This window comes from Cellulosimicrobium sp. TH-20 (genome assembly GCF_002105775.1).
GTDB classification, from domain to species: domain Bacteria; phylum Actinomycetota; class Actinomycetes; order Actinomycetales; family Cellulomonadaceae; genus Cellulosimicrobium; species Cellulosimicrobium funkei.
Genome location: NZ_CP020857.1, coordinates 456,222 through 571,564, shown reverse-complemented (window position 1 = coordinate 571,564; position 115,343 = coordinate 456,222). Strand labels below are relative to the sequence as shown.

Sequence of the window (115,343 nt, the reverse complement as noted above, 5' to 3'; positions counted from 1 at the left end):
CTCGCCGCGACGCTGCGCAGCGTCGTGTAGAGGTAGGGCCGGAACGGGCCGGTCGGCCCGTGGCCGGACTGCAGCGCGCCGAGCACGCGCAGGTACGCCTCCTGGACGAGGTCGTCCGGGTCGTACGTCGCCGTGAGGCGGCGGGCCGCCGCGCGTCCGGCGTCCGCGTGCCGCTCCCAGAGCACGGCGAACGCCTCCGCGCGGCCCGCGCGCACCGCGTCGGCGAGCTGCTCGTCGCCGAGCTCCGTCAGGTCCTGCGTGTGCACGCCGCTCCCGTCCCGGCCGCCTCCGTCCGGCGGCCCTCAGGGAGGAAGACGCTCTCGGGCCGCGATCATGACGCGGGTCGGGGTGTGACGTGCGCGCGCGGTCGAGCAGCCCGCGTCGTACTGTGATCCACATCACTGGCAACGCGCGTCACGAACGGGCGCCCCGGTGCTCTTGCACTGGTGGGGGACGTCGCCACGACGGGTCACGTGGCGACACACCTGGACCGGTGGCGGTCCGCGACGAGAGCTTCGCTGGGGGGAGCTCTCGCGGCGGATCGCCACCGGTTCTCCCGTCCCCGGGAGGTTCCGCCCTCCCTGCGGCCCGCCCTCGCGTCCCGGCGGCAGCGGCACCGACCTCAGACGGCGTCCGTGCGCGCGCCGAGCCAGGGCGCGAGGACGTCGGTGCGCCCCAGCCAGCGCAGCCCGCCGTCGGCCAGCTCGTCCGGCGTCGCGAGCACGTCGCGGAACGCGTCGAGGACCCGCTCGCGCACGTCGTCGCCCGGCTCGCCGTCCGGCGGCGTCGCGCCGACGACCACCACGCGCGTGTGCGGCTCGACGGGCCGCCCCTCGGCGGTGGTCGCGTCGTCCCACGTGCCGAGCGTGCCGATGCACAGCTGGCCGCCCGCGCCGTCCCACGCGCACAGCGAGTCCGGGCGGTTCGCGACGTGGAACACCCCGCGCGACCGGACCCGCCCGGTGCCCAGGTCCTCGATGCGACGCAGCAGCCGCTCGGAGTCGAAGGGGCGGGCCGAGCGCAGCTCGACCGTCCAGCTCCGGTCGCCCGCGCGGCGCGCGTGCCGGGGGAGCGGGCCCCGCACGCCGAGCGGGTGCGCCCGGCGCTCGCCGGCCACCGGGTCGTGCGTGCGTCCTGCGAGGTCGGCGGCGGCGAGCGCGTGGAGCCCGTCGACCCGGCGCGTCCCGACGCCGCGCAGCCGGTCGACGAGCCCCGCCCCGGTCGCGGCGGCGACGGGGTCCCCGGTCGTCACGACGAGGTCGGCGTGCTCGAGCTGCGCGGCGAGCACCTCCCCGACGGCCCGCTGGTCGTCCTCCGTGAGCCCGACGCCGCGCTCGGTGACGAGCTCGTCGTCGAGCAGGTCGTGCTCGAGCGTGTCCACGTCGGCGACGGCGAGCACGGTCGCGAGGCGCAGCCGCTCGAGCTCGCCGCCGGGGGCGGTCTGCGCGGCGAGCGCGCGGACGACGGGCAGCGACTCGGCCGCCACGGGGAGCGCGAGCACGACGTGCTCCCAGCGCCCGTCCTCCGCGAGCCGCCGCAGCGTCGGGACGGCGTCCTCCCGGACCGCGCACGACAGGCACGCGTGCTCGAGCGGCACGACCTCGTCCTCGACGACGCCGCTCGCGTCGACGACGACCCGGCGCAGCGCTCCCTCGGCGGCCCGGATGTCGTGGCGGAGCGCGACGACCCGCGGAGCCCCGACGACGAGCCCGAACACCGCGCTGTCGCGCAGCACGGGGTCGATGGTCGCGAGGACGCTGAGGGCGACGCGGGTGTCGTCGGGCGCCGGGTCTGGCGAGGGGTGTGACGAGAAGGGCATGAAGCGCTCCGATCCGTGGTCTGGGGCGTCCCGGGAGGCGCGGCGGCCGGCTCGGGAACAACCTGCTCCTGAGAACTGTTCTCGACAGCGGGTCAGCATAGCGTCTTGACGGGAATGATTCTCACTATCTAGTGTCGTCCCCGTCGCCCCGACCGACCCCGAGAGGAACCGCCATGTCCGCCGTCTGCCAGGTGCTCGGCACCGCTCCCGGGTTCGGCCACGCGATCTCGCACTCCCACGTGCGGACCAAGCGTCGCTTCGACCCGAACATCCAGAAGAAGCGCTACTGGGTGCCGTCGCTGGGTCGCCACGTGACCCTGCGCGTCAGCGCCCAGGGCATCAAGACCATCGACCGCCAGGGGATCGACGCCGTCGTGGCGCGGATCCTCGCCCGAGGGGAGAAGCTCTGATGGCTACCCGCACCGACCTCCGTCCCGTGATCAAGCTCCGGTCCACCGCGGGCACCGGGTTCACCTACGTGACCCGCAAGAACCGCCGCAACGACCCGGACCGCATGGTCCTGCGCAAGTTCGACCCCGTCGTCCGCCGCCACGTCGACTTCCGCGAGGAGCGCTGATGGCGAAGCGGTCGAAGATCGCGCGCAACGAGCAGCGGGCGGCCGTCGTCGCCCGCTACGCCGAGCGTCGCGCCGAGCTGAAGCGCGTCGTCGCGTCGCCGTCGTCCTCGCCCGAGGAGAAGGAGGACGCGGTGCGCGAGCTCCAGCGCCAGCCCCGCGACGCGAGCGCCACGCGCACGCGGAACCGCGACGTCGTCGACGGCCGCCCGCGCGGCTACCTGAGGAAGTTCGGTCTCTCCCGCGTCCGCCTGCGCGAGCAGGCGCACCGCGGCGAGCTGCCCGGAGTCACGAAGTCGAGCTGGTGACCGCCGCCCCGAGCGGCGGCCGGCCCTGGCTCAGCAAGGAGACCATCATGAAGAAGGACATCCACCCCGTCTACGGGCCCGTCGTCTACCGCGACAAGTCCGCCGACTTCTCGTTCCTGACCCGCTCGACCCTCGCGGGCGACCACCCGCAGGGCCCGGGCGTCCCGCGCGAGACCGTGACGTGGACGGACGGGAACACCTACCCGGTCGTCGACGTCGAGATCTCGAGCGCGAGCCACCCGTTCTACACGGGCACGCAGCGCGTCGTGGACACCGCCGGGCGCGTCGAGAAGTTCCGCCAGCGCTACGGCGCCCGCGGCGGCGCGCAGGGCGGGGGCGCGCGATGAAGGTCCGCGCCTCGCTCCGCTCGCTCAAGGACAAGCCCGGGGCGAAGGTCGTGCGCCGGCACGGCAAGACCTTCGTCCTCAACAAGGCCAACCCGCGCTGGAAGGCCCGTCAGGGCTGACCCGCGCACCACCACCACCGGAGAGGAGCGGCCGCCCGGGGGTCCGGGCGGCCGACCACGCATGCACCACACCGCACCCGACCCGACCGACGCCGCTGCCGATCCCGCCCGGGTGACGGCCCCTCCCGGCGCCCGTGCCCGACGCCGCCCGCTCGCCCTCGCGCTCGGCCTCGCCCTCCCGCTCACGCTCGTCGCGGCGTGCGCGCAGGGCGCGGGCTCCGAGGGCGAGCAGGGCGACGCGACCGAGCTGGCGCCGTCGGCCACGTCCGACGTGAGCGAGGCTGCGGCGCTCACACCGCGCCTCGCGATCACCTACGACGGCGGCGTCCAGGTCCTCGACGCGACGACGCTCGAGGTCGTCGACGACCTCGCGCTCGACGGCTTCAACCGCCTCAACCCCGCGGGCGACGGGCGGCACCTGCTCGTCTCGACGTCCGGCGGGTTCCAGGTGCTCGACGCCGGCACCTGGGCCGAGCCGCACGGCGACCACGCCCACTACTACACGGCCGACCCGGTCCTCACGGACGTGACGTACGCGGCCGAGAAGCCGGGCCACGTCGTCGTGCACGACGGCCGCACCGCGCTGTTCGACGACGGCACGGGCGACATCACCGTGCTCGACTCGGCCACGGTGGCCGACCCGCACGGCATCGACGACGCGCGCACCTTGACCACCCCCGCGGCGCACCACGGCGTCGCGGTCGAGCTGTCCGACGGCTCGCTCGTCGTCTCCGAGGGCACCGAGGACGCGCGCACCGGCGTCCGGCTCCTCGACGCCGCGGGCGACGAGGTCGCGGCGAACGACCAGTGCCCCGGCGTGCACGGGGAGGCCGTCGCCGCGGGCGAGGCCGTCGTCATCGGCTGCGAGGACGGCGTGCTCGTCGTCGCGGGCGGCGCGATCACCAAGGTCGCCGCCCCGGACGCCTACGGGCGCATCGGCAACCAGGCGGGCAGCGAGGCGTCGCCCGTCGTGCTCGGCGACTACAAGTCCGACCCCGACGCGGAGCTCGAGCGGCCCACGCGCGTCTCCCTCGTGGACACGCGCGACGCGAGCCTGCGCCTCGTCGACCTCCCCGCGAGCTACACCTTCCGCTCGCTCGGGCGGGGCGACGCGGGCGAGGCGCTCGTGCTCGGCACCGACGGGTCGCTGCACGTCATCGACCCGGAGTCGGGCACGGTCGTGCGGTCCGTCCCCGTCGTCGACGCGTGGGAGGAGCCCGAGGAGTGGCAGGAGCCGCGGCCGGCGCTGTTCGTCCAGGACGGCATCGCCTACGTCACGGACCCGGCCGGTCGCGCGATCCACGCGGTCGACTACGTGGGCGGCGAGGTGTGGAAGAGCGCGGAGCTCGACGTCGTCCCGAACGAGCTCAACGGGGTCACCGGCAAGCCGGCCACCACGGGGGGCCACGAGGCCGACGAGCACGCCCACGAGGACGGCGAGCACGGTCACGACGAGCCCGCGCACGACGAGCACGAGGGCCACGACCACGAGCACGAGGACGGCTGAGCGAGGACACGCGACGACGAGAGCCGCGAGAAGTCGCGCGAAACTCCGCGTGTTCCCTAGTGTTGTCCCCGGTGCACGGCCCCGCGGCTGGCACACTGAGACCGTGACGACGGGTGGTGACCACCGCGCGTCGTGAACCGAAGAAGGGATTCGCATGTCGCTCAACAAGTCCGAGCTCGTCTCGGCCATCGCCAGCAAGGCCGACCTGTCGAAGGCGGACGCCGAGAAGGCTCTCAACGCCTTCCAGGAGGTGCTCATCGAGTCGCTGGGCAAGGGCGAGGCCGTCAAGGTCACGGGCCTCCTGTCCGTCGAGCGCGTCGAGCGTGCCGCCCGCACGGGCCGCAACCCCCGTACGGGCGAGGAGATCTCGATCCCGGCCGGTTACGGCGTGAAGATCAGCGCCGGCAGCCTGCTCAAGAAGGCCGTCGCCAAGTGACGTCCCGCTGACCGGCCGTCGCCGGCCCGGTCAGCAGCACGAAGGCCCGGACCCCCGTGAGGGGATCCGGGCCTTCGTGCGTCGCACCCCCGGCGCCGAGCACGGGGTTGACGTCGTCATCGGCGTGATGGCGCCACCAACGACGTGCTCGACCGCGAGGAGGCTCGTGATCGGCGACCTGCGCGTTCTCAGGCGTGCACGACGTTCGCGAGGATGCCGTGCTGCGTGAGGCGCGTGCCGATCGCCTGGTCGACCTCGCCGAACGCCTTGTTCGAGCGCGCGACGCCGACGGCGCCGGCCATCGCGCCGTGCCCGGTCGGGCGGTCGATGCGCGCGACGAGCTGGTCGCCGTGGACCATGAAGTCGACCGTGAAGACGAGGTGCTGGGCCTTGCCGGCGAACGCGCCGAGCCAGAACGTCTTCTGCTTGCTGCCGCGCTCGGCGGCCCACTGGCCCGTGGGGCGCGTGGTCACCGTGAAGCCCTGCTCCTGGAGCGCGGCGTGCAGGTGCTGCTTGGCGACCTCCGGGTCACCGGAGAGGAAGTAGTCGACCGTGGCCATGAGGGCTCCTCGTGCGTCGTGGTGGTGGGTGCGGCGGTCGCGCCGGGTCGTGGCAGGGCGCGCGGCCCCGGGGATGCTACCGCCGGGCCGGACCGACGGCCCGACCTGTCTTGAGAATCGTTCTCACGAACCGGTAGGCTGGGCGCTCGCCCACCGGAAGGACCCCTCATGGCCGTGCCCAAGCGCAAGCTCTCCCGCTCGAACACCCGCGCCCGTCGCTCGCAGTGGAAGGCGCAGGTGCCCGAGCTCGTGACCGTCGTCGTCGATGGCCGCGAGGTCACCCTCCCGCGCCGCCTCGTCGCGGGCGTGCGCCGCGGCCACGTGACGCTCCCCGAGTGAGCCGGCGGGGGCCCCGGACGGCCCGGCCCGCGCGATCGGTGCCCGACGGCGCGTGCCGCCGGGCGTCGTCGGGCCGCCGTGGCAGCATCCTCGCGTGAGCGCACCGACCCCTCCCGAGACGCCCGGGCGCGGCGAGCGCCGCACGCGGTCCCGGCGAGTGCCCGACGTCCTGGCGCGCGGCACCGCACGCACCCCGGCGCACGCGCACGCCCACGCGCACGGCCCAGCCGCGCCCGCGACCCGGCGCGTGCGGGTCACGCTCGCCGCGCTCCTGGTGCCCGCGCTGCTCGTCACGCTCGCCGGGCTCGTCGCGCTGTGGCCCGCCGCGGCGGACGTGCCCGCACGCATCCCCGTCGCCGCGGAGGGCAGCACCGTCCTGCGCGCGACCGTCACCGGGCCGGTCGACGAGGCGACGAGCGAGGTGCCCGCCCGGCTCGACGCGGGCTCCCGCGCGGGCGGCGAGGACGTGGGCGGCGACGCGATCACCGTCAACGCGCCGCCCGAGTACGTCGCCTACGGGTTCGACGAGGGCGACCGCCTGCGCGTCCTGTACATCGCCGAGGCCGCGGGCGCGGGCGGCACGCCCTACGTCTTCATGGACTTCGAGCGCGGGCTGCCCATCGGCGTCCTCGCGGTCGCGTACGCCGTCGTGGTGCTCGCCGTCGCGCGGTGGCGGGGCCTCGCGGCGCTCGCGGGGCTCGCGGGCGCGTTCGTCGTCATCACGTCGTTCACGCTGCCCGCGCTCCTCACCGGGCAGAACGCGCTGGGCGTCGCGCTCGTGACGTCGTCGCTCGTCATGTTCGTCGTGCTGTACGTCGCGCACGGGTTCACCGCGCGGACGTCGACGGCGCTGCTCGGCACCCTCGTGGGCCTGGTGCTCACGGCCGTGCTGGGCTGGTGGGGATCCGGGGCGGCCAACATCACGGGCCTCACGTCGGAGGAGTCCCTGTGGATCCCGCAGTACGCGCCCGAGCTCTCGATCCGCGGGGTCGTGCTGTGCGGGATCGTGCTCGCCGGCATGGGCGTGCTCAACGACGTGACGATCACGCAGGCGTCCGCGGTGTGGGAGCTGCGCGCCGTCGCGCCGCTCGCGACGCGGCGCGAGCTGTACGCGCGCGCGATGCGGATCGGGCGCGACCACATCGCCTCGACCGTCTACACGATCGCGTTCGCGTACGTCGGCGCCGCGCTGCCGCTCCTCATGGCGGTCTACCTCTCCGACCAGAACCTCGCGACCAGCCTCACGTCGGGCGAGATCGCGGAAGAGGTCGTGCGCACGCTCGTCGGCTCGATCGGGCTCGTCCTCGCGATTCCGATCACCACGGGCATCGCGGCGCTCACCGTGCCCGGCACCGGCTCGGCGCGGTCGGTCCCCGTGGGTAGGGTCGAGGTCCCCGCGACCTGACGGCGGGCGCGCCCGCTCGCGCGGGCACGACGACCGGGGCGACCCGGCGGCACGACGAGAGGACGACGGTGACGGAGACGACGGACGGCCTGAGCGGCCGGGACGGCCGGGACGTGGCGGTGCTCGGGCCGGGCGGGGTCGGCGGGCTGGTCGGCGCGCTGCTCGTCCGGTCGGGCGCCCGGGTGACGTTCCTCGCGGGCGAGGCCACGGCGGCCACCCTCACGGAGCGCGGCCTCCACGTGCGCAGCCGCCAGGTGGGCGACCTCCACGTGCCGGCGCGCGCGGCCACGCGCCTCGACGCCCCGGTCGACGTCGTCGTGGTGGCGGTCAAGCAGACCGCGCTCGACGACGCGCTCGACCGCGTGCCGCCGGAGGTGCTCGGTGACGGCGTGGTCGTCCCGATGCTCAACGGCCTCGACCACCTCGACGCGCTGCGCGCGCGGTACGGCACCGCGCGCGTGCTCCCCGCGACGGTCCGCGTCGAGTCCACGCGCGTCGCGCCGGGCGAGATCGAGCACACGAGCGCGTTCGTCGAGGTCGACGTCGCGCCGGGTGGGGTGGCCCCGGAGCGGGTCGAGGCAGTCCGCGCGCTCCTCGACGGGGCGGGCATCCCCACCACCGTGCACGACGACGAGACGGCGCTGATGTGGGCGAAGCTCGGCTTCCTCGCGCCGTTCGCGCTACTCACGACGGCGCACCGCGCCCCGATCGGCGAGGTGCGGACCACGCACCGGGCCGAGCTCGAGGCGCTCGTCCGCGAGGTCGCCGCCGTCGCGGCGGCGAGCGGCGCGCCGTCGGACCCGGACCGCACCCTGACGTTCTACGACCGCTTCGGGCCCGACGCGAAGTCCTCGATGCTGCGCGACGCCGAGGCGGGCCGGCCTCTCGAGACCGACGCGATCGGCGGCGCGATCGTGCGCGCCGCCGACCGCGCGGGGGTCGACGCGCCTCTGACGCGCGCGCTCGTCGAGCGACTCGGGGGCTGAGCGCGGCCGTCGTGAGGTCTCCCGGCGCGCGGGCTCATCCCGCGGCCGGGCCGGGCGCCGCGACGGCTGCTCGGCGGCGCGGCTCGCGTGCTTCCCCGCCGCCACGTGTCCTGACGCTGTCGCGAGATCCCACAGGTCCGTTCCAGTACCCGCCCGGCTGCACGACGGTGACCGAGACCCCGAATTGCCCGCCTCCATCGCGAGCGCCTCCCCCATCCTTTCGAGCGCGAACTTGCTCGCGCTGTACAGACCCGTGCTCGGGAAGCCGGCTAGCTGTACCCGGCGAGGACATTGGTTACCGCCGGCTGGTCGGGTACAGCTAGCGCGGCGATGCTCGACATCTGGAGCACGTGGCCCGAGCCCTGGCGCCGCAGGTGCGGCAGCACCGCCCGGCTACCCCACTGTCGTCCGGGGCATCTACCGCGCCGAGCTGCTGACGAAGGTCGATATCGCCGCCCGTGCAGGCAGCACCCGCCGCTCGCTCGACGCTTTAATCAACTCACGAGTGGTGCCCGCGTAAGGGAGTTCCCGGATCTATATCCCCGGATGAACCGCTGCGCTGCGTGAGCGTCTGACGAAAGCCCCAATCACGCGCGCGCGGATTGCGCGAAGTGCTGGGGGCGGGGGCCGAGTTGGAGACCACAGTATCTACGGCAGGATGCCAGGCGCGGAGGGGGGCGCAGGGGTTCTCCTCTTTCAAGCAGGAGGCAACTGTTATGAAGCGAAGCGCCCGCGCGGCGAGCGCCGTTGTGATCGCGGCGATACTGACGGCGCTCGGCGTGGTTCCCGCGGTCGGAGTACCGGGTGGGACCCACGTTGGCGGCGAGTTCGTCGAAGCCCCTCTCCTGGCTCAGAACGGGGACGAATCGTGGGATGTCGACTGGGATCGCCTGTCGACCGAACCTGTCCCCTATGTCGAGGCCGACTCTCCCCAGGAGGCGATCGAGATCTTCGACAGCCTCGAGTCGAACGAGGGTCTCGCGAGGACGTCCGCCGCGTCGGTCAACTATGGGCCGTGCAAGTTGCACCCGTCTGTCGTCTACTTCCGCACCTCGTCGAACAAGGGCGCAGTCGGGTTCAAGCCGTACACGAAGTGCAGCAACAACGTGACCTCCATCCACCACGAGAGCACGCTTCGGTACGAGTACTTTGGGCTCTGGCTTGTCGCGCTCAACAAGACTGGCGGCAACCGCGGCGTCATGAACTACACCCAGAAGAACATCGAGTACTACTGCCTCGGCAACATCGACACCGACTTCGGCGGCACGACTCTCGGCACGATCGTCTACCTTGGTAGGACGTACTACGCGCGTGTGTATACCCCCCGCGTCGAGCTGGGCTGCACCGTTTAGCGAGGACGTGTCGACCATGGGAACCGAATCAACGCACCTGCTGCTTGTCTATGCACGAAGTGGCTCTGGGGAAGACGAGCCACGAGTCTCGTGCGTGTCCGACCTGGCCGAGATCACACACGTCGAATCAGAGCTCGCCCGCATCAACCCAGAGCTCGAAGTGCGCTGGGAATCGGTCCCGTGGCAGCACACCGAACCAGGAGTTGGCCGTGTTGGATCCGACGTGGTGCACGTCGTGAGCGTAGGAAGCCCCCGAAACTTGATCGGTCTACGGGCCTTTGACAGCAGGCACGATGCCGAGTCGTTCGCCGTCGACTATGCCGAGGAGACAGTTGTCGAGACCTGTCGACTGAACGACATCGACCGGCAAGCGCTGGAATGAGCTGAAGGCGCCCCAGATGCTCCGGGGCGGGGTAGGGCCCGGTCGTCGCGCAGCGACCGGCCCCTGCTCGACGTCGGAAGTCATGCCCCGTGCTCCACACGGAGCGGTCTCGCGGTGTCAGCCACCCATCCGATAGAAGATTGCCCCTTCCCAACCCGCCGCTGTTCGCCTCGATGTCGCGAACCGCGCCCAGCTTTCTAGCGCAGCGAGGTACGTGGCGTAGTCGTCGGTGTGCCAGTGGCGAGCCGCATGTCTGTCTTCTCGTTGATCCACGTGAGCACACGGTTGTCCAGCACGGGCGCAGCGATCTCATGGTCGTGGACGCCACGCGCGGTTGCGGTGTACAGCCACTTCGTGAAGAACGCGGGGCCGCGTTGCTTGACGCGTCCGAGCAGAGAGTTGTTCAGGCACCGGTAGCCCACGATGGCTCCGACTCGGCGGGCGACGTATGTCGACCGCGTCCTCGACACGGCGCTGGGCGGGCTGCGCCCGCGCTGACGCGCGCGGTTCCTCACGACCGCGGCCGAGCTCTTCACCGGACCGCCACGCGACCCCCTGTGGACGTGTCCCCAGGCGCCTCACAGGTTCGCCAGGATGTCCGTCATGAGAGAGCCGTGGGTCGACGTCGCGTTGGCGCGACTCCCCGAGACGCGTTCCTGCCCCGCGTGCGCCGCGCCGTTGCGGTCGTCGCGGTGCGACCGGTGCCTGCTCGACCTCGTCGGGCCGCTCGCGTTCGAGGTGGCGGCGGCGTCGACCGACGCGGCCGACGCGCTCCGGCGGCGCCAGACCGCCCTCGACACGCTCCGGGCCGCCCAGCCCGAGGCGGCCGCGTGGGCCGCCCGTGCCGCCGTCGCGCCCCCGCCCGGCATGCTCCCCGGCATCCGGCCCGGTGGTCGGCCCGGCGCAGCAGCGGGCGGCGGCTGGGGGACTCCGGCGGGCCCGCCGCCGATGCGCCCGCTCGACACGGCCGGGCGCGGCGCGGCGGGGCCTCGCCCGCCGGCCCTCTCGCCCGCGCCCGGACCGGGTGCCCCGGTGCGTCCCGGAGCGGCCGGCCCGGTCGCGCCTGTGCCTGTGCCTGTGCCGGGGCCCGCGGGCCCGCGCGCCGGTGGCGTCGGTCCGGGTGCGGCCCCCGCGCGGTCCGTCGGCCTCCAGCCCGTGCTCGCCGGGGCGGGGGCCGGGCTGCTCGCCGTGGCCGCCGTCGTCTTCGTGTTCTTCACGTTCGCCGACGACCTCGCTCTGCGCGCCCTCGTCACCGGGGTCGTCACCGCGCTCACGGTCGGCGCCGCGGTGCTCCTGCGGTCGCGCGGACTGCGGTCGTCCGCGGAGGCCGTCGCGGCGCTGGCCGTCGTGCTCGCCCTGGTCGACGTCGAGCTCGCGCTCAGCGCGTGGGCGCTCGACCCGGTGGGTGCCGCCGCGGCGCGCGCGACGCTGCTCGCCGTCGTGCTCGTCGGCCTCGGCGTCGTGGGCGAGCGGGCGCGCGTCCGGGCCTGGGTGACGGGCGCCGTCGTGCTCGGTCCTCTCGTGCCGCTGGTCGCGGCGCCCGCGGCGCAGGCGTCGTGGGGCTGGGCCGTCGCGCTCCTCGTGACGGCGTGCCTGACGGCGGTCGCCGGCCCCGTCGCTGCAGCGGCGGGCGTGCGCGTGGGCGGCACCCTCGGCGCGGAGCGCGGGTTCCTGGGCGTCGTGCGCACGGTCGCCGTGCTCCTCGCGGTCCTCGTCGGGTTCACCGTCGCCGCGCCGCCGGGGCTGCCCGGGGGAGCGGGTGCGGCGCTCGTCGCGCTCGGGGCGGCGCTCGTCGCGACGCTGCTCCGGGTCACGACGGGCGAGCGGCGCTGGTACGCGGTCGGCGGCGCCGCGGCGGTACTCGCCGGCGCGCTGCTCGGCACGGGCGACGGCGTCGGCTTCGTAGGTCTCGCGCCCGCGCTCGGCGCGCTCGCGTGGGTCGTCGTGCTCGTGCTCACCGGCCGCCGCGTGTCGGCGGGGGTGCTCCGGGTGCCCGTCCCCGCGGTCGGCCGCTCCGACGCGCTGCTCGGGGGCGCCGTCGTCGTGCTCGTCATGGCGGGCCCCGCCCTCGCGCTCGCGGGCCTGCGGGCCGCCGAGGTGCTCGTGACCCCGACCGCGGGGACGAGCGCCGTGCTCGACGACGCGCCGCTGGGCGTGGGCGTCCTGTCCGCCGGGCTGGCGGGCGAGGGCACGGCGCCCGGGACCGTCGGCGCGACGCTGCTCGACGGCACGCTCGTCGGTCTCCTCTCCGTGCTCGTCGTCCTGCTCGTCGCGGCCCGGCTCCCGCTGCGCACGCCGCGGACCGCGCCCCTCCTCGGTGGGGCGCCGCGGCTCGGGACGGCGCCGCTCGTCGTGACCGGGCGCGCGCTCGCGCCCTGGGCGGCGCTCGTGCTCGTCCTCACCCTCGTGCTCGACCCGCGGCTCGCGGGCGTCACGTCGCTCGTCCTGCTCGCGCTGCTCGTCGCGGTGCTGCTCGTCGCGACGGCGCGGCCGGCCCCGGCCGCCGCGCCCGCGGGGACCGACCGCTCGGCGGCGGCCGCCGCGGGCGCCCCGTCGCCCGGGGCCGTCGTGCGCGCCGTCCGGCGCGGGCTGGGACGCGCCCTGCGCCCCGTCGCGCGCCTCGTGCCCGGGCCGCGCACCGCCGTCCGCCACGGTCTGCTGCCCGTCGGCCGGTCCGAGCGGCGGGCCGTGCACGCCGCCGCCGTCGTGGGTGCCGTCCTCGCGCTCGTCTTCCTCGTCGCCGGTTCTTGGGTCGCGCGCCCGACGGCGACCGTCGGGGCCGTCGTCGTCGGTCTGCTCCTGCTCGCAGCGCGCGCCGCCGCGCCGCGGTCCCTGCACGCGCCCCTCGTCGGGGTCGCGTACGGGTACGCGCTGCTCGTGCTCGGGGTGACGCTCGCGTGGAGCGGCGCCGGGACGGTCGTCGTGCTGTGCGGGGTGTCCGGCGTCGCCTCGCTCGCGGCGCTCGCGGTGACGCTCGCCCCGCGCGTCGACCGGGACTCGTGGTGGGCGGTCCTCGGCGTGACGGCCGTGCCGTTCGGGCTCGGCGTGCTCACCGTCGTCGACGAGCGCAGCACCTGGTCCGTCGCGGCGTGCCTCGCGATGCTCGCGCTCGAGGTCGTCCTGGTCGGCTCCCGGCGCCCCGGCTCGGTGACGGCGCTGCGCGTCCTCGCCGCGGCCCTCGTGCTCCCGACGGCGGCCGTCGCCGTGGTGAGCGCGGGCGCGCTCGTGCTCCCGGGCAGCGGCTCGCCCGTCGTCCTGCCCGTCGTCGCCGTCCTCGTCGCGGCGGCCCTCGCGGGGGCCCGGCCGCTCGCGGCACGGCTCGACCTCGGGGCGGGCCGCGTCGCCGTCGAGGCGAGCGCGGCCGTGACGGGGGCCATCGCGGTCGGGCTCGCGTACGGGCGCCCCGCCGCGGGCCCGACGATCGCCGTCGCCGTGCTGCTCCTGCTCGCCGTCGGCGCAGGGCTCGCCGCGCGCGACCGCGACCGGCGGGGGAGTGGTGGCTCGCCGCCGTCCTCGGCACCGCGGCGCTGTGGACGGCGCTCGCGGCCGCCGAGGTCGGGCTTGTCGAGGCGTACACCGCGACGCCCGCGGTCGCCGCCGTCGTCGTCGGCGCGCTCCTCGCCCGTCGTGCGCGGCGCTGGTGGGATCTCGCGGGCGCGGGTCTCGTGCTGCTCGTCGTGCCGTCGGTGCTCGTCCTGGGCGCGGCCCCGGGCGCGGGCGACGTCCGCGCGTCGCTGCTCGTCGTCGCCGGTGCGGTGGCGGTGGCCGGTGCGGTGCTGCTCCGGCAGGGCACCACGACGGGAGGTGTCGCCCCGGCCGCGACGACCCGCAGCGCGTGGCGGCGTGCCGGTGCGCTCCGGCTCGCCGGTGCCGCGGTGCTCGCGGCGGTCGCCGGGACGGTGGAGTCGCTGCACGTCGCGCACGTGCCCGGCGGTGGCGCGCTGTCCGTCCTCGGGTTCGCGTGGGCGGTCGCGGCGGGCGGCGTGGCGCTCGGCGCGGGGCTCGTCGCGGCGCGCTCGGCCTCGGGGCGGGGTGCCGCGGCGGCGCGGCGCTGGGCCGTCGCGCCCGCCTTCGGGCTCGTGGTGATCGGCGCCGTCGCGAACGTGCGGCCCGTGTGGGGCGTCATCGCGGCGGTCTGGCTCGTCGAGGTCGCGCTGCTCGTGGTGCTCGTGGTGGGGGTGCGCCGCGCCGTGCGCGGGCGGCTCGACCTCCCGCCCGCGTGGTTCCTGTGGCTGCTCGCCCTCGTCGCCGCGATCGGTGCGTGGTCGCCGCGCGAGCTGCGCGTCGAGGTCTTCTCCCTCCCGCTCGGCGCCGGGCTCCTCGTCGCGGGCTACCTCGCGCTCGCGGCGGGCACCGCGGGCACCGCGGCCACGACGAGCACGGCGGGAACCGCGGGCACGGCCCCGGGTGGACCGGGCGGTCTCCCGGCCGTGACCCCGCGCACGGCCCGGCCCCTCGGCGGCTGGCCCGTCGGCGTCGTCGGGTCGTGGCGCACCCTCGCGCCCGGGCTCCTCGCGCTCGTCGGGCCGTCGGTGCTCGCGACGTACACCGACGCGCGCACGTGGCGCGCGATGCTCGTCGTCGTGCTCGCGCTCGCGGCGGTCCTCGTCGGGACGCGCAAGCACCTCGCGGCACCGTTCCTGCTGGGCGTCGCCGTGCTGCCCGTCGAGATCCTCGTCGTGTTCGTCTCGCAGCTCGGCACGCGCATCTCCGCCGGGCCGTGGATGCTCACGCTCGCCGCGGCGGGCGGCCTGCTGCTCATCATCGCGACGTACTACGAGCGGCGGATCGCCGCGTACGACGGCGCCGCCGCGTACGTCCGGGACCTGCGCTGACCGAAATCCCTACCGGGTGGCCTGTTTCTCCGCCGGGTGGCCCATAATGTTCGGGATCCGCCGCACGACGGCGGGCTCATCGGCAACGTAGGCGGGGGCGAGGCCGCGACGGCGCACGGAGGTGTCCGGTCGTCGGGCCGCGCCCCGGGGGCACAGTCCCTGGAGAACGGCATCGTGATCAGGATCGGCATCGTGGAGGACGACCCCGCGAGCAGCGCGCTGCTCGTGGAGTACCTGCGACGCTACGAGCAGGAGCACGGCGAGCAGTTCGCCGTCGCGCTCTTCGCCGACGGCGAGCAGGTGGTCACCGGGTACCGGCCGGACTTCGACATCCTGCTGCTCGACGTCGAGATGCCGAACCTCGACGGCTTCAGCGCCGCCCGGCGCATCCGCCAGGTCGACGCGGACGTCGTCCTGATCTTCATCACCAACATGACCCAGCACGCGATCAAGGGGTACGAGGTCGACGCGCTGAGCTACATGCTCAAGCCGCTGCGGTACTTCGCGTTCTCCCAGGAGCTCAAGCGGTCCGTGGCCCGGCTCCGACGGCGGTCGGCCGACTACCTCCTGCTCGCGGTCGACGGCGGCCTGGCCCGCGTCGCGACCGACGACATCGTGTTCCTCGAGAGCGCGAAGCACCGCACCACCGTGCACACGGTGGACGGGAGGCACTCCGTCGTCGGGCCGCTCAAGGCGCTCGAGGCCCAGCTGGAGGGCCGGGACTTCTTCCGGAGCAACAGCGGCTACCTCGTGAACCTGCGGCACGTGCTCGCGGTCCAGGGCAGCAGCGTGCTCCTGGTCGGCGGGCACGACCTGCTCATCAGCCGGGCGCGGAAGAAGGCGTTCCTCGCGGCCCTCACCGACTACCTCGGGGCACGACGGGCATGAGCGCCGCGACCGACCTCATGGCGACCCTGCCCGACATCCCGCGCGCGCTGACCGGCCTCGCGGAGTGGCTCGCGTGCCTGGTCTACGTGCTCCTGCGCCGACCGCGCCTGCCGCGGGCCCGGCTCGTGGCGCTCGCCGTCGTCGCCCTCGCCGCGCAGGTCGGGGTGCAGGCGCTCGCCGACCTGCTGCCGCGCCAGCTGTGGACCGTCGGGATGGCCGCCGCGGTCGCGTGCATGTACGGGTTCATCGTCGCGGCGGCGCGCGTCTCGGCGCGCGACGCGGGGTACTTCGCGGCGCGCGCGCTCGTGCTCGCCGAGCTCGTGGCGGCGCTGCACTGGCAGGTCCACTGCTTCTTCTTCCTGCCCGACGGCCGACCCGGCACGGCCTGGCAGGTCGCGTTCTTCGTCCTCGTGTACGCGGTGGGGTACGGGGTCGCGTACGTCGTCGAGTCCCGCCACTTCCGCCCCGGCCAGGAGCTCGACGTCACGGTCGGCGAGCTCGCGTCGGCGGTCGCGATCGCGCTCGTCACGTTCTTCATGAGCAACATCAGCTTCCTCAACGCGAACACGCCGTTCAGCGGACGCCTCGGGCTCGAGATCTTCTACATCCGCACGCTCGTCGACCTGTGCGGCTTCGTGGCCCTCTACGCCCAGCAGGGCCAACGTCTCCAGCACCAGGCGCGGTCCGAGGTGCGCGCCATCGACGAGATGCTGCGCCGGCAGCACGAGCAGTACCTGCAGTCGAAGCGGAACATGCAGATCGTCCACCGCAAGTACCACGACCTCAAGCACCAGATCGGGGTGATCCGCGCCGAGGCGGACCCGGGCCGGCGCGCGTCCTACCTCGACCACCTGGAGGCCAGCATCTCCGGCCACGCCCGGCAGGCCGACACCGGCAACGGCGTGCTCGACGTGATCCTCACGACCAAGAGCCAGGAGTGCGCGGAGCGGGACATCGACCTCACGTGCGTGGTCGACGGCGCCCTGCTCGACTTCATGTCCGCGATGGACGTCGCCGCGGTGTTCGGCAACGCCCTGGACAACGCGATCGACGGCGTCATGGCCGTCCCCGACCCGGAGCGGCGGATCATCAAGGTCGCGGTCTACGCGCGCGACCGCTTCGTGCTGCTCACGGTCGAGAACTACTTCTCCGGCGAGCTCCGCACCGAGGGCGGAGACATCGTCACCCGGCGCGCCGACCGCACCCGGCACGGGTACGGGCTCAAGTCCATCCGGTACACCGCGGAGAAGTACGGCGGGTCGATGACCGTGAACACCGAGGACCGCTGGTTCCTCCTGCGCGTCCTGCTGCCCATGCCGGAGGACCGTCCGCCCACGGGCTCGCCGCGGCAGGCGGCGTCGGCCACGCAACCGGCGTAGACCCGCGCCCCGCGGCCACGGACCCCGGCCCGGAGTTGCGCGGACCGCCGCACGGACCGCCGCCCCGGAGGCCGCCGGACGACCCGTCCGGGCGGGACCTGGGACCCGCTCACCGTGACCCCGCCGTGACCTCGACGACCGTTCGTGGACGCAAAGCGACGGTTCGTGCACCCGGCCGCCCCCGCCGTCCGCCGCGTCCATAGCGTGACGGCGCGGCTCAGGGACCACGACGTCCCGGGCCTCGACGGGTTCGCAGAGCTCGCTGCGCCACGCACGCGCCTCCGGGTGGGTCGCCGGGGTCGGTGCGGAGCGGGTGGGCGCGGAGACGACAAGGGAAGGTCGATGAAGACAACGACAACGGCGGGACACCGCGACAACCGGGCGGGCCGCGTCAAGGGAGCGGCGGCGCTCGCGAGCCTCGCGCTCGTGGCCGCGGCGGGATGCACGGCGGGCACCACGGACGACGAGAGCGCGGCCGACGCGTTCACGACCCGGGAGGTCACGGACGGGACCACGTCCTTCGTGGTCGTCGACAACCCGGGCGACGGGCCCACGCTCTCCTACGGCAAGGACAGCGCGGTCGAGCTCCTCACCGAGGAGGTCGACGGCCAGGAGCTCGCGTTCAAGGACATGAACGCGAACGGGACGCTCGACACGTGGGAGGACTGGCGCGAGCCGGCCGAGGAGCGCGCGGCGGCCCTCGCCGAGGAGCTCACGATCGAGCAGATCGCGGGGCTCATGCTCTTCAGCTCGCACGAGCGGTCGCAGGCCGACGGCCTCACGGACGCCCAGAAGGAGTACCTGACGGACTCCCACCTGCGCAACGTCCTGCACGCGGGCCCGAGCGACGTCGAGGCGACCGTCACGTGGGCCAACGAGATGCAGGCCTACGCCGAGTCGCTCGCGACCGCGGACGAGCCCTACGTCCCGGTGAACTTCGCCTCCGACCCGCGCTCGACCGCGGGCTCCGGCGGCTACAACGCCGAGGGCGCCGACATCTCGCGGTGGCCGTCGAACCTCGGCCTCGCCGCGACGTTCGACGTCGAGCACATGGACAACTTCGCCGAGATGTCCTCCGCCGAGTACCGCGCGCTGGGGATCACGACGGCCCTGAGCCCGCAGATCGACCTCGCGACCGAGCCGCGGTGGCTGCGCGTCGGCGGCACGTTCGGCGAGGACGTCGAGCAGAACACGGAGCTGGCCGCCGCCTACGTGGACGGCTACCAGAGCACGACCGGCCAGGACGGCTGGGGCCCCGAGTCCGTCAACGCGATGATCAAGCACTGGGCGGGCGACGGCCCCGGCGAGGGCGGCCGCGAGGCCCACACCGACGCCGGCAAGTACGGCGTCTACCCGGGCGGCAACTTCGACGCGCACACCGAGGCGTTCCTCGGGTCGCTCGACTCCGCGGCCGTCATGTCGGCGTACTCGATCGCGCTCGACGGCGCGGGCGAGCCGCTGTTCGGCGAGCGCGTCGGCACGGCGTACGACGACACGCGCATGAACCTGCTCCGCGAGGAGAACGGCTACCAGGGCGTCGTCGTCACCGACTGGGGCGTCACGACCGGGATGAACGACGAGGGCGCGGTCATCGCGACCGGCTGGGGCGCCGAGGACCTCACCAAGGAGCAGCGCCACTACGAGATCCTCAAGACCGGGCACGACATGTTCGGCGGCAACAACGACGTCGCGCCGGTCCTCGCGGCCCACGAGATGTGGCAGGCCGACTTCGAGGCCGGCACGAACGACGTCGACGCCGACACGCGCTTCCGCGAGTCCGGCGCGCGCATCCTCACGATGTTCTTCAACCCGGGCCTGTACGAGAACGCGTACCTGGACCTCGACGAGTCCACGGCGGTCCTGGCGAGCGACGACAAGGTCGACGCGGGCTACGCGGCGCAGCTCGACTCGGTGGTCCTGCTGAAGAACGACGGCGAGACGGTCACCGCCGCGGACGCCGAGGCGTGGAAGGACAAGACGGTCTACATCCCGCGCAGCTACAACACCGGCTTCGCGAGCTCGTTCGGCCCGGGCGAGTACACCGAGGGCGCCGGGATCGACCTCGAGGTCGCCGAGCAGTACTTCGGCACCGTGCTCACCGACGAGGCCGTCACGGACGCCGACGACAAGGTCACGAGCTACACCGCTCCCGACCTGTCGGACGTCGACCTCGTGCTCGTCGGCATGGACAGCCCGGACAACGGCGGCACGTTCTCGAACATCGGGCACGACCTCGAGAACGACACCTGGTACCCGCTGTCGCTGCAGTACCGCCCGTACACCGCGGACGGCCCGAACGTGCGCCAGACCTCGATCTCCGGCGACCTGCTCCCGGACGGCACGCGCCAGAACCGCTCCTACTTCGGGAGCACGTCGAAGATCGCGAACGAGTCCGACCTCGACGCGTTCGAGCGCGCCGTGGCGGCCGTCGAGGCGACCGGCAAGGACATCCCGGTCGTCACCGTCCTCAAGGCGACCAACCCGGTCGTCCCGGCCGAGTTCGAGGCCGCGTCCGACGCGATCGTCGTCGGCTTCGGCACGAGCGACCAGGCGCTCCTCGAGGTCGTGCTCGGCCTCCACGAGCCCCAGGGCCGCCTGCCCGTCCAGTTCCCGAAGGACATGGACACGGTCGAGGCGCAGCAGGAGGACGTCGCGAAGGACATGACGCCCTACACCGACGCTGCGGGCAACGCCTACGACTACGGCTTCGGGCTGAGCTACGGCGGGCCGATCACGGACTGACGGACCGCACGGGCGGGCGGTCGCACGAGCGGCCGCCCGCCCGGGGCGGACGGCGCCCGTCCGGCGCCGTCCGGCCCCGACCAGGCCGCGGGGTGGGCCCGCGGCACGAACGAACCAAGGAGCAGGAAGTGAAGCGGAACAAGGCGCTGACCACGGGGATCGGGCTGCTCGTCGCCGTCACGGGGGCCTTCGGGCTGACGGCGTGCGGGAGCGGCGACGACTCCGCCGCCGGGCCGTCGTCGTCCGAGAGCCAGGCGACCGACGTCGACGTGGCGACCGACCTCGAGAACGCGCGCACGGCGGTCGCCGACGCGCTCGCGGAGGACGACAGCTGGGCGCAGATCATGCTCGCCAGCGACGTCAAGGAGCCGACGGTCAAGTACGGCCTCCTGGTGGTGCCGTTCGTCCCCTCCGACGCCGCCTCGCGCGTCCAGGGCACGGTCGACATCAAGGACGGGAAGTACACGATCGAGGCCGACTCCGCCGAGACCGGCGAGACGTGGCAGATCGACCAGGACGGCACCATCACCCCGGCCGGGGAGTAGCCGCACCGCTCCCCGCCGTCCGCCTCCCCGCCCGCCTCGCCGGGCGGACGGCGAGGCGGACGGCGGGGGCACCGGACGGCACGGGTCGAGCACGGACGACCGTCCGTGCCGCAGAAACGACCGATCGTGCAGCCGCGGCGGGCGGCGCCGTACCCCGCTCCTAGCCTGAGGAACGGGCCGCACTCGAGGAGGAATGCAGTGAACGCCAGGGCGAAGAACGCCGACGGTGCCAGGACACCGATGTCGAACAAGAAGTTCCTGTGGATCTGGGTCCCCGTGCTCGCGACGGTGACCGTGCTCGTCGTCGTCGCGAACGTCGCGCTCAACGTCGCGGGCGGCTGGGTCGCGTCCCAGCTCGGGTCCGGCACCTACACGTTCACCAACTCCGAGGAGTCCTCGGGCTGGGACACCGCGTACTACACGGCCGAGCACGACAGCCAGGAGTCCGTCGACGAGGCCGCGAAGGCCCTCGTCGAGGAGATCGCGGCCGGCGGCATCGTCCTCGCGAAGAACGAGGCCGGCGCGCTGCCCCTGACGCGCGACGCCCGCGTGACCATGCTGGGCCGCGCGTCCGCGGACCCGGTGTTCGGCGGCTCGGGCTCCGGCTCGGTCGACACGAACTCGGCCGTGACCGTCCGCGGGGGCCTCGAGAACGCGGGCCTCACGGTCAACGACGAGGTCTACGCCACGATCGAGGCGTTCGCGGCGGAGAACCCGCGCGGCCACATCGAGATGGACAACCCCGACGCGTCGAGCTACACCGTCGGCGAGCTGCCCGTCGGCGACTACGAGGCGCGGTCCGGGACGTTCGCCGAGTTCGGCGACGCCGCGATCGTCACGATCGGCCGCCCCGGCGGCGAGGGCGGCGACCTCACGCGTGACATGACCGGCTGGGACGACCACGCCGAGCCCGGTCAGCACCAGCTCGAGCTGAACAAGGACGAGAAGGACCTGATCGCGCTCGCGAAGGCGAGCTTCGAGACGGTCGTCGTGGTCGTCAACGCGTCCACGACCCTGGAGCTCGGCGAGCTGCAGGCCGACCCGGAGGTCGACGCGATCCTCCTCGCGGGCTCGCCCGGCGCCACCGGCTTCAACGCCCTGGGGTCGGTCCTCACGGGCGAGGTCAACCCGTCCGGCCGCACGGTCGACGTGTGGGCCGCCGACTTCACGGCCGACCCGACGTTCGCCAACTTCGGGAGCTTCTTCTACTCGAACGTCGAGGCGTCCTACCCCGTCTCGGCGGTCGAGAAGGCGACGTCCAACGCGACCGTCACGAGCAACGCGCCGTTCGTGAACTACAGCGAGGGCATCTACGTCGGGTACCGCTACTACGAGACCGCGGCGGCCGAGGGCTTCATCGACTACGACGACGCGGTGGTCTACCCGTTCGGCTACGGCCTGAGCTACACCGACTTCACGTGGGCGGTCACGGGCACCGAGGCGGGCGACGTCGACGGGACCGTCGCGGTCACGGTCGAGGTGACGAACACGGGCACGGTCGCCGGCCGCGACGTCGTCGAGCTCTACTACTCGGCGCCGTACACGCCCGGCGGGGTCGAGAAGTCCGAGGTCGTCCTCGGCGACTTCGCCAAGACCGGGACGATCGCGCCGGGCGCGAGCGAGACGGTCACCCTCGAGCTCGCCGTCGAGGACATGGCGTCCTACGACCACCTGGGCGCGAAGGCGTACGTCCTGGAGGCGGGCGACTACACGCTCAGCCTGCGCACCGACTCCCACACCGTCGCGGCGGGCACCGAGCCGATCACCTACCCGGTCGCGTCCGACGTCGTGTACACGGGCGAGGAGCACCGCGCGTCGGACCTCGCCGAGGTGACCAACCGGTTCGACGACGTCTCCGCGCGCTTCAGCGCCGACGGCGCGGACGGCACGGTCGTCCCGATGTCCCGCGCCGACTTCGCGGGCACGTTCCCGCAGGCCCCGACGGCCGAGCAGTCGGTCGCGGACGAGGCCACCCAGGAGGGCTTCGCCGCCTGGGACCACGAGGCCGAGGCCGCCGCGTTCGACGGCGAGATGCCGGCGACGGGCGAGCGCTCCGACCTGACGCTCGTCGACCTGCGCGGCCTGCCGAAGGACGACCCGCGGTGGGAGGAGCTGCTCGACTCGCTGACGGTCGGCGACATGACGGACATGCTCCTCAACGGCGCGTACCAGACGGCCGCGATCGCCTCGATCGCCAAGCCGCAGACGGTCGAGCCGGACGGCCCGGCGGGCTTCTCGTCCTTCATCAACTCGTCGATCAACGGCGTCGCCTACCCGTCCGAGGTGCTCATCGCGCAGACGTGGGACGTCGACCTCGGCACCGCGATGGGCACGATGATCGGCGAGGAGGCCCTGCAGAAGGGGCTCAACGGCTGGTACGCGCCCGCGGTGAACCTGCACCGCTCGCCGTTCGGCGGCCGCAACTTCGAGTACTACTCGGAGGACCCGCTCCTCTCGGGCCGCATGGCCGCCGCCGTGTCGAACGGCGCGGCGAGCAAGGGCGTCTACACGATGCTCAAGCACTTCGCGCTCAACGAGCAGGAGACGAACCGCGTCGACAACGGCCCCGCGACCTGGGCGACCGAGCAGACGATCCGCGAGATCTACCTCAAGCCGTTCGAGCTCGCGATCAAGGACGTCTCCCTGGACGTCCGCTACATCGCGGACGACGAGGGCACGATCGAGGAGACGACGGTCGGGGCGCTCGGCATCATGAGCTCCTTCAACCGCATCGGCGCGACGTGGACGGGCGGCTCGAAGCCGCTCATGACGGACGTGCTGCGCGGGGAGTGGGGCTTCGAGGGCTTCGCGATCACGGACTTCAACCTGTACCCGTACATGAACCCCAACGAGGGTCTCGACGGGGGCACGGACCTGACGCTCACCTTCCAGCCGTCGAAGTCGTTCGGTGACACGACGTCCGCGAAGGCCGTCACGGACATCCGGAACGCGACCCACAACATCCTGTTCACGGTGGCCAACTCGAACGCCATGAACGGGCTCGCCCCCGGCGCGACGGTCACCTACACGCCGCCCACCTGGGTCTACGTCCAGATCGGCGTGTCGGTCCTGCTCGGGCTGCTCGTCCTGGTCGGCGCCTTCCTCGTGGTCCGGCGCGTCCGCCGGCACCGGTCGGCGGCCGAGGAGGTCGCCGCACCCGCCTCCGAGCCGGCGGTCCCCGCCGCCCGGTAGCCGGTGACGACGGGTCTCCCGGGCGGGCGACCGCCCGGGAGACCCGGCACCCGGCGCCGTCGGGCCGGTGGCGCCCACCACCGCCGGCCCGACGCCGGGGCCCGGACGGCCGTCCGGCACCGGGCCCCCGCCCCGCACGTCCGACCAGTCGCCGTCCGCGGCGCACCGCCGACGGCCAGCCCCGGCCTGCCCGGGACCGCCCCGACGCACCCCGCACGACCCCACGACCACGCAAGGAGAGCACCGTGCAGCTCCACGGCGAGACCACCGCCGCGGCCGGCGAGACGGCCGCGGCCCCGGGGCCGACGACCGCCGTCGTCCCGACCGCGAGCCTGACGCTCCTGGAGAAGGCGGCCCTGCTGACGGGGAAGACCGTGTGGGAGACGCACGACCTCCCGCGGCTCGGCGTCCGCTCCCTCTGGCTGGCGGACGGCCCGCACGGCGTCCGCAAGCAGCTCGGGGCGGCCGACCACCTCGGCATCGCGGCCTCGCAGGAGGCCACGTGCTTCCCGACGGCGGCCGCCGTGGCGAACACGTGGGACGTCGAGCTGGCCGAGCGCGTGGGCTCCGCGCTGGGCGCCGAGGCCGCGGCGCTGGACGTCGACGTGCTGCTCGGCCCGGGCCTCAACATCAAGCGGTCGCCGCTCGGCGGGCGCAACTTCGAGTACTTCTCCGAGGACCCGCTGCTCGCGGGCCGGATGGCCGCCGGCTACGTGCGCGGGATCCAGTCCCACGGCGTCGCCGCGTGCCCCAAGCACTTCGCGGTGAACTCCCAGGAGCTGCGCCGCATGGTCTCGGACTCGGTGGTCGACGAGCGCACGCTCCGGGAGGTCTACCTCTCGGCGTTCGGGATCGTCGTCGCGGAGGCCCGGCCCCGGACGGTCATGTCGTCGTACAACCTCGTCAACGGCGTCTACGCCCACGAGGACCCGTTCCTCCTCACCCAGGTCCTGCGCCGCGAGTGGGGGTTCGACGGCACCGTCGTCTCCGACTGGGGCGGCTCGAACGACGTCGTCGCCGCCGCGGCGGCCGGTGGCACCCTCGAGATGCCGGCGGCCGGCCTGGGCTCGGCGCGCCGGCTCGTCGACGCCGTGCGGTCGGGCCGCCTCGATGCGGCCGACCTCGACGCGCGCGCCGAGGAGGTGCTGCGGCTCGTCGCCGCGGCCCGCGAGCCGGGCACCGCCCCGGCCGTCGACGTCGACGCCCACCACGCGCTCGCCCGCGAGGTCGCGGCGCGCTCGGCGGTGCTGCTCAAGAACGAGGACGCGCTCCTGCCGCTGGCGGCGGGGACCCGGGTCGCGGTCGTCGGCGACTTCGCGCGCACCCCGCGCTACCAGGGCTCCGGGTCGTCCGCGGTCAACCCCACCCGCCTCGACAGCGTGCTCGACGTGATCGAGGGCTCGGGGCTCGAGCTGACGACGTTCGCCCCCGGCTTCCGTCGGGACGGCACGCCCGACGCCGGGCTGCGCGAGCAGGCGGTCGCGGCCGCGCAGGGCGCGGACGCGGTGCTGCTGTTCCTCGGCCTCGACGAGATCGCCGAGTCGGAGGGCCTGGACCGCACGACGCTCGCGCTGCACCCGGCGCAGGTCGAGGTGCTTGAGGCCGTGGCCGCGGTCAACCCCGCGACCGTCGTGGTCCTCGCGGGCGGGGGCGCGATCTCCACCCCGTGGCTCGGCGCGGCTCGCGCGCTCGTGCACGGCTACCTCGGGGGGCAGGCCGGGGCCGGGGGCGTCCTCGACGTGCTCACCGGCGCCGTCAACCCGTCGGGGCGGCTCGCCGAGACGCTGCCCGTGCGGCTCGCGGACACCCCGACTGCCGCGTCGTTCCCCGCGACCGGGCGCACCGCCGTCTACCGCGAGGGCCTGTACGTCGGCTACCGGTACTACACGAGCGCCGACGTCCCGGTCGCGTTCCCCTTCGGCTTCGGGCTGACGTACACGACGTTCGCGCACTCCGACCTCGTGGTCGACGCGGACGCGGGAGCCGTCGGCGTGACGGTCACGGTCACCAACACCGGGCCCGTCGCGGGGGCGGACGTCGTGCAGGTCTACGTGCGTCGGGAGACGCCGGGCGTCCACCGCCCGGACCGCACCCTCGCGGGGTTCGCGCGCGTCGAGCTCGACCCGGGCGAGTCGCGCACGGTCACAGTCCCCCTCGGGGACGCGGCGTTCCGGCACTGGGACGTGGCGACCGGGGCGTGGCAGGTCGAGCAGGGTGCCTGGTCGGTGCTCGTCGGCTCCCACGTCGACGACCTCCCGCTGCGCGCGACGGTCGAGCTCGACGGCACGGTGCCTCCGCGCACCGAGGACGACCTGCCCGAGCCGTACCGCACCGGACGCGTCCACGACGTGTCGGACGCGCAGTTCGCGGCGCTCCTCGGCCGACCGGTCCCGACCGCGGCGTGGTCCGGGGTGCTCGGCGTGAACGACCCGCTCTCGCGCCTCGCCGACGCGCGCTCGCCCCTCGCCCGGCTCGCGTTCCGCGTCCTGTCCTGGCGGCGCGACGCGGCGGACCGCAAGGGTGCGCCGGACCTCAACGTCCTCTTCCTGCTCAACATGCCGTTCCGGGCCATCGGGAAGATGACCGGCGGCATGGTCGACGACGCGATGGTCGACGGCATCGTCCGCATCGTCAACGGCCACTTCTTCCGCGGCACCGGCGCCGTCGTGCGCGGGTTCGTCCGCAACCGCCGTGCCGACCGTCGTACCGCCCGCGCGCTGCGCGGCGACGCCTGACCCGCTCGAAAGGGAACACCCATGCTCACCCGCCTCCGCGACGCCTGGCGCCGGTTCTCCGAGAAGCGACCGGGGACCGCGCAGTTCGTCGTGTTCCTCGTGCTGAGCAACGGCATCACCGTGTTGCAGCTCGCGCTCATGCCCCTCATCAAGTGGGTCTTCGGCATGACCGCCCTGGTCGACGTCGCGTTCCAGGTCTGGCCGGTCGGGACGAACCCGGACGGGTCGACGTTCTACGTGTTCGACTACGCCGCCGGTCCGCTCCCGGGCGGTGGCGGGGGGCTGGCATACTTCCTCGCCGTGCAGATCACCTTGCTGGTGGCGCAGGTGATCAACTTCTTCGCTCAGCGCACCATCACGTTCAAGTCGAACTCGTCGGTCGCGAAGGCCGCGCTCTGGTACACCATCGCGTACGTCGTCATCTCGATCGCGGCGGCCGCCGCGCAGGGCCTGTACAAGGCGCCGATCTACGAGCTGTTCATCGACACGTGGGGCCTGGGCGGCGCCGGCGAGACCCTCGCGGACTTCACGACGATGATCATCAACGCCGCGATCTCGTTCTGGGTGTTCTTCCCGATCTTCAAGGTCATCTTCAAGCAGGTGCCCGAGACGCCGGCCGCGCCGGAGGCGGAGCACGCCGGAGAGGTGCGTGCGTCGTGACCCCGCTCCTGACCGTCGTGGTCCCGGCGTTCAACGCCGAGCCGTACCTGGCGCGTGCGCTCGACTCGCTCGTCGGGTTCGGTCCCGAGGTGGAGGTGCTCGTCGTCGACGACGGTTCCACCGACGGGACGGCGGCGCTCGCCCAGGGCTACGCGGACCGGTTCCCGGGCGAGGTGCACGTGCTGCGCAAGGCCAACGGCGGGCACGGGTCGGCGATCAACACCGGCCTCGACCACGCGCGCGGGGAGTACCTCAAGGTCGTGGACGCCGACGACTGGGTGGACCGCGCCGCGCTCGCCCAGGTGCTCGCGACGCTGCGCGGGTTCGTGCGCCGGTTCGTGGACGCCGGCACCCCCGGCGGGGAGCCCGTCGACCTGCTGGTGAGCAACTTCGTGTACGAGAAGGTCGGCAAGCGTGTGAAGACGGCCGTCCGGTACCGCGGCGCGCTGCCGCGCGGGCGCGTGCTCACGTGGTCGCAGACCCGCCGCTTCGCCAAGCGCCAGTACATGATGATGCACGCGCTGATGTACCGGACCCAGGTGCTGCGCGACGCGGGCCTGCGGCTCCCCGAGCACACGTTCTACGTGGACAACCTGTACGCGCTGGTGCCGCTCGCGCACGTGCGCACGCTGTACTACCTCGACGTCGACCTCTACCGGTACTTCATCGGCCGCGAGGACCAGTCCGTGCACGAGGCCGTCATGCTCAAGCGTCTCGACCAGCAGCTCCGCGTCAACTGGCTCATGCTCGAGCACGTCTCGCGGACCCCGGTGACCGACCGGCGCCTACGCCGCTACCTGCTGCACTACGTGGAGATCATCTGCGCGGTGTCGTCGATCCTGCTCGTGCGCGCGGGGACGCCCGCGTGCCTCGTGGAGAAGGAGCGGCTCTGGTCGCGCCTGCGCGCCCAGGACCCCCAGCTCTACCACCAGGTGCGCTGGTCGGGCCTCGGGCAGATCGCCAACCTCCCCGGTCCGGCGGGACGGCGCGTGACGGTCCTGGCCTACCGGGTCGCGCAGCGCGCGATCGGCTTCAGCTGACCGTCCCCGTCAGCGCGGGCCGCGGCGCTGCTTCTCGATGAGCGGCCGCAGCCGGTAGGGGATGAGCTCGCCCATCGACAGCGACGTCTCCGTGCGCTCGACGCCGTCGATCGCGAGGATCGCGGCGTCGATGCGGAACAGGTGGTCCGTGTCGCGGCACGCGACGGTGACGCGCAGGTCCGCGGTGCCGCTGCGCCCGAACGCCTGCACGACCTCGGGGATGCGCGCGAGGTCGTCGACGATGCGCGCGAGCTCCTTCTGCCGGAGCTGCACCTCGACGAACGCCGTGAGGGGGTGCCCCAGCACGTGCGGGTCGATGCGCCGGTCGAGGTCGAGGAACGCGCCCTCGGCCTCGAGGCGGGCGAGCCGCGCGGCGACCGTGTTGCGGGAGAGCCGCAGCCGGTCGGCGAGCGCGACGATCGTGGCCCGCGGGTCGTCGGCGAGCGCGAGCAGGAGGTCGAGGTCGACAGCGTCGGCGCTGTGCATGGTGCTCACCCTAACCGAGTGACAGCGGTCACAGTGCACGGTGGGGCAGGTGTCGGTAGAGCCATGTGCGTGACGCGGGTTACGTTCCCCCTACCTCGGTCCTCGACGGAGAGGACCGGCTCCCCGAGGTGAGGTGGCGACGATGCCCAGCGAACCTGCGGTGCGGACCGGACCGACGGCGGCGACCCCGCCGAAGGCGTACGACGGTCACCGGGCGGCAACCCCGCGCGACGCACGAGCAGACCGGAAGAACGTGGTGCGCGACGTGCGCAAGGACGCGCCGCGGCAGGACCCGCCCGACCCGGGCCCCGGGTCGACGCCGACCCTGCGCGTGCTCGACGAGGACGGCACCCGCCACCGCGACCCGGACCTCGACCGGTGGCTCGCGGACCTCGACCCGACGGCGTCCGACGACGCCGCGCGCGCGTCGGCCCGGTCGACGCTGCTGCGGCTCCACGAGGACATGGTCGTGGCGCGTCGCATCGACGCGGAGGCCACGGCGCTCCAGCGGCAGGGCGAGCTCGCGCTCTGGCCGCCGCTCCTCGGCCAGGAGGCGGCGCAGGTCGGCTCGGCGCGCGCGCTGCGCGACGACGACTTCGTCTTCTCCTCCTACCGCGAGCACGCCGTCGCGCGGGTGCGCGGCGCGGCGCTCGTCGACCTCGTGCGCGTGTGGCGCGGCGTCGCGGTCTCCGGCTGGGACCCGTACGCGATCGGCATGGCGTCGCCGCAGGTCATCATCGGCGCCCAGGCGCTGCACGCGACGGGCTGGGCGATGGGCGTGCAGAACGACGTCGACGCCGGCCGCGTCGACGCCGCCGCCGGGCTGCCGGTCGGGGTGTCGTACTTCGGCGACGGTGCGATGAGCCAGGGCGACGTGAACGAGGCGTTCGTCTTCGCGTCCACGTACCGCTCGCCGGTGGTGTTCTTCTGCCAGAACAACCAGTGGGCCATCTCCGAGCCGGTCGCGCTCCAGTCGCGCGTCCCGCTCGCGGAGCGCGCCCGCGGGTTCGGCCTGCCGGGCGTGCGCGTCGACGGCAACGACGTCCTCGCCGTGCTCGCCGTGACCCGCGCGGCCCTCGACCGCGCCCGGCACGACGGCGGCCCTACCCTGATCGAGGCCGTCACCTACCGCATGGGCCCGCACACCACGGCCGACGACCCGAAGCGCTACCGCGACGCGGCCGAGGTGGAGGAGTGGACGCGCCGTGACCCGATCGCGCGCTTCGAGGCGTACCTGCGCGCCGTCGGGGTGCTCGACGACGCGGGCGCGGCGCACGTGCAGGAGGTCGCCGACGCGGCGGCCGCCGAGCTGCGCGCCGGGTGCGTCGCTCTCACCGACCCGCCGCCGCTCTCGCTCTTCGACCACGTCTACGCGGAGCCGCACCACGCGCTGGACCGCGAGCGCGCGGAGTACGCGCACTACCTCGCCGGCTTCGACGGGGAGGAGGCGCGATGACGACCCTCACGCTCGCGAAGGCGCTCGGCGCCGGGCTGCACCGCGCGATGACCGACGACGACCGCGTGGTCGTCATGGGCGAGGACGTCGGCCGCCTGGGCGGCGTCTACCGCGTGACGGACGGGCTCCAGGCGGAGTTCGGACCGCGGCGCGTGCTCGACACCCCGCTCGCGGAGTCCGGGATCATCGGGACGGCCGTCGGGCTCGCGTACCGCGGGTATCGGCCGGTGTGCGAGATCCAGTTCGACGGCTTCGTGTTCGTCGCGTTCGACCAGATCCTGTCCCAGCTCGCGAAGATGCACGCCCGCACCGGTGGCAAGGTGCGCCTGCCGATCACGATCCGCATCCCCGTGGGCGGCGGCATCGGCGCGGCCGAGCACCACTCGGAGTCGCCCGAGGCGCTGTTCGCGCACACGGCCGGGCTGCGCGTCGTGTCGGTCGCGAACCCCCAGGACGCGTACACCGTGCTCCGTCAGGCCGTCGCGTGCGACGACCCGGTGATCTTCTTCGAGCCCAAGCGGCGCTACCACCTCAAGGGCGAGGTCGACCTCGACCCCGTCGACCCGCCGCCCATGGACCGGGCCCGCGTCGTGCGCGAGGGCCACGACGTCACGCTCGTCACGTGGGGCGGCCTCGTCGGGACCGCGCTCGACGCGGCCGTCGCCGCGTCGGACGACGGCGTCTCCGTCGAGGTGGTCGACCTGCGCTCGCTGTCGCCGATCGACCACGACACCGTCGCGGCGTCGGTCCGCAAGACCGGGCGGGTCGTCGTCACGCACGAGGCCCCGCGCCAGGCCGGGCTCGGCGCGGAGATCGCCGCGACCGTGACGGACCGCTGCTTCGAGTACCTCGAGGCCCCGCCCGTGCGGGTCACGGGCCACGGCATGCCGTACCCGCCCGCGAAGCTCGAGGGCCACTACCTGCCCGACCTCGACCGCATCCTCGACGGCGTCGACCGCGTCCTGGGGCGCGTCGAGCCGTTCGTGCCGTCGTCCGGGCGTCCCGTCGCGGAGGTGGCCCGATGACGGCGCTGCGCGAGTTCCGCCTCCCCGACCTGGGCGAGGGCCTCACCGAGTCCGACATCGTCAGCTGGCACGTCCACGCGGGCGACCGCGTCGAGCTCAACCAGGTCATCGCGGAGGTCGAGACCGCGAAGGCCCTCGTCGACCTCCCGTCCCCGTACGCGGGCGTCGTCGCGTCCCTCCACGCCGAGGAGGGCCAGACGGTGAGCGTCGGCGAGCCGCTGGTCACCTTCGAGGTCGACGACGGCGCGGCCCCCGCGTCCGGTGGCGGTGCCGCCCCGGTGGCGGACGGCGCCGCGGCGCCCGGGTCCGCCGAGGTCCCGGCCCGGGTGCCCGACGCCGTCCCCGCCCTGGTCGGGGCGGTCGCCGGGGTGGGAACCGCCCCGACAGGAGGCCTGTCCGACGGCCCGGCCCGCTCCTTGGGCGGTGACCCGGCCGTCGACCCGGCCACCACCCTGGCCGACCCCGCCGACGCGCCTGAGCCGAACCTCGTCGGCTACGGGGCCCGACCCGACCGGGTCGGGCGGCCCGCGCGTCGACCCCGGCGGGCGGTGACTGAAACCCAGGTTTCACCGCCCGACGTCGCCGAGGCGCCCCGCCGCACCACCGTGACCGGCGAGCGGCCCCGGTCGACGCCGCCGGTGCGCGCGCTCGCGAAGAAGCTCGGCGTGCGGATCGACCGCGTCGAGGGCTCCGGCCGCGACGGGCTCATCACGCGCGAGGACGTCCTCGCGGCGGTGAGCTGCCATCGCGACGTCGCCCGCCGACCGCGTGACGAGCACCACGCGCACCCCGCGACGTCCGCCGGCCCGGGGGCACCGAGCGGCGAGAAGCGAGAACTGGCCCCTCCGGACCGCGGCCGCAGGGCCACTTCTCCCCTCTCGGCGCCGGGCGCGGTGACGGGCGTGGCCGCCGACCGCGCGGCCGGCCTCGAGGCGGAGGTCGTGCCCGTGCGGGGCGTGCGCAAGCACACCGCGGCGGCGATGGTGGCGAGCGCGTTCACGGCGCCCCACGCGACGGTGTTCCTCACGGTGGACGTGACGCGGAGCGTCGAGCTCCTGGAACGGCTGCGCACCCACCGCCTCGCGCGCGGCGCGCGGATCACCGTGCTGGCGCTCGCGGCCCGTGCGCTGTGCCTCGTGCTGCCGCGCCACCCCGCGCTCAACAGCGCGTGGCGCGACCTCCCCGACGGCTCGGCGGAGATCGTGCGGCACCGACGGGTGCACCTGGGGATCGCGGTCGCGACCGACCGGGGCCTCGTCGTGCCGCACGTGCCCGACGCGCAGGCGCTCGACCTGCCCGACCTCGCCGTCGCGCTGACCGACCTCACGACCACCGCGCGCGACGGCCGCACGACGCCCGAGCGCCTGACCGGCGGGACGATCTCGATCACCAACGTCGGGGTGTTCGGCGTCGACGCGGGCACCCCGATCCTTGTCCCCGGCGAGGCGGCGATCCTCGGCCTGGGGGCGGTGCGGCGTCGGCCCTGGGAGCACGACGGCGAGGTCGCGCTGCGCGACGTCGTCACGCTCAGCCTGTCGTTCGACCACCGCGTGGTCGACGGCGAGCAGGGCGCGCGCTTCCTCGCCGACCTGGGCGCGATGCTGGAGGACCCGGCGCTCGCGCTCCTCGCCGGGAGCCGGCAGGAGGTGGTCGCGTGACCGTCCTGACGAGCGCCGTCGAGCCCGGGTCGGACGCGGCCCGGGCGAACGACGCCGCGCAGCGCGGGCTCGCTCAGGAGCTGCGCGAGCGCACGGCGGACGTCGCGCGCGGCGGCCCGGCGTCGGCGCGCGACCGGCACGTGGCGCGCGGCAAGCTGCTCCCGCGCGACCGCGTCGACCGGCTGCTCGACGAGGGCAGCCCGTTCCTGGAGATCGCGCCGCTCGCCGGGTACGGCGTGGACGACGGCGCGTGGCCGGCCGCGGGCGTCGTCGCCGGGATCGGGGTGGTGAGCGGGCGGCAGGTCATGGTCGTGTGCAACGACGCGACCGTGAAGGGCGGCACGTACCACCCGCTCACGGTGAAGAAGCACCTGCGGGCGCAGGAGATCGCGCTGGAGAACCGGCTGCCGTGCGTCTACCTCGTCGACTCGGGCGGCGCGTTCCTCCCCCGGCAGGCCGAGGTGTTCCCGGACCGCGACCACTTCGGCCGGATCTTCTACCACCAGGCGCGCCTCTCGGCGGCGGGGATCCCGCAGATCTCCGCGGTGCTCGGGTCGTGCACGGCGGGCGGCGCCTACGTGCCCGCGATGAGCGACGAGACCGTCATCGTGCGCGGGCAGGGCACCATCTTCCTCGGCGGGCCGCCGCTCGTGAAGGCGGCGATCGGCGAGGTCGTCACGGCCGAGGAGCTCGGCGGAGGCGAGCTGCACGCGCGCCGCAGCGGCGTCGTCGACCACCTGGCCGACGACGACGAGGACGCGCTCGACACCGTGCGGCGCATCGTCGCGACGCTCCCGCCCGACCCGGAGCCCGCGTGGGACGTGGCCCCCGGCGAGCCTCCCCGCGTGGCGGGCGTCGCCGTACAGGAACTGGGGGAGAATCTGTACGCCGCCGTCCCGGCCGACGTCCAGGCTCCCTACGACCCCCGCGAGGTCATCGCCCGGCTCGTCGACGGGAGCCGGTTCGACGAGTTCAAGCGCGAGTACGGCGACACGCTCGTCACGGGCTTCGCGCGCATCCACGGGCACCCGGTGGGGATCCTCGCGAACCAGGGTGTGCTGTTCTCGGCGTCCGCGCTCAAGGGGGCGCACTTCGTCGAGCTGTGCGACCAGCGCGGCATCCCCCTGCTGTTCCTGCAGAACATCTCCGGCTTCATGGTCGGCACGGACGCCGAGGCGGGCGGGATCGCGAAGGACGGCGCCAAGATGGTCACGGCCGTCGCGACGACGCGCGTCCCGAAGCTCACGGTGATCGTCGGCGGGTCGTTCGGGGCGGGGAACTACTCGATGTGCGGCCGCGCGTACTCGCCACGCTTCCTGTGGTCGTGGCCCGCGAGCCGCATCTCCGTGATGGGCGGCCCGCAGGCCGCGTCGGTGCTGTCGACCGTCAAGCGCGACCAGCTCGCGGCGCGCGGCGAGACGTGGGACCCCGACGAGGAGGCCGCGTTCTCCGCCGGCATCCGCGCCGACTACGACGAGCACGGCAGCCCCTACTACGCGACCGCGCGGCTGTGGGACGACGGCGTGATCGACCCCGCCGACACGCGCCGCGTGCTCGGCCTCGCCCTCGGCGTGTGCGCGCGCACGCCCCTCGCCGAGACCTGGACCGGTGACCGGTTCGGCCTCTTCCGGATGTGAGCCGATGACCTCCCGCACCCTCCACGACGCGACCGCCCGCCCGACCGGCGGTACCGGGTTCCGCACGGTCCTCGTCGCCAACCGCGGCGAGATCGCGTGCCGCGTGATCGGCACGCTGCGCCGCCTCGGCGTGCGGTCCGTCGCCGTCTTCTCCGACGCCGACGCCGACGCGCGCCACGTGCGCGAGGCGGACGTCGCGGTCCGGCTCGGGCCCGCGCCCGCGACGCAGAGCTACCTCGACGTCGACGCCGTCGTCGCCGCGGCGGTCGCGACCGGGGCCGAGGCGGTCCACCCCGGCTACGGCTTCCTCTCGGAGAACCCGGCGCTCGCCCGGGCGTGCGAGCGCGCGGGGATCGCGTTCGTCGGGCCGGGCGTCGACGCGCTCGAGGCGATGGCCGACAAGCTCGCCGCGAAGAGCATCGTCGGCGCGCGGGGCGTGCCCGTCGTGCCCGGGGCGGGCGAGCCCGGGATGTCCGACGACGACCTCCTCGCCGCCGCGGGCGCCGTCGGGTTCCCGCTGCTCGTCAAGCCGTCCGCCGGGGGCGGGGGCAAGGGCATGGTCGTCGTGCGCGCGGAGGCCGACCTGCCCGGCGCCCTCGCGTCCGCGCGCCGGGTCGCGGCGTCGTCGTTCGGCGACGACACGCTCCTGCTCGAACGGCTCGTCGAGGCGCCGCGCCACATCGAGGTGCAGGTGCTCGCCGACACGCACGGGACCGTGGTCCACCTCGGCGAGCGCGAGTGCTCGCTCCAGCGCCGCCACCAGAAGGTGGTCGAGGAGGCGCCGTCGCCGCTCCTCACCGCGGAGCAGCGCGCCCGCATGGGCGAGGCCGCGTGCGAGGTCGCGCGGTCGGTCGGGTACGTCGGCGCCGGGACGGTCGAGTTCCTCGTCCCCGCCGCGAGCCCGGACGAGTTCTTCTTCATCGAGATGAACACGCGCCTCCAGGTGGAGCACCCCGTGACCGAGATGGTCACCGGCCTCGACCTCGTCGCGCTCCAGCTCCGCGTCGCGGCGGGCGAGCCGCTGGGCCTGGCGCAGGACGACGTCGTGCTCCGCGGCCACGCCGTCGAGGCGCGCCTCTACGCCGAGTCGCCCGACCGCGGCTTCCTCCCGGCGACCGGGTCGGTGCTGGTCTACGACGACGGTGGCGTCCCGTCCGGGCCCGGCGCCTCCCCGCTGCGCCTCGACTCCGGGATCTCCGCCGGTGCCGTGGTGGGTGGGCACTACGACCCGATGCTCGCGAAGGCCGTCGCCTGGGGCGAGACGCGCGACGAGGCCGTGGAGCGCCTCGACGGCCTGCTCGCGCGGACGGTCGTGCTGGGCGTCGAGACGAACACGGCGTTCCTGCGGTCCCTGCTCGCGGACGACGACGTCCGGGCGGGTCGGCTCGACACCGGCCTGATCGACCGTCTGGTCTCCGCCGGTTCTGGGATGGCTGGGTCCGGCGAGGGGCCGGGGGGTGCGCGCGCCGTCTACCCTCCGCGCCCTCGTTCCTCGGGCGCTCCCGCCAGGCCCGACCACGACGGCGCGCACACCCCCCGCCCCCTCGCCTCGGAGGTCGGCTCGCCGGCCGGGCGCGATGGTGCGGACGCTCGTCGGTCCCTCGTCGCCGCAGCCCTGTTCCTCGTCGAGCAGGCGGTTGCGGCTCGTCCGGAGGGCGGGACGGGCCACGACCGCCTGCTCGGCGGGGGATCGGGGGGCGGGACGACGATCCCTGGCGGGCGGGGGACGGGTGGCGGCTCAACGGGGGCGCGGCGGCGCGGCGGGTCCTGCTCGTCGATGCCGGCGGGGGCGCGCACGAGGTGCGGGTGTCCGGGGTGGTGGGGGACGCCGTCGTGCGCGTGCCGGCACCCGACGACGGCGCGTGGCCCGGCTCGACGACGCACGCGGCGCGGGCGTCGCTCGTCCGCGACCCCGGGGCCGACGGCGCGTGGTGGCTCAGCCTGGACGGTGTCCGGGAGCGCGTGCGGCTCGCCCTCGACGCGCCCCCCGCCGACGGCGAGCCCGCGACGGTGTGGGTGTGGCGCGCCGGGCGGACCGTCGCCCTGGCCGCCCCGGACCGGGAGCAGCGCGCCGCACGGGCGCGGGCCGACCGCCGTCGGGCACGGGGTGACGCGCCCGGCGCGACCGACCCCGAGGTGCGCGCCGCGATGCCCGGCACGGTCGTCACGGCCGCCGCGGACGGCGAGCCCGTCACCGCCGGGGACGTCCTCGTCACCGTCGAGGCCATGAAGATGGAGCACCCGCTCCTCGCCCCGCACGACGGCGTCGCCGACGTGCGCGTGCGCCCCGGCGACCTCGTGCGCCGGGACCAGGTGGTCGCCGTCGTCCACCCCCACGACTCCGGTGCGGCACAACCCGCCGCCCCGGTCCCGCAACCCGACACCCAGGGAGCATCATGATCGAGGCCGACGTCCTGCTCGACGACGAGCAGCGGAAGCTCAGCCAGGTGGTGCGCGACTTCGCGGACAGCGTCGTCGCGCCCGCCGCCTACCGCTACGACACCGAACGTCGCCTGCCGATGGAGATCATCGCGCAGATGGGGGAGCTGGGGCTGTTCGGGCTGCCGTTCCCGCGCGACGTCGGGGGCCAGGGCCAGGACTACGTGTCGCTGTGCCTCGCGGTCGAGGCGCTCGCGCGCGTCGACCAGTCGATCGCGGTGACGCTCGAGGCCGGGGTCGGGCTCGGGATCGTCCCGCTCTACCGGCACGGGTCGCGCGAGCAGCAGGAGCGGTGGCTGCCCGACCTGCTCGCCGGGCGGGCGCTCGCAGCGTTCGGGCTCACCGAGGCCGGGGCCGGGTCCGACGCGGGCGGCACCCGCACGACCGCGCGGCTCGACGGCGACGAGTGGGTGATCGACGGGTCGAAGCAGTTCATCACCAACTCGGGGACGCCCATCACGAGCCTCGTGACCATCACCGCCGTGACGGGCGAGACGGTCGGCCCGGACGGCGAGGTGCGCAAGGAGCTGTCGAGCATCATCGTCCCGGCGGGGACGCCCGGGCTCGAGGTGGGGCCGTCGTACGACAAGGTCGGCTGGCACACCTCGGACACGCACCCCCTCACGCTGACCGACGTCCGCGTGCCCGCCGGGAACCTGCTCGGCGAGCGCGGTCGTGGGTACGCGAACTTCCTCCGCGCGCTCGACGAGGGCCGCATCGCGTTCGCCGCCCTCGCGACCGGCGCCGCGCAGGGCTGCCTCGAGGAGGCGCTGCGGTACGCGCGCGAGCGCGTCGTGTTCGGTCGGTCGATCGGGGAGAACCAGCACGTCGCGTTCACGCTCGCCCGCATGCAGGCGCGCGTCCACACCGCGCGCCTCGCGTGGCTCGACGCCGCGCAGAAGCTCGTGCGCGGCAAGCCGTTCAAGGCGGAGGCGTCGGTCGCGAAGCTCGTCGGTGGCGAGGCCGCGATGGCGAACGCGCGCGACGCCTCGCAGATCTTCGGCGGCTACGGGTTCCTCAACGAGAACCCCGTCGCACGGCACTACCGCGACGCGAAGGTGCTCGAGGTCGGCGAGGGCACGACCGAGGTGCAGCTCATGGTCATCGCGAGGAGCCTGGGACTGGACGGCTAGCGCGGGACCGACGCCGACCACGAGGTTGCTGTCGCTCTCACGGTCATCCCGACAGCAACCTCGTGGTCGGCGGCTCGCGCCGTCAGGGACGAGGGGAGGAGCAGCATGCGCGAGGTGGTCCAGCGGGGCCTGTACTACGACGAGCTCGAGACCGGGGTGGTGTACCGCCACCGGCCCGGCCGCACGCTCACGGAGGCGGACGACGTCGTCTTCTCCACGCTCACGATGAACCACCAGGCGCTGCACCTCGACGCCGCGTGGGCCGCGACCCAGCCGTTCGGGCAGCGGCTCGTCAACTCGATGATGACGCTGTCGACGCTCGTCGGGCTCTCCGTCGGGCAGGTCACGCAGGGCACGATCGTCGCGAACCTCGGGTTCCGCGAGGTCGAGTTCCCGAAGCCGCTGTTCCACGGCGACACCCTCTACGCCGAGACGGAGGTCGTGGAGAAGCGGCTCTCCGCGTCGCGGCCGGGGCAGGGCGTCGTGACCCTCGAGCACCGCGGCCTCAACCAGGACGGCGTGCTCGTCGCACGCGCCGTCCGCACCGCGCTCTTCTGGACGCGCGCCGCCCACGAGGCGGCGTCCGCGGCCGTGCCCGACGACGCCCGGTCTCCCGGGGCGCCCACCGGACCCGGGGTCGTGGGCACGGCGGGTGCCGATCCCGGCGACAGCCCCGGGCTCGGCGAGCACGCGGCGGGCGTGCACGAGCCCGTGCTCGAGCGCGGCGACGAGGAGAGCGCGTGGTGAGCGACGGCGTCGGGCAGCGCGACGCCTCCCCGCCAGGGTTCGGGCTCGGGCCCGCGCTGCTGTTCTGCCCCGGCGACCGACCCGACCGGTTCGCGAAGGCCGCGGACCGCGCGGACGCCGTGATCCTCGACCTCGAGGACGCCGTCGCCCCGCACGCCAAGGACGCCGCGCGGCGAGCCGTCGTCGAGGCGTCCGCGACGCTCGACCCGGCGCGCACCGTCGTGCGCGTGAACCCCGTCGGGACGCCCGAGCACGCGCTCGACGTGGCGGCGCTCGCGGACACGCGCCTGCGCACGGTCATGGTCGCCAAGGCCGGGCCGGAGCTGCTCGTGTCGCTCGGCGGGCTCGCGACGACGCTCCCCGGGGTGCGACTGCTCGCGCTGTGCGAGACGGCGGCCGGCGTCCTCGCGGCGCCGGAGCTCGCCCGCAGGCCCGAGGTCGTCGCGCTGATGTGGGGCGCGGAGGACCTCGTCGCCTCCCTCGGGGGGACGTCGAGCCGCCGGCCCGACGGCACGTACCGCGACGTCGCGCGGCACGCCCGCGCCGCGGTGCTGCTCGCGGCCGGTGCGGCGGGGAAGGCCGCGGTCGACGCGGTGCACCTCGACGTGGGTGACCTCGACGGGCTGCGTGCCGAGGCCGAGGACGCCGCCGCGTCGGGGTTCGCCGCGACGGCGTGCATCCACCCGAGCCACGTCCCCGTGATCCGCGCCGCCTACGCACCGACCGCCGAGCAGGTGGCCGACGCCCGCGCGCTGCTCGACGCCGCGGCCGCGAACCCGGGCGGCGCGGGCGCCGTCTTCACGTTCGAGGGCCGCATGGTCGACGAGCCGGTCCTCCGGCACGCACGGGCGGTCCTCGACCGGGTGGTTCTCGACCGGGCGCCGTCGGACGGGTGAGCGCGGCGATCCCGCGCTTGCGGGCCCGGCCGACGGCTCCTCGTCGCGGCCGACCGGACAAATACCCCGCTCCGCCCGTTCCGCTTGCGGGCTCGGGCATCGTATGGTCACTCGCGTGAACGTCTACGTCGTCCTGTCCCGCAGTCGTACGGTCCTGTCCCGGACGATCGCGCTGGCGACGCGCGACGAGTTCACGCACTCCTCCCTGGCGCTCGACCAGGGCCTCGACCTCATGTTCAGCTTCGGCCGACGCCGGGCGGGCAACCCGTTCGTCGGCTGCTTCCGCCGCGAGCGGTTCGACGACGGCCTGTACCGCGGCATGGACGTCGTGCCGGGGGTCGTGCTCGCGGTGCCCGTGACCCCCGAGCAGCACGAGGCGATCCGCGTCCGGATCACCGAGTTCCTGCTCGACTCGCACGCGTTCTCGTACAACGTGCGCGGCCTCGTCGGCGCGCGGTTCGGCCGCGGGCACGAGGCCGAGGACCGGTTCTTCTGCTCGGAGTTCGTCTACCACGTGCTGCACGGCGCGGGGGTGTGGGACCTCGGGGTCGAGCGGTGGCAGGTGCGGCCCCAGACGCTGCTCGACCTGCCGGGCCGCGTCGTCTTCCGCGGGGACCTCAAGGACTACGTCGCCGCGCACCGGACGCTCGAGACGCTGCCGTCGCTCACGTTCGCCCCCGCCCGGGAGCGCGTGCCCGGCTGATCGCCGACGCGCGCTCCGCGGGCCCCGCGCCGTCCCCGTCGCGCGCGGCCCCTCAGCCCGCGCGGAGCGCCGCCACGATGTCCTCGACCCGCTGCTTGGCGTCCCCGAAGAGCATCCCGGTGTTCTCGCGGAAGAACAGCGGGTTCTGCACCCCGGCGTAGCCGGCCGCCATGGACCGCTTGAAGACGACGACCTGCTCCGCCTCCCACACGTGCAGCACGGGCATGCCCGCGATGGGCGAGCCGGGGTCGTCGAGCGCGGCCGGGTTCACGGTGTCGTTCGCCCCGATGACGAGCACGACGTCCGTCCCGGCCAGGTCGTCGTTGATCTCGTCCATCTCGAGCACGATGTCGTACGGGACGCGCGCCTCCGCGAGCAGCACGTTCATGTGCCCGGGGAGCCGGCCCGCGACGGGGTGGACGCCGAAGCGGACCTGGGCGCCGCCGTCGCGCAGGAGCTGCACGAGGTCCGCGACGGGGTACTGCGCCTTGGCGACCGCCATGCCGTAGCCCGGGGTGATGACGACGCTCCGCGCGTCGCGCAGGAGGGCCGCGACGTCGTCGGCGCTCACCTCGCGGTGCTCGCCCTGCGGGCCCTCGCCACCCGCGGGGGCCGCGCCCTCCTCGGCCCCGAAGCCGCCGAGGATGACGGACACGAACGACCGGTTCATGGCCCGGCACATGATGTAGCTGAGGATCGCACCGGAGGACCCGACGAGCGCGCCCGTGACGATGAGCAGGTCGTTGCCGAGCATGAAGCCCGCCGCGGCGGCGGCCCAGCCGGAGTACGAGTTGAGCATCGAGACGACGACGGGCATGTCGCCGCCCCCGATCGACGCGACGAGGTGCCAGCCCAGCGCGAGCGACACGACGGTGAGCAGGAGCAGCGGCCACACCGACGGCGCGACGACGAACCACGCGACGAGCCCGAGGCTCGCCACGAGCGCCCCGAGGTTGAGCAGGTTCCGGCCGGGGAGCTGGAGCGGCGCCGACCGCGTGCGACCGGACAGCTTGAGGAACGCGACGACGGAGCCGGTGAACGTCACGGCGCCCACGAGCACGCCGAGCGAGACCTCGACGAGGTGCGCGACGTCGTCGTGCCCCGCGGCCTGCGCGGTGAGGTACGAGTTGAAGCCGACGAGCACGGCCGCGGCCCCGACGAAGCTGTGCAGGATCGCGATGAGCTCGGGCATCTGCGTCATCTCGACGCGACGGGCCCGCCACGTCCCGACGGCGGCGCCCACGAGGAGCACGACCGCGACGAGCAGCGCGGTGACGAGGACGGGGCGGGCGCTCGTGCCGAGCGCGAGGACGATCGTCGCGGCGAGCGCGAGGACCATGCCGACCATGCCGAGGACGTTGCCGCGGCGCGCGGACTCCTGCTTCGACAGGCCCGCGAGGCTCAGCACGAACAGGACGGCCGCGAGGACGTAGACGGCCTGGGCGACGGACGTGGCGGTCATCGAGCCACCTCCTGCGCGCGGGCGGGGACGTCCTTGCGGAACATGCCGATCATGCGGTTCGCGACGAGGAAGCCACCGAACACGTTGATGCTCGCGAGCGTCGCCGCGACGAGCGCGAGCGTCGTGACGACCCAGTCGTCGGAGCCGAGCTGCAGGAGCGCGCCGACGAGGATGATGCCGGAGATCGCGTTCGTCTGGGCCATGAGCGGCGTGTGCAGGGAGTGCGTGACGTTCGAGATGACGTAGTACCCGACGATCACCGCGAGCGTGAACACCGTGACGTGCCCGACGAGCGACGGCGGCGCGAACGACAGCGCGAGCGTGACGAGCACCGCGGCGAGCGCGGCGCCGACGGTCCGACGGCGGCGGCGCAGGCTCGCGGCCGCGGCGGCCTCCGCGGCGGCGCGCTCGCGGTCCGCGGCCTCCTGTACGGGGTCCGGCGGTGGTGGTGCGGCGGGGGACGGCGCGGCGCTCACCGCGACGGGTGGCGGCGGCCAGAGGACCTCGCCGGCGCGCGCGACGGTCATGCCGCGCTGGACCGGGTCGTCGAGGTCGAGCACGGGCACGCCGTCCTTGCCGGGCGTGAGCAGCTCGAGCAGGTGCACGACGTTCGTCCCCAGCAGCTGCGACGTGTGCTGCGGGAGCCGGCCCGCGAGGTCGGTCCAGCCGACGACCACGACACCGTTCTCGGTGACGACGCGCTCGCCCGGCACGGTGAGCGCGCAGTTGCCGCCGCCCGAGGCCGCGAGGTCGACGACGACGCTCCCGGGCCGCATCCCGGCGATCGCCTCGGCCGTGAGGGTGCGCGGCGCCCGGCCGCGCACGAGCGCCGTCGTGACGACGACGTCCGCGTCGGCCGCCTCGCGCGCGTAGACGGCGAGGGCCGCCGCCTCCTGCTCGGGCGTGAGCGGCTTCGCGTACCCGTCGGCCGACATGCCCTGCTGCGCCGCGGGCTCGCGCACGGCGGTACCGCCCATGGACTCGATCTGCTCGGCCGCCTCCGAGCGGACGTCGAACGCGCGCACCTGCGCGCCGAGGCTCGCGGCCGCGCCCACCGCGGCGAGGCCCGCGACGCCGCCGCCGATGACGAAGACCTTCGCGGGCGGCGTCTTGCCCGCGGCGGTGACCTGCCCGGCGAACATGCCGCCGTACTCGGCCGCGGCCTCGACGACGGCGCGGTAGCCCGCGACGTTCGACAGCGTGCTCAGGACGTCGAGGGCCTGGGCACGCGAGATGCGGGGCACGGCGTCGAGCGCGAGCGCGGTCACGCCGTGGTCGGCGAGGCGCCGCACGAGGTCGGGGTCGTTCGCGGGGCCGAGCATCGCGACGAGGGTCGCGCCCGGGCGCAGGAGCGCCACCTGCGCGTCGATGGGCGCGTTCACGGCGGTGACGACGTCGGCCCCCCACGCCGTCGCGGCGTCGACCACCGCGGCGCCCGCGGCCTCGTACGCGGCGTCGGAGAACGTGGCCCCCGCGCCCGCGTCGTGCTCGACGACCACCTCGTACCCGAGCGCCCGCAGGCGCTCGACCGTGCGCGGGGTCGCGGCGACCAGCCGCTCCCCGTCCCTCACCTCGCGGGGGACACCGATCCTCACGTGCGGGCTCCTCACCTCGTCGAGCATCGTGAGCGCCCGCGCGACCGGTGGGGACGGCGGGTGCGCGGCGAGCCTATCGGGGGCCGCCCGCGCCGTCCCGGGTCGAACGTCCCCGGGGCCGCGGCGTCCGCCCGCGCGGTGCGCGGACCGCCTCGGGGGCCGGCGGTGGCGCGCTAGAGGTCGCCCTTCTTCTGCAGGAAGCGCATGGCGAACCAGCCGATGGGGATGCGCGCCCAGTACGTCGCGACGCGGAAGAGGAGGGTGGCCGACGTGGCGAGCGCGACCGGGACGCCGGCCGCGGTGAGCCCCGCGGTCAGCGCGAGCTCGATGGTGCCCAGGCCGCCCGGCGTCGGGACGGCCGCGCCGGCCGCGTTGCCGACCAGGTAGATCACGGCGACGTCGACGAGGTCGAGCTCCTGCCCGAACGCCGCGAGCGCGGCGTCGAAGGCCAGCACGTAGCCGAGCGTCATGACGATGTTCCCCGCGAGGCCGACGGCGAGGCGCCCCGGCTGGCCGAGCATCTCCGAGAGCCGCGGCCACACCTGCTGGACGGTCGGCCGGAGCTTGGCGAGCGCCCACGTCCGCACCGCGGGCACGAGGAGCGTCGCGAGCACGGCGAGCGCGACGCCGCCGATGGCGAGCAGCACGGTCGTCGAGGGGAGCTGGACCAGGCCGCCCTCGCCGGTGAAGACGGACAGCACCACGAGGATGAGGATCGTCACGACGAACTGCGACACCTGCACGAGCGCGACGGTGGCGACGGCCATCGGCGTCGAGATGCCGCGCTTCGTGAGCAGCCGGAGGTTGAGCGCCGCCGGGCCGATCCCCGCGGGCGCGGCGAGCGCGACGTAGGAGCCGGCCGCCTGGGTCAGGTTGACGCGCCAGAACGGCAGGCGCTTCGGCGAGAACGCCGTGAGCGTCAGCGCGGCGCCGACCCACGTGAGGATGCCGAGGACGAACGACAGGACGGCCCACCACGGGTTCGCCTCGGTGACGGCCTCGGCGATCTGCTCGAAGTTGAACGACGTGACGAGCGCGGTCACCGCGGCGATCACGAGCGCGATCGTCAGCACCGTGCGGGCGCCGAACCGCGTGATCCGCTGCGGCTCGACGTCCGCCTCGGGCAGCCGCTCCACGAGCGCGGCGCGCAGCTCCTTGAGCAGCTCCTTGTCCTGCCGGATCTCCTCGCGCGTGCTCGGCGGCAGGGCGACCGACTGGAGCAGCGGGCCGATGGCGGCGATGTCGTCGTCGGGCAGCACGCTCACCGCGGACTCGACGGCGCGCTGCGCCCCGACGCGCAGCGCGAGCAGCGCGACCATCTGGGCGAGGTCCATGCGGCGCGCGAGCTCGGACGACGCGATGTCGCCCTGCTCCCACCCGGTGAGCCACAGCTCCGGGGCGCCCGTCGCCGGGTCGTGCGAGACGAGCACGACGTCGGAGGTCAGGGCGCGGTGCGCGATCCCGGCGGAGTGCGCGAGGCGGAGCTGGCGCCACGCCTCGTTGAGCACCGAGCCGGTGACGTCCTCGACGGGCAGGTCGCGCAGCGACACGGCACCCGTCGCGTGCTCCTGGACCAGCACCATCGAGTCGGCGGACTCGGCGACGCCCAGGAGCCGCGGCGTGCGGACGCCGGCCGCCCGTGCCGCGTAGGACAGGAGGGCCGTGCGCTCCGCGGCGGCGCGCAGCGAGATCGCGGCGCGGCCCTCGCTGCCGCGCAGGCGCAGCGACCGCCAGAAGCGGGTGAGGAAGCCGACGACCTGGCGGTCGCCGTCGAGCACGACGACGTCGCGGCGCACGTCGTCCTCCGCGAGCATCGCGTAGACGCGGTTGTCGCCCGCGCGCGTCAGCGCGATCGCGGCCGGGTCGGACGGGGCGTCCTGCGGCTCGGGGGCGGCGTCCGTGCCTTGCGGGGCCTCGCTCTCGTCGGGGTGCGCGGCCCCGAGGTGGTGCGCCGCGAGGGCCGCGTCGGCGGTGAGGACGGTCCCGCCGTCGTCGCCCGCGCCCGGCGCGCGCAGCACGCCCACGTGCACCTCGGCCGTGATGCGGCCCTCGGCGTCGACCTCCGTGATGGGGTCGTCCGCCGCCTCGGCGAGCTCGTCGTCGTCGGTGACGTCGCGCACGCGGACGAGCGCCACGGGGGCGAACCCCGCGCGTCGGACCCCGGCCACGAGGTCGGGCCCGTAGGCGCGCTCGCTGCGGACGCCGGAGACGTACCGCACGGCCAGCCCGGCGATGCGCCCGAGCAGCAGCGTGATGATGATGCCCGGCAGCGAGACCTGGCCGGTGATGAGCACGACGCCGATCGCGACGAACAGCAGGTTCCACGACCACTTGACGGTGCGTCGTCGGGTGCGCGTGCCCGCGGCCGTGAGGAGGCCGGCGATCGCGGCGACGTACAGGTAGTCGGGGATGGTGAGCTGCCACGACCCGTCGATGAACGCGGAGAGCCCGCGGATCAGGTCGTCGGAGCCCCACGTGCGCAGCGCGAGCACGACCAGCACCCCGAGGAGCAGGCCGAGCGCGGCGGCGACGATGGACTCGACGACCTGCCGCCCCAACCGGCGCAGACCGAGCTCGACCAGCACCGCGAGCGGCACGAAGAGCGTGATGAGCCCTTCGAGCACGGTGACCGGGAGGAAGAGCACGCGGGCGAGCACGTCCGAGAAGTTCTGCACGTCCTCCGCGACGCCCTCGGTCGTGCCGTGCGCGTACACCGACATGAGCATGACGACCGCGACACCCACCGCGCACAGCACGAGGTTGACGAAGTCGATCGGGTGCCGGACCCGCTGCTCGGCGGTGTCGACGACCCGGACCGTGCCGTCGTCGTCGCGGCCGCGCGGGGCGAGCAGCGCCTCGAGCGCGCCGGTCTGGGGACGGGCGTCACGCCGGCCCGACGCGGCGAGCGACCCGACCTCGACGACCGCGCCCCCGTGGGGCGTGTCGCCCGTCGTCGGCTCGGGCGCGGGGGAGGACATGCCTGCGAGTCTAGGTCCGGGGGTCCCGGCAGGCGCGGTATTTGGCCGATTCCTCCGGGTGATTCGCCCGGTTCGACCGCTTGTCCGATGCCCGTGGGGGGTTGTTCGACGGGCGGGTGTGAGGAAGGCCTCTCTAGCATGGGGGGGGCACGCACTCCCGGGGAGGTCGGCATGGCACGTGGCACGACGACGCAGCGCGACGAGGCCGGAGGCGCCGCACCCGCGACGCCGGACGAGAGCGGGCAGGAGCGCAACCCCTTCCGCCGGGTGTGGTGGCTCCCCGTCGTCCGGGGCACGCTCCTCGTCGTCCTGGGCCTGCTCCTCATGATCGAGCCGCTCGAGCAGCTGGGGACCCTCCGGGTCGTGCTGGGGGCGTTCCTCGTGGCCGACGGCGTGCTGGTCGCCGTCCAGGGGTTCGTGCACCGCAAGCAGGTCGGGTCGGCGTGGTGGCTCGCGCAGGCCGGGGTCAACGTCGTGTTCGGCGTGGTGGTGGCGCTGTGGCCGGACCTCGGCGCGACGGCGCTGTACTACGTCCTCGCCGTCTGGGTGCTCGTCCTCGGCATCACGACGATCGCGGGGGCGGCGGCGCTCGTGCGCAACCGCGACCTCGGCTGGGCGTGGATGCTCGCCGTGGGGATCGTGTCGGTGCTCTTCGGGATCCTCCTCGTCACACGCCCGCTCGACGCGTTCGACGTGCTGCGCCTCGTCACCGTGGTGTTCGCCCTGTACGCGTTCGTGTCAGGGGCGATCCACGTGGTCTCCGGCTTCGCGGTCCGGGCGGTCGCGCGGGAGCTCGCCGACCTCCGCGCACAGGCGGTCGCGGCCGGCGTCGTCGTGACGGGCGGGTCGGTGCTGGGCGCCGCCGCGGTGCACCCGGGCGTCGCCCCGCCGTCGGCCGTGGGCGGGGCGCCCGCCGGAACCTTGGCCGCCGACCCGGCGGCTCCCGCGCCCGACGCGTCCCCGACGAGCGACCTCGCCCCGGCCGACCCCGCGCCGGCCGAGCCCGCCCCGGTGGAGCCCGCCCCGGTCGAGCCTGCCCCGGACGGCCCGGCAGCGGGTGGTCCCGGGGCAGCAGGACCGGAGGACCGCGCGGGCTCCTGAGGGCCGTGCGGCCGTCGTCCGCCAGGGCCGGGCGCCCCGAAAGGGGCGGGACCTTACACCCACGGCGCGACCGCCGTGAGTGTGTCTCACGTCACGACCGTTGCCCGGGGCGCAGGGTTACGACCGGGTAACAACGCTGGCGTTCTGTCCGGGTTTCTGTCGATCCTGACACCTGTGCGACACGGCACTGTGCTAGAAATCACGGCACTCCGCCGACAGGTCGGGGTCCTGGTGCGTGCAAGGTCGCGCCACCGGTGTCTCGCACCCCGAGAAACCCGAGAAAGAGGTAGACACATGACAGCGGTGTCCAGGAAGCGGCTCCTCGCCGCGGCCGCCGGCATCACGGCGGTGACGCTGACCCTGACCGCGTGCGGCGGGGGCTCGAGCGACGGCGAGGGCGACGGTGACGGCGGCGGTTCGGCGAGCGGCTCGCTCGTCATCGGCACCACCGACAAGGTCACGGTGCTCGACCCGGCCGGCTCGTACGACAACGGCTCGTTCGCCGTGATGAACCAGGTCTTCCCGTTCCTCATGAACACCCCGTACGGCAGCCCCGACGTCGAGCCCGACATCGCGGAGTCGGCCGAGTTCACCTCGCCGACCGAGTACACGGTCAAGCTCAAGCCGGGCCTCAAGTGGGCCAACGGCAACGACCTCACGTCGTCCGACGTGAAGTTCTCGTTCGACCGCCAGGTCGCGATCAACGACGAGAACGGGCCGGCGTCGCTGCTCTACAACCTCGACAGCGTCGAGGCGCCCGACGACACGACCGTCGTCTTCCACCTGAAGAGCGAGAACGACCAGCTCTTCCCGCAGATCCTGTCCAGCCCGGCGGGCCCGATCGTCGACGAGGACGTCTTCGCGGCCGACGCGCTCACCTCGGACCAGGACATCGTCGACGGCAAGGCGTTCGCCGGCCAGTACACGATCACGGGCTACAAGTTCAACGAGCTCGTCTCCTACGAGGCGTACGACGGCTACGAGGGCCTCCTCGGCCCGGCGAAGACCGACAAGGTCGCGGTGAAGTACTTCGCCGAGGCGTCGAACATGAAGCTCGAGATCCAGCAGGGCAAGATCGACGTCGCGTGGCGCAGCCTGTCCGCGACGGACATCGAGGACCTGCGCGGCAACGACGACGTCAAGGTCGTGGACGGCCCGGGCGGCGAGATCCGCTACATCACGTTCAACTTCGACACCCAGCCGTTCGGCGCGAAGACGCCGGAGGCCGACCCGGCGAAGGCGCTCGCCGTGCGCCAGGCCGCCGCGTCGCTCATCGACCGCGACGAGCTCTCGGACCAGGTCTACAAGGGCACCTACACCCCGCTGTACTCCTACGTGCCCGCGGGCCTGACCGGCGCCGCCGAGCCGCTCAAGGAGATGTACGGCGACGGCGCGGGCAAGCCCGACGCCGCGAAGGCGCAGCAGCTCCTGGCCGACGCGGGCGTCGAGACGCCCGTGACGCTCAACCTGCAGTACTCGAACGACCACTACGGCCCGTCGTCGGCCGACGAGTACGCGCTCATCAAGGACCAGCTCGAGAAGGACGGCCTCTTCACGGTCAACCTGCAGACCACCGAGTGGGTCACGTACGCCAAGGAGCGCACGTCCGACGTCTACCCGGCGTACCAGCTCGGCTGGTTCCCGGACTACTCCGACGCGGACAACTACCTCACGCCGTTCTTCCTCACGGAGAACTTCCTGGTGAACCACTACGCCAACCAGGAGGTCAACGACCTCATCCTCCAGCAGGCGGCGACGCCCGACGCCGACGAGCGCACCGCGCTCATCGAGGAGATCCAGAGCAAGGTCGCGGCGGACCTGTCCACGCTCCCGTACCTCCAGGGCGCGCAGGTCGCGGTCGTCGGGACGGACGTGGAGGGGGCCGAGGACACGCTGGACCCGTCCTTCAAGTTCCGCTACGCGGCGCTGTCCAAGGGCTGACCGGCAGCTGCCCCAGCCGCCCGGCCCTCCCCGCGCGACCCGCGGGGAGGGCCGGGCACCGCTCGTCCGGACCGGCGACCACGCCGACGCCCCGGGCACCTGAGGAAGAGACGACATGACGACCACCACCACCGACGTGCCCGTCGGCGAGGACGCGCCCCGCGGCCCCGGCCGCGCGGGGCGGGTGCGCACCCCGCGCACGACCCGCCGCCGCGGCGGCGGGCTCGGGAGCTACATCCTGGTCCGCGCGCTGCTCATCATCCCGACGGTCTTCATCCTCGTGACCACGGTCTTCGTGGTCATGCGGGCCACGGGCGACCCGATCACCGCGGCGCTCGGCGGCCGGCTCACGCCGGACCAGCTCGCCGAGCGCATCCACGAGGCCGGGTACGACCGCCCGGTGGTCGTGCAGTACCTCGAGTACCTCGGCGGCATCGTGCGCGGCGACTTCGGCACGACGATCAGCGACAACCGCCCGGTCACCGAGGTGCTCGCGACGTACGGCACCGCGACGCTCGAGCTCGCGGTCTACGCTCTGCTCGTCGCATTCGTCGTCGGCATCCCGCTGGGCATGCTCGCGGGCTACCTGCGCGACCGCGTGCCCGACGCGATCCTGCGCGTCTCCGCGATCCTCGCCTACGCGACGCCCGTGTTCTTCGCCGGCCTCATGCTCAAGCTCGTCTTCTCGGTGTGGCTCGGCTGGCTGCCCGTGTCCGGGCGCGCGTCCACCGACGCGGAGATCGAGCTGCAGTTCCTCGACGACCCGACCGGCTTCTACCTGATCGACGCGATCCGGACGGGCGACCCGGCGATCGTCGGTGACGTGCTCCAGCACGCCGTCCTCCCGGCGCTCGCGCTCGGGCTGCTCACGGCGGGCGTGTTCCTGCGGCTCGTGCGCACCAACGTCATCGGGACGCTCTCGACCGACTACGTGGTCGCGGCGCGGTCGCGCGGCGTGCGCGAGTCCCGGCTCGTGCGCGCGCACGCGTGGCGCCCCGCGCTCATCCCCATCATCACCGTCATCGGGCTCCAGGTCGCGATGCTCCTCGCGGGCGCCGTGCTCACCGAGACGACGTTCGAGTGGAAGGGGCTCGGCTTCCAGCTCGCCGAGTACCTCCAGGCGCGCGACTTCGTCGCCGTGCAGGGGATCGTCGTGCTGATGGCCGTGATCGTCGCGGTCACGAACTTCCTCGTCGACATCATCGCGGCGCTCATCGACCCGAGGGTGAGGTACTGACATGGTCGCGGAGACCGTCGTCCCGGCCGGTCCGGGCACCGGGGGCCCCGTCCCCGTCGTCGTCCCCGAGCGCGGGCGCGTCGCGTGGTGGAAGCGCCTGCCCGTCGTCCACCAGCTCCGGCAGAGCGTCGGGCTGCAGCGCGGCATGCTCGTCACGGGCCTCGTCATCACGGGCCTCTTCCTGCTCACCGCCGCCCTCGCGCCCGTGCTCGCCCCCTACGGGTACAGCCAGCTCCGCACCGCGGACGGGCCGTTCGGCGCGCAGCAGCCGCCGTCCGCCGAGCACCTGCTCGGCACGACCGTCGGCGGCTACGACGTCCTGTCGCGCGTCATCTGGGGCGCGCAGACGGCGCTCCTCGTCATCGTCGTGGCGATCCTCGCCTCGATCGTCGTCGGGGTGCTGCTCGGGCTCGTCTCCGGGTACTTCGGCGGCTGGGCCGACCGCCTGCTCGTCGTGGTGTGCGACGCGATCTACGCGTTCCCGTCCCTGCTCCTCGCGATCCTCATGGCGATCGTCATCTCCGGCGGCCAGTCGAGCATGTGGGGCGGCATCCTCGCCGCGGCCTTCTCGATCACCGTGGTGTTCGTGCCGCAGTACTTCCGTGTCACGCGCGCGGAGGTCGTGCGGATCAAGGGCGAGGCGTTCGTCGACTCGGCGCGCGTGCTCGGCACGCCGCACCGGCGCATCATGGTGCGCCACGTCCTGCGGAACTCGACCCGCACGCTGCCGCTCATCGTCACGCTCAACGCGTCCGAGGCGATCCTCACGCTCGCCGGGCTCGGGTTCCTCGGGTTCGGCATCGAGCCGACCGCGGCCGCCGAGTGGGGCTACGACCTCAACAAGGCCGTGTCCGACGTGACGAGCGGCATCTGGTGGACCGCGCTCTTCCCGGGCCTCGCGATCGTGCTCGTGGTGCTCGGCATCACGCTCGTCGGCGAGAGCCTCAACGACCTCGCCGACCCGCGGCTGCGCTCGCGCCGCGCGTCCGCCGAGGTGTCGGGCGACGTCGCGGAGACGTCGGTCGTGCCGGGCGGCACGCTCACCGCCGGTCCCGGCGGCCTCGACGCGATCGAGGGCGCGGGCTCGCGCTCCGACGAGCTCGCCGCCGTCCCCGGGCAGCGCGACCCCGACGCCGTCGGGCTCGACGGGCGGCCCGGCGGCACGGCGGACGACGGCCCTCCGACAGGTCCGGCGGCGGGCCCCGCGGCCGGTCCTGCGCCTGCTCCGGCGGACGCGCCCCACGACGAGACGGAGGACCGGCGATGAGCGCCGTGACCGAGACGACCCGCCGCGAGAGCGGTGACGCCGCACGCCCCGTCGTGACGATCCGCGACCTCGCGGTGTCGTTCGCGACCGACGCCGGGGCCGTGCGCGCCGTCGACGGCGTCGACCTGGAGGTCGCACCCGGGGAGGTGCTGGCCGTCGTCGGCGAGTCCGGGTCCGGCAAGACGGTGACCGCGAAGACGATCCTCGGCCTGCTGCCGTCGACCGCGACGGCGCGCGGCGCCGTCGTGCTGACGAACAAGGCCGGGACGGCCGACCACGACGTCGTGACGCTGGGCGGGGAGCGGCTGCGCCAGGTCCGCGGGACCGACGTCGCGATGGTCTTCCAGGAGCCGTCCGCCGCGCTCAACCCGGTGTACACGGTGGGCTGGCAGATCGTCGAGGGCATCCGCGCGCACACGAAGGTGTCGCGGCGCGAGGCGCGCCGGCGCGCGGTCGACGTGCTGCGGCGCGTCGGCATCCCCGACCCGGAGACGCGCGTCGACCACTACCCGCACCAGTTCTCCGGCGGGCAGAAGCAGCGCATCGTCATCGCCATGGCCCTCGTGCTCGACCCGGGGCTCATCGTCGCGGACGAGCCCACGACCGCGCTCGACGTGACCGTCCAGGCCGAGATCCTCGACCTCCTGCGCCGGTGCCGCGACGAGTTCGGCACGGCCATCGTGCTCATCACGCACAACATGGGCGTCGTCGCGGACCTCGCCGACCGGGTCGCGGTCATGTACCAGGGGAAGGTCGTCGAGCAGGCGCCCGCGCGCGAGCTCTTCGCCGCCCCGCAGGCCGCGTACACGCGCGCGCTGCTCGACTCGGTGCCGCGCGTCGGCGAGGGGACCGCGCGGGCCGAGGCCCGCGCGTCGGCCCGCGACGTCGGATGGGCGGACGCGGAGCCCGTGGTGGCGGCGCAGGGACTGACCGTCACCTACCCGGGCCGCCTGCGCCGTCCCGGCTTCACCGCGGTCGACGACGTCTCGCTCACCATCCGGCCCGGCGAGGTGCTCGGCCTCGTGGGCGAGTCCGGCTCCGGCAAGACGACGTTCGCGCGCGCCGTCGCCGGCCTCACCCGGGTGACGGGCGGGTCGCTGCGCGTGCTCGGCGTCGAGATGAACGGCGTGAGGGAACGCGAGCTGCGCCCCGTGCGGCCGCGCATCGGGTTCGTGTTCCAGGACCCCGCGACGAGCTTCAACCCGCTGCTCACGATCGCGGACTGCGTCGCGGAGCCGCTCGTCGTGCACGGGCGCGCGGAGTCGCCCCAGGCGGCGCGCGGGCGCGTCGACGAGCTCCTGGAGGCGGTGCAGCTCCCGCGGTCGTACGGCGACCGGTTCCCGCACGAGCTCTCCGGCGGGCAGCGCCAGCGCGCGTCGCTCGCCCGGGCCCTCGCGCTCGACCCGGAGCTGCTCGTGGCCGACGAGCCGACGTCGGCGCTCGACGTCTCCGTGCAGGCGCGCGTGCTCGAGCTGTTCGCCGAGCTCCAGCGCGAGCTCGGCTTCGCGAGCCTGTTCGTGTCCCACGACCTCGCCGTCGTGGACCTGCTGTCCGACCGCATCGCGGTGCTCTATCGCGGGCGGCTGGTCGAGGAGGGCACGGGCGCCGAGGTGCTGGGCAGCCCGCGCGAGGAGTACACGCAGCGTCTCCTCGCGTCCCTGCCCGTCCCGGACCCGGTGCTCCAGGCGGAGCGCCGCGAGCAGCTCCGCGCCCTCCGCGGCGCCTGACGCCCCGGCCCGTCGGGGGAGAGCCGTGGCCCGCCGAGGTAGAGCCGTGGTCCCGTGGGGTAGAGCCGCGGTCTGGCGAGGTAGAGCCCTGGTCTGCCGGGGGAGAGCCCTGGTCCATGGAGGAGGCCGGGGCTCTGCTCCGGACGACCTGGGCTCTCCCTCGGCGGGCGGCGTCAGGCGAGGCCCAGGGACTGCTTCCACTCCAGGGGGAGCAGCGCGTACCCGACGAACGCGACGACGTCGAGCAGGGTGTGCGCGATCACGAGCGGCATGACGCGGTGCCGGCCCCAGCGGGACGTGTAGAACCACGAGAACACGACGCCCATGACGACGTTCCCCACGAACGGCCCGAAGCCCTGGTACAGGTGGTAGGACCCGCGCAGGAGCGAGCTCCACACGACGAACTTCACGCGGCCCCAGCCGAGGTCGCGCGTGCGCTCGAACAGGTAGCCGACCGCGATGACCTCCTCGAGCAGGCCGTTCTGCAGCGCGGCGAGGATGAGCACGGGCACCGTCCACCACGCGGCGTTGAGCGCCGACGCCTGCACCTCGACCGTGATGCCGAGGACACGGCCGAGCGCGTAGAACCCCAGGCCGGGGATGCCGATGGCCGCGGCGAGCGCGAACCCCCAGCCGACGTCGCGCAGGGGCCGGGCGCCGTCGAGCCCGATGGCGCGGACGGCGGAGCGGCCGCGCGCGCTGAGCAGGTAGAGCGCGAGCGCGACGGGCAGCAGGGCGAAGAAGATCCCGACGAGCTGGTAGGCGAGGTCGAGGTACGGGCGGGCCGACCGGCTCACGTTGAGGCTCGCGGACTGCTCGCCGAGCGGGGTCCCGGCGGTGAGCCGCGCGACGATGTTGATGATCGCGTAGACCGCCGACTTGCCGAGGCTGAGCCCGAGCACGATCCAGATCTCCGCGCCGATACGACGGCGCGTGGCGCGGTCCGGGCGCGCGGGAGCGCCGTCGGCGGTGCCGGGGACGACGGCGGCCGTCGGGCCGGGCACGGGCGCGGCGGGGGAGCCGGGAGCGGTCAGGTCGGGCACGGTCCGGTTATAGCACCGCTCACCGAAAGCCACCTCGGTGCCTCCTGGACGAAACCTGTCCACCGACCACGGTCGGAGCGCCCCGCGAGCACGCGATCCGGGACCGGATCGAGACGAGAGCGGTCGCGGACCCGGTGCTCGGCGGGTGGGGAGTTATGGGCGAGGTGGGCGGCCCGGGCGGCGGGGTGGGCGGACGTCGCGGGGGAGGCGGCCCGCGTCGTCGAGCGCTCGGCGCAGGAGCATCTCGATCTGCGCGTTGACGCTGCGCAGGTCGTCGCCGGCCCAGCGGGCGAGGGCGTCGTGCACGGCGGGGTCGAGGCGCAGGAGGACCGACTTGCGCTGCGGCCGCTGCGCTCGGCCCGTGCCCGTGGTCGCGTCTGCACCCGCGTCGGGGGCTGTGCCCGTGCCCGACGACGCCTGCTCGCCCGGCGAGGGCGCGTCGCCCTCCGGCGTGGCCTGCTGCCCGTCCGCGGGCACGCCGCGGCCCGACGACGGCTGGTCGCCGTCGTCGGGCGCGTCGCGCTTCTCGGGCGGCGTGGGCCCGACGGGCGTCACTGGTACAGGGACCCCGTGTTGACGACGGGCGTCACGCGGCTGTCGCCGCAGAGCACCACGAGGAGGTTCGAGACCATCGTCGCGCGGCGCTCGTCGTCGAGCGTGACGATGTCCTCGGCCTCGAGGCGGGACAGGGCGTCCTCGACCATGGACACCGCGCCCTCGACGATGCGCGAGCGGGCCGCGATGATCGCCCCGGCCTGCTGGCGCTGGAGCATCGCCTGCGCGATCTCGGGCGCATAGGCGAGGTTGGAGATGCGGGCCTCGATGACCTCGACGCCCGCCACGACGACGCGCTCCGCGACCTCGGCCGCGATCTCGGCCGAGACGACCTCAGTCGCGCCGCGCAGCGACTCCTCGCCGGCCTCGGCGTCGTCGTAGGGGTGGGACATCGCGACGTGGCGCAGCGCGGACTCGGCCTGGACCACGACGAAGTCGTCGTAGTCCTCGACCGCGAACGACGCCTTGGCGGTGTCGGCGACCTGCCAGACGACGATCGCGGCGATGTTGATGGGGTTGCCGTCGGCGTCGTTGACCTTGAGCTCGCTCGTCTCGAAGTTCCGGACGCGCACGGACACGCGGCGGCGGGTGCTGAGCGGCACCGTCGCGACGAGGCCCGTGGTGCGGACGGTGCCGAGGTAGCGGCCGAAGAACTGGACGACGACCGTCTCGCCGGGGTTGATGACGGCGACGCCGGTCGGGACGAGCACGCCCGCGAGGAACGCCAGGACGCCGAGCGTGATGAGCACGGCGGGGTTGCCGGCCTCCGCCGCGGCGGCCACGACGAGCCCCGTGCCGCCGAGGAGCAGGACGATGCTCAGCGCGATGACGGCGGCCGCGCCGCCCGCTCCGAGGGACCAGGCGGGCCGCTCGGTGACGTCGACGCGCGTGCCGTCGTGACCGACGGGGCGGCCGGTCGGTTCGCCGCCGACGGACTCCTGCGGGGGTGCTGCGCTCTCGGTCACGGTGGTCGTCCTCTCCTGCGGCGGGGTCGCGTCGTGTATAGCAAAGTGATATCACATTTCTGAGCTGTGCCGCCATCCGTCCCGCGGGGCCTTGCGCGACGGCGCCCGCGTGTGGGAATCTACAAACAGGTTTGCAGTGCAAAGTAGTTTCCGGAACGACCCGCACCACCGAGAGGCCACCATGACGACCGACCACGGCGACGCCGTCCACGACGGAGCCGTCGGCGAGCCCGACGAGCCGTCCCTCGGCGCCGCCGAGACGCTCCGCCTCATCCGCGAGCAGCAGGAGCGCGCGCGCCAGGCGACCGAGCCCGACTCCCGGCTGCTGTTCCTCGCGTGGGGCGTCGCGTGGCTCGTCGGCTACCTGTGCCTGTGGACGAGCGCAGTCCGGGTCGCGGACGGGACCGCGACGGTCCGCGTCACGAGCGGCGCCGGTCAGGTCATGGGCGCCCAGCCCGAGCCGTGGGCCTTCTGGGTCTTCTTCAGCCTCATCGCGGCCGCCGTCGCGTTCACGATCGTCCACAGCGTCACGCGCACCGCCGGGACGCGCGGCGTGAGCGCCCGCACCGGGGCGATGTACGGGTGGTCGTGGATGCTCGGGTTCGTCTGCTTCGCCCTCGTGCTCGGCGGGCTGGCCCGCGCCGGGGCGTCCGAGGAGGTCATGGCGCTCGCGAGCAACGCGTTCGCGTGCGTCGTCGTCGGCCTCCTCTACCTCGGCGGCGCGGCCGCGTTCGGCGACCGCGGGCTGTTCGTCCTCGGCGTCTGGATTCTCCTCACCGCGGCCGTCGCGACGTTCGCCGGGCTGCCGCTCACCTACCTCGTCATGGCGCTCGCGGGCGGCGGCGGCTTCCTCGTCATGGCCGCGATCGAGCAGGTCGTGCGCGTCCGACGACGGCGCCGCGCGGCCCGCCCCGTGCCCGCCCGGCCGGCGGAGGGTGCGGCCGATGCCTGAGACCGAGCTCGACCCCGTCATCCACGCGCCCGCGCGGCTGCGCGTGGTCGCGACGCTCGCCACCCTCCCGACGGGCGACGAGCTGTCCTTCCCCAAGCTCCAGAAGCTCCTCGACATGACCGCGGGCAACCTCTCGACGCACCTGCGCAAGCTCGAGGACGCCGGCTACGTAACCGTCACCAAGACGCACGAGGGCCGCACGCCCGCCACCTACCTGTCCCTCACCGCCCGCGGTCGCGTCGCCTTCGAGGACTACACGACCGCCCTCGACGCCCTCCTGAAGGGAGCCCGACCATGAGCGACGAGCGCACCGAGCGCGCCCCGCGCACCGGCCCGGTCCGGACCGCCCGAGCCGAGCCCGCGCCGTCGGGCACGGACCGCACCCCGCCCGTGGTCGCCGTCGACCGCGTGACGCGTCGCTTCGGTGCGGTCGTCGCGCTCGACGACGTCTCCCTCACCGTCGGGGGCGGCGAGCTCGTCGGGCTGCTCGGCCCGAACGGCGCCGGGAAGTCGACGCTGCTGTCCCTGGTCAGCGGGCAGCGACGGCCCGACTCCGGGACGGTGCGGCTCCTCGGGGGCGACCCGCGCGACGCCCGCAGCCGCGTCGGCCTCGGCCTCACGCCGCAGGAGACGGGACTGCCCGCGACGCTCAAGGTGCGGGAGGTCGTGGACTTCGTCGGCGGCCACTACCCCGACCCGGTCCCGACGGCGGAGCTGCTCGAGCAGTTCGACCTCACCGAGCTCGCGGGCCGCCAGACGGGCGCGATGTCCGGCGGGCAGAAGCGCCGCCTCGCCGTCGCGCTCTCGCTCGTGGGCCGCCCGCGCGTCGTGCTGCTCGACGAGCCGACGACGGGGCTCGACGTCGGCGCGCGGCAGGCGCTGTGGGACGCGATCCGCGCGTACCACGCCGGCGGCGGGACGGTGCTGCTCACGAGCCACTACCTCGAGGAGGTGCAGGCGCTCGCGCAGCGCGTCGTCGTCATCGACCAGGGCGTCGTGAAGGCCGACGACTCGCTCGACGCGATCCTGCGGCGCGTGTCCCTGCGGCGCGTCGTCGTCGGGTCGGCCGTCGACTTGCGCGACCGGCCGGGCGTCGTGCGGGCCGACCGCCTCGGCGACGGCCGCCAGGAGCTGTACACGCCCGACGCCGACGCGCTCGTGCGCGAGCTCGTCACCTCGGGCGTCGACTTCCACGACCTCGAGATCCGGGGCGCGAGCCTCGAGGAGGCGTTCGAGCAGATGGTCGCGCGCGGCGCGGCCCCGACGACGGAGGCACGGGCCCGATGACCACCACGACCACCACCCCGCGGACGGCGGCGCTGCCCGGGCCGCTGCGCCTCACGTGGCTGCACCTCAAGTACCAGTTCCTCGAGACCGTGCGCGTGCCCGTCGCGGTGCTCGGCAACCTGCTGTTCCCCGCGCTCGCGATGTTCTTCTTCGTCGTGCCGCAGAAGGCCGTGGCCCAGGACCCGGTGGCGGCGACCATGGCCGTCGCGTCGCTCGGTCTGTTCGCGATCTGCTCGGCGAGCCTGTTCACGTACGGGCTCGGCGTCGCGGAGGACCGGCAGCTGCCGTTCGACCCGTTCGTCCGCACGCTGCCCGCGGGGCCCGCGCCGCGCATGGCGGCGCGCGTGCTCAGCGGCGGGATCTTCTCGCTGTTCGGCCTCGTGCCGCTCATCCTCATCGGCTGGCTGTTCACCGACGCGAGCGTCACCGCGACCCAGCTCCTCGCGGGCGTCGGGACGGTGCTGCTCGTGTCCGTGCCGTTCGTGCTGCTCGGCATGGCGATCGGCTACTCGCTGTCGGCGAAGGCGGCGCTCCCGGTCGTGCAGGTGATCCTCTTCCCGCTCGCGTTCGCGGGCGGCCTGTTCCTGCCGCCGTTCCTCTTCCCCGACTGGCTCGACGCGATCTCGAAGGCCACCCCGACCCGCGCGGGCCGCGACCTGCTCGTCCAGGCCCTCACGGGCGAGCCGGCGTACGGCGCGGCGTGGTTCGTGCTCCTGGGCTGGACGGTGCTGTTCGCCGTCCTCGCGGTCGGCGCCTACCGTCGCGACGAGGGCCGCCGCTTCCGCTGACCCTCACTCTGACCCCCACCCCTCCCGCCGAGCACGGGATCAGCGACCGGATCCGAGCGGTTCCGGTCGCCGTCCCCGTGCTCGGCGGTGTCGGTTCCGGGGCGGGTGCCGGGCGTCAGGCAGCGCGGCGGAGACGGAGGGAGTTGCCGACGACGAGCACCGAGCTCGCGGCCATCGCCGCGCCCGCGATCATCGGGTTGAGCAGGCCGGCCGCCGCGAGCGGGATCGCCGCCACGTTGTACGCGAAGGCCCAGAAGAGGTTCTGCTGGATGACGCGCAGCGTGCGGCGCGACAGCCGGATCGCGGTCGCCGCGCTGCGCAGGTCGCCGCGGACGAGCGTGAGGTCGCTCGCCTCGATCGCGACGTCGGTGCCGGTCCCCATCGCGAGCCCGAGGTCGGCCGTCGCGAGCGCGGCGGCGTCGTTCACGCCGTCCCCGACCATCGCGACGACGCGCCCCTCGCGCTGGAGCCGGGCCACGACGTCGACCTTCTCGTCGGGGAGGACGCGCGCGACGACGTCCGTCTCCCCGATGCCGACGGCGCGCGCCGCCTCGAGGGCCGCGCCCTCGCCGTCGCCCGTGAGCAGGTAGGGCCGCAGGCCGAGCTCCCGGAGCTCGCGCACGGCCTCGGCCGACGTGGGCTTCACCGGGTCGCGCAGCACGAGCACGGCGCGCGCCCGGCCGTCCCACGCGACGACGACGGCGCTCGCCCCCGACGCCTCGGCCGCCGCGAACGCGTCGTCGAGGGCCGGCTCCGGGGTCACTCCCTCGCGCGCGAGCCACGCGGGCTGTCCGACGAGCACCCGGCGCGCGGTGAGCCCCGCCCCGTCGGCGCCCAGCGAGAGACCCGAGTGCGCGGTCCGGACGACGGCCTCGACCCCGCCGCCCGGGGCGCTGCGGAAGTCGAACGCCTGCAGCGAGCCCACCGCGACGCCGTCGGCCCCGACCCGGGGGCCGTCGTCCGGCGCCGGGGCGCCCGCGGGCAGGTCGCGCGCGGCCGCGGTGATCGCGCGGGCGATCGGGTGCTCGCTCAGGGCCTCGACCGCGCCCGCGTGCCGCAGGGCGTCGCGCGCGTCCGCGGCCGTCGGGTCGGCGGCCACGAGCCGGTCGAGCGGCGCGCGGCCCGACGGCGTGACGACCGCCTCGAGCGCCATCGCGCCCTGGGTGACCGTGCCCGTCTTGTCGAGCACCACCGTGTCGACGCGGCGCGTCGACTCGAGGATCTCCGGGCCCTTGATGAGGACGCCGAGCTGCGCGCCCCGGCCCGTGCCGACGAGCAGGGCCGTCGGCGTCGCGAGCCCCAGCGCGCACGGGCACGCGATGATGAGGACCGCGACCGCGGCGGTGAACGCGAGCTGCGTCCCGGCGCCCGCGAGGAGCCACGCGGCCAGGGTCCCCACCGCGAGCACGAGCACGACCGGCACGAACACCGCGGAGATGCGGTCCGCGAGCCGCTGCACCGGTGCCTTGCCCGTCTGGGCCTGCGTGACGAGGCGGCCGATCTGCGCGAGCGTCGTCTCCTCGCCCACGCGCGTCGCCCGCACCAGGAGCGCGCCCGCCGCGTTCACCGTCGCGCCGGTCACGGCGTCGCCGGGGCCGACGTCGACCGGCACCGGCTCGCCCGTGAGCAGCGACGTGTCGACCGCGCTCGACCCCTCGAGCACGACGCCGTCCGTCGCGACCTTGTCGCCCGGCCGCACGAGGAACACGTCGCCCACCGCGAGGTCGGCGACGGGCACGCGCTCGGTGACGCGCGCGCCGTCGGGCCCGGTGCGCGGGGTGCCGTCGGGGGCGAGCAGGATGCGCTCCGCGTCCTTCGCGCCCAGCGCGAGCAGCGACCGCAGCGCGTCGCCCGCGCGCCGCTTCGAGCGGTGCTCGGCGTACCGGCCCGCGAGCAGGAACGTCGTCACGACGGCCGCGACCTCGAAGTAGAGCTCGGGAGCGGCGCCCGCGTGGCCGCGCGACGGGACGAGCGTCGGCTCCATGCGCATCCCGAGCTCGCCCGCGCCGCCCAGCAGCAGCGCCCACAGCGACCAGAGCGTCGCGGCGACCACGCCGAGCGACACGAGCGTGTCCATCGTCGACGCGCCGTGCCGGGCCGCGCGGAACGCCGCCGCGTGGAACGGCCACGCGGCCCACGTGACGACGGGCAGCGAGAGCGCCGCGACGACCCACTGCCAGCCGGTGAACTGCAGCGCCGGGACCATCGACAGCGCGACGACCGGCACGGTGAGCACCGCCGCGACGCGCAGGCGCTGCGCCAGCACGACGCCCCGGTCGGTCGGGGCGGCGCCGTCGTCGGGTGCGGCGGTGCCGCGGTCAGGCCCGGCGGCGCGGGCAGGCCCGGTGGCGGGGGCCGGCTCGGTGGCGGGGTCGTCGGCGGGGGTGCGCGGGCCCGCCTCCGGGTCCTCCGGCCGCGCCGCCGCCTCGGCGGTCGTCTCGCCCTGGTCCGCCGGGGGAGCGCCCTGCTCGGTCGCGGCGGCTGCGCGGCGGGTCGTGACGCGGGCCGTGTAGCCGGCCTTCTCGACGGCCTCGACGAGGTCGGCGTCGGTGACGTCGGCCGCGAGGACGACGTGCGCGGTCTCCAGCGGGAGGTTGACCGTCGCCGTGACGCCCTCGACGCGGTTGAGGCGCTTCTCGACGCGCGCGACGCACGACGCGCACGTCATGCCGCCGATCGCGAGGTCGACCTCGGCGACGGGCCGGGCCTCCGCGGCTCCGCCGGGTGCGGCGGTCGACGTGGGCGCGGGCTGTGCGGTCATCGGTGGGGCTCCTCGACGGGGTGCGGGGCGAGGTCGCCGCGGTCGTCCGGCGTGGTGGCCGTCGCGGCGGGCGCGGCGCTGCTGGTGCGCGCGGGGGTCGGGGTCGCGGTGGCGACCGGGACCCGGGGTGCCCGACGACGGTCGCGGCCTCGTGCGGTCGAGGCGCGTCCCGCCGTCGGGCACCGGGAGGTGCGGACCGGGGACGGTCAGGCGCGGGGCGGGACCTGGAGGTCGTACGTCTTCGTCGCGGGGGCGGCGTCGGCGGCAGGCTCGGTGCCGCAGCCGCACGCGCAGTCGTGCGCCTCCTGCTTGTCGGCCGCCTGCTCGGCGTACTGGGCGGCGAGCGCGTCCTGCTGGACCTCGACCGACGCGACCTCGTACCCGGCCTCGTCGACGGCCTCGCGCAGCGCGGCCTCGTCGAGCGGGTCGTCGGAGAAGACCGTGACCTCGGACGTGCTGCCGACGCGGAGCTCGACGCTCACGTTCTCGACGCCGGCGACGGCCTCGAGGTCCTTCGTGACGTGGGCGACGCAGTTGCCGCAGGTCATGCCGGTGACGCCCAGGGTCGTGACGGTGCTCATGGTGCTCCTCGGGTGGTGGGGTGGTCAGCTGCGGACGAGGCGGGCGATGGCGTCGGCGGCCTCCTTGACCTTGGCCGCGCCCTCCGCCTCGGACTGGCGGGCCGCGTCCACGACGCAGTGGCCCAGGTGGTCCTCGACGAGGCCGATGCTCACGGCCTGGAGCGCCTTGGTGACGGCGGAGACCTGCGTGAGGATGTCGATGCAGTAGACGTCCTCGTCGATCATGCGGGCGATGCCGCGCACCTGGCCCTCGATGCGGCGCATGCGCTTGAGGTACGCCTCCTTGTCGGACGCGTAGCCGTGCGGACCGGTGTGGACCGCCTGCTCCTGCTCGACGGCCGTCGCCTCGGTCGTGTCGGTCATGCTCTCCTCCTCGTCCAGGACGCGGTAGCGCGCCCGCCGCGCGGGTGGTGCGGCGGTGATACCCCGTCAGGGTACGCCCCATCATACCCCCGTGAGGTATCCGTCGGGAGGGTCGACGATCCCCTTCGAGCCCATGACACGTGTCATGCCCGTCGGGTGAGGACTCCACCCCGTCCGGTGACGGGCCGCACTGCCGCAGGCGCCGTGCCGCCGCGAGGCTGGAGGCATCACCAACGAGAGGCGCACCATGACCGACATCGTCACCGGGCTCCAGGACCTCACGCAGGGCCTGCCGCCCTTCCTGCGCTGGGTCGGGGTCCTGCTCGCCGGCGCGATCCCCTACGTCGAGGCCGAGGGCGCGGCGGTCCTCGGGGTCGTGGCGGGCGTCAACCCGTTCGTCGCCATCCCGGTCGCGATCGTCGGCAACGCGATCGCGCTCGCCCTGGTCGTCTGGGTCATCGGCGCCGCGCGCAGCGGGATCACGCGCGGACGGACCGTCGAGACCACGCCCAAGCGCCAGCGGATGCGGCAGGTGTTCGACCGCTACGGCGTGCCCGGCGTCAGCCTCCTCGGGCCGCTGCTCCTGCCGAGCCACGTCACCGCCGCGGCGATGGTCGGGTTCGGGGCCCCGCGCGCCCGCGTCTTCACGTGGGGCGTCGTGGCCGTCGCCGCCTGGGCCCTGGTGCTGGGCGTCGTCGTGCACCTCGGGGTGAGCGCCGCCGTCGGCTGACGGCCGGTCACGACGCCGTCACGACGGCATCACGATTCGGCACCCGCCGCGCGGTGCCCCGGGCACGCACCTACCCTCCCAAGCATGGGCAGGGGAGCCGGAGCACGACGCGCGCTGCGCGTGGCGGTGGTGTCGGTCGCGCTCGCGGGGACGGGCGTCGTCGCGGCGCCACCCGCGGGCGCGTGCGCGTGCGGCGGCCTCGTCGACGGGCCCGCGTACGACACGGCGGTCTCCCACGAGACCGCGGTCCTCCAGTGGGACGGGACCACCGAGACGATGCTCGTCGAGCTCTCCACGCTGTCGAACGCGCCCGAGGTCGGCCTGCTGCTGCCCACGCCCGCACCCGCCGAGGTCGCGCTCGCCGACCCGCAGGTGTTCCGCGAGCTCGACGAGCTCACCCGGCCGCGCGCCGTCGTCTCCGACACCCGGTGGTGGCCCGAGCTCGGTTTCGGGAGCGGCGCGGACGCCGTGGCGGGCGCGGGCGTCACGGTGCTCGACGAGGTCCGCCTCGGGCCGCTCGACGTCACGACGCTCGGCGCGACCGACACGGGCGCGCTCGACGCCTGGCTCACCGAGCGCGGGTTCCAGCTCCCCGAGACGATCCGGACGGCCCTCGCCCCCTACGTCGGCGAGGGCTGGTCGTTCGTCGCGGCCCGGCTCGCGCCCGAGGAGGCCGCCGCGTTCGACGGCACGCTCCAGCCGCTCCGGGTCACGTTCCCGAGCGGCTCGCTCGTCTACCCCATGCGCATGTCGGCCGTCGCGGAGGACACCCAGAGCACGCGCACGTACGTCCTGGCCGACCACCGCGTCGACCGCGTCGACCCGACCGCCGAGGCGCACGAGCCGACCGTGCGCTTCGCCGGCCGCCTCGACCCGGCGGACGTCGCGTCGGAGGAGCTCGCGGCGCTGCTCGCCGCCGGCGGCTTCGTCACGGCCCACGAGCAGGTGTTCACCGAGCCGGCGACGCAGATCGTCTCCGACTTCTCCTTCGCCCCCGCCGCCGCGGACGTCGCCTTCACCCCGACGTACGCCGTGGTCGCCGAGAAGCGGATCGGGCCATTCTTCGCCGGGCCCGTCCTCGCGTTCGCCGGCGTGCTCGCGCTCGCGGCGCTCGTCGTCTGGCGAGGCCGACGACGCCGCGCGCCCTCGCCCGCCCTCGCGCCGCACCCCGCGCGCGCCTGAGCGACGCGACCCCCCGCTGCCCGGGTCACCCCGTACGGGCGAGACGCGCGGTTCGCCGCGACACGCGGCACCGCCGGGTGTTCCATGGAGGCGAAGCGGGAGGCGCCCGGGCCCAGGCCGTCGGGAGCCGGCCCGTCACCTCGGCAGGGGAGTGACCATGACGATCCAGGACCCGATCCTCACCGCCTTCTCGCGCACCGCGAAGCAGGTCTGGTACTGGCCGGTGATCCGCGGCGTGCTCGCCATCCTCTTCGGCATCATCGCGCTCGCGTGGCCGGACAAGACGGCGGCCGTCGTCATCTGGGTGATCGGCATCTTCGCCGTCGTCGACGGCATCGTCGAGATCGTCGAGGGCATCCGGCGCCGCGGCACGGGCAGCGGCACCGCGCTGCTCGTGACGATGGGCGTCCTGAGCCTCGCGGTCGGCGTCGTGCTGCTCGTCTGGCCGGGCAAGACCGCGATCGTGCTCACCTGGATCGTCGGGTTCTGGGCCGTGGTCTACGGCCTGTTCCAGACGGTCGCGAGCCTCGACCTGCGCAAGGTGCCCGGGAGCGGGTGGGGCTGGGGCGTCGTCGCCGGCCTGCTCGGCATCGTCTTCGGTCTGCTCGTGCTGTTCAACGTCAACGCCGGCCTGGTGTCCATCGTGTGGCTGCTCGCGCTCTTCGCGATCGTCTGGGGCGTCATGCTCATCGCGTTCGGCGTCCAGATCCGCTCGCTCGGCCGACAGGCCGGACGCGCGGCAGCACCCGGCACGTACTGACCCCCGCCGACCACGGGGTTGCTGTCGTTCTGAGCGTCAGGACGACAGCAACCCCGTGCTCGGCGGGTGGGATGCTCCGGCCGGACGCGTCAGGCGGGGCGGGCCTCCGCGGCCGCGCGGGCGGCGGCGGGGAACGCGTCGAGGATGCGGGCGACGGCGGTGTCGTCGTGGGCGGCCGAGACGAACCACGCCTCGAACACCGACGGCGGCAGGCTGACCCCGGCGTCGAGCATCGCGTGGAAGAACGCGCGGTACCGGAACGTCTCCTGCGCCTGGGCCTGCGCGTAGTCGCGAACCCCTGCGGTCGCGGCGAGCTCGCCGAACATCACGGAGAAGAGCGAGCCCGCGCGCTGCACGCGGTGCGGCACGCCCGCGGCGTCGAGCGCGGAGCTCACCGCCGCCGACAGCACGCCCGCGACCTCGTCCACGCGCGCGTACACGGTCTCGTCGGCGAGCCGCAGCGTCGCGAGGCCCGCCGCGACCGCGACGGGGTTCCCCGAGAGCGTGCCCGCCTGGTAGACGGGGCCGAGCGGCGCGAGCTGGTCCATCACGCTCGCCGGTCCGCCGACCGCGGCGACGGGCATCCCGCCGCCCACGACCTTGCCGAAGGTGAACAGGTCGGGCGTGTAGCCGTCCGCGCCCTGGCCGCGCAGCACCGCGTTCTCGAGGCCCCACCAACCGCTCGGCCCGACGCGGAAGCCCGTGAGCACCTCGTCGAGGACGAGCAGCGCGCCGTGCGCCGCCGTGATGCGGCGCAGGCCCTCGTTGAAGCCCTCCGCGGGCGGGACGACGCCCATGTTCGCGGGCGACGCCTCGGTGATGACGGCCGCGATCTCGGAGCCGCGCTCCGCGAACGCCGCCTCGACGGCCGCGAGGTCGTTGTACGGGAGCACGAGCGTCTCGGCCGCCGTCGCCTCGGTGACCCCGGCCGAGCCGGGCAGGGCGAGCGTCGCGACGCCGGACCCCGCCTCGGCGAGCAGCGCGTCCACGTGCCCGTGGTAGCAGCCGGCGAACTTCACGACGACGTCGCGCCCGGTCACGCCGCGCGCGAGGCGGATCGCGGTCATCGTGGCCTCCGTGCCCGTGGACACGAGGCGCACGCGCTCCGCGGCGGGCACCCGGCGGCGGATCTCCTCCCCGAGCTCGACCTCGCCGAGCGTCGGTGCGCCGAACGACAGCCCGCGGGCCGCCGCCTCCTGGACCGCGGCGACGACGTCGGGGTGCGCGTGCCCGAGCAGGGCCGGGCCCCACGAGCACACGAGGTCGACGTACTCGCGGCCCGCGACGTCGGTCACGTACGGGCCGCGCGCCGAGGCGAGGAACCGCGGGTCGCCGCCCACGGACCCGTAGGCGCGCACGGGCGAGCTGACGCCGCCCGGGAGCACGCCCTGCGCGCGCACGAACGCGGCGTGGTTGTCCGCCCCGCCCGCGCCCGGCGCGCCGAACAGCGCGGCGTCCTGCGCCTGCACGGCCTCCGCCGTCCCGAAACCGCCCGTGTCCGTCATGCCCGCGTCCTTCCGTCGTTCTCGTCCAGCCAGCCCGCGAGCTCCGTCGCCCAGTAGGTGAGGATCACGTCCGCGCCGGCGCGCTTGATGCCGAGCACCGACTCCGTGACGGCGGCGCGCCGGTCGATCCAGCCGTTCGCCGCGGCCGCCTCGATCATCGCGTACTCGCCCGACACCTGGTACGCCGCGACGGGCACCGCCGACATCTCCGCGACCGCCGCGAGCACGTCGAGGTACGACCCGGCGGGCTTCACCATGACCATGTCCGCACCCTCGGCGAGGTCGAGGTCGGCCTCGCGCAGGCCCTCCCGGGCGTTGCTCGCGTCCATCTGGTAGGTGCGGCGGTCGCCCTGGAGCGCCGAGTCCACGGCCTCCCGGAACGGCCCGTAGAACGCGCTCGCGTACTTCGCGGAGTACGCGAGGATGCCCACGTCGTCGAACCCGGCGGCGTCGAGCGCCTCGCGGATCACGGCGACCTGGCCGTCCATCATGCCCGACGGCGCGACGACGTCCGCGCCCGCCCGCGCCTGCGCGACGGCCATCGAGGCGTAGCGGTCGAGCGTCGCGTCGTTGTCGACGACGACGCCCCCGTCCCGGCCCTCGGCCAGCACGCCGCAGTGCCCGTGGTCGGTGAACTCGTCGAGGCACGTGTCCGCCATGACGACCGGCCCGCCGTTCGTGTGCTCGCGCGCCGCCTCGACCGCGACCCGGATGCCGCGCTGCAGGATGCCGTCCTCGGCGTCCGCCTGGGTGCCGGTCGCGTCGCGCTCGGCCGGGATGCCGAAGAGCATGACGCCGCCGACCCCGGCGCGCGCGGCGTCGCGCACGGCGTCCGCGAGCGTCGCCTCGGTGTGCTGCACGACGCCCGGCATCGACGAGATGGGGCGCGGCGCGTCGAGGCCCTCCTTGACGAACAGGGGGAGCACGAGGTCGGACGCGTGCACGCGCGTCTCGCTGACGAGCCGTCGCACGCGCGGGCTCGTGCGCAGGCGGCGCGGCCGGTGGTGCCCGACGGGGAGCTGGTGGGTCACGAGGGGTCTCCTTCGGGAGTCGGGTCGACGCCGGTCGTGCCGGCGGCCGGGGGAGCGGCCGGGTCGTCGGGCAGGGCGGCGGAGCCGGCGGTGGTGCGGGTGGCGGCGAGCGCGCCGACGAGCGCGGCGGCCAGCGCGGCGTCGGTCGGGCGCTCCGCGACGGCATCGAGCCGCAGCCCGACGTCGCGCGCGGCCCGGGCGGTCGGGTCGCCGATCGCGACGCCCACGACGTCGTCGCGCGGGCCGAGCTGCCGCGCGACCTCGCGCGCGACGCTCCCCGAGGTGAGCACGACGGCGTCCACCGCGCCCGCGCGCCACGCCGCGACGACGTCCGGCGCGAGCGTGTGCGTGACGGTGCGGTAGACGGTGACGACGTGCGGGACGTACCCGAGGTCGTGCAGGCCGTCGTGCATCGTCGGCGCGGCGAGGTCCCCCTGCGGCAGCAGGACCACACCTCTACCTCGCGAGGTAGAGCCCTGGTCCGCCGAGGTAGAGCCGTGGTCCGACGGGGGGAGGGTCGCGAACGCGGCGACGAGGCCGCGGGCGGAATTCTCGTCGGGCTCGAGCTCGACGGTGACGCCGACCGCCTCCAGGGCGCGGCGCGTCGCGGGCCCGACGGCGGCCCAGCGGGCCCGGCGCCCGGCGTCGCCGAGGTCGACGCCCTGGCGGGCGGCGCTCGCGACGAGCTCGTCGATCGCGTTGACGCTCGTCACGACGACCCACGCGAAGTCGCCGTGGACCAGGCGGGCGAGGGCGCCGTCGACGGGCGCCGTGTCCTCGACGGGCGCGCGCTCGATCGCCGGGCTGACGAGGACGTGGGCGCCCGCGTCGCGGAGCGTCGCCGCGAGGCCCGCGGCGCGCTCGGGCGCGCGCGGGACCAGGACGGTCCGACCGGCGAGCGCGTCGGCCCGGCGGGCTGCGTCCAGGTCGTCCACGGGATCCCCAGCGTCCACGGGGTTCCCAGCGTCCACCGAGTCCCCAGGGTCCACCGCGTCCGCCGTGCCGCGCGCCGGGAGCGGGGGCACCACGGGCGCGGGTCCCCGCGACGGGTCCCGCAGCGGTCCGGGGCTCATTCCGCCGCGCCGCGGTAGCCGCCGTCGCGGAGCTGCTCGCGGGCAGCCTCCACGGCGCGGTCGGTCGCCGGCGCCTCCGCGGCCGGGGCGTCGAGGACAGGGGTGCCCGCCCCGGTCTCGCGCAGCGGCGCGAGGCGCGCGGCGCCGTCGGCGAGGAGCGCGTCGGCGACGCGGGCACCCAGCCCGCGCGCGACGTCGTCCCGGGCGGTCGCGGCGGCCGCGAGCGACCCGGTGCTCGGGGGGAGCGCGGCGCGCGCGGAGTGCGTGAGCTGCTCGGCGCCGTCGACCCGCGCGACGACGGCCGTCAGCGCCACGTCGCCGTCCTCCACGACGGCGTGCGCGCCGACGGGGGCTGCGCACCCGGCCTCGAGCCGGCCGAGGAGCGCGCGCTCGGCGAGCACGGCGAGGCGCGTGGGCTCGTGGTCGAGGTCGTGCAGGGCGCGGGCGAGGACCGGGTCGTCGAGCGACGACGTGCGCACCTCGACGGCGAGCGCGCCCTGCCCGGCGGCGGGCGCCATGATCGCGGTGTCGATCACCTCGGACACGGCCTCGAGCCGGCCGAGGCGGGCGAGCCCCGCGTACGCGAGCACGACGGCGTCGAGGTCGGCCTCCTCGCCGAGCGCCCGGGCGAGGCGCGTGTCGACGTTGCCGCGGATGTCGACGACGTCGAGGTCGGGCCGGACGGACCGGAGCTGCGCGGCGCGCCGCGGCGACCCGGTGCCGACGCGGGCGCCGCGCCGGAGCGTCGTGATGGTCAGGCCGTCGCGCGCGCACAGGACGTCGCGCGGGTTCTCGCGCTCGGGCGTGACGACGGTGAGCCCCGGTGCGGGCTCGGTCGGGAGGTCCTTGAGGGAGTGCACCGCGACGTCGCACCGGCCGTCGAGCAGCGCCTCGCGGAGCGCGGTCACGAAGACGCCCGTCCCGCCCATCTGGGCGAGCGATCCGGTGAGCACGTCACCGTCGGTGCGGATGCGCACGATCTCGACGTCGCGGCCGGTCAGCTCTTCGAGGCGGCGGGCGACGTGGCCGGTCTGGGTCGTCGCGAGGGCGCTGCCGCGCGTGCCCACGCGGAGGGGCGTCGTACCTGCAGGACTCACGGAACCAGTCTCTCCCCACTTCGGCATTCCACGAAAATGTGCACGTCACAGCGCGGGAATGATGCGGGGAGTGACGTGGTCCTGACGCCCGGTCAGGAAGTTGCGGACAATGTGTCAGGTCATTTCGCGGGGAATTCTCGGGACTATTCCGGCGCGCAATCCGGTGAGGATTCCCTCACCCCGCGGCCGCGAGGCTGCGGGCACATTCCTGTGCGTGGCCGACGATCGACGCGAGCCCCGTCCCGGCGATCCAGCCGCCGGTCACGGCCAGCCCGGGCACGGCGTCCACGCGCGCGACGAACGCCGCGACCTCGCGCCGGAACGCGGGCGTGGGCGGGGGCAGCGCGCCGTTCCACCGCGTGACGACGTGGCCGAGGACGCGCCCGTGCAGGTCGACGCCGAAGAGGCGCGACGCGTCCACGACGACGCGGTCGAGGTCCGGCTCCGTCGTCGCGCCGATGCGCCCGTAGCTCAGGCGCACCACGTGGTGCCCCGGCCCGGCGGCGGCGCGGACGCGGTCGCGCAGCCAGGGCCACTTGGCGGTCGAGTGCGTGAGCGCCTTGGCCTCGACGTCCGACGGCGGCGCCGCGCGCCCGGCGTCGCGGTGCGGCGGGGCGACGAGCAGGCCGGTCCCGCGCGGGGCGTCGTCGAGCTCGGGCGCGCGCAGCAGGAGCGTCACGAGCCGCACGTCCGCGCCGGGCTCCGGGTCCGGCAGGAGGTCGGCCGCCGTCCCGACGAGCGGGCCGAGCGCGTCGACGAGCGCCGGGGTCGTCACGACGAGGCGCGGCGCGGCGAGGTCGACCGGACCGCTCGGGGTCTCGGCGCGCACGAGCCAGGTTCCGGGGCCGCCGTCCGGGGCCGCGGTGCGCGAGATCCCCGTGACCTCGTGGCGCAGCCGGACGTCGGTCCCCGCGACGAGCCCCTCGACGAGCCGGTGCATCCCGCCGTCGATGCCGCGCACGGCCGACCCGGCGGGGGCGAGGGCGCGCATCGACGCGACGGCGCGCGCGAGCGACCCCTCGCGCTCGAACGCCTCGCGCAGCCCGGGCGCGACCGCCGCGACGTCCAGCCGGTCGAGCGGGGCGGAGTGCACGCCGGAGGCGACCGGCGCGACGAGCCGCTCGGTCACGCGCGCCCCCATGCGGGACCGCGTGAACGTCTCGAGCGTCCGCAGGTCGGTGAACCTGCGGGGCAGCACCCGGTCGAGGCTCGCGCGCAGCGACCCGCCGAGGCCGACGGCGCGGCGCACGTCGCGCGACCACGGGTCCGCGGGGATGCCGAGGACGCCCGCGCGCGGCAGGGGGTAGGCGTGCCCGGCGGCGTAGCCCCACGCGCCCGCGCCCGACGGCTCGACGACGTCCAGCCCCAGCTCGTGCACGAGGTCGCCGACGGCCGTACCGCGGGCCGCGAACGACTCGGCCCCGAGGTCGACGCGCACGCCGTCGAGGCCGGGCAGCTCCCCGCCGCGGACCGGCCCGCCGGGCACCTCGGCGGCGTCCAGCACGACGACGCGCAGCCCCTGCGCGCGCAGGGTCCGCGCGGCGGTGAGCCCGGCGACGCCCGCGCCGACGACGACCGCGTCCGCGGTCTCGACTCCCTCCGGTGCGGGGGGTGCGGGCGGACGGGGCGTCGTCGGCTCGGTGCTCACCGTCGGGTCGCCTCCTCGGTGGCGGCGTCGGGAGCGTCGTCCGCGAGCGCGTGGACGAGCGCGACGACGCGCGTCAGCACGTCGGGGTCGGTGTCCGGCGGGACGCCGTGGCCGAGGTTGACCACGTGCCCCGGGGCCGTGCGTCCGCGGCGCACGACGTCCCGGACGTGCGCCTCGAGCACGTCCCACGGCGCGGCGAGCAACGCGGGGTCGATGTTGCCCTGCACCGGCACGGGGGCGTGGCCCTCGGCGAGGAGCCGGGCGGCGTCGTCGAGCGGCGTGCGGTAGTCGACGCCCACGGCGACGTCCTGCACCCCGGCCGCGGTGACGGCGTCGCGCATGGCGGGGAGCAGGTGCCCCGTGCCCGTGCCGAAGTGGACGACGGGCACGCCGAGGTCCGCGACGTGGGTGAGCGCGCGCGTGCTCGCCGGGGCGGCGCCGGCCGCGTAGTCCGCGAGCGAGAGCGAGCCGGCCCACGAGTCGAAGAGCTGCGCCGCGCTCGCGCCCGCCTCGACCTGCGTCCGCAGGAACGTGCCGGTGAGGTCGGCCGCCCAGTCGACGAGGCGCTGCCACGTCTCCGGGTCGCCGCGCAGCAGGGCGCGCGCCGCGAGGTGGTCGCGCGACGGCCGACCCTCCACGAGGTAGGCAGCGAGGGTGAACGGCGCCCCGGCGAACCCGATGAGGGGCGTCGTGCCCAGCGCGTCGACGGTCAGCGCGACGGCCTCGCGGATCGGGGCGAGCGCGTCCTCGGTGAGCTCGCTCTCCACGAGCCGGGCGACGTCGTCGGGCGTGCGGTACGCCTGGCCCATGACGGGGCCGACGCCCGGCGCGATCTCCACCTCGACGCCTGCGAGCCGCAGCGGGACCACGATGTCCGAGAAGAAGATGCCCGCGTCCACGCGGTGCCGGCGCACCGGCTGGAGCGTGATCTCGGACGCGAGGTCGGGGCGCAGGCACGAGTCGAGCATGCTCACGCCCTCGCGCGCGGCGCGGTACTCCGGCAGCGAGCGGCCCGCCTGGCGCATGAACCACACGGGTGTGATTTCTGGGCGCTTTCCGGTCGTGCCCGCGCGCAGGGCCTGCACGAGCGGGGAACGGTCCGTGCGGCCGTCGGTCAGGGGATGGCCCGGGGAAAGGGCGACAGGAATCACAGCTACCGATTCTGCCTCTCTCCCGGGGGAATGATTAAATCGGAGGCACTGTGGCTCTTCTCTCCCTCACGGCCAGCCACCACGAGCTGGACCTCGACGCCCTGGAACGACTCTCCACCGGGGCCCACTCGATCGGCGGCTCCGCGGTCGCGGCGTGCGACGTGATCACCGGTGCGGTCGTCCTCGCGACGTGCAACCGGTTCGAGCTGTACCTCGACGTGGACGCCCCCCTCGACGGCACCGGCGTGCAGCACGCGACCGAGCACGTCGCGCGCATGGTCGCCGAGGCGTCGGGCGTGGAGGTGGCGGAGGCGCTCGCGTCGTTCCGCACGCGCGCCGGGACCGAGGTCGCCGAGCACCTGTTCGCCGTCGCGTCGGGCCTGGACTCGATGGTCGTGGGAGAGCGCGAGATCGCCGGCCAGGTGAAGCGGGCGCTGGAGACCGCGCACGCCGACGGCGTGACGTCCTCGACGCTCGAGCTCCTCTTCCAGACGGCGTCGCGCACCTCCAAGAAGGTCAGCACGCACACGACGCTCGGCGGGGCCGGTCGCTCCGTCGTCGCGCTCGGGCTCGACCTCGCCGCCGCCGAGCTGCCGCCGTGGCCGCAGGTCCGCGCCGTCCTCATCGGCACCGGGTCGTACGCGGGCGCGAGCCTCGCCGCGCTGCGGGCGCTCGGGTGCGACGACGTGCGGGTCTACTCGCAGTCCGGCCGCGCCGAGGAGTTCGCCGCCGCGCGCGGCGTGGAGGCCGTGACGGACCTCGTCGCGGCGCTCGAGGACGCGGACCTCGTGGTGTCGTGCAGCGGCGCGCGCGGTCGGGCGCTCGCGGCGGACGCCGCGCGCCCGGGCTCCGAGCGGCGCGAGCAGGCGATCGAGCACGTGCTCGACGCGGCCGCGGTAGTGCGGGCGCGCGAGCGGGCCGCGGTGCGGGCGGGCGACGAGCCCGTCGCGCGCCCGACGGTCGTGCTCGACCTCGCGCTGCACCGCGACGTCGACCCGCGCGTGGCCGACGTCGAGGGCGTGCTCCTGTACGACCTCGCGACGCTCGCGGCGCACTCGCCGTCGATCGCGTCCGAGCTCGTGACGCAGGCCCGCACGATCGTCGACGAGGCGACGCGGGCGTTCGAGGAGACGCGCCTCGGGCGGGCGGCGGACACGGCGGTCGTCGCCCTGCTGGCCGACGCCGAGCGGCGCGTCGCGCTCGAGGTGGCCGACGTCGTCGCGCTGCGCGAGGCGGACGGCGACCCGGTCGAGCCGGACGAGGCCGACGAGATCGCGCGCGGCGTGCGGCGCCGCGTGCACGCCGACCTGCACCGCGCGATCGTCGCGGCCCGCGCGGAGGCCGTCGCCGCGGCGCAGGCCGAGGAGCGCGCGGTCGTCGCGGACGCCCAGGCGCTCGTCCACGAGGCCGCCGGCGTGCGCTGACCCTCCGTCCGCTCGACGGACCCGCTGCCTCGGGCATCCGATTGACAGCGCAGTCATACCCGGGAGAGGGTGGCCGACGGACGCCCGTCGTCGACCAGGAGCACCGTCGCCCCGCCACGAGCGGCCCGGGCGGCGACTGACCGACGGCCCCGAGGCGCCCCGGGCGACGACGCCCGGTCGCACGTCGAAGAGGACATGGCATGAGACGACCACGACTCGCCCTGCTCGCCGCGGGGCTCGCGCTCGCCGTCGCGCCGGGCACGCTGCTGCCCGCCGCCGCGGGCGCCGCCCCCGCCGACGAGGGCACCGTCACCGCCGCCGCGCGCGACGACCTCACGCTCGAGGTCAACCCGTTCGTCGGCACCGAGAGCGAGGGCAACGCCTACCCCGGCGCGACCGTGCCGTTCGGCATGGTCCAGCTCAGCCCGGACAACACGAACTCCTACGCCTCGACGTCGTACAGCACGAACGCCGGGCGCGTGTGGGGCTTCAGCCACCGGCACGTGAACAGCGCGGGCTGCCCCGCGGCGGGCGAGCTGCTCGTCACGCCGGACACGAGCGCCACCCCGCGCACGTCGCGCTCCTTCATCGCCATCAAGGACCAGAAGAGCACCGAGCGCGCGTCGGCCGGGTTCTACGAGGTGACCCTCGCGAACGACGTGCATGCCGAGCTCACCGCGACCACGCGCGTCGGCGCGCACCGCTACACGTTCCCCGCCTCGACGACGTCGCACCTGTCGTTCAACGTGGGCCAGACCCTGCGCGACGCCGGCGCGAGCTCCGTGACGTGGGTCGACGACCGCACGCTCGAGGGCTGGGTCGACAACGGCGGCTTCTGCGGCGGCACGCCGGACAAGCAGCGGTACTTCTTCAGCGCGACGTTCGACCGCCCGGTCGCGTCGAGCGGCACGTGGGGCACCGACGCGCGCTACGTCGCGGGCTCCACGACGAGCGAGGTCGCGGGCGGCAACAACGGCGCCGTCGCGGTGTTCGACACCACGACCGACCGCGACGTCGAGGTGAGCGTGGGCGTGTCCTTCGTGAGCGTCGACGGCGCGCGCGCCAACCGCGCGGCCGAGGCCACCGACGAGGGCGGGCAGGTCGCGTTCGACACCGTGCGTGAGGAGGCCCGCGACGCGTGGAACGCGGAGCTGGGCCGTGCCGCGATCGACGCGTCGCCCGACCAGCGCCGGATCCTCTACACCCAGCTCTACAAGACGCTGCTGTCCCCGACGATCGGCAGCGACGTCGACGGCCGGTACCGCGGCATGGACCTCGAGGTCCACCAGGCCGACGGCTGGGACTACTACCAGAACTTCTCGCTCTGGGACACGTACCGCACGCAGGCGACGCTGCACGCCCTCCTGCTGCCCGAGCGCGCGCAGGACATCGTGCGCTCGATGTACCAGCACCGCGTCGAGGGCGGCTGGCTGCCGCGCTGGTCCCTCGGTGCACTGGAGACCAACATCATGGCGGGCGACCCCGTCACGCCGTGGCTCGCGGAGAACTTCGCGCTCGGCACCGTCCCCGACGACATCGCGGAGGAGCTGTGGGACTACCTCGTCGAGAACGCCACGACGACCCCGCCGGACGACGTCGCGTCCGTCGGGCGGCGCAGCACCGAGTTCTACGCCGAGCACGGCCACGTGCCGTTCTACCCCGAGAACGAGGGCGGCCTCGGCGGCCAGTTCGAGGAGTACCGCCACGGCGGCTCGGCGACGCTCGAGCTCGCGCTCGCCGACGCGAGCCTCGGCGCTGCGGCCGAGCGCACGGGTCGCGAGGGCGGCCAGGCGTTCCTCGACAAGGGTCGCAACTGGCGCAACCTCTGGAACCCGGACGTCGAGCTCTCGGGTGGCTTCCAGGGCATGGTCAACGCGAAGCGCCCGACGGGCGAGTTCGTCACGCTGCCCGAGCTGACGGACGTCACGCGCTCCGGCTTCCACGAGGGCGTGCCGTGGCAGTACCAGTGGATGGTGCCGCAGGACGTCACGGGCCTCCAGGAGGTCATGGGCGGCGAGGACGGCTTCGTCGAGCGTCTCGACTACTACTTCGACCAGCCGGCGCTCGCCGCGAACCCCGGCGTCTCGCCGAGCACGTGGGCCAAGGGCGGCAGCTCGTACTACACGACCATCCGCTACAACCCGGGCAACGAGCCGACGATCATGAACGCGTGGCTCTACGGCTACGTGGGCCAGCCGTGGAAGACGAACGACGTCCTCGCCGCGAACCTCAACCGCTTCCCGGACACCCCGGGCGGCGGCGTCGGGAACGACGACCTCGGCACGCTTGCCGCCTGGTACGTCATGGCGTCGCTCGGGTTCGAGCCCGTCATGCCGGGCTCGGGGATCCTCGCGCTCAACGCGCCGAAGGTGCAGGCCGCGACGCTCACGACCGACGCCGGGGCGACGCTGCGCATCGACGCGGCGGGCGCGAACGAGAAGCTCCCGAGCTACGTCGCCGGCCTGGAGGTCGACGGCGTCGCGCACACCGCCGCGTGGCTCGACGTCGCGGCGCTGCAGGACGGCGGCACGCTCGACTTCGACCTGTCCGGCACGAGCGCGGGCCTCACGTGGGGCACCGGCGCGGCCGACCGCATCCCGTCGGTCTCCGCCGTCGCCCCGCCCGCGCCGGTCGAGGTCGAGGCGAGCGCGCGCTGCCTCGGCGGCCGGGCGTTCGTCGCGGTCCGCGCGACCAGCACGGCCGACGCGCCGGTGGACGTGACTCTCACGACGCCGTTCGGCGAGCGGACGGTCCGGCACGTGCAGCCGGGCAGGAGCGCCTACCAGTCGTTCACGACGCGCACGACGTCCGTCGAGGCCGGGACGGCGACCGTCACGGTCGTCGCCGCGGACGGCACGACGTCGACGGTCGACGCGGCGTACGAGGCGCTGGCCTGCGGCTGACCGCCGCGTCACCACGGGTGCGCGCCGCGCACCGGACGAGGGCCGTCGTCGGGCAGGACGCCCGACGACGGCCCTCGCCGCGCCGCTAGGCTCGCCGCGTGAGCAGCACCACGCGCCTGGGCGTCCTCGACATCGGCTCGAACACCGTGCACCTCGCCGTCGTCGACGCCGCCTACGCGGCGCGTCCCGTGCAGGCCGCGGGGGCGCGCACGGTCGTGCGCATCATGCGCTACCTCCGGCCCGACGGGTCGCTGTCCCCGGAGGGCGTCGCGGCGATGCTCGCCGCCGTCGACGACGCGATGGCGCTCGCGCGCGAGTCGGCCGTCGACGAGATGCTGCCCATGGCGACGTCGGCGCTGCGGGAGGCGACCAACGGGCCCGAGGTGCTCGCGGCGATCGGCGAGCGCGTCGGGCAGCCGGTCCACGTGCTCTCCGGCGAGGACGAGTCGCGCCTGACGTTCCTCGCCGCGCGCCGCTGGCACGGCTGGGCCGCGGGCCGGCTGCTCGTCCTCGACATCGGCGGCGGGTCGCTCGAGATCGCGTCGGGCGTCGACGAGGAGCCCGACCTCGCCGTGTCCCTCCCGCTCGGCGCGGGCCGCATGACCATGGCCTTCCTGCCCGACGACCCGCCCGCGCCCGAGCACGTCGAGGCGCTGCGCGAGCACGTGCGCGCGACGCTCGCGCCCGCCGTCGCGCGGTTCGCCCGGCTCCCGCGCCCGGACCACGTCGTCGCGACGTCCAAGACGTTCCGCTCGCTCGCGCGGCTCGCGGGCATGCAGACCGAGGCGGTCGGCCCCGACGACCGGTGGCGGATGCGCCGCGCGCAGCTCGCGGACTGGGTGCCGCGGCTCGCGCGCATCACGGCAGAGGGCCGCACCGCGCTGCCGGGCATCACGCCGGAGCGCACGTTCCAGATCGTCGCGGGCGGGGTGGTCGCGGTCGAGACGATGCGCGCGCTCGGCGTGGACGAGGTCGAGATCTGCCCGTGGGCGCTGCGCGAGGGCGCGATCCTGCGTCGCCTCGACCACGCCTGACGTCGGGCTTCCCGCTCAGCCGTCGGCTCCGGACGCGCCGCGCGGGGTCGTCCACCGCGGCGCGTCCGCGCCCCACGGCCGGGCCGGCGCCGGGTAGTCGTCGACGGGCTCGCCCGCGAGGCGGTCGAGCGCGGGCCGGGTCGTCGTCGCCTCGACGTCCCGGCCGTCGAGGCGCACCCGGTGCCCGACGACGCACCGCGCCCCCGGCGTCCGCGGCGGCCCGTGCGCGGGGTCGCGCCCGGGGGCGACGAGCAGCGCGTGCGCGGTGCGGGCGAGCGCGCCGTCGACGTCGCGCCCACGCCCGTCGGCCGCGCGGTCGGCGAGGGCGTCCACGACGGCCGCGGCCAGGAGGTAGCCCGTCGCGTGGTCGAGCGCCTGGGCGGGCAGGGCGCCGGGCGCGGCAGTCGAGGCGTCGCCCACGGTCCCGTCCCGCGTGCCCTCCACGAGCGCGATCCCGCTGGCCGCCTGCACGATCGAGTCGAAGCCGCGGCGCGGGGCCCACGGGCCGTCGTCGCCCCACGCGCTGACGCGCGCGTGCACCGCGCCGCCCGGCAGGCGCAGGCCGAACGCCTCGACCGCGCCCGGGCGGTAGCCCGTCACGAGGACGTCGGCGGCGTCGAGCAGCTCCTGGGCCCGGGCGCGGCCGTCGGGGGTCGCGAGGTCGAGCAGCGCGGACCGCTTGCCCTGCCCCGTGTCGAGGTGCTGGACCTCGATCTCGGGCAGGCCCGGCGGGTCGACGCGCAGGACGTCCGCGCCGAGCAGCGCGAGCGTCCGGGTCGCGACGGGCCCGGCGATGACGCGGGTGAGATCCAGGACCCGGAGGCCGGCGAGCGGCCGGGGCCCGACGGCGAGCGGGCGCGGGGGAGCGGCGTCGTCGCGCACCGCGGTCCGCACGCCAGGGCCCGACGCCGCGGCCCGGCCCGGCGCGGACGCGCGCCACTCGTCCGCGGAGCGCACGCGCACGGCGATCGCGCCGACCGAGGCCGCGAGGTCCTCGACCTCCTGCGCCGACCGCGCGGCGAGCGCCGTCGCGACGTCGTCCCGGGACGGGTGGTCCGCGACCGCGGCGGGCAGGTCGAGGAGCGCGAGCAGCCGCGCGCGGTGGTGCGGGTAGTTCGCGTGCGTGCGGACCCAGCCGTCCGCCGTGCGGAAGAAGCCGGACAGCGGCGCGAACCCGTCCACCGGAGCGCCGTCGAACCGCAGCAGCCGGTCGCTCGCGAACGCCGCCGCGACGCGCTCGGGGTCCGGGGCCGGTCCGGGGTCGAACCGGCCCGCCCGCGCCGCGGCGTCGCGCACGGCCGCGACCGACGCGAGCGCGAGGCCGAGCACGGGCAGTGTCGCAGCGAGGAGGTCGTCTTCCGCGCGTTCCGTCCCGACGGTCATGGCACGACGGTACGCCCCGCCTCGTCGAGCCCTCGGCGCTGTTGGACAGTCGTCCATCTGGCGGTCCCCGCGGACTGGCCTTACCGTTCCTGAGGCGTGTCAACCCGACACGCCGGGTATGTCTGATTTCTTTTCAGGGGGCAGAGGATGGTTCGGAACGCGAGGCGCTGGTCGGGCGTGGCGAGCGTGGCGATGGCGACGGCGCTCGCCACGGGGCTCGGCGGGCTGCTCGTCGCCCCGAGCGCGAGCGCGGCGGCCGCCGTCGTGGCGCCGCTGGGGGCGCGCACCTACTCGGTCTCCTCCTACTACGGCCCGCGCTGCATGCCGGTCGCCAGCGCGTCGACCTGGCACCTCGGGCAGGACCTCGGCGCGACCTCCGGCACGCGGATCAACGCGATCGCCGACGGCACCGTCCTGCGCGCGGGCAGCGTCAGCGGGTTCGGGCAGTGGGTCGTCCTGCGGCACACCATCGGCGGGAAGACGGTCTCGAGCGTCTACGGGCACGTCATCGACGGCGACAAGTACGTCAAGGCCGGGCAGACGGTCAAGGCCGGGCAGCGCATCGCCGACGTCGGCTCCACCGGCATCTCCACCTCGCCGCACCTGCACCTCGAGGTCTGGAACGGCACCTACGGGTCGGGCGCGTCGCACACCGACCCGCTCGCCTACCTCAAGGGCAAGGGCGTCGACCTCGGGCGCGACGCGACGCGGGTGGCCGCCCGGTCGACCGCGACGTCGTGCACCTACTACACGAACGCCGCCGTGGACGTGCGCGCCGGGGCGGGCACCGGCGCCGTCGTCGCCCGGGTCGCGCGCGGGGCGGCCGTCGTCGGCAAGCCCGGGGACGAGAGCGGCACGTGGCGTCGGGTCACGTCGGGGCGGACGACGGGCTGGGTCCCGGCCGCGAGCATCGGGCCGACGAAGCCCGCGCCGGTCAGCACGCCCCCGGCGACGAAGCCGCCGGCACCCCAGCCGGCGCCGAAGCCGTCGGCGCCCCAGCCGGCGACGCGGTACGTCACGGCCGCGTCGCTCAACCTGCGGGCCTCGGCGACGACGTCCTCGGCCGTGGTCGCACGCCTGCCGAAGGGCACGAAGCTCGCGGTCGCGTCGACCTCGGGCGGCTGGCTCAAGGTCACCGCGAACGGACGGACCGGCTGGGTCTCCGCCCAGTACACCTCGACGAGCGCACCGGCGGCTCCCGCGAAGCCGGCGCCCGCGAAGCCCGCACCGCCCAAGGCCGCGACGTCGTACGTCACCGCCTCGAGCCTCAACCTGCGGGCGTCGGCGTCGACCTCGTCCAAGGTCGTCGCACGGCTCGGGCGCGGGACCGCGGTGACGCACGCGGGCACCGCCTCGAAGGGGTGGCTCAAGGTGACCGCCGGGGGCCGGACGGGCTTCGTCTCGACCGCGTACCTCTCGGCGCAGAAGCCCCGCTGAGCCGACCCGGCGCCGCGCCCCTCCGGGCGGCGCGGCGTCAGCCCCCCGGCGTCACCGTGCCGGGGAACCGGGCGGCGGACCGGTCCGTGACCGAGCCGTCGCCCGCGGCGTTGATCTCGCTGATCATCATGACGAGGTCCAGGTCGGAGTCGGCCGCCCGGGCGAGGCTCGTGGCGAGCTGGTACGGGTCCGAGAGCGGCTGCATGTCGTAGTCGGTGACGACGGCCCGCGTCTGCATACCGAGGGCGTCGTTCTCGACGGCGGTCCGCACGCTGTCGGCGAGGCGGTTCATCTGCGACTCGGTGAGCGTCATCGTCACCTGCTGGCCGGGCGACACCTCGCCGGACGGCGAGAATCCGGAGAAGTCGCGCGTGTTGAAGTACTGCGACGACATGTCGTCGGCCGTGACGTCGAACGAGTACGTGCGCGCCGAGAGGTCCTCCGTGCCGGAGGCGTCGAACGACTGCGACAGGCGGAAGTCGCCTCGGTCGCCGTACGTCGCGGTCATGAGCTGCTCGGTGCTGCCGTCGGGGTAGGTCGTCGCGACGAGCGACCCGGTGTTCTGGCCGATCTGCCACTCGGCCCCGCCGACAGGCGTGTCGAAGCCGACGGTCGACGTCGAGTCGTAGTTGACGCGCTCGATGGTCGTCGTGCCGGAGATCCCGGTCGACGGGTCCCCGGGGATCTCGCCGGTGACGAGGTAGGTGTCGTAGGCGGCCTGGCCCTCGGGCGTCGACAGGTCGAACTCGGCGCTGCGCAGGGACGCGCCGTCGAGCGACGTCGTGTTGCCGAGCATGACCTTGACCGCGTCGAAGTCGAGGCCGAGGCCCGCGTGGTTCGCGATCGCCTCCGTCGGGCCCGCGGTGACGCGGACGGTGTCGTCGCCCGTGCGCTCGATGAGGCTGCTCACGCCCTCGGAGTCCTTGACGGACGACTCGAGCGCGATGTGCCGGAACGCGGCGTCGAGCTCGGTCTTGGAGTAGCTCCCGCCGTCCATCGTCACGGACGAGCCGACCGGCATGCTCCGCGGGTCGAACGGGTTGACGGACCCGGGGTCGACGTCGGTGCCGTCGGGCATCTTCAGGGTGTATTCGGACGTGACGCCGGTCGTGTACCCGCCGCTGACGCCCGTGCCGCCCTTCGAGACGCCGCCCTCGACGCCGATCGAGACGTCCGACTTCGACGTGTAGGTGGTGAAGCCGTCCTCCGACTTCTCCCCGACCGTGTACTCGGCGCCGCCGTTGACGCCGAACGAGACCTTGGAGCCGTCGGTCGTCTTGAACCAGTCGGCGAGCGACCCGCTGCCGGAGTACGTCGTCTCGCCGCTGTCCGGGTCGTGGGAGACGCCGAAGCCGACCTTCGAGTCCGTGCCCTCCGTCGCGGGGCTCCCCAGGCCGCCGTTGTCGGAGCCGCCGCTCTGGCTCCCCTTCACCGAGACCGTCGGTCCGCCGGGGCCGTCGCCGCTCTCGCCCGAGCCGCCGGACCCCGACCCTCCGGAGCCCGAGCCGCCGGACCCCGATCCGGACCCGCCCGACCCGCCGGGACCTCCGGCGCTCCCGCCCGTGCCGTCGGAGCTGGCGCTCTCCTGCTGGTCGGCGTTCGTGCGCACCTTGTCGGCCGCGTCGCGGAGCGTCGCCGCGGCCGCGGCGAGCGCGGGGCCGAGCTCGGAGGTCCAGCGGCCGCGCAGCTCGTCGCCGTCGGGCCCGGCCCAGCGGGCCCCGCTGACGGTGGACTGGAGGCCGCCGCGCGTCGTCTCGAGCGACTCCGACGCCGTCGTCAGGCTCTGCGCGAGCCTGCGCAGCTCGCCGATGTCGGCACCGTAGAACCCCATGGTCGTCCCTCTGTCGCGGCGGATCGTGCTTCCGGAGCGTACGTGGACGGGCGCCCCCGCGTCTCGGGGTGCCCATGGGGCGAGGTCCCCATGCCGCGTCCGGGCGGCCTGCCGGCGGCGCGCGGTCAGGCCGAGAGGACGTCCGCGAGGCGTTCGAGGACGATGCGGCCGGCGGGCGGGACGCGGTCCGCGTCCGCCGGCGTGAGCCACGCGAGCTCGGCGATCTCGGCGTTCGGCGCCGGCTCGGGGGACCCGGGCAGCGGCTCGGCGTACAGGCAGTGCATCCGCACGACGCGCCCGCCCAACCCGTGCCCCGGGGCCTCGGCGACGAACGCGGGCCGGACCGTCCCCGGGTCCAGGCGCACGCCGAGCTCCTCGTGGATCTCGCGCACCAGCGCCTCGGTGTCCGTCTCGCCGGGCTCGACCTTGCCGCCCGGCATGAAGAAGCGGTCCTTCCCGGTCGTCCGCACCGCGAGCAGGCGTCCGTCGCGGACGTTCACCCACCCGACGGTGCGCAGGGGCGGGAGGTCGGACGGCGGGGCCGACGCTCCGGCGGTCGAGGGGTCGGCGGGGCGCAGGTCGGGCGTGCTCACGCGTCCCACTGTGCCACCCGGCACCCACGGCGGGGCGGCCGCGGAACCCCGACGGCGCGTGGCGCACCCAGCGAACCACGCGCCGTCGGGCCTGCCCCTCGCGCGGCCCCAGTTCCGGCGAAGGGCGATCGTGCCGGGCCGAGGCCCGGCACGACGATCGTCACACCGACCAGCGGACCCTGCTCGGTGCGGACTCGTTCCAGACGCGGTCCAGCGCGGTCACGGCGTACGTGTACCGGCGGCCGCGCACGGCGGTCGGGTCGAGGAAGTCCTGGACCACCCGGCCCTCGGCGCGCTGCGTCGCGACGAGATTCGCGGGGTTCTCGGTGTCCACGTGCTGCACCCACCCGTCGGCACGGTAGATCGCGAACGACGTCGCCGCGAACCGGCGGCCGCCGGCGTCGGTCCAGTGCACGCGGACGCCGTCGTCGCGCCAGCCGGCCCACGCGAGCACGGGGGTGCGGACCTTCGTGCCCGGGAGGTGCGGCATGGCCGGGACGAGCGCCGGGTACCGGTAGTGGTCGTCGCGCACGCGCGTCATCGAGCCCTGCGGGTCGGCCGGGACGTGCTTGGCCGAGAAGTAGACGTTGCCGTGCACCGGGTGCTCCTGCTCCTGGCAGAACGTGAGGTGGTTCGACAGCTCGGCCGGGTCCGTGAAGACGCCCGACGTCACCTTGTACAGCGCCTCGCCGACGTACAGGTGCGTGCCGGACTGCGCGGCGACGTCGGCCCACCACGGGACGAGCTTCGCGTAGTCCGCGACGGCGAGCCCGAGCTGCCAGTAGATCTGCGGGTTGATGTAGTCGAGCCAGCCCTCGAGGACCCACTTGCGCGTGTCGGCGAACTGCATGTCGTACGACTGCGAGCCGCCCGTCTGCGAGCCGCGCGGGTCCGTCGAGGCGTTGCGCCAGATGCCGAACGGGCTGATGCCGAACTTGACCCACGGCTTCGCCTGCTTGATGCGCTGCGAGATGGACTGCACGAACGTGTCGACGTTGTGGCGCCGCCAGTCCTCGACCCGGTCGAAGCCCGCGCCGTGGGTCGCGAAGGTCGCGGCGTCCGGGATCGTCTCGCCGGCGACGGCGTACGGGTAGAAGTAGTCGTCGAAGTGCACGCCGTCGATGTCGTAGTTCTCGACGCTGTGCAGGATCGCGTTCTTGATGTGCTCCTGCGCCGCGGGCAGGCCCGGGTCGAAGTAGAGCTTGCCCCCGTAGGCCCACACCCACTCCGGGTGCTGCCGCGCGGGGTGCTCGGGGACGAGCCGCGCCGGGTCGGCCTGCATCGACACGCGGTACGGGTTGTACCAGGCGTGGATCTCCAGGTTGCGCCGGTGGCACTCCTCGACGACGAACGCGAGGGGGTCGTAGCCGGGGTCCTGGCCCTGCACGCCCGTGAGGTACTGCGACCACGGCTCGTAGGGGCTGGGCCAGAACGCGTCGGCCGTCGGGCGGACCTGGACGAACACGGCGTTGAGACGGAAGTCGCGCGCGACGTCGAGCCAGCCGAGGAGCTCGGCCTTCTGCTGCTCGGCCGAGAGTCCCGACGCCGACGGCCAGTCGATGTTCACGACGCTGGAGATCCACATCGCGCGCAGCTCGCGCTTGCGGGGCGCCGGGGCCGCGGTCGGTGCGGCGTGGGTCGCGCCGGGCGTGGTGAGCGCGGCGGCCGGGGTGAGCGAGCCGACCGTCACGGTGAGCGTGCTCGCCGCGACGCCCGCCGTGGCGAGGGTGAGGAACTGTCGTCGTCCGACGCCGGCCGGGGCGGGGGACGTGGGGGAGCCGTCGAGCGTCATTGCTGATCCTCCGGGTCGTCGAGTATGTGGCAGATAGTTTCACAGAACGTCGTGTCTGTGAAGGTTTGCGCCACGCGCTCCCGGCGGCGGCGCCGAGCGTGGGGTCGTCGGCGCTCCGGGGCCCGGCGCGGTGCGGGTCGCCAGGTGGACTCTCCCGGCCCGTGCCCGGCGGGCCGCGACGCGCCGTGCACTGCGGGTCCTGCCCATACCTTCGCGGCGAGAGTATGGTCGCCACCATGGCATCGAAACCGCTCCAGGAACCCGCGTTCCTCGTGCTGTCCGCGCTCGCCGCCGGGCCGCTGCACGGGTACGGCATCGCGCAGGACGTCGAGTCCAGCTCCAACGGGCGCGTGACCCTGCGCGCCGGCACGCTCTACGGCGCGATCGACCGGCTCGTCGCCGCCGGGCTCGTCGAGGTCGACCACGAGGAGGTCGTCGACTCGCGGCTGCGCCGGTACTACCGGCTCACCAGTGAGGGCGGCTCGCGCCTCGCCGCCGAGGCCGAGCGCGCCGAGGCCCAGGCACGCCGCGCGCTCGAGCGTCTCGGTGCCCGACGCCGCACGGCCGCCCCGGCGGGCGACCGCACCGCGGCCCGGCCCGCGCGCAGGCTCGACGGGGGAGTCGTCGACGGCGGGGCGGTGCCCGCATGAGCGGCCACGACGGCCACCACGACACGGACGCCGCCGGCCCGGTGCTCGTGGCGCCGGTCCTCGTGCGGGACTACCGGCGGCTGCTGCGCCTGTTCCCGTACACCTACCGGCGGGCGCACGAGGCCGAGATGCTCGGGCACCTGGTCGACGGCGCGCGGCCCGGGCAGTCGCGGCCGACGCGGGCCGAGCGGTGGGACCTGCTGCGCGCCGCCGCGCGCGAGTGGCTGCTCGCGCCGCTGGGCCCGTCCCCACGGCAGCGGCGCGCGGGGACGGGGCTCCTGCTCGTGGTCCTGCCCGCCGTGCTCGTGGTCATGGCAGCGCGCGTCCTCGCGTTCGCCGCGGCGATCGTCGGGGCCGTGCTCGGCCCGAGCGGGCACGCACCGCTCCTGACGACCGTCCCGACGGCGTCGATGTGGACCCTCTGGCTCGCGGCGGTGGCCCTTACGCTCGCCGGGGCGCAGCGCGTCGGCCTCGCTGCTGCGGTGCTCGCCGCTGTCGCCGGGGTGGGCGGGCTCGCGGTCTCGCTCGGCGCGGGGAGCAGCTATGCGGCGTACCTCGACGCGCCGTGGGTCGCGGCGGTGTCCGTCTACGCGGGCGTGCTCGCCGCACGTCGGGCGTGCCGGGTCGGGCCTGAGCCGTGGACGCTCCGGGCCGCGACCCTCGGGGCGATGGCTCTGGCCGTCGGCGGGTTCGCCGCGGCGACCGCTGCCGACGCGGCGAGCTTCGGGGTGCCGTGGTGGTCGGGTGTCGCGCTGAGCCCGTGGACGCCTCCCGCGCTGGCTGCGCCGGTCGTCCTGCTCCTCGGGGTCGCGCTGCTGTGGCGCCGGACGCGGCCGGCCGTCCCGGTGCTCGGCGGTCTCGCCCTCGCAGGCGTGCTGAGCCGCTCGACCTTCTTCTGGTCGGGGACCGTGAACGTCCAGACCGCGGACCTCGGCAACGTGCTCGGCCTGCTCGCGCTCGCGGCCGCCGCGATGCTCGTCCTGACCTGGGTCGTCAACCGCCTCGACGAGCTCGCCGAAGTGCGCGCGGCGCACCGCTCCCAGCTCGCGGCCGCGGGTGGGATGCCGGGCCGGGGCGGCCCCCGCCCGGGCGCGCCGACCGCCGTCTGACCCGGGCGCCGTCGAGCACGACGGTGCGTGCGGACGAGAACGGGGCTGCTGTCGTCATCCGTCGGACGACGACAGCAGCCCCGTTCTCGGCGTCGGTCTTGTCAGTCCAGGTAGGTCTCGACCAGGCGGGAGGCGAGGCCCGTGTACGTCGCGGGGGTGAGGTCCGCGAGGCGCTGCGCGACGTCGTCGGGCAGGCCGAGGCCCGCGACGAACTCGCGGAGCCGCGCCGCGTCGACGCGCTGGCCGCGCGTGAGGTCCTTGAGGCGCTCGTACGGGTTCTCCATGCCGGGGACGCCCGCGACCGACGCCGCGCGCATGGCCGACTGGATGGGCTCGCCGAGCACCTCCCAGTTCTCGTCGAGATCCGCCGCCATGAGGTCGGCGTTCGCGGCGAGGGCCTTCAGGCCGCGGCGCACGTTGTCGATCGCGAGGAGCGAGTGGCCGAACGCGGGGCCGACGTTGCGCTGCGTCGTCGAGTCCGTGAGGTCGCGCTGGAGGCGCGACGTCACGAGCGTCGCGCCGAGCGTGTCGAGCAGCGCGGACGAGATCTCGAGGTTCGCCTCGGCGTTCTCGAACCGGATCGGGTTGACCTTGTGCGGCATGGTCGACGACCCGGTCGCGCCCGGGACGGGGATCTGCGTGAAGAACCCGAGCGAGATGTACGTCCACACGTCGGTCGCGAGGTTGTGGAGGATCCGGTTGAACCGCGCGACGTCCGCGTACAGCTCGGCCTGCCAGTCGTGCGACTCGATCTGCGTCGTCAGCGGGTTCCACGTGAGACCGAGGCCCTCGACGAAGTGCTTCGAGACCGACGGCCAGTCCACGCCCGGGACGGCGACGGTGTGCGCGCCGTACGTGCCCGTCGCGCCGTTGAGCTTGCCCAGGTACTCGGCCGCGCCGACGCGGCGGAGCTGGCGGCGCAGCCGGTGCGCGAGGACGGCGAGCTCCTTGCCGAGCGTCGTCGGCGTCGCGGGCTGGCCGTGCGTGCGCGAGAGCATCGGCACGTCGGCGTGCTCGCGCGCCATGTCCGCGAGCTGGTCGGCGAGCGCCGTCGCGGCGGGCAGCCACACGTGCTCGACGGCGCCGCGCACCATGAGCGCGTACGACAGGTTGTTGACGTCCTCGCTCGTGCACGCGAAGTGCACGAGCTCGCCGACGCCGGACAGCACCGTGTCGGGGCCCAGCGTGTCGGGCGCCGCGGCGAGGCGGCGCTTGACGAAGTACTCGACCGCCTTGACGTCGTGCACCGTCTCGCGCTCGATCGCGGCGAGCTCGGCGATCTCGTCGCCACCGAACGCCGCGGGGATGCGGCGCAGGTAGGCGACCTCGGCGTCGGAGAGCTGGGGCGCGCCGGGCACGACCGGACGGACGGCGTTCTCGTCGACCGCCTGCACGCCGTTGCACAGCGTGATGAGCCACTCGACCTCGACGTGGATACGCTCGCGGTTGAGCGCGGCCTCGCTGAGGTGGTCGACGAGCGGGGCGACCGCGGCGCGGTAGCGGCCGTCGAGCGGGCCGAGCGCGATCGGCGGGGTCACCTCGGCGAGGCTGACGCGGGCAGGGGCGGCTGCGGCGGGGTTCTCGGGCACGCCCCTGATTCTCCCACGCGTGCCCGACGGCGGTCGGTGCCGCCCGCAGTCCGGGCAACCGAGCGGTCGTGCGGCCCGTGGCCGTCCCCAGCGTCCGGTCGCGAGGGGTCGGTCCACAGCGTGCGACCGGTCCCCGCCGCCGGTCGGCGGGGGTCCGTACGGTCGCCGCCATGCCGACCCCGCCTCCAGTCCCGTGCCTCGCCGCACCCTTCGGGATCACCCGCGCCCGCGACCAGGTCCTCACGGCCACGGACGACGCGGCGCGCGCCGCTGCTGCCCTGGGGACCCCTGACCTCCCGTGGTCCGGGCAGGCGCGGCACGCGTACGACGACGCGACGGCGGAGGTCCGGGCAGCCCTGCTCCGGCTCGACGGGACGCTCGAGAGCTGCCTCACAGGGCTGGACGCTCTCACCGTGCTCGCGGAGACGGACGTCGCGAGCCTCCGGGCGGAGCTCGCCGCGGTGGGCGGCGCGTGAGCGGGACGTGGCCCGCACCGTCCGTCGTGATCCGTGGCGGGACGGAGCCGACCGTGATCGAGACGGCGGCGGTCGTCGCGCAGGCCGTGGCGCTCGCGGGGCGCGCGGACCTCCTGGCGGGAGCGGCGGTGGCGCTGCGGGACGCCCGGCACGGCGTGGAGGCCACGACGGCGACGCCCACGGCGTTCGCCGGTCGGCTCACCCCGCCCGACCTGCTCCGGTCCGCCTCGGGCTGGAACCTGCCGACGACGCCGTTCTGGTCGGCGGAGGTCCGTGCCGCCCGCGCGGCCGTCCTCGACGAGCTCGACGCGGCGGTCCTGCTCGCCGAGCAGCAGGAACGGGGCCTGCGGCGGCTCGCCGCGCGTCTGCACCAGGCGGTCCGGGTGTACGACGACGCGGACGCTGCGGCCGCCGCGGCGTGGTCCGACACCGCGCTGGTCGTGGCGGGACGGCACTACGGGCTGGCGGGGGCGGGCGCCGCCGGGCTCGGGATGATCGTCGCGCAGGGCCTCGCCGGGCTCGCGCAGTCCCTGCTGCGCGGAGGGCCCTCTCTCGGTCGGCTCGTCACGACGGGCGAGGCGCTGCACCCCGCGACCGTCCGCGCGCTGGGTCGCACGATCGGCCTGCTCGACCCGGACCGCCCCTGGTACGCCGTGCCGACGGTCGGCAACGCGGCGGCCGTGCTGCGCGCGTCCGTCCAGCCGTTGCGCAAGCGGTTCCTGCCCGACCCGGAGGTGCGCAGGGTCGACGCGGCACCCTACGACCTGCCGACGCCCACGGACACGCGGTCCGCGCTCGGCGCCGTGGCGGCGCTCGGGAGCACGGACTCGGTGCTGAGCGTCCAGCGCATCGTCAAGGACGACGGCACTCCCACGTGGGTCGTCGCGATCCCGGGCACCCAGCCCGGCAACCTGCGGACGGTGTGGAACATGACGTCCAACTACGACCTCATGTCCGACGACGAGTCCCAGCGCGCGCGGGCGGACAGCGTGCGGGCGGTGCTCGACGCGATGGGCCAGTCGGGCATCGAGCCGAAGGACGACGTCGTGCTCGTCGGGCACAGCCAGGGTGGCATGGTCGCGGCGACGATCGCGGCGGCGACGGTCGGGACCTACCAGGTGCGCCACGTCGTGACCGCCGGGTCACCGGTCGGGGGGCACGGCCTCCCGCCCGGCGTGCGCGCCACGCACCTCGAGACCAGCGGGGAGGGGGTCTCCGGCCTCGACGGGAAGCCGAACCCGGCGACGCCCGAGCGCGTGACGGTGACCGGTACCGTCTTCGCGCCCGGCGGCGGGCCGCCGCTCGACGTGCCGCACTCCGTCGGCTACCACCAGGACGTGCTCGACGCCGCGGTCGAGGTGGGCGACCGCGGCCTCGAGGAGCACCTCGCCGACGTGGAGCACTGGCTCGACGGCGAGGCGGAGGACCCGCTCGTCTACGAGGCGCGTCTCGTCCCGGACCCCGAGACGACGTTCTGCGTCGGTGAGCTCGCGGTGCCGAGGCCGCCGTGGCCCCCGTGGCCGGCTCCGGACGGCGTCGTGACGGCGCCGGGCCCGTCCCTCGGCACGCCGGGTCCGTCCGGGACGACCGGTGGCTCCGGCACGCTCGGCGGCACGGGCACGCTCGGGGGCGCCGGGACGGGTGGTGGCGAGGACGATGCGCGGTGACGGCCCGGTGCCGTCCCCCGGCGGGCCGGTCGGGAGGGCGGGCAGCGGCGCGCGCGGTGGAGCGCTCGGGTCAGCGGTCCTGGGCCTTCGGCACGACGGCCGAGACGAGGAAGTTGATCACGGCGATGATGAGGGCCGCGAGCAGCGCCCACCAGAACCCGCCGATGATGCGGATGCCCCAGTCCGTCTGCTCGGTGATCCACGCGGTGAGCATGAGCATGAGCGCGTTGACCACGAGCGAGAACAGCCCCAGCGTGAGGATGTAGAGCGGGATCGAGAGGACCTGCACGATCGGCTTGATCACCGCGTTCACCAGCGAGTAGAGCAGCGCCACGACGAGGACGATCACGACCTTCCCGCCGGCCGTGTGGGAGCCGACGATCTGGAAGTGCTCGTCCATGAACAGGCTCGTGAGCCAGATCGCGAGACCGGTGATGAGGACGCGGACGACGAAGCTCATACCCGGCATCCTGCCATCCGGGCGGTGGTGCGGCACGGGCGCCGCGCGTGGCGCGCCGTCGTCCGCCACGGACCGCGGTGCACGAGTGGCATGATCGAGGACCGTGGCCCACGAACCCCGCGTCCCCCTGCGTCCTGCCGTCGCCGCCCTGCCGGCCTACGTCCCGGGGGCGCGCGTCGCCCCGGGTGCGGCGGCGTTCAAGCTCTCCTCGAACGAGAACCCGTACCCGCCGCTGCCCTCGGTCGTGGCGGCGATCGCCGACGCCGCGGCGGACGCGAACCGCTACCCGGACATGTACGCGACCGAGCTCACCGAGGCGCTCGCGGCGGACCTCGGGGTCGGGGCCGACGAGGTCGTGGTGGGCAACGGGTCGGTCGCGGTCCTCGCGCACGTCCTCCAGGCGGTCGTCGAGCCGGGCGACGAGGTCGTCTACCCGTGGCGCTCGTTCGAGGCGTACCCGATCGCGGTCGCCGTCGCGGGCGGCACGTCGGTGCGGGTCCCGCTCCGGACGGGGGAGCACCGCGGGCGCCTCGACCTGCCCGCGATGGCCGCGGCGGTCACCGAGCGCACGCGCGTCGTCATGGTGTGCACGCCCAACAACCCGACCGGTCCGGCGGTGCACCGCGACGAGCTCGAGACGTTCCTCGCGGCGGTGCCGTCGGACGTGCTCGTGGTGCTCGACGAGGCGTACCTCGAGTTCGTGCGCGACCCGGAGGCCCCCGACGGTCTCGCGGTGTACGCGCAGCACCCGAACGTCGTGCTGCTGCGCACGTTCTCCAAGGCGTACGGGCTCGCGGGCCTGCGCGTCGGGTACGCCGTCGCGCGTCCGCGCCTCGCGGCGGGCATCCGTGCCGTCTCCACGCCGTTCGGGGTCTCGCACGTGGCGCAGCGGGCCGCGATCGCGTCGCTCGGGGCGCGAGGCGAGCTCCTGCAGCGGGTCGAGCACCTCGTGGCGGACCGCACCCGCCTCGTCGAGGGTCTGCGCGACCAGGGCTGGTCCCTGCCGGAGTCGCAGGCGAACTTCGTGTGGTTCGACCTGGGGGAGCGCACGGCCCAGCGCGCCGAGGAGGCGCGTGCTGCCGGCGCGATCGTGCGCCCGTTCGCGGGCGAGGGCCTGCGCGTGAGCGTGGGCGAGCCCGAGGCGACCGACCTCTTCCTGCGCGTCAGCGCGACCTGGCTGTAGCCCTTCCTCGACGGCCCCTCTGCGTTCCGGCAACGGAACTTCCCCAGATCGACCGAACCCCTGGTGCTCGCGTCTCCGGATTGCTACTTTTACGTAGCAATCACTTCCGAAGGGGGAGATATGAGGTTTGGTCGAGTACTGACGACGGCGATGGTCGCCGGGGTCCTGGCCTTCACACCGGCGGCGGCGTTCGCCGGCTCGCAGCTCGTGGGCGGCGGGATCTGGAACTACGGGACCAGTGCGGGCGCGATCTACTCGCACTACCTGCACAACACCCAGTGCCACGGCGCGTCCGTGCACAACGGGAAGCTCTACCGGGTGACCAACATCAAGCCCGGGGTCTGGGCGAAGGTGCACGCCAAGGACTGGCCCATGCGCGTGGACCACGCCTACTGGCACAAGTGCGCGTAGCACGGACGCAGGGCAGGGGCGGCGCCGTGCCGCCCCTGCCCGGTCCGGCGCGGAGCCTCCATGCCGAACAGAAGCCTCAGCCTGGCCTACGCCCTCGCGGTGGTCGTCAGCCTCTTCCTCGCCTTCTTCACGGTGCAGGCGTACAGCGAGTTCGCGGTCCGCGGGTTCGACGCCCAGCTCCGCGTCGACTCCCTCGGCACGACCGCGTCGAGCGCCGAGGCGTACGGCACGATCGCGACCTTCGCGACCTCCCGCGACTGCACCGTCGCCAAGGTGACCTTCGACCTCACCGACGTCTCGACGCGGCACCTCTCCGTCCTCGGTGACGGCTCGGCCGACCCGGGCGGGCGGTGGCTCGACCACGGCGTGGCCGACTTCAGCCGCGGCGTCACCACGCAGGTGCACCCCGGCGCCGAGCTCGGGGCCACGAGCCCGGTGGGCTCCTACGGGCTCTCGTGCGGCACGGCGGAGGCCGAGGCGCTGGCCGCCGCGCTGCGGGAGGCCGGGGTGACGGCGTCGGCCGACTCCTACCCGACGATCCTCTCGTGGCACCGCTACCTCGCGGGCACGCCGATCCCGGCGGGCTACGCCATCGCGGCGGTCGCCGTCGTGCTCCTCGCGGGGTGCGGCGCGCTCCTCAACGCCCGGGCGTACGCGGTCCAGCGCCTCCAGGGCGCGCCGTTCTCCAGCATCCTGCGGCGCGACCTCGCCCCGATCGGCCGACGCCTCGCCCTCCACCTGGGTGGTGCTGCCGTCGTGTGCGCGATCGTGCTCGGCGCCTACAACGGGTTCGCGCAGGCGACGACGTTCCTCGGCCTGGCCGGCGCCGTCCTCGCCGGGCTGCTGCTCGTCACCGTGACCGCCCACGCCGTCTCGACGGCCGCCGCGCAGCGCATCCCGCTCGCGGCCGCGATCAAGGGCGAGTCCGTGGGGGCCTGGGTCGTCCCCGCCGCGTTCGGCGTGCGGTTCTGCGCCCTCGTCATCCTCGTCGCGTCGATCTTCTCCGCCGTGCACGCGGGCCAGCTCATCGCGGGTCAGCAGGCCGCCCGCTCCGCCTGGCAGAGCGCGGGCGGCGCGACCTCCGTGGGCGTCGGCGGCGACGACCAGGCCCGCGCGGGCGAGTTCGCGCAGCGCCTCGGCGAGGTCGTCGTGCGGGCGCTCGACGACCGCGAGGCGGTGCTCGCCGCGCGGCAGCCCGTCTCGGCGTTCGGCACGGTGACGGTCGCGCCCGAGGACCAGCCGGTCCTCCTCGTCAGCCCGTCGTACCTGGAGGAGCAGGACGTCCGCGACGCGACCGGGTCGCGGCTCGTCCCGGCGCCGGGGTCGTGCCTCACGATCCACCTGCCCACCACGCTGCGGGCGGACCAGCAGGACGACGTCGTGGCCGCCGTCGGCTCGTGGGCGGACTACTTCGGTGCGACGTGCGCCGTCGAGCGCGGTGCGCCGCTCGCCGAGGGCAGCACGCTGTTCGACTACGGCAACGCCGCGGACCCGAGCGCGTCACCGCTCGTGGACGAGCCGGTCGTGCTCGTCGTGGACCCGGCCTCGGAGGTCGTGAGCGCCGACGGGTACGGCGCGTACACCTCGACGGGGGACGTCGTCTTCCTCGACCCGGCGTACGTGCTGGAGGAGAGCCGCGCGGCGGGCATCCGCGACTACGTCCTCTCGGTCACGCCGATCGCGGACGCCGCGGCCGAGGAGTACCAGAAGCTCGTCCGGAGCTTCCGGCTCGGCCTCGCGAACATCGCGGCGGCGGCCGGCGTCGTGCTCCTCACCGCGGTCGTGGTGTCGAGCGCGTACACGCGGCGGTACGCGCAGAGCGTGTTCGTCCGCTACATCGCGGGGTGGTCGTTCGCCGCGCGGTACCGCGCGGCGTTCCTCGCCGAGGCCGCCTCGGCGGTGCTGCTCGTCGCGTACGTGGCGGCGAACCCGCCGCGCACGCCGCCGGCCCTCGGCGCCGTCGTCGCGGCCGCCGCACCGCGGCTGCTCGGGGGAGCGGAGCCGCTCGTCGCGGTGGCGGTGTGCCTCGTGTCGTCCGCCCTGCTGGTGACCGCGCTCGCGGTGGCCCAGCGCAGGCTCCTGCGGACGCGATCCAGTGACAGCTGAACGAAGGGGGATGGCGATGATCGAGGTCGTAGGTGCGGCCAAGTTCTACGGGGCGCGGACGGTCTGGACGGGCCTCACGCTGAGCGTGGAGGCGGGCTCGATGGCGGGCCTCGTGGGGTCGAGCGGGTCGGGCAAGACGACGCTGCTCAACTGCGTGGGCCTGCTCGACCGGCTGGACGCGGGGACGCTGTTCGTGGACGGGCGCGACGTCACCGCGCTGAGCCCGCACGGGCGACGCCTGTTCCGACGGGACGAGCTCGGGTACCTGTTCCAGAACTACGCGCTCATCGACAACGCGACGGTCGCGGCGAACCTCGACGTCGCGTTCGTGAGCCGGGGCGTCCGGCGGGCGGACCGCGCGCGCCGGCGCGAGGAGGTGCTCGAGCGCGTGGGGCTCGGCGGGTACGAGCGCGCGGCCGTCTACGAGCTGTCGGGCGGCGAGCAGCAGCGCGTCGCCGTGGCGCGGCTGCTCCTCAAGCGGCCGCGCGTCGTCCTCGCCGACGAGCCCACGGGGGCGCTCGACGAGGGGAACGCCGACGCGATCGTCGGGCTCCTGCGCGAGCTCGCGGACGAGGGGCGTGCCGTGGTCGTCGCGACGCACAACCCGCGCGTCGAGCAGGCCTGCGACACCGTCCTCGAGCTCGGCGCCTCGACCCAGCACGTGGCCCGCGCGTTCGTCGGCGCGGACGACGACGGCGCGGCGTAGCGGCCGGCGACGGCGGCGCGGTTGCCGGGTCCTGGTCACGCGAGAAGACTCGCGGCATGGACAACCAGGAGTGGGAGCAGTTCGTCGAGGACAACGGCTGGCTCTTCGGGGGCGCGGCCCTGGTCCTCTACGTCGCGGTCGCGGTGATCTTCTTCATCGCCTACGTCCGGATCATCCAGAAGGCCGGCTACTCCGGCTGGTGGGTGCTCGTGGGCCTCGTGCCGATCCTCAACGTCGTCATGTTCCTCGTGTTCGCGTTCTCGCGCTGGCCGGTCCTGCGCGAGCGCGACGCGCTGCGCTCGGGCGGCGTCTACCCGCGGTAGGGGCAGCCCTCCTGGTGCCGGGGGTGCGCCGGTGGGGATTGGAGGTTCTCTACAGCCGGTCGTGACGGACGTTGGGCGACACGTCGGAGGCGCTACCTACGGGGTCGTAGCCTACGCTTGCGTAGGCTACGGAGACGTAGGTTCCGACGGCGCCCTTTATCAGGCGCCTCCTGCCCCCGAGCGGGCCGGCCGCACGGCCGGGCCGCACCGAAGGAGAGTCGCGTGACCGAGAACGACGCGAGAACCGGCGTGCGGGACGCTGCGAGCACGCACCCCGACCTCCCCGACGTCGCGGGCGGTCCCGACGACGCACCCCTGCTCCAGCTCGTGACGCCCGCCGGCGCCCGCGTCACGACCCCGGAGACCGACGGCTACCGCGAGCGCGTCGCCTACCTCGACGCCGCGGCGCTGCGCGGTCTCTACCGCGACATGGTGCTCACGCGCCGCTTCGACGACGAGGCGACGTCGCTCCAGCGCCAGGGCGAGCTCGGGCTGTTCGCGCAGGCGAAGGGCCAGGAGGCCGCGCAGATCGGCTCCGGCCGCGCGCTCGCCCCCCAGGACTACGTCTTCCCGTCGTACCGTGAGCACGGCGTCTCGCACGTGCGCGGGATCGACCCGACGGCGCGCCTGCGCCTCTTCCGCGGCGTGGACCACGGCGGGTGGGACCCGACGGCGCACAACGTCCACCTGTACACGCTCGTCATCGGGTCGCACGCGCTGCACGCGACGGGGTACGCCATGGGGGTCCAGCGCGACGGCCTCGTCGGGTCGGGCGACCCGGAGCGCGACGCGGCCGTCGTCACGTACTTCGGCGACGGCGCGACGTCGCAGGGCGACGTCAACGAGGCGCTCGTCTTCGCGGCCGTGAACAACGCGCCGGTCGTGTTCTTCTGCCAGAACAACCAGTGGGCGATCTCGGAGCCGACGACCCGGCAGACCCGCGTGCCGCTCTACCGGCGCGGCGGCGGGTTCGGCATCCCCAGCGTGCGGGTCGACGGCAACGACGTGCTCGCGTGCTACGCCGTGACCGCGGAGGCGCTCGAGCGTGCCCGCTCCGGCGGCGGCCCGACGTTCGTCGAGGCGTTCACCTACCGCATGGGCGCGCACACGACGTCCGACGACCCGACGAAGTACCGGTCGCGCGCCCAGGAGGACTACTGGCGCCGTCGGGACCCGATCGACCGGCTCGAGAACCTGCTCCGCGCCGAGGACGCGTGGGACGACGCGTTCGCCGCCGACCTGGCCGCCGAGGCCGACGCGCTGGGCGAGCGGCTGCGCGAGGAGGTCCGTGCGCTCGCTGCACCGGACCCGTCGAGCATGTTCGACCACGTCTACGCGACCCCGAACGCCGTGGTCGAGCGCGAGAAGGCGTGGTTCGCCGACTACCAGCAGTCCTTCGAGGAGCCGACCGCGGAGGTGGCGCGATGAGCGACAGCAAGACCCTGACCCTGGCCCGCGCCATCAACGAGGGGCTGCGCCGGTCGCTGGAGAACGACCCCAAGGTCCTGCTCATGGGCGAGGACATCGGCGCGCTCGGCGGCGTCTTCCGCGTGACGGACGGCCTGCAGAAGGACTTCGGCGAGGACCGCGTCGTCGACACGCCGCTCGCGGAGTCCGGCATCCTCGGCACCGCGATCGGTCTCGCGCTGCGCGGCTACCGGCCGGTGTGCGAGATCCAGTTCGACGGGTTCATCTTCCCCGCGTACGACCAGATCACGACGCAGCTCGCGAAGATGGGCTACCGCTCGGGCGGGAAGCTCCAGGTGCCCGTCGTGATCCGCGTGCCGTACGGCGGCGGGATCGGTGCGGTCGAGCACCACAGCGAGAGCCCCGAGGCGCTGTTCGCGCACACGGCCGGCCTGCGCGTCGTGTCGCCGTCCACGCCGCAGGACGCGTACACGATGATCCAGGAGGCCGTCGCCTCGCCGGACCCGGTGCTCTTCTTCGAGCCCAAGGGCCGCTACTGGGAGAAGGGGCCGGTCGACGTCGCGGGTCGCGGCGAGGGCGCGACCGTGCTCGACCGGGCGCGCGTCGTCCGCCCCGGCACGGACCTCACGCTCGTCGCCTACGGTCCGACCGTCGCGACCGCGCTCCGCGTCGCCGCGGCGGCCGAGCAGGAGGGCCGCAGCATCGAGGTCGTGGACCTGCGCAGCATCTCGCCGCTCGACACCGCGACGGTCGTCGAGTCCGTCCGCCGGACGGGACGCTGCGTCGTCGTGCACGAGGCCCCGACCTACCTCGGCTCGGGCGCCGAGGTCGCGGCCCGCGTGACCGAGGAGTGCTTCTACTCGCTCGAGGCGCCCGTGCTGCGCGTCGGCGGCTTCCACACGCCGTACCCCGTCGCGAAGATCGAGCACGACTACCTGCCGAGCCTCGACCGCGTGCTCGACGCCGTCGACCGCGCGTTCGCGTTCTGACGCGCGTCCACCGCGACCTCGACAGCGCCGACCGGGACCACCAGGAGGACCACGCAGTGCCCACCTTCGAGAAGTTCAACCTCCCCGACGCGGGCGAGGGCCTCACCGAGGCCGAGATCGTGCACTGGCACGTCGCCGTCGGCGACGCCGTCACGGTCAACCAGACGATCGTCGAGATCGAGACGGCGAAGTCGCTCGTCGAGCTGCCGTCGCCGTACACGGGCGTCGTCACGGAGATCCTCACGCCCGAGGGCACGACGGTCGAGGTCGGCGTGCCGATCATCGTCGTGGACACGGACCCGGGCGGCACGGCCCCGGCGCCGACCGCACCGGCCGGCGTCGTGCCCGACGGCGCGGACGCCCCCGCAGCGGCCCCGTCGCCGCAGGCGGGCACCGGTGACGCGACGCCCGCCGCGAGCGAGGGTTCCGGCTCGGTGCTCGTCGGGTACGGCACCGTCGAGCCGGGCACGGCCCGACGGCGGCGCCGCGCGGCCGAGCCGGCCGCCGCAGCGCCCGCGGCCGAGCCCACCGCCGCAGCACCCGCGACCGACCGCCCCGGCCCGGCGACCCCGGACCGGACGGCCCCGGCGGCGAGCACCGCGCCGTCGGCCCCAGCCTCGACCTCCGCCCCGCGGGCGAGCGCGCCGGCCGCCGTCGGGCACGCGACCCTGCCGGTGCTGGCCAAGCCGCCGGTGCGCAAGCTCGCGAAGGACCTGGGCGTCGACCTGGCGAGCGTCGCGGGCACCGGCCCGGGCGGGATCGTCACGCGCGAGGACGTGCAGGCCTACCACGAGCAGGCGAAGGCGCAGCCGCTCGCGACGTACGCCGACGACGACCAGCCGTGGCTCGCGACGGGCGCCGTCACGGCCGACGGCCGCCAGACGCGCGTGCCCGTGAAGTCGGTGCGCAAGCGCACGGCCGAGGCGATGGTCACGAGCGCGTTCACCGCCCCCCACGTGACGGTCTTCCACACGGTCGACGTCACGCGCACCATGAAGCTCGTCCGCACCCTGCGGGAGGACCGCGAGTTCGCGGACGTGCGCGTCACGCCCCTGCTCGTCACCGCCAAGGCGCTGCTCCTCGCGGTGCGCCGCCACCCGGAGATCAACGCGAGCTGGGACGACGCCGCGCAGGAGATCGTCTACAAGCACTACGTGAACCTGGGGATCGCGGCGGCGACGCCGCGCGGGCTCGTCGTGCCGAACATCAAGGACGCGCACCGCCTCGACCTGCACGGCCTCGCCGGCGGGATCGCGGACCTCACCGCGACCGCGCGGGCCGGGCGCACGTCGCCCACCGACATGTCCGACGGCACGATCACGATCACCAACGTCGGGGTGTTCGGCATCGACACGGGGACGCCCATCCTCAACCCCGGCGAGGCCGCGATCCTCGCGTTCGGCGCGATCCGCGAGCAGCCCTGGGTCCACAAGGGCAAGATCCGCAAGCGCTGGGTCACGCAGCTCGCGCTGAGCTTCGACCACCGCCTCGTCGACGGCGAGCTCGGCGCGCGCGTGCTGGCCGACGTCGCGCGGATCCTCGAGGACCCGGCGCGCGGTCTCGTCTGGGGCTGAGCCCACCCGTCGGCACGCGGGACGCGCGTCGGCACACGCTGCGCCGCTCGGCACCTCGAGGTGCCGAGCGGGCACGCTCCGTGCCGAACCGTGCCCGGGGCCACTGCTTGCGAGCGCATCGAGAACCGCAAGCATGAGGCTCAGCGCCGGCGACCCGGTCGGCGCGGTGCCGCCACAGGAGGGTCGTGTGCTCGGGAGTGCTGGTCGGGGGTCACGGACAGGTCCGGGCGTCGGGCTCGCGGCCCTCGCGCTCGTGACGGCCACGCTCGCGGGGTGCGCGGGACCCGGCGCGGCAGAGGCGCAGGACGTCGTCGAGGACCTCGCGGGCGCGCTCGCCGTGGGGGACGGCGACGCCGCGTGCGCCCTGATCCTGCCCGCCGCGGCCGACGCGCTCGCCGCCGACGAGGGGGAGCCGTGCGCGGACGTCGTCACCGCGCCGGACGGCCCCCTCGCCGGGCTGACCGCGGCCGGAACCGAGGTCGTCGTCGAGGACGTGCACGTCGCGGGGCGTCAGGCGCAGGTCGTCACGGCGACGGACACCGTCTTCCTCGCGCTCTCCGGCGACGCGTGGGTCGTCACCGCGGCGGGCTGCACGCCCCGCGACGACCGCCCCTACGACTGCGAGGTGGAGGCATGAGGGTCCCGCGGCTGGTGTTCTGGGCCACGCTCGTGCTCGTCGTCGCGGGCCTCGCGGTCACGTTCGTGCTGGCGGCGGTGCACCGATGAGCACCGGCAGCGGGAAGGGCGGCGTCCTCGGCGGCCTGCGCGCGAGCTCGCTGAGCCTGTTCTTCGCGCTCGCGTTCCTCGCGTCGCTCGTCGCGCAGGCCGTGAGCGGGGTAGCCGTCTTCAACACCGATCAGCAGGGGGCAGGCCTCGACCCGGTGACGTTCGGCCAGTACGTGCTGTCGTCGGCGTTCTGGGTCGACGTCACGGAGAACTGGCAGTCCGAGTACCTGCAGTTCCTCCTCTTCATCACCGCGACGGTGTGGTTCGTGCAGCGGGGCTCGCCCGAGTCGAAGAAGCTCGACCAGGCGGGCCGCGAGTCCGACGAGGACCAGAAGGTCGGCGAGCACGCGACCGCGGACTCCCCGGCGTGGGCCCGCGCCCGGGGCTGGCGGCTCGCCGTCTACTCGCGGTCCCTGTCGCTCGTCATGGGCGCGATCTTCCTCGGGTCGTGGGCCGCGCAGTCGGCGGCGGGCGCGGTCGCGTTCAGCGAGGAGCAGCTGCGCGACCTCCAGGACCCCGTGCCGTGGACGGAGTACCTGTCCATGCCGGACTTCTGGAGCCGCACGTTCCAGAACTGGCAGTCCGAGATGCTGGCCGTCCTCAGCATGGTCGTGCTCGCGATCTACCTGCGCGAGCGCGGGTCGCCCGAGTCCAAGCCGGTGGGCTCGTCCCACGAGGCGACCGGCGTCGAGGGCTGACGGCGAGCGCGCGGACGGCCGCTCACAGCGCCCGCCGAGCGGGTGTGCGGAAGACCTGACACGGGCTTAACGGGGGTCGCGCGCGGGGGAAACACGGCGTTCCTAGCGTCCTGGTCACTGACCGGGACCTGCTGAAGGAGCCGCCATGCCCGCGCCCACGAGCCCCACCACCCACGAGGGTGAGCAGTCCGCAGCACGCCCGTCCGTCGTCGCGCCCGCGACGCCGCTCGCGCCAGGACGCGCACCGGCGTCGCCCGGGACGCAGCACCGCCGCTCCGGGCGCTGGATCGACCGCTGGGACCCGGAGGACCCGACGTTCTGGCGCGACGGCGGCCGCCGGGTCGCGAGCCGCAACCTCGGGATCTCGGTGCTCGCGGAGTTCCTCGGCTTCGCGGTCTGGGCGCTGTGGTCGATCGTCGTCCCGCAGCTCCCCGCCGCCGGGTTCGCCTTCACCGTGGACCAGCAGTTCTGGCTCATCGCCGTGCCGAGCCTCGTCGGCGCGACGCTGCGCATCCCGTACACGTTCGCCGTGCCCCTGTTCGGCGGGCGCAACTGGACGGTCGTGTCCGCCCTCCTCCTGCTGCTCCCGACGGCGGCGCTCGCGGTCGTCGTGCAGGACCCCGGCACGTCGTTCGGCGTGATGCTGGCCGTCGCGGCTCTCGCCGGCTTCGGCGGCGGCAACTTCGCGTCCTCGATGGCGAACATCTCGTTCTTCTACCCTGAGCGGGAGAAGGGCAAGGCGCTGGGCCTCAACGCCGCGGGCGGCAACCTGGGGACGGCGGTCGTGCAGCTCGCGGTGCCGCTCGTCATCGTCGCCGGGGCGGGTGTCGCGCTCGAGCGCGCGGGCCTCATGATGATCCCGTTCATCCTGCTCGCGGCGTTCCTCGCGTGGCGGTTCATGGACAACCTCGCCACGGCGAAGGCGGACCCGCGGTCGTTCGCCGTCGCGACGCGGAACCGGCACACGTGGATCATCTCGTTCCTCTACATCGGGACGTTCGGGTCGTTCATCGGCTACGCCGGTGCGTTCCCGACGCTCCTCGCGGGCCAGTTCCCGGAGGTCACGCTCTCGATCGCGTTCCTCGGCGCGCTGGTCGGCTCGGTGTCCCGGCCGCTGGGCGGCATCGTCGCGGACCGCCTGGGCGGCGCGCGCGTGACGATCGCGTCGTACGGGGTCATGGCGCTCGGTGCGGTCGGCGCGATCCGGGCGCTGGAGACGCACAGCTTCGGCCTCTTCTTCGCGTCGTTCCTCGTCCTGTTCGTCGCGACGGGCGTCGGCAACGGCTCGACCTACCGGATGATCCCGGCCGTCTTCCAGGCGAGCGCGGCGCGGGCCCTCGACGGCCCGACGGCGAGCGACCCCGCGGCTCTGGCCGCGGCCCGGGTCCGCGCCCGCCAGGCCGCGGCCGGGTGCATCGGGATCGCGGGCGCCGTCGGCGCGTTCGGCGGGTTCCTCATCCCGCGCGGGTTCGCCGCGTCGACGAGCCTCTCCGGCTCGCTCGTCCCCGCCCTGTGGACGTTCGTGGGGATGTACGCGGTGATGGCGGTCGTCGCGTGGGCGGTCTACCTGCGCAAGGGCTCGGCCCTCGCCGCGGCCGGGATCTGAGCGTGGACACCCACTGCCCCTACTGCGCGCTCCAGTGCGGCATGACGCTCGCACCCGCGCGCGGCCCGCTGCCGGTCGCGGTCGCCCCGCGCGACTTCCCGACCAACCGCGGTGGGCTGTGCCAGAAGGGCTGGACGAGCGCGACGGTCCTGCGCGCACCCGACCGGCTGACGAGCCCGCTCCTGCGCGGGCCCGACGGCGAGCTCCGGCCCGCCCCGTGGGACGAGGCCCTCGACGTGGTCGCGGCCGGGATCGAGCGGGTCCAGGCCGCGCACGGCCGCGACGCCGTCGCGGTGTTCGGGGGCGGCGGCCTGACGAACGAGAAGGCGTACGCGCTCGGGAAGTTCGCGCGCACGGTGCTGCGGAGCGCGAACATCGACTACAACGGGCGGTTCTGCATGGCGTCCGCCGCGGCGGGGGCGAACCGCGCGTTCGGCGCCGACCGCGGGCTCCCGTTCCCGCTCGCCGACCTCGGCGGCGCGGACGCCGTGCTGCTGCTCGGGTCGAACGTCGCCGAGACGATGCCGCCGTCCGTCCAGCACCTCGCCGGCGTGCGGGCGCGGGGCGGGCTCGTCGTCGTGGACCCGCGCCGCAGCGCGACGGCGGCGCTCACGGGGGAGCCGGGGGACGCCGTCGGGCAGGGGGTGCACCTGCAGCCGGTCCCGGGCACCGACCTCGTGGTGCTGCTCGCGCTGCTGCACGTCGTGGTCGCGGAGGGGCTCGCGGACACGGCCTACCTCGACGCGCGCACGACCGGGTTCGACGACGTCCGCCGGTCCGTCGCCGCATGGTGGCCCGAGCGCGCGGAGACGGTGTGCGGGGTGCCGGCGGGACGGCTGCGGCACGTCGCCCGGCTGCTCGCGGCGGCGTCGCCCGTCCACGGGGGTGCGGGCGCGTACGTGCTCACGGGCCGCGGCGTCGAGCAGTCCTCGCAGGGCACGGCGACCGTGACCGCGGCGATCGACCTCGCGCTCGCCCTCGGCCTGCCCGGCCGCGTGGGGTCCGGGTACGGCGCGATCACCGGCCAGGGCAACGGGCAGGGCGGCCGCGAGCACGGGCAGAAGGCGGACCAGCTCCCCGGGTACCGCAGGATCGACGACCCGGCGGCCCGCGCGCACGTCGCCGCGGTGTGGGGCGTCGACCCGGCGACGCTCCCCGGTCCTGGGATGCCCGCCGTCGAGCTCCTGCGGTCGCTCGGCGCGCGGCCCGAACCGGGCGGTGCGACCCCGACCTACGCCGAGGACGGGCGCCCGCGCGCCTTGCTCGTGCACGGGTCGAACGTCGTGGTCAGCGCCCCGGACGCGGACCGGGTCGCGGCGAACCTGCGCGCGCTCGACCTGCTCGTCGTGTGCGACCTCGTGCCGTCGGAGACGGCGCTGCTCGCGGACGTCGTGCTGCCCGTGACGCAGTGGGCCGAGGAGGAGGGCACCATGACGTCGCTCGAGGGACGCGTGATCCGACGGCGCCGCGCGGTCGACGCGCCGGGCGAGGCACGGTCGGAGCTGTGGATCCTGGCGGAGCTCGCGCGTCGGCTGGGATCGCCGGTCTCCTTCCCGACCGACCCGGCCGTCGTCTTCGACGAGCTCGCGCGCGCGTCCGCGGGCGGCGTCGCGGACTACGCCGGGCTCAGCCACGCGCGCCTCGACGCGGACGAGGCGGACGGCGGCCCGGGCCTGCACTGGCCGGTGCCGTCCCCCGACCACCCGGGCACCCCGCGGATGTTCCTCGACCGGTTCCCGACGCCGGACGGACGTGCCCGCCTGGTCGCGGTCGACCACACGGGCCCGAGCGACGACGTGCGGCCCGACGCGCCGCTCTACCTCGTCACGGGCCGCGTGCTCCAGCACTACCAGTCGGGCGCGCAGACCCGGCGCGTGCCGGAGCTCGACCGACTCGTCCCGGAGCCGTTCGTCGAGGTCCACCCGGTCCTGGGCACGCGCCTCAGCATCGACGACGGAGACCGGGCGCGCCTCACGACCGCGCGCGGCGCGATCGAGGCGGTCGTGCGGTGGACGGACCGCGTCCGGCCGGACACGGTCTTCATGCCCTTCCACTGGGGCGGCGAGGGCAGCGTCAACCGCGTGACGACCGACGCGACCGACCCCGTCTCCGGGATGCCGGAGTTCAAGGTCTGCGCCGTGGACGTGCGACGCGCCCCCGCGCTCCAGGAGGTCGGGGGATGACGCGCGTCGTCGTGGTCGGTCACGGCATGGTCGGGTCGCGGTTCGCGGGCGACCTCGCGGCGCGGTGCGGGGGGTCCGCCGACGTCGAGGTCACCGTGCTCGGCGCGGAGGAGCACGAGCCGTACAACCGCGTGCTGCTCAGCGAGGTCGTCGCGGGCCGGGCCGACGTCGCGACGATCGCCCTGCCCGCCACGGACGACCCTCGCGTGACGGTCCGGCGCGGTACCGAGGCCCTCGCGATCGACCGGGCGGCGCGCCGAGTCGTCACGGGCGAGGGCGCCTACCCGTACGACGTCGTCGTGCTCGCGACGGGCGCCGCCGCGCGCGTCCCCGAGGTGCCCGGCCTCACCGGCCTGCCCGGCGGCCTGCCGCGCGGCGCGCACGTCCTGCGGACGCTCGACGACGCGCGCGCGATCGTCGCGGGGTCGCTCGACGCGCGGCACGCCGTCGTCGTGGGGGCGGGCGTCCTCGGCCTGGAGGTCGCGTGCGGGCTCGCGCGTCGCGGCGTCGCCGTGAGCCTCGTGCACGGCGGCGCGAGCGTGATGGACCGCCAGCTCGACCGTGCGGCGGGCGTCGTCGTCGCGCGCGGGCTCGCCGGCCTCGGGGTGCGCGCCTGGACCCGAGCCCGGACGGAGCGCGTGGCCGTGGCCGGCGGCACGGTGCGGGGCGTGACGCTCCGGGTGGCCGACGGCGGCCCGCACGACCCCGCGGCGGATCGGCCGGGCGCGGCCGGGGGAGCGCCGGACGGCGTGCGTCGCGTCGACCTCGACGCCGACCTCGTCGTGCTCGCGTGCGGCACCGTGCCCGAGGCCGGGCTCGCGCGGGCGGCGGGGCTCACGGTCGACCGGGGGGTCGTCGTCGGGCCCGACCTCGCCAGCCCGGACGACGCGCGCGTGTTCGCGATCGGCGACTGCGCCCAGCCGCCCGAGGGTGGTACCGGGCTGATCGCCCAGGGGTGGGACCAGGCGCGCCGGCTCGCGCAGCACCTCGCGGAGCGGCTCGCCGCCAGGGCCGACGGCGCGGGGAGGCCGGGCGCCGCGCGGGGGGCCGCGCCCGACCGGCGGCGTGCGCGCCGAGGACCGGCCGCCGACCGGCCGAGCGTGGCGCTGCGGCTCGCCACGGAGGTCGTCGCGCGACCGCTCGAGCCGACGGCCGACCCCGGGGTCGGCACACGCGCGACCGCCGGGACCGACGTCGTCCGGGTCAAGGCGGCGGGGCTCGAGATCGTGACGATGGGCGTGTGCGGCGAGCGTCGCGCGCCCGACGCGTCGCACCGCTCCGTGACGCTGAGCGACCCGGCGGCGGGGCGGCACGTCGAGGTCGTCGTCGCGGACGGGGTGCTCGTGGGCGCGACGTGCGTCGGCGCGCCCGAGGTGGGCGCCGACCTCACCGCCGCGTACACGCGCCGCGTCCCCGTGCCCGCCGACCCGGCCCACCTGCTGCTGCGCCCGGTCGCGCAGGCGCCCGCCCCGGCGTCGTCCCCGACGCTCATGCCCGACCGCACGACCGTGTGCACGTGCAACGGCGTGACCAAGGGCGACGTCGTGGGCTGCTGGCACGACGGCGCCCGGAGCGTCGACGACGTCGCACGGGCGACGCGCGCGACGACGGGCTGCGGCGGGTGCAAGGACGTCGTGTGCGGCCTGGTCGACTGGCTCGCGCAGACCGACCCGGAGCAGCCGCAGGCCGACGGCGCACGGGCGAGCGTCGGCCTCGGCGCGTGAGGTCGGCAAGCCCTGCCGAGATCGGCAGTCACGATCGTCGATCTGGACACGACCTGCCGGTCTCGCACCGCTCCGCCGACCTCACACGGCGGCGTCCGGCCGGGTGAGAACACCGTTACGGACGGGCAACGGGCGGGGCACGGTCGCGAAACCGCCCGTCCGTAGCGTCGTCAGCACCATCCCCGGGGGCCTCTCCTCGCTCTCGTCGGACCCCGCGGACGGTGACCGATCCGCCCCGACGCCCCCAGGAGCCCGCCGTGACCGGACCTGAGACCGATCCCGCCCCCGCCCCGGCCCCCGGTGCGCCCCGGCACCTCGTCGTCGTCGGCGGCGGCATGGTGGCGCAGCGGCTCGTCGAGGCGTTGCGCGCGCGCGACGCCGACGGGACGTGGCGCGTCTCGCTCTTCGCCGAGGAGCCGCGCAAGCCGTACGACCGCGTCGCCCTGACGAGCTACTTCTCGGCGCGCGACGCCGAGGAGCTCACCCTTGGCGACCCTGCCCTGTGGGACGATCCGCTGGTCACGCTGCACCGCGACTGCGCGGTGGCGTCGATCGACCGCGAGGCGCAGACCGTCACCGACCGGCTCGGGCGCGTGCACGCCTACGACGAGCTCGTCCTCGCGACCGGTTCGAACGCCGCGCGCCCCCCGATCCCCGGCAACGAGCTGCCCGGCGTGTTCGTCTACCGCACGATCGACGACGTCGCGGCGCTGCGCGGCTGGGTCGAGGAGAAGCGGCGCAGCGCCACGACCGAGGGTGGCTGGGAACGCCCGGTGCGCGGCGCCGTCATCGGCGGCGGACTCCTGGGCCTCGAGGCCGCGGGCGCGCTCAAGGCCCTCGGCGCGCAGGCCACGGTCGTCCAGTTCGGCACGCACCTGATGGACGCGCAGATCGACCTGGGCGGCGGCGAGGCCCTCAAGCGCCTCATCAACGGCATGGGCATCGCGGTCCGGTGCGACACCGGGACCAAGGAGCTGAGGGTCTCCCGCAAGACCGGGCACGTGGGCCGGCTCGACTTCTCCGACGGCGGCCGGCTCGACGTCGACGTCGTGGTCCTCGCGACGGGCGTGCGGCCGCGCGACGAGCTCGCGCGCGCGGCGGGGCTCGCGGTCGGGGAGCGCGGTGGCGCCGTCGTGGACCTCGCGTGCCGCACCGAGGACGAGCACGTGTGGGCGGTCGGCGAGGTCGCGTGCCTCGAGGGCCGGTGCCTCGGCCTGGTCGCGCCGGGCTACGCGATGGCGGAGGTCGTCGTGGACCGCCTGCTCGGCGGCGAGGCGACGTTCCCCGGCGCGGACACGGCGACCAAGCTCAAGCTCCAGGGGGTCGACGTCGCGAGCTTCGGCGACGCGCACGGCCGCACCGAGGGCGCGATGGAGCTCGTGTGGGCCGACCCGGTCGCGGGCGTCTACAAGAAGCTCGTCCTGTCCGACGACGCGCGCACGCTCCTGGGCGGCGTGTTCGTGGGCGACGCCGCGCCGTACGCGTCGCTGCGGCCGATGCTGGGCACGGAGCTCCCCGGCGACCCGGGGCTGTTCCTGCTCCCCGAGGGGTCCGGCGGCGGGGCGCCGGCCCTCGAGCTCCCCGACGACGCCACGGTCTGCTCGTGCAACAACGTCGGCGCGGGCACGATCCGGGGTGCGGTCACCGAGCACGGGTGCACCGACCTCGCGGGCGTCAAGGCGTGCACGCGCGCGGGGACGAGCTGCGGGTCGTGCCTGCCGCTCGTCAAGAAGCTCACGACGACCGAGCTCGCCCGGGCCGGCGTCGAGGTCTCGAACGCCCTGTGCGAGCACTTCGACCTCTCGCGCGCGCAGCTCTTCGACGCCGTGCGCGTCGCGGACCTGCACACGTTCAGCGAGATCGTCGCGCGGTTCGGCCGGGGTGTCACTGCGCCGGTGGACGAGAGCGCAGCCACGCAGGGTGCCGTGCTGGTGCGCGACGCCGGGCGCGGCTGCGACATCTGCAAGCCCACGATCGCGTCGATCCTCGCGTCGCTCGGCAACGGTCACGTCCTCGACGGCGAGCAGGCGACGCTGCAGGACACGAACGACCACGTCCTGGCGAACATGCAGAAGGACGGCACGTACTCCGTGGTCCCGCGCATCCCCGGGGGCGAGATCACGCCCGACGGGCTGCTCGTCATCGGGCAGGTCGCCAAGGACTTCGGGCTCTACACGAAGATCACGGGCGGCCAGCGCATCGACATGTTCGGGGCGCGCATCGAGCAGCTCCCGCACATCTGGCGCCGGCTCGTGGAGCACGGGTTCGAGTCCGGCCACGCGTACGGCAAGTCGCTGCGCACGGTGAAGTCGTGCGTCGGGTCCACGTGGTGCCGGTTCGGCGTGCAGGACTCGGTGGGCATGGCCGTCGAGCTCGAGCTCCGGTACCGCGGCCTGCGCTCGCCGCACAAGATCAAGCTCGGCGTCTCGGGGTGCGCGCGCGAGTGCGCCGAGGCGCGCGGCAAGGACGTCGGCGTCATCGCGACGGACAAGGGCTGGAACGTGTACGTCGGCGGCAACGGCGGGTTCACGCCCCGGCACGCGCAGCTCCTCGCCGAGGACCTGGACGACGAGGCGCTCGTGCGCACCATCGACCGCTTCCTCATGTACTACGTCCGGACGGCCGACCGCCTGCAGCGCACGGCCGCGTGGGTCGAGGACCACGAAGGCGGTCTCGACGCGATCCGCGAGGTGGTCGTCGAGGACTCGCTCGGCATCGGTGCCGACCTCGACGCCGCGATGGCCCGCCACGTCGGCGACTACGAGGACGAGTGGCGCGCCGTCCTCGAGGACCCGGAGAAGCTGCGCCGCTTCGGCTCGTTCGTCAACGCGCCCGCCGAGCCCGACCCCGACCTCGCGTACGTCACCGAGCGCGGCCAGATCCGGCCCGCCAGGGCGGACGAGCGGGCCGCCCTCGAGGAGGCCCGCGCCTCGGGTCTCGCCACCGTCCCCGCCGGCCCCGTGGTGATCGCCGGCACGACCCTGGAGGTCCGTCGATGAGCGTCGTGCCAGCAGAGCAGGCCGCGTACCCCGTAGAGACGCCGACGTCGGACGCGGCGGGGTGGGAGCGCGTGTGCCTCCTGCGCGACCTCTTGGTCGAACGCGGCGCCGCCGCCCTCGTCGGCGGGGTGCAGGTCGCGCTGTTCCGCCTCCCCGACGACACGGTCCGCGTCGTGCAGCAGCGCGACCCGTTCTCCGGTGCGAACGTCCTGTCGCGCGGCATCGTCGGCACGCGCGGGGGCGTGCCGACGGTCGCCGGCCCCATGTACAAGCAGGTCTTCGACCTCACGACCGGCCGGTGCCTCGAGGCCGCCGGGTACGTGCCCGTCCAAGGCCTCGCGCCGGACCTGGCGACGTGGCCCGCCGAGGTGCGCGACGGCGTCGTGCACGTGGGCCTGCGCCCCCACGCCGCCGGGCCCGCGGACGGTGCGTCGTGACGACGCTCCTCGGGATCGACCTCGCCGGGCGCACGGTGCTCGTCGCGGGCGGCGGCCCCGTCGCGGCCCGTCGCGCGCGGGCGATGGCCGACGACGGCGCGCACGTCCGCGTCGTCGCGCCCCAGGTCTGCGAGGACCTGCGCGACCTCGTCGCGGCCTCGCTGCGCGCCCCGCTCCTCGCACCGTCACCCGTCGGGCTGCGGGCCGACGGCGGGACCGCGCCGGGCGGCCGCGTCACCTGGGCGCCGCGCGAGGTCCGTGAGTCCGACGTCGAGGACGCGTGGCTCGTGCTCGCGGCGACGGACGACTCGGGGACCGACCGCGACGTCGCCGCGTGGGCGGCGGCGCGCCGCACCTGGTGCGTCCACGCCGGGGCCGCGCACGAGGGCACCGCCCGCACGCCGGCGACGACCCGCAGCGGCGACGTGCTCGTCGGGGTCGTCACGGACGTCCCCGCGGCCGGCGTTCCGGCGGACGGGTGCGCTCGGGAGCGACGAGAGGCCGACAGCCCGGGGGAGCGACGAGGCGCCGACCCGCGGCGGGCGCGCGCGGTGCGCGACGCGATCGCCGAGCACCTGCGCTCCGGCGGCGCCGACCAGCGCCACCACCGTCCGGCGCCGGGAGGCCTGGGGCGCGTGACGCTCGTCGGGGGAGGGCCCGGCGCGGTCGACCTGCTCACGGTCCGGGGTCGCCGGGCGCTCGCGGAGGCGGACGTCGTCGTCGCGGACCGGCTCGGACCGGTCGACGTGCTCGACGAGCTCGCGCCCGGCGTCGAGGTGATCGACGTCGGCAAGACGCCCGGCCACCACCCCGTGCCGCAGCACGAGATCAACGCCCTCCTCGTGGAGCACGCGCAGCGCGGCCGGCGCGTCGTGCGGCTCAAGGGCGGCGACCCGTTCGTCTACGGGCGCGGCGGCGAAGAGGTGCTCGCGTGCCGCGCGGCGGGTGTGCCGGTCGACGTCGTGCCGGGCGTCTCGAGCGCGCTCAGCGTCCCCGCGCTCGCGGGCATCCCGCTCACGCACCGGGGCACGGTCGCCGCGTTCCACGTGGTCAGCGGCCACGACGGGCTCGACGCCGCCGCGCTCGCGGGGGTCCGCGACCGCACGGCTACGCTGGTGGTCCTCATGGGTGTCTCGCAGCTCGCACGCATCACGGCCCAGGCGCTCGGCGCCGGGGCCGACCCTGCGCTGCCCGTCGCGATCGTGGAGAACGGGTCGACGCCGCGCCAGCGCGTCACGCGGGCCCCGCTCGGCGAGATCGTGGAGCGCGCCGCCCAGTCTGGGGTCCGACCCCCGGCGATCATCGTGGTGGGGGACGTCGCCGCCGCGGGACGGCTCGACCCGGCGACGGTCGCGTGACCGGCACCGGCGGCACCGAGGTCGACCCGCCCGTCGCGACGTCGACCCGCGGAGGGTCGATCTCGGACGCTCGGGTCGATCTCGCGTCCGGCCCCGACGCCGATCGCCCCACCCTCGGCCAGGTCATGGCCGGCTGCACCGTGCTCGTCACGGCCGACCGCCGCAAGAGCGAGCTCGCCGCCGCCCTCCAGCGCCGGGGCGCCGAGGTCCGCCACGCGCCCGCGCTGAGCATGATCCCGCACGCCGACGACGAGCAGCTCCTCGCGGGGACGCGCGACCTCGTCGAGCGACCGCCGGACGTCGTCGTCGTGACGACCGGGATCGGCTTCCGGTCCTGGGTCGAGGCCGCCGACGCGCACGGCCTCGCCGACCGCCTGCTCGAGGTGCTGGCCGACGCGCGGATCGTCGCGCGCGGGCCCAAGGCGCGCGGCGCGATCCAGGCCGCAGGCCTCACCGCCGACTGGGTCGCCGAGTCCGAGACGTCGGCGGAGATCGCCGACGTGCTGCTCGGCGAGGGCGTCGCCGGGCTGCGCATCGCCGTGCAGCACCACGGCGCCGGTGCCGACGGGCTCGACGTCGTGTTCGCGGAGGCCGGCGCCGAGGTCGCGAGCCTCGTCGTCTACCGGTGGGGACCGCCGCCCGACCCGGAAGCGTTGCGCGCGTCCGTCGAGGCCGCGGCCGTCGGGGAGATCGACGCGGTCGTCTTCACCTCCGCGCCCGGCGCCGAGGCGTGGCTGAGCGCCGCCGAGGAGCACGGCGTCGGGCGGCTCGTCGTGTCGAGGTTCCAGGACGGTTCGATGGTCGCGGCCGCCGTCGGGCCCGTCACCGCGCGACCGCTCGAGCACCGCGGCGTCACGCCGCTGCAGCCCGAGCGCGGACGGCTCGGCGCGCTCGTGCGGACGCTCGTCGCGCACTACGAGCAGGCCGAGACCGTCGCCCTCGCGACCGTCGCCGGGACGCTGCAGATCCGCTCGCGCGTCGCCGTCCTCGACGGCGAGGTGCTGCCCCTGTCGCCCAGCAGCCTTGAGGTGCTGCGCCTCCTCGCCGCGCGCCGCGGCGAGGTCGTCACCCGCGACGACGTGCTCGACGTCCTGCCCGGCGACTCGCGCGACCCCCACGCGGCCGAGGTCGCGGTCGCGCGCCTGCGCGAGGCCACCGGTCGCCGGGACCTGGTCAGGACCGTCGTCAAGCGCGGATACCGATTGGAGCTCGCATGAGCGCGGACAGCCCCACCTCCCTCGACGCCGTCGCCGGCGCCACGGCCGGGCGGCGTGCCGCCGCGCCGGTGCTCGTCGGCTGCTCCCACGGCACGAACGACCTCGCGGGGCGTGCGGTGATCCGCGCCCTCCTGGACGACGTGCGCGCTGCCCGTCCTGACCTCGACGTCCGGGAGGCGTTCGTCGACGTGCAGCAGCCCGAGGTGGCGGACGTCGTGGCGGCGGTCGTCGCGCCGTCCGACGGCGGGGCCCCGGGCGCCGCGGTGGTGGTCCCGCTCCTGCTCTCCGCCGGGTTCCACGTGAGCGTGGACGTCGCCGCGGCCGTCGAGGACCGCGGCCCCGGCACCGGGGCGGCCGCCGCGTCGGGGCCGCTCGGCCCCGACCCGCGCCTCGTGGACCTGCTCGCCGAGCGGCTCGCGGAGGCCGGCCTGCGCGACGGCGACGCCGTCGTGATCGCCGCCGCCGGGTCGAGCCGCCCGGGCGCCGCGCGCGACGTCGCGGAGCTCGCCGCGGGGCTGCGCGAGCGCGTCCCCGGCCCGGTCTCCGTCGGCTACGGCGCCATGGCGACGCCCACGGTGCCCGACGCCGTCGCCGCCGCCCGCGCGGGCCTCGCCCCGGGCGGGCGCGTCGTCGTCGCGGCCTACCTCCTCGCGCCCGGCTTCTTCTACGACCGGGTGCTGGAGGCGGGCGCCGACGTCGTGACCGGCCCGCTCGCGCCCGACCCGCGGCTCACCGCGATCGTGCTCGACCGCTATGGGGACGCCGCGGCCGGGCTGCGCCCTACGCCCTGAGGACCGGGCGGGTGCGGGGCGCGAGGAGGGCGACGCCCGCCGCGAGCAGCACCGTGACGCCGAAGCACACGACGTACGACGCCAGGCCGAGCGTGGGGTGCAGGGCCCACAGGAGCGACCCCGTGACGGCGAGCGCGGTCGCCGCGGCGACGGCGTCGGACACCTGGAGCGCGGACGAGTTCGCGCCCTGCTCGGCGACGGGCGAGAGCTCGAGCGTGAGCACGGAGAGCGTCGGGTGCGTCATGCCCATGCCGAGCCCCGCGAGGGTCCACGCGACCATCCCGACGACGGGCGGCACCGCCGTCCACGCGAGCAGCGCGGCGCCACCGATCCCGAGCGCGACGAGCGTCCCGCCGAGTCGCACGTAGCCCGCGTGCTGGAGGCCCCACGTCGCCCGGCCGCGGAGCCACGACCCCGTCGACCAGCCGACGGCGCCGAACGTGAGCACGGCGCCCGCGAGCGACGGCGAGAGGCCGCGCTCGTGCGACAGCAGGAGCGGGAGCAGCACCTCGGCGCCGGTGAACGCGGCCGCGACGAGGCCGCGGATCGCGATGACGCTCGGCAGGCCGCGGGCCGCGCGGGTCGTGCCGCGGGGGAGCAGGCGCGGGACGGCGAGCGCGACGGCGGCGAGCGAGGCGACGAGCAGGGCCGCGAGCCCGACCCCGCGCAGCTGGCCCGCGTAGTTGAGCGCCCCGATCCCGACGGCGGCGACGACCGCCCAGGTGAGCGACGCCTGGCGCGCGGTCCGGTCGAGCGGCGGCTCGGCGTCGTCGGGCCGGTCCCCCGACAGCGGGGCGGACGCCGGGGCGGGCTCGGGGGCCGAGCCGCGGGCCGCGCGCATGCCCGGGCGCATGAGGAACAGCGCGGGCACCGCGAGGACCGGGACGGCGAGGAACACCCAGCGCCACCCGACGTGCTCGACCACGAGCCCGGCGATGGCGGGCCCGACGATCGACGGGATCACCCAGGCCGCCGCGAACGCGGCGAAGACCTTCGGACGCCGGTCGGTGGGGAAGACGCGCGCGACGAGCACGTACAGCGCGACGATGTACAGGCCCGTCCCGACGCCCTGGAGCACGCGGCCCGCGACGAGCACGAGCATGTCCTGCGCGAGCCCGGCGACGAGCAGCCCGGCGAGAAAGAGGCCGATGCCGGTCCACAGCGGGGTGGTCGGGCCGGCGCGGTCGCTCCAGCGGCCGGACGCCACCATGCCGACGACGCTCGACGCGAGCGACGCGGCGAACGCGAGCGTGTACAGCGTGAGGCCGTCGAGCTCGACGGCGACCGTCGGCATGGCGGTCGCGACGGCGAGCGCCTCGAACGCGCCGAGGAACACGAACGCGACCATGCCGAACAGCACCGTGCGCTGCGTCCCGGGCGAGAGCGTGCCCGCCTCGGTGGGGCTGGTCGCGGGGCCGGTCTCGGG

95 protein-coding genes and 2 pseudogenes (2 of these 97 cut by a window edge) are annotated in these 115,343 nt (G+C 75.0%); 70 read left to right on the top strand and 27 right to left on the bottom strand.

What is annotated here, in order from left to right; all coding sequences use genetic code 11:
* Positions 1-266, bottom strand: the 5' end (the start) of a protein-coding gene (locus tag B8281_RS02530; RefSeq protein WP_085386806.1) for a sigma-70 family RNA polymerase sigma factor. The gene continues 1,666 nt to the left of window position 1, outside the view; the window shows 266 of its 1,932 coding nt (coding positions 1-266); it begins with the start codon at positions 264-266; the stop codon falls past the left edge of the window.
* Positions 267-622: 356 nt separating this feature from the next.
* Positions 623-1,819, bottom strand: coding sequence for a GTP-binding protein (locus tag B8281_RS02525; RefSeq protein WP_085386805.1), 1,197 nt, complete (start codon positions 1,817-1,819; stop codon positions 623-625).
* A 173-nt stretch (positions 1,820-1,992) separates the two neighbouring features.
* On the opposite strand from B8281_RS02525, the gene rpmB reads away from it, so the two are divergent.
* The 7 genes from rpmB to B8281_RS02490 all read left to right on the top strand — a co-directional run bounded on the left by rpmB (position 1,993) and on the right by B8281_RS02490 (position 5,110).
* Positions 1,993-2,229 carry a 50S ribosomal protein L28 gene (rpmB, locus tag B8281_RS02520; protein ID WP_085386804.1) on the top strand — a complete coding sequence of 79 codons (237 nt, stop codon included), beginning with the start codon at positions 1,993-1,995 and terminating at the stop codon, positions 2,227-2,229.
* Entirely contained in the window at positions 2,229-2,396 is a 168-nt protein-coding gene (rpmG, locus tag B8281_RS02515) for a 50S ribosomal protein L33 (protein ID WP_021483268.1), read from the top strand. Before rpmB ends, rpmG begins: the two co-directional genes overlap by 1 nt.
* Positions 2,396-2,701 carry a 30S ribosomal protein S14 gene (gene rpsN / locus B8281_RS02510; protein WP_085386803.1) on the top strand — a complete coding sequence of 102 codons (306 nt, stop codon included), beginning with the start codon at positions 2,396-2,398 and terminating at the stop codon, positions 2,699-2,701. The genes rpmG and rpsN overlap by 1 nt, the downstream gene beginning before the upstream one ends.
* A gap of 47 nt (positions 2,702-2,748) precedes the next feature.
* Positions 2,749-3,048, top strand: coding sequence for a type B 50S ribosomal protein L31 (locus B8281_RS02505; protein ID WP_021483270.1), 300 nt, complete (start codon positions 2,749-2,751; stop codon positions 3,046-3,048).
* Positions 3,045-3,167 (top strand): type B 50S ribosomal protein L36, encoded by a 123-nt coding sequence (gene ykgO, locus B8281_RS02500; RefSeq protein WP_021483271.1) that lies wholly within the window; start codon positions 3,045-3,047, stop codon positions 3,165-3,167. The genes B8281_RS02505 and ykgO overlap by 4 nt, the downstream gene beginning before the upstream one ends.
* A 112-nt stretch (positions 3,168-3,279) precedes the next feature.
* The gene (aztD, locus tag B8281_RS02495) at positions 3,280-4,674 is read left to right on the top strand and encodes a zinc metallochaperone AztD (RefSeq protein ID WP_085388572.1); all 1,395 of its coding nucleotides are present in this window, start codon (positions 3,280-3,282) and stop codon (positions 4,672-4,674) included.
* Positions 4,675-4,828: 154 nt separating this feature from the next.
* A complete protein-coding gene (locus B8281_RS02490) occupies positions 4,829-5,110 on the top strand; it encodes an HU family DNA-binding protein (RefSeq protein ID WP_021482680.1) in 282 nt (93 codons plus the stop codon).
* 188 nt (positions 5,111-5,298) lie between these two features.
* On the opposite strand, the gene B8281_RS02485 is transcribed toward B8281_RS02490, so the two are convergent.
* Positions 5,299-5,670, bottom strand: a complete 372-nt coding sequence (locus tag B8281_RS02485; RefSeq protein ID WP_021482679.1) for a hypothetical protein — start codon at positions 5,668-5,670, stop codon at positions 5,299-5,301.
* A gap of 168 nt (positions 5,671-5,838) precedes the next feature.
* Between B8281_RS02485 and rpmF the strand changes: the two genes are divergently transcribed.
* The 5 genes from rpmF (at position 5,839) to B8281_RS02455 (ending at position 10,134) form a co-directional block, all read left to right on the top strand.
* Entirely contained in the window at positions 5,839-6,009 is a 171-nt protein-coding gene (gene rpmF / locus B8281_RS02480) for a 50S ribosomal protein L32 (protein WP_009864893.1), read from the top strand.
* 94 nt (positions 6,010-6,103) lie between these two features.
* Complete coding sequence (locus B8281_RS02475; protein ID WP_232322646.1) at positions 6,104-7,414, top strand: YibE/F family protein; 1,311 nt, start codon at positions 6,104-6,106, stop codon at positions 7,412-7,414.
* 68 nt (positions 7,415-7,482) lie between these two features.
* Positions 7,483-8,400 (top strand): ketopantoate reductase family protein, encoded by a 918-nt coding sequence (locus B8281_RS02470; RefSeq protein ID WP_198163124.1) that lies wholly within the window; start codon positions 7,483-7,485, stop codon positions 8,398-8,400.
* A gap of 716 nt (positions 8,401-9,116) precedes the next feature.
* Positions 9,117-9,752, top strand: a complete 636-nt coding sequence (locus tag B8281_RS02460) for a hypothetical protein (protein WP_157446525.1) — start codon at positions 9,117-9,119, stop codon at positions 9,750-9,752.
* Between the two features lie 94 nt (positions 9,753-9,846).
* A complete protein-coding gene (locus B8281_RS02455; RefSeq protein WP_043659635.1) occupies positions 9,847-10,134 on the top strand; it encodes a hypothetical protein in 288 nt (95 codons plus the stop codon).
* Between the two features lie 197 nt (positions 10,135-10,331).
* Here B8281_RS02455 and B8281_RS20065 read toward each other — a convergent pair whose 3' ends face one another.
* Complete coding sequence (locus tag B8281_RS20065) at positions 10,332-10,604, bottom strand: hypothetical protein (protein WP_369824962.1); 273 nt, start codon at positions 10,602-10,604, stop codon at positions 10,332-10,334.
* Between the two features lie 133 nt (positions 10,605-10,737).
* Here B8281_RS20065 and B8281_RS02445 point away from each other — a divergent pair, with 133 nt between their 5' ends.
* The 10 genes from B8281_RS02445 to B8281_RS02405 all read left to right on the top strand — a co-directional run bounded on the left by B8281_RS02445 (position 10,738) and on the right by B8281_RS02405 (position 28,150).
* Entirely contained in the window at positions 10,738-14,220 is a 3,483-nt protein-coding gene (locus B8281_RS02445; RefSeq protein WP_157446524.1) for a hypothetical protein, read from the top strand.
* Complete coding sequence (locus tag B8281_RS19400) at positions 14,118-14,969, top strand: SCO7613 C-terminal domain-containing membrane protein (protein WP_198163123.1); 852 nt, start codon at positions 14,118-14,120, stop codon at positions 14,967-14,969. The genes B8281_RS02445 and B8281_RS19400 overlap by 103 nt, the downstream gene beginning before the upstream one ends.
* A gap of 174 nt (positions 14,970-15,143) precedes the next feature.
* On the top strand, positions 15,144-15,857 hold the full coding sequence (locus tag B8281_RS02440) for a LytTR family DNA-binding domain-containing protein (protein ID WP_031317155.1): 714 nt from the start codon (positions 15,144-15,146) through the stop codon (positions 15,855-15,857).
* A complete protein-coding gene (locus B8281_RS02435) occupies positions 15,854-17,236 on the top strand; it encodes an ATP-binding protein (RefSeq protein ID WP_085386800.1) in 1,383 nt (460 codons plus the stop codon). The genes B8281_RS02440 and B8281_RS02435 overlap by 4 nt, the downstream gene beginning before the upstream one ends.
* A gap of 342 nt (positions 17,237-17,578) precedes the next feature.
* Positions 17,579-19,978: a glycoside hydrolase family 3 N-terminal domain-containing protein gene (locus tag B8281_RS02430; RefSeq protein ID WP_085386799.1), complete on the top strand. Its 2,400-nt coding sequence runs from the start codon at positions 17,579-17,581 to the stop codon at positions 19,976-19,978.
* Between the two features lie 128 nt (positions 19,979-20,106).
* The gene (locus B8281_RS02425; protein ID WP_021482261.1) at positions 20,107-20,523 is read left to right on the top strand and encodes a hypothetical protein; all 417 of its coding nucleotides are present in this window, start codon (positions 20,107-20,109) and stop codon (positions 20,521-20,523) included.
* A gap of 198 nt (positions 20,524-20,721) precedes the next feature.
* A complete protein-coding gene (locus tag B8281_RS02420) occupies positions 20,722-23,715 on the top strand; it encodes a glycoside hydrolase family 3 C-terminal domain-containing protein (protein WP_232322645.1) in 2,994 nt (997 codons plus the stop codon).
* Between the two features lie 245 nt (positions 23,716-23,960).
* Entirely contained in the window at positions 23,961-26,450 is a 2,490-nt protein-coding gene (locus B8281_RS02415) for a glycoside hydrolase family 3 C-terminal domain-containing protein (RefSeq protein ID WP_085386797.1), read from the top strand.
* Between the two features lie 21 nt (positions 26,451-26,471).
* Complete coding sequence (locus B8281_RS02410) at positions 26,472-27,110, top strand: hypothetical protein (RefSeq protein WP_085386796.1); 639 nt, start codon at positions 26,472-26,474, stop codon at positions 27,108-27,110.
* Positions 27,107-28,150 carry a glycosyltransferase family 2 protein gene (locus tag B8281_RS02405; RefSeq protein WP_043658914.1) on the top strand — a complete coding sequence of 348 codons (1,044 nt, stop codon included), beginning with the start codon at positions 27,107-27,109 and terminating at the stop codon, positions 28,148-28,150. The genes B8281_RS02410 and B8281_RS02405 overlap by 4 nt, the downstream gene beginning before the upstream one ends.
* Before the next feature lie 9 nt (positions 28,151-28,159).
* On the opposite strand, the gene B8281_RS02400 is transcribed toward B8281_RS02405, so the two are convergent.
* On the bottom strand, positions 28,160-28,636 hold the full coding sequence (locus B8281_RS02400; RefSeq protein WP_021482549.1) for an Lrp/AsnC family transcriptional regulator: 477 nt from the start codon (positions 28,634-28,636) through the stop codon (positions 28,160-28,162).
* Positions 28,637-28,778: 142 nt separating this feature from the next.
* Here B8281_RS02400 and B8281_RS02395 point away from each other — a divergent pair, with 142 nt between their 5' ends.
* The 10 genes and pseudogenes from B8281_RS02395 to B8281_RS02350 all read left to right on the top strand — a co-directional run bounded on the left by B8281_RS02395 (position 28,779) and on the right by B8281_RS02350 (position 40,330).
* Positions 28,779-30,092, top strand: coding sequence for a thiamine pyrophosphate-dependent dehydrogenase E1 component subunit alpha (locus B8281_RS02395; RefSeq protein ID WP_085388569.1), 1,314 nt, complete (start codon positions 28,779-28,781; stop codon positions 30,090-30,092).
* Positions 30,089-31,117 (top strand): alpha-ketoacid dehydrogenase subunit beta, encoded by a 1,029-nt coding sequence (locus B8281_RS02390; protein ID WP_021483500.1) that lies wholly within the window; start codon positions 30,089-30,091, stop codon positions 31,115-31,117. The genes B8281_RS02395 and B8281_RS02390 overlap by 4 nt, the downstream gene beginning before the upstream one ends.
* Positions 31,114-32,775 carry a dihydrolipoamide acetyltransferase family protein gene (locus B8281_RS02385; RefSeq protein WP_085386795.1) on the top strand — a complete coding sequence of 554 codons (1,662 nt, stop codon included), beginning with the start codon at positions 31,114-31,116 and terminating at the stop codon, positions 32,773-32,775. Before B8281_RS02390 ends, B8281_RS02385 begins: the two co-directional genes overlap by 4 nt.
* Positions 32,772-34,412 carry a carboxyl transferase domain-containing protein gene (locus B8281_RS02380; RefSeq protein ID WP_085386794.1) on the top strand — a complete coding sequence of 547 codons (1,641 nt, stop codon included), beginning with the start codon at positions 32,772-32,774 and terminating at the stop codon, positions 34,410-34,412. Before B8281_RS02385 ends, B8281_RS02380 begins: the two co-directional genes overlap by 4 nt.
* A 4-nt stretch (positions 34,413-34,416) precedes the next feature.
* Positions 34,417-36,642 (top strand): acetyl/propionyl/methylcrotonyl-CoA carboxylase subunit alpha, encoded by a 2,226-nt coding sequence (locus tag B8281_RS19395; protein ID WP_198163122.1) that lies wholly within the window; start codon positions 34,417-34,419, stop codon positions 36,640-36,642.
* A complete protein-coding gene (locus tag B8281_RS02370) occupies positions 36,561-36,812 on the top strand; it encodes an acetyl-CoA carboxylase biotin carboxyl carrier protein subunit (protein ID WP_157446523.1) in 252 nt (83 codons plus the stop codon). The genes B8281_RS19395 and B8281_RS02370 overlap by 82 nt, the downstream gene beginning before the upstream one ends.
* Entirely contained in the window at positions 36,809-37,984 is a 1,176-nt protein-coding gene (locus tag B8281_RS02365) for an acyl-CoA dehydrogenase family protein (RefSeq protein WP_085386792.1), read from the top strand. Before B8281_RS02370 ends, B8281_RS02365 begins: the two co-directional genes overlap by 4 nt.
* A 105-nt stretch (positions 37,985-38,089) precedes the next feature.
* Positions 38,090-38,563: pseudogene (locus B8281_RS02360) on the top strand (MaoC family dehydratase); the annotation flags it as partial.
* A gap of 164 nt (positions 38,564-38,727) precedes the next feature.
* Positions 38,728-39,627 carry a CoA ester lyase gene (locus tag B8281_RS02355; protein ID WP_085388568.1) on the top strand — a complete coding sequence of 300 codons (900 nt, stop codon included), beginning with the start codon at positions 38,728-38,730 and terminating at the stop codon, positions 39,625-39,627.
* Positions 39,628-39,742: 115 nt separating this feature from the next.
* Positions 39,743-40,330, top strand: coding sequence for a hypothetical protein (locus tag B8281_RS02350; protein ID WP_051028391.1), 588 nt, complete (start codon positions 39,743-39,745; stop codon positions 40,328-40,330).
* A 52-nt stretch (positions 40,331-40,382) separates the two neighbouring features.
* Here the strand turns inward: B8281_RS02350 and pntB are convergent, their stop codons facing one another.
* The 3 genes from pntB to B8281_RS02335 all read right to left on the bottom strand — a co-directional run bounded on the left by pntB (position 40,383) and on the right by B8281_RS02335 (position 46,365).
* A complete protein-coding gene (pntB, locus tag B8281_RS02345; RefSeq protein WP_085386790.1) occupies positions 40,383-41,792 on the bottom strand; it encodes a Re/Si-specific NAD(P)(+) transhydrogenase subunit beta in 1,410 nt (469 codons plus the stop codon).
* Positions 41,789-43,387: a Re/Si-specific NAD(P)(+) transhydrogenase subunit alpha gene (locus B8281_RS02340; protein WP_198163121.1), complete on the bottom strand. Its 1,599-nt coding sequence runs from the start codon at positions 43,385-43,387 to the stop codon at positions 41,789-41,791. Before B8281_RS02340 ends, pntB begins: the two co-directional genes overlap by 4 nt.
* A gap of 173 nt (positions 43,388-43,560) precedes the next feature.
* The gene (locus B8281_RS02335) at positions 43,561-46,365 is read right to left on the bottom strand and encodes a lysylphosphatidylglycerol synthase domain-containing protein (protein ID WP_085386788.1); all 2,805 of its coding nucleotides are present in this window, start codon (positions 46,363-46,365) and stop codon (positions 43,561-43,563) included.
* A gap of 171 nt (positions 46,366-46,536) precedes the next feature.
* Here B8281_RS02335 and B8281_RS20005 point away from each other — a divergent pair, with 171 nt between their 5' ends.
* The 5 genes and pseudogenes from B8281_RS20005 to B8281_RS02310 all read left to right on the top strand — a co-directional run bounded on the left by B8281_RS20005 (position 46,537) and on the right by B8281_RS02310 (position 53,638).
* Complete coding sequence (locus tag B8281_RS20005) at positions 46,537-47,466, top strand: HdeD family acid-resistance protein (protein ID WP_137279910.1); 930 nt, start codon at positions 46,537-46,539, stop codon at positions 47,464-47,466.
* Positions 47,467-47,760: 294 nt separating this feature from the next.
* Positions 47,761-49,407 (top strand): ABC transporter substrate-binding protein, encoded by a 1,647-nt coding sequence (locus B8281_RS02325; protein WP_085386786.1) that lies wholly within the window; start codon positions 47,761-47,763, stop codon positions 49,405-49,407.
* Between the two features lie 115 nt (positions 49,408-49,522).
* The gene (locus B8281_RS02320) at positions 49,523-50,644 is read left to right on the top strand and encodes an ABC transporter permease (protein WP_085386785.1); all 1,122 of its coding nucleotides are present in this window, start codon (positions 49,523-49,525) and stop codon (positions 50,642-50,644) included.
* 145 nt (positions 50,645-50,789) lie between these two features.
* Positions 50,790-51,645 (top strand): annotated as a pseudogene (locus tag B8281_RS02315) (ABC transporter permease); the annotation flags it as partial.
* Between the two features lie 262 nt (positions 51,646-51,907).
* Positions 51,908-53,638: an ABC transporter ATP-binding protein gene (locus B8281_RS02310; protein WP_051028173.1), complete on the top strand. Its 1,731-nt coding sequence runs from the start codon at positions 51,908-51,910 to the stop codon at positions 53,636-53,638.
* 173 nt (positions 53,639-53,811) lie between these two features.
* Here the strand turns inward: B8281_RS02310 and B8281_RS02305 are convergent, their stop codons facing one another.
* The 3 genes from B8281_RS02305 to B8281_RS02295 form a co-directional block, all read right to left on the bottom strand.
* Entirely contained in the window at positions 53,812-54,672 is an 861-nt protein-coding gene (locus B8281_RS02305) for a CPBP family intramembrane glutamic endopeptidase (RefSeq protein WP_369824961.1), read from the bottom strand.
* Positions 54,673-54,834: 162 nt separating this feature from the next.
* Complete coding sequence (locus tag B8281_RS02300; protein ID WP_085386784.1) at positions 54,835-55,236, bottom strand: hypothetical protein; 402 nt, start codon at positions 55,234-55,236, stop codon at positions 54,835-54,837.
* Positions 55,233-56,201: an SPFH domain-containing protein gene (locus B8281_RS02295; protein ID WP_021482834.1), complete on the bottom strand. Its 969-nt coding sequence runs from the start codon at positions 56,199-56,201 to the stop codon at positions 55,233-55,235. The genes B8281_RS02300 and B8281_RS02295 overlap by 4 nt, the downstream gene beginning before the upstream one ends.
* Before the next feature lie 181 nt (positions 56,202-56,382).
* On the opposite strand from B8281_RS02295, the gene B8281_RS02290 reads away from it, so the two are divergent.
* The 4 genes from B8281_RS02290 to B8281_RS02275 are packed head-to-tail and all read left to right on the top strand — an operon-like array spanning position 56,383 to position 59,228.
* Positions 56,383-57,153: a hypothetical protein gene (locus tag B8281_RS02290; protein WP_085386783.1), complete on the top strand. Its 771-nt coding sequence runs from the start codon at positions 56,383-56,385 to the stop codon at positions 57,151-57,153.
* Positions 57,146-57,451 carry a transcriptional regulator gene (locus B8281_RS02285; protein ID WP_021482836.1) on the top strand — a complete coding sequence of 102 codons (306 nt, stop codon included), beginning with the start codon at positions 57,146-57,148 and terminating at the stop codon, positions 57,449-57,451. The genes B8281_RS02290 and B8281_RS02285 overlap by 8 nt, the downstream gene beginning before the upstream one ends.
* Positions 57,448-58,440 (top strand): ABC transporter ATP-binding protein, encoded by a 993-nt coding sequence (locus B8281_RS02280; protein ID WP_085386782.1) that lies wholly within the window; start codon positions 57,448-57,450, stop codon positions 58,438-58,440. Before B8281_RS02285 ends, B8281_RS02280 begins: the two co-directional genes overlap by 4 nt.
* Positions 58,437-59,228 carry an ABC transporter permease gene (locus tag B8281_RS02275; protein WP_085386781.1) on the top strand — a complete coding sequence of 264 codons (792 nt, stop codon included), beginning with the start codon at positions 58,437-58,439 and terminating at the stop codon, positions 59,226-59,228. Before B8281_RS02280 ends, B8281_RS02275 begins: the two co-directional genes overlap by 4 nt.
* 115 nt (positions 59,229-59,343) lie before the next feature.
* Here the strand turns inward: B8281_RS02275 and B8281_RS02270 are convergent, their stop codons facing one another.
* The 3 genes from B8281_RS02270 to B8281_RS02260 all read right to left on the bottom strand — a co-directional run bounded on the left by B8281_RS02270 (position 59,344) and on the right by B8281_RS02260 (position 62,933).
* Positions 59,344-61,989 carry a cation-translocating P-type ATPase gene (locus B8281_RS02270; protein ID WP_085386780.1) on the bottom strand — a complete coding sequence of 882 codons (2,646 nt, stop codon included), beginning with the start codon at positions 61,987-61,989 and terminating at the stop codon, positions 59,344-59,346.
* Between the two features lie 206 nt (positions 61,990-62,195).
* Entirely contained in the window at positions 62,196-62,570 is a 375-nt protein-coding gene (locus tag B8281_RS02265; RefSeq protein WP_021483343.1) for a heavy-metal-associated domain-containing protein, read from the bottom strand.
* 24 nt (positions 62,571-62,594) lie between these two features.
* Positions 62,595-62,933, bottom strand: a complete 339-nt coding sequence (locus tag B8281_RS02260) for a metal-sensitive transcriptional regulator (RefSeq protein ID WP_021483344.1) — start codon at positions 62,931-62,933, stop codon at positions 62,595-62,597.
* A gap of 247 nt (positions 62,934-63,180) precedes the next feature.
* On the opposite strand from B8281_RS02260, the gene B8281_RS02255 reads away from it, so the two are divergent.
* The 3 genes from B8281_RS02255 (at position 63,181) to B8281_RS02245 (ending at position 65,605) form a co-directional block, all read left to right on the top strand.
* Entirely contained in the window at positions 63,181-63,663 is a 483-nt protein-coding gene (locus tag B8281_RS02255; RefSeq protein ID WP_021483345.1) for a hypothetical protein, read from the top strand.
* A gap of 84 nt (positions 63,664-63,747) precedes the next feature.
* Entirely contained in the window at positions 63,748-64,845 is a 1,098-nt protein-coding gene (locus tag B8281_RS02250; RefSeq protein WP_085386779.1) for a DUF2330 domain-containing protein, read from the top strand.
* Positions 64,846-65,002: 157 nt separating this feature from the next.
* Positions 65,003-65,605 carry an HdeD family acid-resistance protein gene (locus B8281_RS02245; RefSeq protein ID WP_085386778.1) on the top strand — a complete coding sequence of 201 codons (603 nt, stop codon included), beginning with the start codon at positions 65,003-65,005 and terminating at the stop codon, positions 65,603-65,605.
* Positions 65,606-65,694: 89 nt separating this feature from the next.
* Here the strand turns inward: B8281_RS02245 and hemL are convergent, their stop codons facing one another.
* From hemL to hemE, 6 genes are all read right to left on the bottom strand, one after another.
* Entirely contained in the window at positions 65,695-67,110 is a 1,416-nt protein-coding gene (gene hemL / locus B8281_RS02240; protein WP_085386777.1) for a glutamate-1-semialdehyde 2,1-aminomutase, read from the bottom strand.
* Positions 67,107-68,141 (bottom strand): porphobilinogen synthase, encoded by a 1,035-nt coding sequence (hemB, locus tag B8281_RS02235; RefSeq protein WP_085386776.1) that lies wholly within the window; start codon positions 68,139-68,141, stop codon positions 67,107-67,109. The genes hemL and hemB overlap by 4 nt, the downstream gene beginning before the upstream one ends.
* Positions 68,138-69,076 carry a uroporphyrinogen-III synthase gene (locus tag B8281_RS02230; RefSeq protein ID WP_198163120.1) on the bottom strand — a complete coding sequence of 313 codons (939 nt, stop codon included), beginning with the start codon at positions 69,074-69,076 and terminating at the stop codon, positions 68,138-68,140. The genes hemB and B8281_RS02230 overlap by 4 nt, the downstream gene beginning before the upstream one ends.
* Before the next feature lie 134 nt (positions 69,077-69,210).
* Positions 69,211-70,338: a hydroxymethylbilane synthase gene (gene hemC / locus B8281_RS02225; RefSeq protein ID WP_085386774.1), complete on the bottom strand. Its 1,128-nt coding sequence runs from the start codon at positions 70,336-70,338 to the stop codon at positions 69,211-69,213.
* A 148-nt stretch (positions 70,339-70,486) separates the two neighbouring features.
* Entirely contained in the window at positions 70,487-71,959 is a 1,473-nt protein-coding gene (locus B8281_RS02220; protein ID WP_085386773.1) for an NAD(P)/FAD-dependent oxidoreductase, read from the bottom strand.
* Positions 71,956-72,984: a uroporphyrinogen decarboxylase gene (gene hemE, locus B8281_RS02215; RefSeq protein ID WP_369824960.1), complete on the bottom strand. Its 1,029-nt coding sequence runs from the start codon at positions 72,982-72,984 to the stop codon at positions 71,956-71,958. The genes B8281_RS02220 and hemE overlap by 4 nt, the downstream gene beginning before the upstream one ends.
* Positions 72,985-73,160: 176 nt before the next feature.
* Between hemE and B8281_RS02210 the strand changes: the two genes are divergently transcribed.
* From B8281_RS02210 to B8281_RS02200, 3 genes are all read left to right on the top strand, one after another.
* Positions 73,161-74,534 (top strand): glutamyl-tRNA reductase, encoded by a 1,374-nt coding sequence (locus tag B8281_RS02210; RefSeq protein WP_085386771.1) that lies wholly within the window; start codon positions 73,161-73,163, stop codon positions 74,532-74,534.
* 200 nt (positions 74,535-74,734) lie between these two features.
* Entirely contained in the window at positions 74,735-77,437 is a 2,703-nt protein-coding gene (locus tag B8281_RS02205; RefSeq protein WP_085386770.1) for a GH92 family glycosyl hydrolase, read from the top strand.
* 98 nt (positions 77,438-77,535) lie between these two features.
* Complete coding sequence (locus tag B8281_RS02200) at positions 77,536-78,471, top strand: Ppx/GppA phosphatase family protein (protein WP_232322643.1); 936 nt, start codon at positions 77,536-77,538, stop codon at positions 78,469-78,471.
* Positions 78,472-78,486: 15 nt separating this feature from the next.
* Here the strand turns inward: B8281_RS02200 and B8281_RS02195 are convergent, their stop codons facing one another.
* On the bottom strand, positions 78,487-79,854 hold the full coding sequence (locus tag B8281_RS02195; RefSeq protein ID WP_085386769.1) for a CoA transferase: 1,368 nt from the start codon (positions 79,852-79,854) through the stop codon (positions 78,487-78,489).
* Positions 79,855-80,031: 177 nt separating this feature from the next.
* Here B8281_RS02195 and B8281_RS20000 point away from each other — a divergent pair, with 177 nt between their 5' ends.
* Entirely contained in the window at positions 80,032-81,291 is a 1,260-nt protein-coding gene (locus B8281_RS20000; protein ID WP_198163119.1) for an SH3 domain-containing protein, read from the top strand.
* A 37-nt stretch (positions 81,292-81,328) separates the two neighbouring features.
* Here the strand turns inward: B8281_RS20000 and B8281_RS02185 are convergent, their stop codons facing one another.
* The 3 genes from B8281_RS02185 to B8281_RS02175 all read right to left on the bottom strand — a co-directional run bounded on the left by B8281_RS02185 (position 81,329) and on the right by B8281_RS02175 (position 85,507).
* Positions 81,329-83,122, bottom strand: a complete 1,794-nt coding sequence (locus tag B8281_RS02185; RefSeq protein ID WP_085386767.1) for a hypothetical protein — start codon at positions 83,120-83,122, stop codon at positions 81,329-81,331.
* A gap of 125 nt (positions 83,123-83,247) precedes the next feature.
* The gene (locus tag B8281_RS02180; RefSeq protein WP_222123552.1) at positions 83,248-83,715 is read right to left on the bottom strand and encodes an NUDIX domain-containing protein; all 468 of its coding nucleotides are present in this window, start codon (positions 83,713-83,715) and stop codon (positions 83,248-83,250) included.
* Between the two features lie 160 nt (positions 83,716-83,875).
* On the bottom strand, positions 83,876-85,507 hold the full coding sequence (locus B8281_RS02175; RefSeq protein ID WP_085386766.1) for a glycoside hydrolase family 10 protein: 1,632 nt from the start codon (positions 85,505-85,507) through the stop codon (positions 83,876-83,878).
* 236 nt (positions 85,508-85,743) lie between these two features.
* Between B8281_RS02175 and B8281_RS02170 the strand changes: the two genes are divergently transcribed.
* Together B8281_RS02170 and B8281_RS02165 are read left to right on the top strand one after the other, a co-directional pair.
* On the top strand, positions 85,744-86,157 hold the full coding sequence (locus B8281_RS02170) for a PadR family transcriptional regulator (protein ID WP_085386765.1): 414 nt from the start codon (positions 85,744-85,746) through the stop codon (positions 86,155-86,157).
* On the top strand, positions 86,154-87,266 hold the full coding sequence (locus tag B8281_RS02165; RefSeq protein WP_043656598.1) for a hypothetical protein: 1,113 nt from the start codon (positions 86,154-86,156) through the stop codon (positions 87,264-87,266). Before B8281_RS02170 ends, B8281_RS02165 begins: the two co-directional genes overlap by 4 nt.
* Positions 87,267-87,367: 101 nt before the next feature.
* Here the strand turns inward: B8281_RS02165 and purB are convergent, their stop codons facing one another.
* Positions 87,368-88,855: an adenylosuccinate lyase gene (gene purB, locus B8281_RS02160; protein ID WP_085386764.1), complete on the bottom strand. Its 1,488-nt coding sequence runs from the start codon at positions 88,853-88,855 to the stop codon at positions 87,368-87,370.
* 170 nt (positions 88,856-89,025) lie between these two features.
* Between purB and B8281_RS02155 the strand changes: the two genes are divergently transcribed.
* Both B8281_RS02155 and B8281_RS02150 read left to right on the top strand, forming a co-directional pair.
* Complete coding sequence (locus B8281_RS02155) at positions 89,026-89,331, top strand: hypothetical protein (RefSeq protein WP_085386763.1); 306 nt, start codon at positions 89,026-89,028, stop codon at positions 89,329-89,331.
* 53 nt (positions 89,332-89,384) lie between these two features.
* Positions 89,385-90,998, top strand: a complete 1,614-nt coding sequence (locus tag B8281_RS02150) for a lipase family protein (RefSeq protein ID WP_157446522.1) — start codon at positions 89,385-89,387, stop codon at positions 90,996-90,998.
* Between the two features lie 70 nt (positions 90,999-91,068).
* Here the strand turns inward: B8281_RS02150 and B8281_RS02145 are convergent, their stop codons facing one another.
* Positions 91,069-91,458: a phage holin family protein gene (locus B8281_RS02145; protein ID WP_085386761.1), complete on the bottom strand. Its 390-nt coding sequence runs from the start codon at positions 91,456-91,458 to the stop codon at positions 91,069-91,071.
* 103 nt (positions 91,459-91,561) lie between these two features.
* Here B8281_RS02145 and hisC point away from each other — a divergent pair, with 103 nt between their 5' ends.
* The 18 genes from hisC (at position 91,562) to B8281_RS02055 (ending at position 113,917) form a co-directional block, all read left to right on the top strand.
* Positions 91,562-92,641 carry a histidinol-phosphate transaminase gene (gene hisC / locus B8281_RS02140; RefSeq protein ID WP_085386760.1) on the top strand — a complete coding sequence of 360 codons (1,080 nt, stop codon included), beginning with the start codon at positions 91,562-91,564 and terminating at the stop codon, positions 92,639-92,641.
* Between the two features lie 120 nt (positions 92,642-92,761).
* A complete protein-coding gene (locus B8281_RS02135) occupies positions 92,762-93,052 on the top strand; it encodes a lactococcin 972 family bacteriocin (protein ID WP_021483224.1) in 291 nt (96 codons plus the stop codon).
* A gap of 60 nt (positions 93,053-93,112) precedes the next feature.
* On the top strand, positions 93,113-95,158 hold the full coding sequence (locus B8281_RS02130) for a hypothetical protein (RefSeq protein WP_043656583.1): 2,046 nt from the start codon (positions 93,113-93,115) through the stop codon (positions 95,156-95,158).
* 16 nt (positions 95,159-95,174) lie between these two features.
* On the top strand, positions 95,175-95,864 hold the full coding sequence (locus B8281_RS02125; RefSeq protein ID WP_051028299.1) for an ABC transporter ATP-binding protein: 690 nt from the start codon (positions 95,175-95,177) through the stop codon (positions 95,862-95,864).
* 56 nt (positions 95,865-95,920) lie between these two features.
* The gene (locus B8281_RS02120) at positions 95,921-96,187 is read left to right on the top strand and encodes a hypothetical protein (RefSeq protein WP_076403859.1); all 267 of its coding nucleotides are present in this window, start codon (positions 95,921-95,923) and stop codon (positions 96,185-96,187) included.
* 249 nt (positions 96,188-96,436) lie between these two features.
* Complete coding sequence (pdhA, locus tag B8281_RS02115) at positions 96,437-97,615, top strand: pyruvate dehydrogenase (acetyl-transferring) E1 component subunit alpha (protein WP_198163199.1); 1,179 nt, start codon at positions 96,437-96,439, stop codon at positions 97,613-97,615.
* Positions 97,612-98,604 (top strand): alpha-ketoacid dehydrogenase subunit beta, encoded by a 993-nt coding sequence (locus tag B8281_RS02110; RefSeq protein WP_043656580.1) that lies wholly within the window; start codon positions 97,612-97,614, stop codon positions 98,602-98,604. Before pdhA ends, B8281_RS02110 begins: the two co-directional genes overlap by 4 nt.
* A gap of 56 nt (positions 98,605-98,660) precedes the next feature.
* Positions 98,661-100,178: a dihydrolipoamide acetyltransferase family protein gene (locus tag B8281_RS02105; RefSeq protein ID WP_085386757.1), complete on the top strand. Its 1,518-nt coding sequence runs from the start codon at positions 98,661-98,663 to the stop codon at positions 100,176-100,178.
* 133 nt (positions 100,179-100,311) lie between these two features.
* Positions 100,312-100,815 (top strand): hypothetical protein, encoded by a 504-nt coding sequence (locus B8281_RS02100; RefSeq protein WP_157446521.1) that lies wholly within the window; start codon positions 100,312-100,314, stop codon positions 100,813-100,815.
* Between the two features lie 85 nt (positions 100,816-100,900).
* On the top strand, positions 100,901-101,602 hold the full coding sequence (locus B8281_RS02095; protein ID WP_085386756.1) for a DUF6766 family protein: 702 nt from the start codon (positions 100,901-100,903) through the stop codon (positions 101,600-101,602).
* Between the two features lie 145 nt (positions 101,603-101,747).
* Positions 101,748-103,208 (top strand): MFS transporter, encoded by a 1,461-nt coding sequence (locus tag B8281_RS02090; RefSeq protein ID WP_085386755.1) that lies wholly within the window; start codon positions 101,748-101,750, stop codon positions 103,206-103,208.
* Positions 103,209-103,249: 41 nt separating this feature from the next.
* Entirely contained in the window at positions 103,250-105,391 is a 2,142-nt protein-coding gene (locus tag B8281_RS02085) for a molybdopterin oxidoreductase family protein (protein ID WP_085386754.1), read from the top strand.
* Positions 105,388-107,115 (top strand): FAD-dependent oxidoreductase, encoded by a 1,728-nt coding sequence (locus tag B8281_RS02080; protein ID WP_085386753.1) that lies wholly within the window; start codon positions 105,388-105,390, stop codon positions 107,113-107,115. The genes B8281_RS02085 and B8281_RS02080 overlap by 4 nt, the downstream gene beginning before the upstream one ends.
* A 335-nt stretch (positions 107,116-107,450) precedes the next feature.
* The gene (gene nirB, locus B8281_RS02075; RefSeq protein WP_085388564.1) at positions 107,451-110,114 is read left to right on the top strand and encodes a nitrite reductase large subunit NirB; all 2,664 of its coding nucleotides are present in this window, start codon (positions 107,451-107,453) and stop codon (positions 110,112-110,114) included.
* The gene (nirD, locus tag B8281_RS02070) at positions 110,111-110,551 is read left to right on the top strand and encodes a nitrite reductase small subunit NirD (RefSeq protein ID WP_082774289.1); all 441 of its coding nucleotides are present in this window, start codon (positions 110,111-110,113) and stop codon (positions 110,549-110,551) included. The genes nirB and nirD overlap by 4 nt, the downstream gene beginning before the upstream one ends.
* The gene (gene cobA / locus B8281_RS02065) at positions 110,548-111,909 is read left to right on the top strand and encodes a uroporphyrinogen-III C-methyltransferase (RefSeq protein ID WP_085386752.1); all 1,362 of its coding nucleotides are present in this window, start codon (positions 110,548-110,550) and stop codon (positions 111,907-111,909) included. The genes nirD and cobA overlap by 4 nt, the downstream gene beginning before the upstream one ends.
* A 125-nt stretch (positions 111,910-112,034) precedes the next feature.
* The gene (locus B8281_RS02060) at positions 112,035-113,126 is read left to right on the top strand and encodes a uroporphyrinogen-III synthase (RefSeq protein WP_034653096.1); all 1,092 of its coding nucleotides are present in this window, start codon (positions 112,035-112,037) and stop codon (positions 113,124-113,126) included.
* Positions 113,123-113,917 carry a sirohydrochlorin chelatase gene (locus B8281_RS02055; protein ID WP_085386751.1) on the top strand — a complete coding sequence of 265 codons (795 nt, stop codon included), beginning with the start codon at positions 113,123-113,125 and terminating at the stop codon, positions 113,915-113,917. The genes B8281_RS02060 and B8281_RS02055 overlap by 4 nt, the downstream gene beginning before the upstream one ends.
* Here B8281_RS02055 and B8281_RS02050 read toward each other — a convergent pair.
* On the bottom strand, positions 113,907-115,343 hold the 3' portion of the coding sequence (locus B8281_RS02050; RefSeq protein ID WP_085386750.1) for an MFS transporter. The gene runs 93 nt beyond the window's last position; 1,437 of the gene's 1,530 nt are visible here — the last part of the coding sequence; its start codon lies beyond the right edge, outside the window; its stop codon occupies positions 113,907-113,909. The genes B8281_RS02055 and B8281_RS02050 overlap by 11 nt on opposite strands.

Excerpts from the sequence above, each read along its gene's own strand:
- B8281_RS02525 (WP_085386805.1), bottom strand. The coding sequence starts at position 1,819 with ATGCCCTTCTCGTCACACCCCTCGCCAGACCCGGCGCCCGACGACACC.
- rpmB (WP_085386804.1), top strand. The coding sequence starts at position 1,993 with ATGTCCGCCGTCTGCCAGGTGCTCGGCACCGCTCCCGGGTTCGGCCAC.
- rpmG (WP_021483268.1), top strand. The coding sequence starts at position 2,229 with ATGGCTACCCGCACCGACCTCCGTCCCGTGATCAAGCTCCGGTCCACC.
- rpsN (WP_085386803.1), top strand. The coding sequence starts at position 2,396 with ATGGCGAAGCGGTCGAAGATCGCGCGCAACGAGCAGCGGGCGGCCGTC.
- B8281_RS02505 (WP_021483270.1), top strand. The coding sequence starts at position 2,749 with ATGAAGAAGGACATCCACCCCGTCTACGGGCCCGTCGTCTACCGCGAC.
- ykgO (WP_021483271.1), top strand. The coding sequence starts at position 3,045 with ATGAAGGTCCGCGCCTCGCTCCGCTCGCTCAAGGACAAGCCCGGGGCG.
- B8281_RS02490 (WP_021482680.1), top strand. The coding sequence starts at position 4,829 with ATGTCGCTCAACAAGTCCGAGCTCGTCTCGGCCATCGCCAGCAAGGCC.
- B8281_RS02485 (WP_021482679.1), bottom strand. The coding sequence starts at position 5,670 with ATGGCCACGGTCGACTACTTCCTCTCCGGTGACCCGGAGGTCGCCAAG.
- rpmF (WP_009864893.1), top strand. The coding sequence starts at position 5,839 with ATGGCCGTGCCCAAGCGCAAGCTCTCCCGCTCGAACACCCGCGCCCGT.
- B8281_RS02460 (WP_157446525.1), top strand. The coding sequence starts at position 9,117 with ATGAAGCGAAGCGCCCGCGCGGCGAGCGCCGTTGTGATCGCGGCGATA.
- B8281_RS02445 (WP_157446524.1), top strand. The coding sequence starts at position 10,738 with ATGAGAGAGCCGTGGGTCGACGTCGCGTTGGCGCGACTCCCCGAGACG.
- B8281_RS02435 (WP_085386800.1), top strand. The coding sequence starts at position 15,854 with ATGAGCGCCGCGACCGACCTCATGGCGACCCTGCCCGACATCCCGCGC.
- B8281_RS02430 (WP_085386799.1), top strand. The coding sequence starts at position 17,579 with ATGAAGACAACGACAACGGCGGGACACCGCGACAACCGGGCGGGCCGC.
- B8281_RS02410 (WP_085386796.1), top strand. The coding sequence starts at position 26,472 with ATGCTCACCCGCCTCCGCGACGCCTGGCGCCGGTTCTCCGAGAAGCGA.
- B8281_RS02400 (WP_021482549.1), bottom strand. The coding sequence starts at position 28,636 with ATGCACAGCGCCGACGCTGTCGACCTCGACCTCCTGCTCGCGCTCGCC.
- B8281_RS02395 (WP_085388569.1), top strand. The coding sequence starts at position 28,779 with ATGCCCAGCGAACCTGCGGTGCGGACCGGACCGACGGCGGCGACCCCG.
- B8281_RS02390 (WP_021483500.1), top strand. The coding sequence starts at position 30,089 with ATGACGACCCTCACGCTCGCGAAGGCGCTCGGCGCCGGGCTGCACCGC.
- B8281_RS02385 (WP_085386795.1), top strand. The coding sequence starts at position 31,114 with ATGACGGCGCTGCGCGAGTTCCGCCTCCCCGACCTGGGCGAGGGCCTC.
- B8281_RS19395 (WP_198163122.1), top strand. The coding sequence starts at position 34,417 with ATGACCTCCCGCACCCTCCACGACGCGACCGCCCGCCCGACCGGCGGT.
- B8281_RS02370 (WP_157446523.1), top strand. The coding sequence starts at position 36,561 with ATGCCCGGCACGGTCGTCACGGCCGCCGCGGACGGCGAGCCCGTCACC.
- B8281_RS02365 (WP_085386792.1), top strand. The coding sequence starts at position 36,809 with ATGATCGAGGCCGACGTCCTGCTCGACGACGAGCAGCGGAAGCTCAGC.
- pntB (WP_085386790.1), bottom strand. The coding sequence starts at position 41,792 with ATGACCGCCACGTCCGTCGCCCAGGCCGTCTACGTCCTCGCGGCCGTC.
- B8281_RS02335 (WP_085386788.1), bottom strand. The coding sequence starts at position 46,365 with ATGTCCTCCCCCGCGCCCGAGCCGACGACGGGCGACACGCCCCACGGG.
- B8281_RS20005 (WP_137279910.1), top strand. The coding sequence starts at position 46,537 with ATGGCACGTGGCACGACGACGCAGCGCGACGAGGCCGGAGGCGCCGCA.
- B8281_RS02325 (WP_085386786.1), top strand. The coding sequence starts at position 47,761 with ATGACAGCGGTGTCCAGGAAGCGGCTCCTCGCCGCGGCCGCCGGCATC.
- B8281_RS02320 (WP_085386785.1), top strand. The coding sequence starts at position 49,523 with ATGACGACCACCACCACCGACGTGCCCGTCGGCGAGGACGCGCCCCGC.
- B8281_RS02310 (WP_051028173.1), top strand. The coding sequence starts at position 51,908 with ATGAGCGCCGTGACCGAGACGACCCGCCGCGAGAGCGGTGACGCCGCA.
- B8281_RS02290 (WP_085386783.1), top strand. The coding sequence starts at position 56,383 with ATGACGACCGACCACGGCGACGCCGTCCACGACGGAGCCGTCGGCGAG.
- B8281_RS02285 (WP_021482836.1), top strand. The coding sequence starts at position 57,146 with ATGCCTGAGACCGAGCTCGACCCCGTCATCCACGCGCCCGCGCGGCTG.
- B8281_RS02280 (WP_085386782.1), top strand. The coding sequence starts at position 57,448 with ATGAGCGACGAGCGCACCGAGCGCGCCCCGCGCACCGGCCCGGTCCGG.
- B8281_RS02275 (WP_085386781.1), top strand. The coding sequence starts at position 58,437 with ATGACCACCACGACCACCACCCCGCGGACGGCGGCGCTGCCCGGGCCG.
- B8281_RS02270 (WP_085386780.1), bottom strand. The coding sequence starts at position 61,989 with ATGACCGCACAGCCCGCGCCCACGTCGACCGCCGCACCCGGCGGAGCC.
- B8281_RS02265 (WP_021483343.1), bottom strand. The coding sequence starts at position 62,570 with ATGAGCACCGTCACGACCCTGGGCGTCACCGGCATGACCTGCGGCAAC.
- B8281_RS02260 (WP_021483344.1), bottom strand. The coding sequence starts at position 62,933 with ATGACCGACACGACCGAGGCGACGGCCGTCGAGCAGGAGCAGGCGGTC.
- B8281_RS02255 (WP_021483345.1), top strand. The coding sequence starts at position 63,181 with ATGACCGACATCGTCACCGGGCTCCAGGACCTCACGCAGGGCCTGCCG.
- B8281_RS02250 (WP_085386779.1), top strand. The coding sequence starts at position 63,748 with ATGGGCAGGGGAGCCGGAGCACGACGCGCGCTGCGCGTGGCGGTGGTG.
- B8281_RS02245 (WP_085386778.1), top strand. The coding sequence starts at position 65,003 with ATGACGATCCAGGACCCGATCCTCACCGCCTTCTCGCGCACCGCGAAG.
- hemL (WP_085386777.1), bottom strand. The coding sequence starts at position 67,110 with ATGACGGACACGGGCGGTTTCGGGACGGCGGAGGCCGTGCAGGCGCAG.
- hemC (WP_085386774.1), bottom strand. The coding sequence starts at position 70,338 with ATGCCGAAGTGGGGAGAGACTGGTTCCGTGAGTCCTGCAGGTACGACG.
- hemE (WP_369824960.1), bottom strand. The coding sequence starts at position 72,984 with ATGCGCCAGGCGGGCCGCTCGCTGCCGGAGTACCGCGCCGCGCGCGAG.
- B8281_RS02205 (WP_085386770.1), top strand. The coding sequence starts at position 74,735 with ATGAGACGACCACGACTCGCCCTGCTCGCCGCGGGGCTCGCGCTCGCC.
- B8281_RS02195 (WP_085386769.1), bottom strand. The coding sequence starts at position 79,854 with ATGACCGTCGGGACGGAACGCGCGGAAGACGACCTCCTCGCTGCGACA.
- B8281_RS02185 (WP_085386767.1), bottom strand. The coding sequence starts at position 83,122 with ATGGGGTTCTACGGTGCCGACATCGGCGAGCTGCGCAGGCTCGCGCAG.
- B8281_RS02175 (WP_085386766.1), bottom strand. The coding sequence starts at position 85,507 with ATGACGCTCGACGGCTCCCCCACGTCCCCCGCCCCGGCCGGCGTCGGA.
- B8281_RS02170 (WP_085386765.1), top strand. The coding sequence starts at position 85,744 with ATGGCATCGAAACCGCTCCAGGAACCCGCGTTCCTCGTGCTGTCCGCG.
- B8281_RS02165 (WP_043656598.1), top strand. The coding sequence starts at position 86,154 with ATGAGCGGCCACGACGGCCACCACGACACGGACGCCGCCGGCCCGGTG.
- B8281_RS02155 (WP_085386763.1), top strand. The coding sequence starts at position 89,026 with ATGCCGACCCCGCCTCCAGTCCCGTGCCTCGCCGCACCCTTCGGGATC.
- B8281_RS02145 (WP_085386761.1), bottom strand. The coding sequence starts at position 91,458 with ATGAGCTTCGTCGTCCGCGTCCTCATCACCGGTCTCGCGATCTGGCTC.
- B8281_RS02135 (WP_021483224.1), top strand. The coding sequence starts at position 92,762 with ATGAGGTTTGGTCGAGTACTGACGACGGCGATGGTCGCCGGGGTCCTG.
- B8281_RS02130 (WP_043656583.1), top strand. The coding sequence starts at position 93,113 with ATGCCGAACAGAAGCCTCAGCCTGGCCTACGCCCTCGCGGTGGTCGTC.
- B8281_RS02125 (WP_051028299.1), top strand. The coding sequence starts at position 95,175 with ATGATCGAGGTCGTAGGTGCGGCCAAGTTCTACGGGGCGCGGACGGTC.
- B8281_RS02120 (WP_076403859.1), top strand. The coding sequence starts at position 95,921 with ATGGACAACCAGGAGTGGGAGCAGTTCGTCGAGGACAACGGCTGGCTC.
- B8281_RS02110 (WP_043656580.1), top strand. The coding sequence starts at position 97,612 with ATGAGCGACAGCAAGACCCTGACCCTGGCCCGCGCCATCAACGAGGGG.
- B8281_RS02100 (WP_157446521.1), top strand. The coding sequence starts at position 100,312 with ATGAGGCTCAGCGCCGGCGACCCGGTCGGCGCGGTGCCGCCACAGGAG.
- B8281_RS02095 (WP_085386756.1), top strand. The coding sequence starts at position 100,901 with ATGAGCACCGGCAGCGGGAAGGGCGGCGTCCTCGGCGGCCTGCGCGCG.
- B8281_RS02090 (WP_085386755.1), top strand. The coding sequence starts at position 101,748 with ATGCCCGCGCCCACGAGCCCCACCACCCACGAGGGTGAGCAGTCCGCA.
- B8281_RS02085 (WP_085386754.1), top strand. The coding sequence starts at position 103,250 with ATGACGCTCGCACCCGCGCGCGGCCCGCTGCCGGTCGCGGTCGCCCCG.
- B8281_RS02080 (WP_085386753.1), top strand. The coding sequence starts at position 105,388 with ATGACGCGCGTCGTCGTGGTCGGTCACGGCATGGTCGGGTCGCGGTTC.
- nirB (WP_085388564.1), top strand. The coding sequence starts at position 107,451 with ATGGTGGCGCAGCGGCTCGTCGAGGCGTTGCGCGCGCGCGACGCCGAC.
- nirD (WP_082774289.1), top strand. The coding sequence starts at position 110,111 with ATGAGCGTCGTGCCAGCAGAGCAGGCCGCGTACCCCGTAGAGACGCCG.
- B8281_RS02060 (WP_034653096.1), top strand. The coding sequence starts at position 112,035 with ATGGCCGGCTGCACCGTGCTCGTCACGGCCGACCGCCGCAAGAGCGAG.
- B8281_RS02055 (WP_085386751.1), top strand. The coding sequence starts at position 113,123 with ATGAGCGCGGACAGCCCCACCTCCCTCGACGCCGTCGCCGGCGCCACG.